We start from the raw sequence: 111,461 nt of genomic DNA, 5'->3' as shown, positions 1-111,461 counted from the left end.
AGGGGGAGCAGGCGGCCTTGATGGATCACCACCACCTGGGCCTGTCCGAGGTGCAGCGGCAAGCCGGTAGCCGGGACCTCTTCGACACCACGATGGTCTTCGAGAGCTACCCCCTGGACGCGTCGGCTTGGGGGTCCCCGGCTGAGGGGCTGAAGCTGGTCGGCATCGCCGGTACGGACGCGACGCATTACTCGCTCGCCCTGTCCGTGATCCCCGGCCCCGGGCTGACCCTGCGCCTTGGCTACCGCACCGACGCGTTCGCCCCGGCGGAGGCCGAACTGTACCTCGCGCGGCTGGACCGCCTGCTGCAGAACATGGTTGCCCAGCCGGACCTGCCTGCCGCCAGGGTCGACTTCCTGTCGCCGGAGGAGCGCTACCGCCTCCTCGCCGAGTTCGGCGGTTACGGTGCCATGCCCGCCTGACGGCGGGTATGGCGAGCGCAGTGCGGTCCCTCGGGGACCGCACTGCGCGGTGCGGCAGCTCGAAACGCTTGAAAGTCCGACCCGCCGTTCACGCTCCGCTGAAAGTCCCTGAGAAGTCCCAGAGGGCTGGACCAGCCGCCGGATGCCCGTAAACGTGCAGGTCAGAGCGTGGTCTCGTGATCTCTCCCTGAGCGGAACAGGACCCGGCGTACAGCCCGACTCGTCTGCCTCTTTCTCTTGTTCCTCTTGTTGCGAGAGGCTGGGTGGGATGGAAGTCCTGGGGGTCGACGCCTGCGGCAGGCAGGGCTGGATAGGCATCAGGCTCACGGACGGCACGTTCGCGGGCAGCCTCGTGGACGTCCGGCTCGATGCGCTGATCAAGCGTGCCGCCGGCGCAGAGGCGATCGCGGTGGACATGCCGCTGGGCCTGATCGAGAAGGGCTGGCGCGCCGCGGATCTCGGGGCGAGGACATTCCTGGGGGCACGGCGCAACAGCGTCTTCCTCGTGGCGCCGCGCCCGGCGTGGCTTGAGTCGGATTACGTGGCGGCCGGCGATCGGTGCCATGAGCTCACGGGTCACCGGCTGAGCCGACAGGCGTGGGCCCTCGCTCCGAAACTCCTCGAGGCCCGCGCGTGCTGGCTCGCCGACGAGCGGATCCACGAGGTCCACCCCGAGGTGTCCTTCTATGCCCTGGCCGGAGGGGTGCCGCTGGACCACGCCAAGAAGACGTGGCGTGGCCAGAATGCGCGGCGCCAGTTGCTGGCCGCAGCCGGGGTTGTGCTGCCGGACGCGCTTGGCGAGGCGGATCGCGTTCCTGCGGACGACGTCCTCGATGCCGCTGCGGCGGCCTGGTCGGCGCAGCGGATTGCGCTGGGGATCGCGGGGCGGATTCCTGAGGTGCCTGAACTGGACATGGAAGGGCGCGTCGTCGAGATCTGGTACTGACTTGAAGGGAAATACGGTGCTGGGACTGCTGGGCTTCTACGACGAACTCGACAACCGCCCCGGTCGGCCGAACGGATCCATCCGCGACGCCGTCCGGCCCTTCGGCGCACCGGACGAGGCAGACCTTGTGGCCTACCTGGATGCCGGCCACATCCTCATCGACGTCATGGAAGCGGGCCATGACGTCATCACCGCCAGCGCGCACCGCCACTCCCTCGGTTGCTCGTCATTGGTGACCGACGGCACCTGGCTCTGGCGCCAGGACTTCCCCCACTACGTCGAGACGCACCACGTCTTGCTTCCCGAGGCGTTCGTCGAGCATGTGCGAGGGCTGAACTACCGGATGCCGGCGCTCATCACCGCACGGTTCGCGCCCCACTACAACGAGACCATGCCCCTCGTCGGCTGGGCCTCGGCCACCCCGTGGCGAGCAAGTGCAGCCGTGCTCGAACCCGAACCGCGAACGGTCACAAGCAAGGCCCAGTTCGACGCAGCGATGCTTGCCCAGGAACGAAACCGGCCGCACGGCAACTGGGCCAAGCCCCGCAAGCCGAGGAGAGCATGAGCCAACACCCATGAGCATCCGTATTCCGCTCTCAAGATCCCAGCGCTAGCTCCGCCCCTCGAGCATCAGCGGTCATGCAGGAGGAGTCAGCGGGCGTTCCCGTACACCCTTGAGGTGCGCTTCGAAGACCTCCCGCGCCTCCGGCGTCAACGTCCGCAGCGCCACCAGCGCCGTGATCGCCACATCGCACAGTTCGGACTGGACGTCCTCCCACGTGTGGGTGACCCCCTTGCGTGGGTTCTGGCCGGTCGCGCCGATCACCGCCTCGGCCACCTCGCCCACTTCCTCCGACAACTTGAGGATGCGGAGCAGTACGCCCTCCGGGCCGGCATGCCTGCGAGTCGCCTCCAGACGGTCCCAGAGTTCGTGGATCGTCGGCCAGAGGGCGGGGGAGGTGTCCTGGTCGCTCATGCCCCGAAGCTTGGCATGCCCCGGCTGGGCTAGTCCTCGAACAGGACCTCCTGCTCGCCTTCCGTCTTCTGTCGCACCCGCCGGTTCCGTGCTCCTACCACCACCGCCGTAGCCGCTGCCGTCACTCCCAGTGCCAGCGGCACCATCCACCCCCGGTCGAAAACATGCCCGGACGCGTGGTCGAGGGAGAGGCGGCCCGGGCCCGCGATGGCCAGGCCCGCTGCCGCCAGGCCCAGGGTGGCCGCGTACTCGTAGCCACCCTCCTGGGCGAAGAAGCCGTTGGGTTTGTGGACCGCCGCCGCCCCGGCCATCGCGCCGGCCGCCGCCGCGCCCGCCGCCGGGGTTGCCAGGCCCAGCGCCAGCAGGGTGCCGCCGCCCGCCTCGGCCAGGCCCGCCGCCGTCGCGCTTGCCTTGCCGGGCGCGTAGCCGACGGACTCCATGAACTGGCCGGTGCCCTCCAGGCCGTGGCCGCCGAACCAGCCGAACAGCTTCTGTGTGCCATGTGCGACGAGCACCCCGCCCGTCCCCAGCCGGAGCAGCAGCAGGCCCAGATCACGTCGGTCGTAACAGGTCACGGTCGTCACTCCTGTCAGCGCCTATGAAGTCCCCTGTCACCGTCGCATCCCGTGCTCCTGCGGGCCCGTCGTGGATGGCGTTCGGGTGGCGGGGGCGGGGGAGCGGTGTGAGTCTGGCGCCATGACGATTCAGCCAGCCAAGCTCAGCGATCCGTCCGTCCGGGCCTTCGTCAACGCCGTGAACTCGCATGACCGCGAGGGCTTCATGTCCCTCCTCTCGCCGGGCGCGACGATGTCCGACGACGGCGCCGACCGCGACCTCGCCGAGTGGATCGACCGGGAGATCTTCACCTCCAACGGCCACATGGATGTCGACAACGAGTCCCGTGGCGGCCGCGACCTCATCGCCCGCTACCGCAACGACGCCTGGGGCGAGATGCGCACCAAGTGGCACTTCGAGATCGAGGACGACGGCAGGATCTCCCGGTTCGAGACCGGGCAGGCGTAATCCTCCCGAGCAAGCCTCCGAGAAATCCCGCTGTGAAACCGCTTGCCTTCGTGTGCGCTTCAACTCCTAGCGTTCTGCGGCATGGAGACCACCAGCAGGACACTGGGGCGCAGCGGGATCGAAGTGAGTGCGCTCGGATTCGGGTGCTGGGCCATCGGTGGTGAGTGGCAGGCCGCCGATGGGCAGCCCCTCGGGTGGGGGAAGGTGGATGACGAGGAGTCCGTGCGGGCCGTTCGCCGTGCCCTCGACCTCGGCGTCACCTTCTTCGACACCGCCGACGTCTACGGCACCGGGCACAGTGAGGAGGTCCTGGGCCGGGCGCTCGGCAAGCGCAGGGATGAAATCGTCCTTGCCACCAAGTGGGGCAACGTCTTCGACCCGGACACCCGCACCCTCACCGGCGCCGACGACACCCCGGAGTACGCCCGCCGGGCCCTGATCGCGTCACTGCGTCGCCTCGGCACCGATCACATCGATCTGTATCAGCTTCATCTGTCCGACGCCGATCCGGTGCGGGCTGCCGAACTGCGGGACCTGTGTGAGGAGTTGGTCGGGGAGGGGCTCATCCACGCCTATGGCTGGAGCACCGACGATCCCGAGCGCGCCGCCGTCTTCGCCGAAGGGCCGCACTGTACGGCTGTACAGCACGCGCTCAATGTTCTTCAGGACGCGCCTCGGCTCATCGAGCTGTGCGAGCGGCTGGACCTCGCCGGCATCAACCGCAGCCCGCTCGCGATGGGGCTGCTGACCGGGAAGCGGCACACCTCCCTGGAGGCCGGGGACATCCGGAGCAGGCCGCCCGCCTGGCTCCAGGGGTTCGGGGGCGACGGGTCCGGCGCTGATCCCGAGTGGGTGAGTCGGGTCGAGGCCCTGCGGGACATTCTCACCAGTGACGGCCGTACCCCCGCCCAGGGCGCCCTGGCCTGGTTGTGGGCGCGCAGCCCGCGCACCGTGCCGATCCCGGGCTTCCGGACCGTCGCCCAGGCCGAGGAGAACGCCGGCGCGATCGCGAAAGGGCCGCTCACCGCAGAGCAGTTGACCGAGATCGATCGCCTGCTCGGACGATGAGCGGCCCCAACGAGCCGTACAAGCGGTCCCAATGGGCCGTACGACGACGTCAGTAGCCGTACCCCCCGTACTGCTGCTGCGCATACTGCTCCTGCGGCGCGTACTGCCCGTACGCCTGCTGTCGTCCCGCACCCCCGCCCCGCTCGGTGAGCGTGATCTGGCCCGCCTTGATGGTGGCCAGGCGCGGGGCGCGGCGGGCGATGGAGGAGTCGTGGGTGACCATGATGAAGGTCAGCCCGTGCTCCCGCCACAGGCCCTCCAGCAGGGCCATGATGTCGTCGCGGGTGCCCTCGTCGAGGTTGCCGGTGGGCTCGTCGGCCAGCAGCACCTTCGGGTTCTTCACCAGCGCGCGGGCGATGGCGACGCGCTGCTGCTGGCCGCCCGACATCTCCGAGGGGACGTGGGAGAGCCGCTCGCCGAGGCCCACCGAGCGCAGCGCCTCGGCGGCCCGCTCGCGCCGCTCGCCCGGCTTCACGCCCAGCGGGACCAGCGCCGTCTCCACGTTCTCCTGCGCGGTCAGCGTCGGGATGAGGTTGAACGCCTGGAAGATGATGCCGATCTTCTCGGCGCGCAGCCGGGTCAGCTTGGCCTCGCTGATCGTGGCGAGGTCGACGCCGTCCAGTTCGACGCTGCCGGACGAGGGGCGGTCGAGGCCGCCGATCATCTGCAGGAGGGTGGACTTGCCGCCGCCCGTCGGGCCCTGGATGACCAGCTGGTCGCCGTCGGCGATGGTGAGGTCGACGCCGCGCAGCGCCTCCACCGTCTCCTTGCCCCGCGTGTACCGCTTGGTGACGCCGGTGAGTCTGTACATGGGTGCTCCGTGAGTGAACAGAAGGGTGGGTCAGGAGACGCTGCGCAGGGCGTCGGCCGGGCGCATCCGGGAGGCGCGCCAGCCGCCCATGGCGCCGGCGATCAGACCGCCGGCGACCGCGAGGCCGACGGCCAGGGCGATGGTGGTCAGGGAGACGGGCGCGGTCAGCGCGATCTCCAGGGTGTTCTTGGTGGCCTGCTGGCCCGGGCCGCCGCCACCGGGGCCGCCGCCCATGCCACCGCCCATGCCGCCACCGCCGCTGCTGCCCAGCTCCGCCTGCAGCTTCGGGCTGATCGCGGTGACCGTGTAGGCGGCCGCGAGGCCCAGGGCGATGCCGAGGCCGCCGCCGATCAGGCCGTTGACCATGGACTCGCCGACCACCTGCCGGGTCACCTTGCGGCTCGGCCAGCCGAGCGCCTTCAGGGTGCCGAACTCGCGCACCCGCCGGGACACGGCCGAGGAGGTGAGCAGCGCGGCCACCAGGAAGGCGGCGACCAGGACGGTGATCGAGAGCCACTTGCCGACGCTGCCGGCCAGGTTCGAGGCCGTGGACAGCGAGCCGGAGACGGTGGAGGCCAGGTCGGAGGAGGTGGTGACCGTCGTACCGGAGATGTTGCTCTGGATCGTCTTCTTGACGGCGGAGATCTGCTGGGAGTCGGTCGCCTTGACGTAGATCGTCGTGACCTTGTTCTTGGCGTCACCGAGCGACTGGGCCTGCTTCAGCGGCAGGTAGACGTCGGTGGTGGACTCGCTGCTGTCCGGGGTGGCGATGCCGATGACCGTGTACTTGGTGCCGGAGATCTTGAAGGTCGAGCCGACCTTGTACTTCTTCTCCTTGGCGTACGACTTGCTGACGACCGCCACCTTCGCGTCGGTCTGCGCCGAGGTGAAGGTCTTCCCGGAGGTGATCTTCATCGTGGCCAGCGGGCCGAGGGCCTGGTCGGTGACGTCGACGCCGGCCACCGAGTAGCTGTTGACGTTGAAGTTGGCGCCGCCGCCCTGCACCTGCGGCTGCCCGCCACTTCCTCCGCCGGGGCCGCCCTGCTGCTGGGAGCTTCCGGAGGACGTGGACGACTTCGCCTTGCCCTGGGTGAAGGAGCCGTCGACCTTGGTGACGTTCAGGGAGAGGGCGCCCACCGCGCTCGCCACGCCCTTCTGCGCGGCGACCTTCGCGACCAGCGAGGACTTCAGGGCCTGACCACCCTGTGTCATCACCCGGTCCGAGCTCTGTGCGGTCTTGCTGCTGGACTTGGCGTCGAACTTGAAGTTCGGGCCCTGCGAGCTGCCGGCCCTGGGTGCCGACTGCGCCTTGGTGACCGTCATGTCGGTGCCGAGGCCGTAGAGCGACTTCAGGACCTTGTCCTGCGCCTGCGTCATACCGGCCGACACCGAGCTGACGGTGATGACCAGCGCGATACCGAGCGCCAGACCCATCGCGATGACCAGAGCGGCCTTCTTGCGGCGGCTCAGCTCACGCTTGAGATAGATGCCAAACATCCCGTTCCTCGAAGGTTCTTGGCGCCCGCTGTGGGCGCGGCCACAAGCTAGGGAGGAACCTTTGAGGCGCGCTGAGTAAAAGGTGTGTCAGAGCTGAGAAAGCAGGATGGGGGGTCAAATTTTCATAAGACAGCAAATTCCTGTGCCATGGAGGGCCTCCTGCCAGGAAATGCCTGTTGGGTGCGGTGTACGGTCCCCGGGTGCGTGAATGTTCCCGGCTCAGCCGGCGTGCCGCCCTCGGGCTGACGGCCGCCGCCCTCCCCCTGTCCGTGGCCGCCCCTGCCTCCGCCGCGACCGTGATCGGCGGTGAGCGGCTGGCCCGTACCGGAGTCCAGGTGCGCGGCGCCGGCGGCCTGCCCCGGAAGCTCAGCGCCCGCTCGTGGCTGGTCGCCGACGGCGGGACCGGCGAGGTGCTCGCCTCCTTCGACGCGCACCGGCGCCTGGCGCCCGCGTCCACGCTGAAGATGCTGTTCGCGGACACCGTGCTGAAGAAGTTCGAGCGGACCGAGCGGTACAAGGTCACCGACGCCGACCTCGCCGACATCCCGGCCGGCTCCAGCCTCGTCGGCATCAAGCCCGGCATCACCTACACCGTCGAGCAGCTGTGGCAGGGCGTGTTCCTGCGCTCCGGCAACGACGCGGTGCACGTGCTCGCGCACATGAACGGCGGTGTGGCCAAGACGGTCGCCGAGATGCAGGCCATGGCCGAGGACCTGCAGGCCCTGGACACCCATGTGGTCAGCCCCGACGGCTTCGACCACAAGGGCCAGCTCTCCTCGGCGTACGACCTCACGCTCTTCGCCCGGCACGGCCTCAAGAACGGCGACTTCCGCGGCTACTGCGGCACCAGGACCGCCGACTTCCCGGCCGGCGGCAAGAAGACCTTCCAGATCCAGAACACCGACCGCCTGCTCACGGGGGCCTGGGGGCTGCACACGTACGACGGTCTGATCGGCGTGAAGAACGGTTACACCAGCCACGCCGGCAACACCTTCACCGGCGCGGCCACCCGGGGCGGCCGCACCCTGCTGGTCACCGTGATGCATCCGGCCGAGGGCAGCAACGCCGTCTACGAGCAGACCGCCGCGCTGCTCGACTGGGGCTTCGGGGCCGGGCGTTCGGCGCAGGCGGTGGGCATGCTCGTCGAGCCGATCAGTGAGGGCGGGGCGAGCGCGAGCCCGGCGCCCGAGGGGAAGGCGGTCCACGCCGCGGCCGGGGCTCCCGGCTCGGCGTCCTCCGGGCACCCCTCGTCGTGGCGGCTGCTGGAGGGGGCGGCCGGTACGGCGGCACTGCTGGGAGCGGGTGCGTGGGCGCTGCGGCGGCGCGTGGTGCGAGCCAAGGCTGCTCGGACCGAGGCTGCTCGGGCCAAGGCTGCTCGGGTCGAGACGGCTCGGGTCGAAGAGGGGCAGGCCGAGGTGGAGCCGGAGTCCGGATCGGGGCCGCGGCACGGGCGCTGAGGTACGGGATCGAGTACGGCGGCAGCCGTTCCACCGACCGGTGCGTACCCCGCGGTCCCACGCGAGGTCCACCCCCAACTCCGGTCCGGTGGAACGGCTGCCGACTCCCCCCTCGATATGGCTACGGAACTCCTGTGCTCCAAGTGTGAAGCTCTTGTGGAGGAAAGTTGAGCATAAGCGGCCGACGGGCCGCAATAGGGCGGACGTTGAAATTCCGTTTGTGTAACTTGAAGGGTTCGGTTCCGCCCCGCCCCGGGCCCCGGGCCGAGTCCCGTCCTCAGCCTCGCCCGATGTACGGCATCGCCGTCGCCAACACCGTCGCGAACTGCACGTTCGCCTCCAGCGGCAGCTCGGCCATGTGCCGCACGGTGCGCGCCACGTCGGCCACGTCCATCACCGGTTCCGGGGCCACCTCGCCGCTCGCCTGCAGTGCCCCGGTCTGCATCCGGGCCGTCATGTCGGTGGCCGCGTTCCCGATGTCGATCTGCCCGACCGCGATCCGGTACGGCCGCCCGTCCAGCGACAGCGACCTGGTCAGGCCGGTCAGCGCGTGCTTGGTCGCGGTGTAGGCGACCGAGTGCGGGCGGGGCGTGTGGGCGGAGATGGAGCCGTTGTTGATGATCCGGCCGCCCTGCGGGTCCTGCTCCTTCATCCGCCGGTACGCCGCCTGCGCGCACAGGAACGCCCCGTTGAGGTTGGTGTCCACCACGTGCCGCCAGGCGTCGTAGGGCAGGTCCTCGACGGGCACCCCGCCCGGACCGAACGTCCCGGCGTTGTTGAACAGCAGGTCGATGCGCCCGAACCGGTCCACGGCCGCCGTGAACAGCGCGTCCACGTCCTCGGGCCGGGACACGTCGGTGCGCACGGCGAGCGAGGGCGCCCCGGGCACCAGTGCCGCCGTCTCCTCCAGCGTCTCGACGCGCCGGCCGGCCAGCGCCACCGACCAGCCGGCGCGCAGCAGCTCCACGGCGACGGCCCGCCCGATACCGGAGCCGGCGCCGGTCACCACCGCGATCTTCGATTGCCTGTCAGTCATGGTTCCGCAGCGTAGGCGGGAAGTCCGCGATGCGGAATCAGGTGTCCGCCATACGGCTACCTGGTGACGGTGGCCACGGCCCCCCCCGGGAGCCTCCCCGGGATACCGCACGCTCTGCTCAGCCAACCAGCCCCGCCCCACCCTCGTTCATGTGTGCCACGGCAGTGTGTACGAGCTGCGAGCATGGAGGCCGATTCCTGACGAGAGGGAGGGACACATGCCCGAGCACGCGGCGGCACCGACACCGGAGACGGAGCGCCAGTCCACCACCGCACCCGTCTCGGCCGCCGCCACCCGCCGCACCGGTCTGCTCGTCACCTTCGTCCTCGGAGGCCTCACCGCCACACCCCCGCTGGCGATGGACATGTACCTCCCGTCCCTGCCGGAGGTCACCCGCTCCCTGCACGCCCCCGCCGCCACCGTCCAGCTCACCCTCACCGCGTGCCTGGCCGGCATGGCGCTCGGGCAGCTGGTCGTGGGCCCGATGAGCGACCGCTGGGGCCGCCGCCGCCCGCTGCTGACCGGCCTCGCCGTCTACCTCGTCGCCACCGCCCTGTGCGCCTTCGCGCCCACCGTCGAGGCGCTGGTCGCCTTCCGCCTCGCCCAGGGTCTCGCGGGCGCGGCCGGCATCGTCATCGCGCGGGCCGTCGTACGCGACCTCTACGACGGTGTGGCCATGGCCCGCTTCTTCTCCACCCTGATGCTGATCTCCGGGGCCGCGCCGATCGTGGCGCCGCTGATCGGCGGGCAGATCCTCCGGGTGACGGACTGGCGGGGCGTGTTCGTCGTCCTCACCGTGGTCGGGGCCGCGCTCGCCGCCCTCGTCTGGCTGCGGCTGCCCGAGACACTGCCGCCCGCCGAACGGCACGGCGGGGGAGTGGGGCAGGCGCTGCGTTCGATGCGCGGCCTGCTCGCCGACCTGCCCTTCACCGGCTACATGCTGGCCGGCGGCTTCGCCTTCGCCGTGCTGTTCGCCTACATATCCGCCTCCCCCTTCGTCGTCCAGGAGATCTACGGCGCCTCCCCGCAGACCTTCAGCCTGCTCTTCGGCGTCAACTCGGTCGGGCTGATGATCGCCGGGCAGGTCAACGGCCGCATCCTGGTGGGCCGGGTCAGCCTGGACAAGGTGCTCGGCACCGGCCTCGCGATCATCGTGCTCGCCGCGACCGCCCTGCTGCTGATGACCGCGGGCACCTTCGGCGAGGTCGGCCTGGCGCCGATCGCCGCCGCCTTGTTCGTCCTCATGTCCGCGATGGGCATCACCCTGCCCAACGCCCAGTCCCTCGCCCTGCTGCGCACCCGGCACGCCGCGGGCTCCGCCTCCGCCCTGCTCGGCACCACCTCCTTCCTCGTCGGAGCGGTCGCCTCCCCGCTCGTCGGCGTCGCCGGGGAGCACACCGCCGTGCCCATGGCGGTCGTCCAACTGGCGGGAGCACTGGTAGCGGCGGCCTGCTTCATGGGAATGTGCCGTCCCTGGAACACCCGTGCGGGGTCGGAGGGAGAGGACAACTGAGCGCACCCAGACTGCGCGCCGGCACCCCCGAACGCGCCGGGCTCGACGCCAAGGAACTCGAGCGCCTGGCCGGCGAGGTGCACGCCCTCACCACCGGAGCCCGCCCCTGGGCCGCCGGTGCCGTCGTCATGGCCGGACGCGGGCCAGTGATCGCCGTCGCCGAGGCAGCGGGCTGGGCGGTCCGCTACGCCTCCTACGACCCCGAGACCGACACCGGCGTCGAACTGCCGCCCGCCGACCGGATCCCGATGACCGTCGACACCCCGTTCGACCTGGCCTCCCTCACCAAGCTGTGCACGTCCGTCGCCGCCGTGCAGCAGATCGAGCGCGGCACCCTCGGCATGGACGCCCGGATCGGCGCCTACCTGCCCGAGTTCACCGCGGCCGCCGAACACGGCGTCACCGTACGGCAGCTGCTCACGCACACCTCCGGGCTGCGCCCCGAACTCCCGCTGTACGACTGCCCGGACGCCACCGCCCGCCTCGCGATGCTCCGCGCGGAGGCCCCCACGTCCGAGCCCGGCCGCTACCTCTACTCGGACCTGAACATGATCCTGCTCCAGTTCGTTCTGGAACGGATCACCGGCCGCCCCCTCGACGTCCTGATCGAGGACGGCATCACCCGCCCGCTCGGGATGACGGCGACCGCCTTCGGCCCCTGCCCCGGCGCGGTGGCCACCGAGGACCAGCGGCGGCCCTGGGCCAAGGCCGACCGTGGAATGCTGCGCGGCGAGGTCCACGACGAGAACGCCTGGGCGCTCGGCGGGGTGGCGGGCCACGCCGGCCTCTTCTCCACCGCGCACGACCTGGCGGTCTTCTGCCGCGCCCTGCTCGCGGGCGGCGCGTACGGCCCCGCGCGCATCCTCGGCCCCGACTTCGTGGAGCTGCTGTTCACCCCGCCGGGCCTTGGCTTCGCCCTGGACCAGCCGTGGTTCATGGGCGAGCTGGCGGGCAGGGGAGCGGCGGGGCACACGGGGTTCACGGGGACCTCGCTGGTCGTGGATCCGGCGACGGACACGTTTCTGGTGCTGCTGGCGAACACGGTGCACCCCGTACGCAGGCCGCCGGACAGCCGGCCGAGGGCGGCTGCGGCCACGCGTCTGGCGAGAGCGGTGATCTGAGGCGCACCTCCCGGCCGCCGCCCGAGTCGGATCCCGTGGCGACCTCCCGGCCGCCCGATTCGGTCCCTGTGGCGGCGCCTTCCGGCCGCCCGATTCGGATCCCGTGGCGGCGCCTTCCGGCCGCCCGATTCGGATCCCGTGGCGGCGCCTTCCGACCGACCGATTCGGATCCCGTGACGGCGCCTCCCGACCGCCCGAGACGGACCCCGTGGCGGCGCCTTTCCAGCCGACCGAGACGGGTGGTGGGTGGGCATAGGCCCGGGGGTCTGGGGGCGGAGCCCCCAGCAAGGCCGGCACCGGCACCGGGCGCCGTAGAATCGCCGGGTGAACGACCCCGTACGCCCGGCCGAGCAACTCCGCGCCGCCCTTGCCGACCTGCTCGCGGGGCTACCGCCCTCGCAAGCCGCCGGCGCCGTGGAAAGGCTGATCGCCAACTACCGCGGGGCCACCCCGACCGACGCCCCGATCCTGCGCGACCGCGCCGACGTCGCCGCCTACGCCGCCTACCGCATGCCGGCCACCTTCGAGGCGGTCCGCTCGGCGCTGGAGGCGTTCGCGGACGCCGTGCCCGGCTGGACGCCCCGCAGCCACGTCGACGTCGGCGGTGGCACCGGCGCCGCCACCTGGGCCGTCACCGCAACCTGGCCCGGCGAGCGCAGCGTCACCGTGCTGGACTGGGCCGAGCCCGCGCTCGCCCTCGGCCGGGAGATCGCCGAAGCCAACCCCGCGCTGCACGACGCCCGTTGGCAGCGGGCCCGGATCGGCACGGCGCTCACCCTCGACAGCACCGACCTCGTCACGGTGTCGTACGTCCTCAACGAACTCGCCGAGGCCGACCGCAGCGCCCTCGTCGACGCGGCCGCGGCCGCCGCGCAGTCCGTCGTGATCGTGGAGGCCGGCACCCCCGCCGGCTACGCCCGGGTCATCGAGGCCCGCGACCGCCTCGTCCGCGCCGGGTTCCGCGTCGCCGCGCCCTGCCCGCACAGCGCCGCCTGCCCCATCGTCCCCGGCACGGACTGGTGCCACTTCTCCGCCCGGGTCAGCCGCTCCTCCCTGCACCGCCAGGTCAAGGGCGGCTCCCTGGCGTACGAGGACGAGAAGTTCAGCTACGTCGCGGCCACCCGGCTGCCCGCCGAGCCGGCCCCCGCCCGGGTGGTCCGGCGCCCGCAGATCCGCAAGGGCCAGGTGCTCCTCGATCTGTGCGAGGCCGACGAGCAGCTGCGCCGCACGACGGTCACCAAGCGCCACGGCGACCTGTACAAGGCGGCCCGGGACGCCGACTGGGGCGATGCCTGGCCGCCGGAGGATTCGACCGCTTAGTCAGCGGGGCTTGTTAGTTTCACCCCATGGTCAAGAAGCCCGCCCCCGACGCCACCCGCCGCAGCGAGAAGTCCCGCAGGGCGATCTACGACGCCGCCCTCGCCCTGGTCGTCGAGGTCGGATACCCGAAGACCACGGTCGAGGGGATCGCCGCCCGCGCCGGGGTCGGCAAGCAGACCATCTACCGGTGGTGGGCGTCGAAGGCGGACGTGCTGATGGAGGCCTTCCTGGACCTCGGCGAGCAGGTGGCCCGGGCGGCGGGGCAGGAGCCGTACGCCATCCCGGACACCGGCGACCTCGCCGCCGACCTCAAGGCGGTGCTGCGGGCCACCGTCGACGAGCTGTACGACCCCCGCTTCGAGGCACCCAGCCGCGCGCTGGCCGCCGAGGGCGTGGTCAACGAGCAGCTCGGCCGCGAGTTCGTCACCAAGCTCCTCGAACCCCAGCTCCAGCTGTACGTCGACCGGCTGCGCTCCGCGCAGGACAGCGGCGCGGTACGCCCCGACGTCGACCCGCGCATCGCCCTGGAGCTGTTCGTCTCACCGCTCGCCCAGCGCTGGCTGCAGCACACCGGGCCTATCTCGTACGCGTACACGGACACCCTGGTCGACTACGCGCTGTACGGCCTCGCCCCCCGCTGAGGTGCTGTGAGGCACGTCTCGTCCGGTTCCTGCGGATCCCCGCTCCGGCCCCCGAAGCATTGGCAGATGGGACGATAAGGCATGCTGTCCGCACACACAGCGAGGCGACCACCGGAACAAGGGGTTAGATGAGCGCGACGTTCGGCGGCCGGTCCGGCCGGCAGGGCAAACTCTCCCAGTGGCTGCTCGGACGCCGCCCGAAGGAGACCGCCGCCGACGACGGCGGCCGTGAGGCCCTGCTGCTCGCCGCCGCCACAGCGGGACTGCCCCTGGCACCCGCCGCGCACCCCGCCCCCGGCTACCGCTGTTCCTGCGACCGCGTCGGCTGCCCCACCCCGGCCCGGCACCCGGTGTCGTTCGCCTGGCAGACCCAGTCCACGACGGACCGCGCGCAGATCGAGCGCTGGGCCCGGCACCAGCCGCAGGCCAACTTCATCACCGCCACCGGCATGGTGCACGACGTCCTCGACGTGCCCCTGGAGGCCGGCCGGGAGGCGCTGGACCGGCTCCTCGGCGCCGGTGTGGAGGTCGGTCCGGTCACCGAGAGCGACGACGGCCGCATGCTGTTCTTCACCCTCACCCGGGGCACCCCCGAGGACGAGGACGAGTGGTGGCCCTGCGAGCTGGACTGCCACCCCGAGACCATGGACGAGCACCCGGGGCTGCGCTGGCACTGCCGCGGCTCCTACGTCCTCGTACCGCCCGCCCGGCTGCCCGGCGACGACCAGCAGGTGCGCTGGGTCCGCGGCCCGGAGCACGCGCTGCCCGACCCGCTGAGCCTGCTGGAGGCCCTCACGGACGCCTGCGCCCGCCACGCCGGCGCCGCGGCCGACCACACGAGCGCCACCTGGCCGCTGCGGCGCTGATCGCTCCGCGGGTCGAGCGGCGGGCGCTCCACGGGGTGCCGCGACAGGCCGTCGGGCGGCTGCGGGTACGTTGTGGCTGGTCGCTCCCCCACTCTCGACTTCGCCCGAGCGGGGGGACCCCCATCGCGGCGGAGCCGCATGATCGACACAGCCCCGCGCCCCTTTGGGGCGTTCTACTCGCCCTGTGCCGCCGTCAGTCCCTGCACCCGCCCCAGTACCGACACCGGACCGCTGCCCGCCGGGTCGAGAGCGGCCTCGTTGGAGATGATCTCCAGCGTCAGCGACTGCTTGATCTCACCCTTGGTGAGGGCCTGTACGTCCTTGTTCGGGGTCGGCACGGAGGTGCCCGCGGCGGCGGTCTGCTTCTCGTAGTGGTGCGTGGTGAAGAAGACCAGCGCCCCGCCGTCCGCCGTGCGCAGCGCGAGCGGCGCGTAGTCGCCGTGGGTCAGCGGCTCGTCGATGTACTGCCGGACCAGGCCCGGCTTCGACGTCTGCTTCTTGCGGTCCGCGCGCAGGCCGCTGGTGTACCGGCCGTCCGCGAACGTCGTGCCGGCGTTCTTCAGATAGGCCGCGTAGCCCTTGCTCAGGTCGGCGGGCGGCACGGCCAGTTGCGTGGCGTCGGCGGGCACGGCCTCGGCCCAGCCGTCCTCGTCCTTCTTGAACTGCGGTACGTCAGTGGCCGCGACCAGCGTCAGATAGGCCACCTGCCACGGATCGCCGAGGTCGTCGCGGGTGAACACCAGCAGCCAACGGGCGTTGCTGCTGCCCAGGTTGCCCTTGGCGTCCGCGACGAACCAGCGCGGCCAGCCGGCCTTCTTCGGGATCGTGAAATGGGCGTCCGTCAGCGTGAGCTGCACGTGATGCGCGTTGCCCGACGGGCTGTTGGCGTGCCCGGCCTTCAGCCGGGCGCCGTCGATGTCGGCGAGCGCTCCGGTGACATGGTCCTCGTCCAGGGAGCGGTCGTAGGCCTTGTCCGCCTTGTTGTACGCGTCCGTGAACTGGGTGAGCGCCTTGGCGGCCTCGGCGCGGGTGGTGGCGGGAAGCATCTCGCGCTCCCCGTGCACCACCACACATCCGCTCGCCGGCAGTGACATGACGGTCAGTGAGACCGCTATGAGTGCGTTCCGGTCACGCCTGCGGAGCGTTCGACGGCTGCGTTCCCTGGTCATGAGGTGCCTTCACCTTCCCCTTCCCGGAGGCGAACCCTACCGGGGCGAGGAAGACCGCGAGTGTCGGGATCAGGTACAGCAGCCACACCGTGACCTGGACCACGGTCGGGTCGGGCTGGAAGTTGAACACGCCCTTCAGCAGCGTGCCGTACCAGCTGTCCGGCTCGATCGTGTCGCTGATGTCGAAGGCCAGGTCCCGGATGCCCGGGATCCAGTTGGCCTCCTGAAGGTCGTGGAAGCCGTACGCGAGCACGCCCGCCGCGACCACGACCAGCATGCCGCCGGTCCAGGTGAAGAACTTAGCCAGGTTGATCTTCAGCGCGCCCCGGTAGAACAGCCAGCCGAGGACGACCGCCGTGGCGAGGCCGAGGGCCACGCCGATCAGCGGGCGCGGGGTGCCGTCGCTCGCCGCGTGCACCGAGGCCCACACGAACAGGGCGGTCTCCAGGCCCTCCCGGCCGACGGCCAGGAACGCGGTGGCGACCAGCGCGCCCGTGCCCATGGCGAGCGCCGCGTCCAGCTTGCCGTGCAGCTCGGACTTCAGGTGCCGGGCGGTGCGCCGCATCCAGAACACCATCCAGGTCACCAGCACGACCGCGACGACGGACAGCGAGCCGCCCAGCGCCTCCTGCGCCTCGAACGTCAGCTCCTGCGAGCCGAATTCGAGGGCGCAGCCGAAGCCCATCGCGAGGGCGACGGCGACGCCGATGCCCATCCAGATCGGCTTCAGGGCGTCCCTGCGGTCCGTCTTCACCAGGTAGGCGATGAGGATGCAGACGACGAGCGATGCCTCCAGGCCCTCGCGCAGGCCGATCAGGTAGTTGGAGAACACGGGCTACGCCTCCTCGGAGAACAGCGTGCGGCCCCACCAGTCGTCCTTGCCCGTGACACCGGGCGGGACGGCGAAGACGGCCGAACTCACGTGCTGGATGTACTCGTTGAGCGCGTCCTTGGCCGCCAGCTGCCGCTGCAGCGGGATGAACCCCTTGCGCACGTCACGCTGGTAGGCCAGGAAGAACAGGCCCGCCTCCAGGCGGCCCATGCCGTCGGTGCCGTCGGTGAAGGAGTAGCCCCGGCGCAGGATCGTGATGCCGTTGTTGGAGTCGGGGTGCGCGAGGCGCACGTGCGCGTCCGGCTTCATCGCCTTCAGGAACGGCTTGTCGTGCTCCTTGGCCTTGCCGACCGGCGCGCCCTCGCCCTTGTCCCGGCCGAAGATGTCCTCCTGCTCCTGCAGCGGGGTCCGGTCCCAGGTCTCGATGTGCATGCGGATGCGCCGGGCGACCAGGTACGACCCGCCGGTCATCCACTTCGTGCCGTCGCCCTCGCCGACCCACACGAACTTCTTGAGCCGGTCCGTCTCGACGCCCGCGATGTTGCGGGTGCCGTCCTTGAAGCCCATGAGGTTGCGCGGCGTCTGGGCGTCCGGAGTCGTCGACGAGGTCTTGCCGAAGCCGAGCTGGGACCAGCGGATGGCGACCTTGCCGAAGCCGATGCGGGCCAGGTTGCGGATGGCGTGCACGGCGACCTGCGGGTCGTCCGCGCAGGCCTGCACGCACAGATCGCCGTCGCTGCGCGTCCTGTCGAGGTTGTCGCCCGGGAACTGGGGCAGGTCGACCAGCGCCTCGGGCCGCTTGCCGGACAGCCCGAACTTGTCGAAGAACGAGGGTCCGAAGCCGATGGTGAGCGTCAGCCGCGAGGGCTTCAGACCCAGGGCCTCACCGGTGTCGTCCGGCGGCGCCTCGGCGAGCCCGCCGTACGCGCCCTCACCGACCGCCTTCCCGGCGGTCATCCGGCGCCCGGCCTCGGTCCAGTCCTTCAGCATCTGGACGAACTCGGCGCGGTCCTCGGTCTTCACGTCGAACGCGGCGAAGTGCAGCCGGTCCTGCACCGGCGTGGCGATGCCGGCCTGGTGGGCGCCGTGGAACTCCACGGCGGCGCCCACCTCGGCGGCGGCCGGTTCCACGTCGTTGCCCGCCTTGGCCGCCGCCACGGCACCGCCGGCCGCGGCGGCACCGAGCGCGAGCCCGGCACCACCCCAGCCGATCAGCGCCCGGCGCGAGGGGGAGGAGCTGCCCTGGCCGCCCTTGCTGTCCTGGCTGTCCATGCTTTCCCGGGTCTCGGTCATGACGCGTCTCCCCTTACTTCACAACCGCGGCGGCGAGCTTGGACAGCGGCTCCGCGAGCGCGTTCACCGCGTCCGAGAGCTGCTTGCGGTCGTCCTTGCCGACCGTGTCGTACGAGGTGAAGTCGTACGAGTTCTTGTCCGAGCGGTACTTGTCGAGCAGCGTGTTCAGCGCCGCGAACTGCTTGTCCAGCTCGGTGACCAGCGCGGCGTCGTTCTTCTGCGCGACCGGCTTCAGCAGGTCGTACGACTTCTGCGCGCCCTCGACGTTGGCCTTGAAGTCGACCAGGTCGGTGTGCGAGTAGCGCTCCTCCTCACCGGTGACCTTGCCGGTGGCGACCTCGTCGAGCAGCTCCTTGGCGCCGTTGGCCATGGAGGTCGGGGTGATCTCGGCCTTGCCGACCCGCTCCTGCCAGTCCTTGAGGTCGGTCACCAGCTGGTCGGCGAGGGTCTTCTCCTCGGCACCGATCTTCTTGTCCGCCCAGAGGGCCTTCTCCAGGCGGTGCCAGCCGGTCCACTTCTGGCCGTCATCCAGGCCGTCCTCGCGGACGTCGACCTTCGGGTCGATGTCACCGAAGGACTCGGCGACCGGCTCGGTGCGCTCCCAGCCGAGGCGGGAGGGCGCGTACGCCTTCTTGGCGGCCTCGACGTCGCCGTCCTTGACCGCCTTCACGAAGGTCTCGACGAGCGGCAGGGTGGCGTCGGCCTGCTCCTGGGCGTAGGCGCGGTAGTCGGCGACCGCCTGGTCCAGCTTCGGGTCCCGCTTGGCGGCCTTGCCGGAGCCGGTGACCGTGAGCTTCTGCCGGACGCCCTTGCCCTTCATGCCCGGGACGCAGGCGATCTCGTACGAGCCCGCCTTGACCTCGGCGGTCAGCGTGTACTTGGTGCCCGGGCCGATGTTCTCCTTCTCGGAGACGATCCGGTCGTCCGGGAACAGGATCTCGACCTCGGTGGCCTTCGAGCCCTTGTTCTCGATCTTCAGCGTGACCTGCCCGGCCGGGACCGACTTGGCGGAGGTCTCGCACTTCGAGTCGGCGGCGGTCACCTGGATCGCGTCGCCGTCCTTGGCGTCGCTTTTCGCCGTGCACGCGGGGAGGGCGGTCAGAGCGGCCACGGTGGCGGCGGCGGTGACAGTGAGTCGGACGGCTCGCATGCAGGCTCCAAGCGGGGACGGGTTGGTGAGGCTGGCCTAACTTACATGAGGCTTACCTCACCAATACCCGCCCGGGTCGTGATTCAGCTCTCACGGAAATCTCACAGGCACGGCTTGATCTCGACGGCTCAAAAGAGACCCCAAGGGGTGGTAAAGGGAGGGTCAAGTGATGGGAGGGTGAGGGGTATGGGGACTGCGCGCAGGGAGTTGTTGGGGGCCGGCGGCGTCGTGCTGGACGTGCGGGACCGGCCGGGTCCGCCGCCGTTGCGCTTCGAGTGCGCGCCCGGCGGTCGGCTGCTGCTGCGGCAGGGGGAGCGGCCGGTGCTGCTGGGCCGCGAGGAAGAGGGCGGCTGCTCGCGGGAGGGGCTCTTCGTGCACCGCCTTGCGGGCTACCGCTCACCGCTGCCGCCGCCCCGCTCGGCGCGGCAGCGCCGGCCGGGCAACTGGGTCCACCAGTACGCGCGTTGGCTGGAGGAGGCGCCGCAGGACGGGCCCCTGCACGAGGGGCGGTGGCACCTCGGGGAGCGCCACCGGTTTCCGAAGTACGTCTGGTGGGGCGACTTCCTGCGGGGCTGGCCCGGCGGCCACCTGGACTGGTGCCGTGGCGGCTGGGAGGGCGTCGTCCCGCTGCGGCCGCTGTCACCGGAGGACGACCCGCGGGTGAAGGCGTACCGGAAGCACGCGCGCGAGGGCACGCTCGCGCCGGTTCTCCTGTGGTGGGTCACACTCCTCGACGGCTGGGTGATCCTGGACGGCCACGACCGTGCCGTCGCGTCCCTCGCGGAAGGCCGGACCCCGCCCTGCGTCGTCCTGACCCGGCTGCCGGACGAGGAGGACTGGCGCCGGACCGCCGACGAGGTGACCCAGGGGCACGAGCGGAGCATGGAGCAGCTGGCCGCCCGTCCCGCCGACGCCGACGCCGAGCGGCAGCGGGACACGCTGGCACGGGCGTACGGCGACGTCATGTCCTCGCTGCCGTACGAGGAGGCTCCCACCCCCTCCTGGCCCCTCCCGGGCGGCGCCCCGGCCTGGGACGCGCTCGCTCGCGCCGCGATGTTTCAATTCCGGAGTGACTGACTACGACGTGCTCCGCGTGTTCTGTGCGCCGAACGGCGGCTACGGCAACGAACTCGGTGTCGTCCGGGACGGATCGGTGCTGCCCGAGCGGAGTGAGCGGCAGGAGTTCGCCGCGAAGCTCGGCTTCAGTGAGACCGTGTTCGTGGACGACCCCGAGCGTGGGGTGATCGACATCTACACCCCCACCCTGCGACTGCCCTTCGCCGGTCACCCCTGCGTCGGCACGGCCTGGCTGCTGGACGTGCCCGAACTGGTCACGCCCGCCGGGGTGGTGGGTGCCCGGCTGGACGGCGAGTTCAGCTGGATCGAGGCCCGCGCGGAGTGGGCGCCGCCGCGCACCCTGCGCCAGTACCCCACCGCCGCCGAGGTCGACGCCCTCGACGTGCCGCCGCCCGGCGAGTGGATCTACGCCTGGGCGTGGGAGGACGAGGCGGCCGGCCGGATCCGCGCCCGCGGCTTCCCCGGCCGTGACGACGGGATCGAGGAGGACGAGGCGACCGGTGCGGCGGCGCTGCTCCTCACCGAAAGGCTGGGGCGGGCGCTGAACATCACGCAGGGCAGGGGGTCCCAGATCCTCACGGCGCCTCAGCCGCACGGGTGGGTGGAGATCGGGGGGCGGGTCTTCCTGGAGCGTTAGGCGCTCAGCGGGAACTCCTCGCCCAGGGCCCGGAAGACGGCGGTGTTCAGCGCGAACGCCTTCTTGCACTCCGCCACGATCCGCTGCTTCTCCAGGTCGTCCGCGGCGACGCCGTCCAGCAGGTCCCGGTAGTCACGCTTGAAGGCCGCCGGGTTGCGGATGCCCTCGAACACGTAGAAGCGGACCCCGTCGCCCTTCCTGGCGAAGCCCCACGCCTTCTCCGCGCGGTCGCGGATGATCTGCCCGCCGGAGAGGTCGCCCAGATAGCGGGTGTAGTGATGGGCGACGTACCCGCCCGGCCAGCGCTCGGCGCACTCCCGCACCCGGTCCGCGTACGCCCGCGTCGCCGGGAGCGCGCTCAGTCCCGCTCGCCACCCGGACCCCCGCAGATGCGCCAGGTCCCGCTCCAGCGCGGCCAGTCGGAACAGCTCGGGGCGCACGAACGGCCCGGCCACCGGATCCGCCGCCAGCCGCTCGGCCGCGCTCTCCAGCGCCTCGTACACGAACCACAGTTGCTCCGTGTAGCGGGCGTACGCGGTCACGCCCAGCCGGCCGCCGAGCAGGTCGCTCATGAACGTCGACGTCTCCGCCTCCACGTGCTGCTCGTGGGACGCGGTGCGGATGAGGGACGAGAACGACTCCATGGGCTCTCCTCGGTTTGCCGACCCACTGTCGGTAAGTTTACCGACAGGCTGTCGGAAAACATCCGGGAAGAGATCAGGGCAGAGATCAGGACAGGAATCGGGGCAGAAATCAGGGCAGAAAAGAGCCCGCCCTGGGCGTCAGGGCGGGCTGCGGGGAGGTGGGCCGGCTACGGCAGGGTGAGGATCTCCGCACCCGTGTCCGTCACGACCAGCGTGTGCTCGAACTGGGCCGTCCGCTTGCGGTCCTTGGTCACGACCGTCCAGCCGTCGTCCCACATGTCGTACTCGTGCGTGCCCAGCGTCAGCATCGGCTCGATGGTGAAGGTCATGCCGGGCTGCATGACGGTCGTCGCGTGCGGGCTGTCGTAGTGCGGGATGATCAGGCCCGAGTGGAACGACGAGCTGATGCCGTGCCCCGTGAAGTCCCGTACGACCCCGTAGCCGAAGCGCTTGGCGTACGACTCGATGACCCGGCCGATGACGTTGATCTGCCGGCCCGGCCGGACCGCCTTGATCGCCCGGTTGAGAGACTCCCGGGTCCGCTCCACCAGCAGCCGCGACTCCTCGTCCACGTCACCGACGAGATACGTGGCGTTGTTGTCGCCGTGCACCCCACCGATGTACGCCGTCACGTCCAGGTTGACGATGTCACCGTCGCTCAGGACCGTCGAGTCCGGGATGCCGTGGCAGATGACCTCGTTGACCGAGGTGCACAGCGACTTCGGGAAGCCGCGGTAGCCGAGCGTGGACGGGTAGGCCCCGTGGTCGCACATGTACTCATGGGCGACCTTGTCCAGCTGGTCGGTGGTCACACCCGGCGCGATGATCCTCGCGGCCTCCGCCATCGCCTGCGCGGCGATACGACCGGCGACGCGCATCGCCTCGACGGTCTCGGGGGTCTGCACCTCCGGTCCGGTGTACGGCGTCGGCGCGGGCTTGCCGACGTACTCGGGGCGGCGGATGTTTCCGGGTACCGAACGGGTGGGAGACAGCTCCCCTGGTACGAGCAGCGACTGGCCAGACATGCCAGCGAGTCTAACCAGCGGGCATGGGGGAACATGTCCGTGGCGAGAGGAGCTGTTCATGGCCCTGTTCAAGAAGCGCACCGTCGGCAAGCCGGGCGAGTGGTACTACTGCCTGGAGCACAAGAAGGTCGAAGAGGGCCCGGAGTGCCCGGGCAAGGACCGCTTCGGGCCGTACGCCTCCCCGGAGGAGGCCCGGCACGCCATGGAGACGGCGGCCGAGCGCAACCTGGAGTGGGACACCGACCCCCGCTGGCACGACGCGTCGGCACGCGGTGACCAGGAAGCCGACCAGGACTGATCACACCTGCGTGGGTGCGGTGGCGGTGGCGGTGCGCTGCTCGCGCAGCCGCACCGCGTGCGCGTTGGTCCGGGCGTCGTAGGTCATCAGCCCCGGCAGACACAGGGCCAGCAGCCCCATCGCGCCCACGCACAGCAGGCCGCCCGACCACACGGACGCGCGTACGCCCGCCCACGCGGCGACCCCGCCCGAGCGGACCTGGCCCAGCGTCGGACCCACCGAGTACGACAGCAGTTCGATGCCGGCGAGGCGGCCGCGCAGCTCGTCGGGGATCGTCTGGTTCCACATCGCGGCCCGGAAGACCCCGCTGACCATGTCGCAGCCGCCGGCGACGGTCAGGAGCAGCAGCACCAGCCACACGTTGCCGACGACTCCCGCGGCCGCGATCGCCACGCCCCACAGCGCGGCCGACAGCACCACCATGCGTCCGTGCCGGTGCACCCGGGAGGTCCAGCCGCTGGTCAGGCCGACCACCATCGCGCCCAGCGGGACGGTCGCGTACATCAGGCCGAGCGCCCACTCGGCGTGCAGCTCGTCGGCGAGGAACGGCAGGACGGCGAGGGGCATGGCCAGGAACATCGCGGCGAGATCGACGATGTAGGTGCCGAGGAGTTCCTTGCGGCTCCAGGCGTAGCGCGCGCCCTCGGCGATGGCCCGCAGGTCCGGCTTCGCGGCCTCGTGGGAGGCGGGGGAGGGGGCGATGCGGACGATGAACAGCAGGGACACGGCGAACGTCAGCAGGTCGGCGGCGTAGGCCCAGCCGTGGCCCGCGTAGGCGACGACCACGCCCGCGATCGCCGGGCCGGCCACTCCGCCGACCGTCCAGCGCAGGGAGTTCAGGGAGGACGCCGCGGGCAGGTCGTCGTGGGCGACGATCCGGGGGAGCAGGGAGTCCAGGGCGGGGCGCTGTACCGAGACCAGGGCCGAGGAGAGGGCGGCGATGACGTAGAGCGGCCAGACTGCGGGGCCGGGCAGCAGGGCGTTGACCAGCAGGGCGGCGCTGAGGAGGCCCTGGCCGGCCTCCGTCCACACGATCAGCCGGCGCTTGTCGAGGGCGTCTGCGAGGGCGCCGCCGTACAGGCCGAAGACGATCAGGGGGATCAGTTCTACGGCTCCGATCGCGCCCACGGCCGCAGCCGAGCCGGTGAGGTCCTTCAGCTGGACCGGCAGGGCGACGAAGGTCAGGAAGCTGCCGAAGTTGCTGATCAGACCGGATGCCCAGAGTCGGCGGAAGTCGGCGGAGGCCTTCCAGGGGGCGAGGTCGGGGAGGAGAGCTGAAGCCACTTCGGCATGCTGGGCTCGGCCGAGTTACAGAGCAACTGCTTTTCGCAGCCACAGCCCGAGGCTCCGCCCCGGACCCCGTTTCCCACCCGCCCGCCCGTCTCGGTTGGCTGGGATGGTGCTCGATCAGGTTTCCGGTCGCCCCGCTCTCTCCGCCCGCCCACTCGTCTTGTTCGGCTGAAAGTTGTTCTGCCGAAGGCAGGTAGCCGACCGAGACGGGCGGGTGGGTGGGAAAGTCACCAAGGCGCAGCCGGCGGTGCCGTCAGGATCTCCGCCAGCCTCGACAAACGGTCACGGAAGCCCCGCCGCACCCTCGGAGAGCCACCGTTTTCGCCGGCCGCCGCGCTCACCAGGTGCTGCACGCTGTCCAGGTCCAGCTCCGCCCCCTCGGGTACGGCCAGCGTGTCGTGGGCCATCGCGGACAGCTCGGGCCCGCCCGCACCGAGGGCCAGCACCGTGACCCCGGCCCGCCGAGCCGCGTGCACCCGCTCCAGCAGCTCCGCCGGCTCCTCGGGGGCGACCACGAGCAGGGTCTCGCCGCGCCGTGCCTCCTCGATCCGGCCGGGTCCCACAGCGAGGTGCGCGGGATCGGAGGGGCGCGCGTGGTGTCGTACGAGGGTCGGAGCCAGCTCGGGAGTGCCGGACCAGGCCGCCTCGTCCACCAGATGCGCGGCCAGATGCCAGGGCTCGTACGCGGGTGTGCCCACCAGCAGCAGCCCGCCCCCGTGCGCCACCACGGACCCGCGCAGCATGCCGGCGAACCGCCGGGTGGCCCCCAACCACTCGGTCCCGGCGAGTACTTCGCGCAGCAGCGCGACCCGTACGGCGTCCATGCGGCCGCATCCTGCCCCAACCGGTCACTCGTGACGCGGAGTTCACCCCGAATTCGCCCAACCTGGGGATGTTGACGGCCCATCACTGAACGTTTTCCGCTCTCCGCTCTCCGCTCTCCGTTTTCCGCTTTCGTGTGAGGAGCCGCCCCATGACCGACGTGTCCGTCCCCTTCCGCGCCGGCCAGGAGGGCTACGCCAGCTTCCGCATCCCGGCCGTCGTGGCCACGCACAAGGGCACGCTGCTCGCCTTCTGTGAGGGGCGGGTCGACTCCGCCGCCGACCACGGGCACATCGACATCGTGCTGAAGCGGTCCACGGACGGCGGCCGCACCTGGGGCCCGCTGCGGGTCGCCGCGAGCAACGGGAAGAACCTCGCCGGCAACCCCGCCCCGGTCGTCCTGGACACCGGCCGGATCCTGCTCGTGCACGTGCGTGCCGCGGCCGCCGCCACCGAGGCCGCCATCCTGCGCGGCCAGATCAGCGACGCCGACGGCCGCCGGGTGTGGGTGCAGCACAGCGACGACGACGGCGCGACCTGGTCCAGGGCGAAGGAGATCACCGCGCAGGTGAAGAAGCCCGGCTGGCGCTGGTACGCCACCACCCCCGGCCACGCCCTCCAGCTCCGCTCCGGCCGTGTGCTCGTCCCCGGCAACCACACCCTGCCGCCCATCGGCACCGACACCGGCGCCGAGGCCAGGTACAACAGCGGCCACTGCCTGCTCAGCGACGACCGCGGCGAGACCTGGTACCTCGGCTACCTGGACGAGAACACCGACGGCTACATCAACGTGAACGAGACCACCGCCGCCGAACTCCCCGACGGCCGCGTCTACTTCAACACCCGCAACGACTCGCCCTCGCCCGGCAACCGCGCCGACGCCCACTCCAGGGACGGCGGCAGGACGCTGGTCAAGCCCTTCCGCCCGCAGGCCGGACTCACCACCCCGGTCTGCGAGGCCTCCGTCCTGCAGCTCCGCGATCCCGACCTGCTGCTCTTCTCCGCCCCGGCCGACCCCGCCGCCCGCGCCCTGATGACCCTCCGCGCCTCCGGCGACGGCGGCACCACCTGGCGCAAGGCCCTCTCCGTGGACGGACTGCCCGCCGCCTACTCCGACCTGGTCCGCGTCGACCGGGGCACGGTCGGACTCCTTTACGAGACAGGCGACTTCAGCGCCTACGAGACCATCACCTTCCGCCGGGTACCCGTGACGCGGCTCACCTGACCCGGTGCCGTCGGCCCCACAGACCAGTGCCCCGACAGGCAACATTCGCCCCGTCGCGACGCCCGGCACGCCCTCTCGCCGCACCGGCCGAAAGCCCAAGTACATCCAGTACGAGGACTTCCGGCCGGCACGCCGAGAGCACGCACCGGACGCCGCTCCTTGACGGGCGAACGTTGCCTGCCGGGGCACTAGAGTCGCCCCATGACCTCTACCGACAGCGCACAGACTCCCGCGAAGGCCCCCGCCAAGGACCCCTGGGACCTGCCCGACGTCTCCGGGCTGGTCGTCGGCGTGCTCGGCGGCACCGGCCCGCAGGGCAAGGGCCTCGCCTACCGGCTCGCCCGGGCCGGCCAGAAGGTGATCATCGGCTCGCGCGCCACCGAGCGAGCCCAGGCCGCCGCCGAGGAGCTGGGGTACGGCGTCGAGGGCGCCGACAACGCCGAGACCGCGCGCCGCAGCGACATCGTGATCGTCGCCGTACCGTGGGACGGCCACGGCAAGACGCTGGAGTCCCTGCGCGAGGAGCTGGCCGGCAAGCTCGTCGTCGACTGCGTGAACCCGCTGGGCTTCGACAAGCAGGGCGCCTACGCGCTGAAGCCGGAGGAGGGCAGCGCGGCGCAGCAGGCCGCCGCCCTGCTGCCGGAGTCCCGGGTCGCCGCCGCCTTCCACCACCTGTCGGCCGTGCTGCTCCAGGACCCGGACATCGAGGAGATCGACACCGACGTGATGGTGCTGGGCGAGGCGCGCGCCGACGTGGAGATCGTCCAGGCGCTGGCCGGACGCATCCCCGGCATGCGCGGCATCTTCGCGGGCCGCCTGCGCAATGCCCACCAGGTCGAGTCGCTGGTGGCGAACCTGATCTCCGTCAACCGCCGCTACAAGGCACACGCCGGGCTCCGCGTCACGGACGTCTGAGGGCATGGGGGACACTGGTCGCCGTAGCAGTGTCCCCCGCAAGGAGCCGACCCCCATGCCCCGCATCGCCCTCTACACCCTCGCAGTCTGCGTCCTCGCCGTCGCCGCCGCGGTCGTCTCGTTCGTCCAGGGCAGCTGGCTGGGGATCGTCTGGGTGCTGCTGGCGGGCCTGACGTCCAACATGACCTGGTACTACGTCAAGCGCGGCCGGGCCGCCGCGGCGCAGGAGAAGTCCATCACCGGCTGATCGTGCAGATCTCCGGGGTGTCGCGCCAGAAGCGGTACAGCTCGTAGCCGCAGGCGCGGGAGAAGCCGTCGATGCCCAGCCCGCGCAGGATCGCGTCGATCGCGTCGAAGAAGGCGCTGTTGATCGACGGCACCCACAGCAGCGCGAACACGAACAGCAGTCCGAACGGCGCGAACGGCTCCACCTGCCGCTTCACCTGGTGCGACAGCCATGGCTCGATCACCCCGTACCCGTCCAGACCCGGCACCGGCAGGAAGTTCAGGATCGCCGCCGTCACCTGGAGCAGGGCGAGGAACGCCAGCGCGTACCGGAAGTCGCGGGGCACCCCGTCCAGCGCGTGCAGCCAGAAGGGCGCCGTGCACACCGCCGCGAACAGCACGTTGGTCAGCGGGCCCGCCGCCGAGATCAGGCTGTGCCGCCAGCGGCCCCGGATGCGGCTGCGCTCGATGAAGACCGCGCCGCCCGGCAGGCCGATCCCGCCCATGATCACGAACAGCACCGGGAGCACGATGCTCAGCAGCGCGTGCGTGTACTTCAGCGGGTTCAGCGTCAGGTAGCCCTTCGCGCCGACCGTGATGTCCCCGCTGTGCAGGGCGGTGCGCGCGTGCGCGTACTCGTGCAGACACAGGGAGACGATCCAGGCCGCCGTCACGAACAGGAACACCGCGATACCCGGCTGCTCGGCGAACCCGGTCCAGGTGGCCCAGCCGGTCACCGCCGTGACGGCCAGGATCCCGACGAACACGGGGCTGATCCGGCTCTCGCCGCGGCGGGTGGTGGCGGTCGTCATGAGCGGCTCCTGTGGGCGGGTACGGTCGGGAGGCCGACCGTACCGGCCGGGGACTCACCAGGAAAACGTCTCGCGGCGGCCGTCCGGTTCCAGGAGGGTGGGGGAATGACGGTGATGAGGGTCTTCTACGAGGACTGGCAGATGGAGTGCTGCGGCAGGCCGTTCGGCGTGGGCCAGGAAGTCGGCTGGCGGCTGGTCGCCGTCGACGGGGAGGAAGCCGGGAACGACCACTGGCACGGCGCCGAGGCATGGGTGGAGAACCACGGCGGCCCGAAGCACAGGACCGTCGGCCGCGTGCGCTCCATCGACCTGGTGCATCAGGAGTACGCCGCCCACCACGACCCGCGCGCCGCGGAACCCGCCGTACTCGCCGACCTGGAGCCCGGCACGGTGGTCTTCCGGTCGACCGGGCGCAGTCTGGAGCCGGTGCCCGGCGCACGGACCCTGGAGCCCGTCGACAGCTGCCCGAGGTGGTTCGGCGGCTTCGAGGAGGAGGAACAGCCACCGCGCCGGGTGCCCTACCGCGTCCGCCGCGCCGTCGGCGTCCTCGTCACCCTGGAAATCCCGGACGACCCCGGAGGTCCCGGGCGGCGCGCCGCCCGAACCCGGTGACCCGTACCGACCGCTCCGGAGACAATGAACCCCGTGCGCTACCGCCTTCTCGGCCCCACCCAGGCACTCCGCCCCGACGGCACGCCCGTCCCGGTCGGCGGGGCACGCCTGCGTGCCCTGCTGAGCGTGCTCGCGCTGCGGGCCGGCCGGACCGTCCCGACCGACCTGCTCGTGGACGAGGTGTGGGGTGCCGAGCCACCCGCCGACGCCACGGGCGCGCTGCAGGCGCTGGTCGGCCGGCTGCGCAGAGCCCTCGGCGCCGATGCGGTCGCCTCCGCCGAGGGCGGCTACCGGCTCGCCGCCGACCCCGACGACATCGACCTGGGCCGGTTCGACCGGCTGACCGGCGAGGGCCTCGGCGCCCTGGCCGACGGCGACCCCGCCAAGGCCGCCGCCGTCCTCGACGACGCGCTCGCCCTGTGGCACGGCCCCGCCCTCGCCGACCTGCCCGACCACACCGCCGACGCCGCCCGCTGGGAAACCCGCCGCCTGGACGCCCTGCGCGGCAGGCACACCGCCGCCCTCGCCCTCGGCCACGCCGAGCAGTCCCTGCCCGAGCTGGCCGCGCTGTGCGACAGCCATCCCCTGGACGAACCGCTCCAGGCACTCAGGCTGCGCGCACTGCGCGACGCGGGCCGCCCGGCCCAGGCACTGGCCGCCTACGAGGACGTACGACAGCTCCTCGCGGACCGGCTCGGCTCCGACCCCGGCCCCGAACTGCGCGCCCTGCACACCGAGTTGCTCACCGAGACCGAGCGGGAACCGCAGCCCGCGCCGCCCGCCGCCCTCGGCAACCTGCCCGCCCGGCTCACCTCCTTCGTCGGCCGGGAGGCCGACATCGCGGCCATCGGCGCCGACCTCGCGGCCGCCCGGCTGGTCACCCTGCTCGGGCCCGGCGGAGCGGGCAAGACCCGGCTGTCCCAGGAGGCCGCCGAGGCCGTACGGCACACCGCCCGGGACGGGGTGTGGCTGGCCGAACTGGCGCCCGTCGACGACCCGGACGCCGTACCGCAGGCCGTGCTGACCGCGATCGGCGCCCGCGAGACCGTGCTGCACGGCGCCGGCGTCGAGGCCATGCGCGCGATCAGCGACGTGGACGACCCGGTAGACCGGCTCGTGGAGTACTGCGCCCGCCGCCGGATGGTGCTGATCCTCGACAACTGCGAGCACGTCGTCGAGGCGGCCGCCCGGCTGGCCGAGCGGCTGCTGGCCCGCTGCCCGCAGCTGACCGTGCTCGCCACCAGCCGCGAACCCCTCGCCGTGCCCGGGGAGTTGGTGCGGCCCGTGGAGCCGCTGCCCGAACCGGTCGCGCTGCGGCTGTTCGCCGAGCGAGGTGCGGCGGCCCGGCCCGGATTCCGCCTGGAGGAAGACCCCGAGGCCTGTGCCGAGATCTGCCGGCGGCTCGACGGGCTGCCCCTCGCCATCGAGCTGGCGGCCGCCCGCCTGCGCATGCTGACCCCGCGCCAGATAGCCGGCCGGCTGGACGACCGCTTCCGGCTGCTCACCAGCGGCAGCCGCACCGTGCTGCCCCGCCAGCAGACCCTGCGCGCCGTCGTGGACTGGTCCTGGGACCTGCTCGACGCGGACGAACGGGACGTCCTGTGCCGGCTGTCGCTCTTCGCTGGCGGCTGCGACCTGACCGCCGCCGAAGGCGTGTGCGGTCCGGCCGCCCTTGACGCGCTCGGCTCCCTGGTCGACAAGTCCCTGGTCGTGGCCTCCCCGTCGGCGGACGGCGGGATGCGCTACCGGCTGCTGGAGACGGTTGCCGAGTACGCGGCCGAACGGCTCGACGAGACCGGGCGCCGGGCCGAGGCCCAGCGCGCCCATCTGACGTACTACCGCGAACTCGCCCGCACCACCGACCCGTTGCTGCGCGGCGGCGAACAGCGCGCCGCCATCGACAGGTTCCAGCTGGAGTACGAGAACCTGCGCACCGCCCTGCGGCACGCCGTCGCCCTCGGCGACGAGCAGGAGGCGCTCAGCCTGGTGCTGTCCCTGGTCTGGTACTGGCAGATGCGCGACCTGCGCATCGAGTGCCGCACCTGGTGCGAGGAGGCCATGGCCCTCGGCCCCGACCCGTTCACCGAGCCGGTCCGCCCCGCCCTCCCGGTCTGGGAGCGCTGCACCGACACCCCGCCCCCGTTCACCGGGGAACTCCTCCTCGAGGCCCGGCGCGGCGTCCACCTCGCCCATCTCGCCTGCATGGACACCGAGATCAACAGCTGGCAGACCCCCGAGGCCCAGGCCAAGCTGCGGGTCATGGCCCAGGTCTACGAGCCCGGCCTGCCGCAGACCTGCCGCGCCCCGGGCGCCATATGGTTCTACGCCGTCATCCTCACCGACGGCGCGGACCGGATGCGCACGATCTCCGACGCCGCCATACAGACCTGCCGGGACACCCCCGGCTTCGAGTGGGAGCTGGCCGGCGCCCTGCAGCTGCGCGCCAACCTGCTCGCCAACCGCACCGCCTGGGCGGGCGACGCGACCCGCGACGCCGACGAGGCGCTGGAGATCTACAGCCGCCTCGGCGACCAGTGGGGCCTCGCCGAGGCGCTGTCCGCACGCGGCGAGGCCAACGAACGCAAGGGCGCCTACCTCGCGGCCGCCGCCGACTACGAGGCGGCCATCGTCCACGCCGAACGCCTCGGCGCCCGCGCCCAGATGGCCGTGCTCCGCGCCCGGCTCGGCAGCGTGCTCCTGGAGGGGGGCGACACCGAACGCGGCGAGCGCATGCTGCGGGACGTCATCGCCAACCAGGAGGGCGCCGTCAACGAGGCGATGCCGGCCGCCCGGCTCTTCCTCGCCGCCTGGCTCGGCCTGACCGGGCGCACCGAGGAGGCGCGCGAGCAACTCCGCCTGCTGCGCGAGGAGTTCACGATCGCCCACTTCGTCGTCTTCGACGTCATGATCCTCAGTCAGGACGCCTGGCTGGACGCCCTCGACCGCCGCTCCGAGGAGTCACTGGACCGCGTCCGCACGGCACTGCAGCGCGCCGACGACCCGCTGTCCCAGGTGGTCACCCCGCACCTGGGCTCCATCTGCCTCACCATCGGGGCAATGGCCCTGGCGAGCCTGGACGGCGGCACCCGGGCCGCGGACGCCGCCCGCTGCCTGGCCGCCGCGAACGCCCTGCTGCCGGCCGAGCACGTACCCTCCGGCCTGGAGCGCCGGACGTACGAGATGACCGAGTCCCGGATCCGCGAGACGCTCGACGGCCCCGCGTACGCGGCCGCGTACGCCGAGGGCGGTGACCTCTCCCTCGCGGAGGCCACCGCCCTGCTGTGGAGCCGTTGAGCGTCGGCTCCTCGTACGTCAGCTCTTCGTGCGGAACTTGTGGATCGCGACCGGGGCCATCACCGCGGTGAGGCCGGCCGACCAGATCAGGGTCACCCACAGGCCGTGTGCGACCGGTCCGCCGACCATCAGGCCGCGGGCGGTGTCCGCCAGGGCGGACAGCGGGTTGTAGTCGGTGAAGTTCTGCAGCCAGCCCGGCATCGAGCGGGTCGGCGCGAAGATCGACGAGCCGAACTGCAGCGGCATCAGCACCAGGAAGCCCATGGCCTGCACGGACTGCGCGCTCTTCATCACCACGCCGAGGGTGAGGAACACCCACATCAGGGCCGAGCCGAACAGCGCGGACAGGCCCACCGAGGCGAGCATCCCCGGCCAGTTGGTGATGTCGAAGCCCACGAGCACGCCGACGATCATCAGGATGACGGTCGCGAAGAGCATCCGCATCAGCTCCACCGCGATCTTGGCGAACAGCACGGAGCCGCGCCCGATCGGCAGGGACCGGAAGCGGTCCATGACACCGGAGTTGAAGTCCTGGTTGAAGCCGGTGCCCACGCCCTGGGCCATGTTCATGCCCATCATGGCCATCAGGCCGGGCACGACGTACTGCACGTACCGTTCCTGACCGCCGCCCAGGGACTGCCCGATGGAGCCGCCGAAGACGTACACGAACAGCAGGGTGAAGATGACCGGGAACAGGATGGCGTCGAACATCGACTCCGGGTCCTGCCGGATCCACAGCAGGTTGCGGCGGATGAGCGCGCCGGTGTGGCGCAGATGGGCGCGCAGCGGGATGGGCGTATCGCCCTTCGCAGCGGCGGCCGGGGTCAGAGTGTTGGAAGGGGCGGCGCGAAGCGCCTCGTTCAGGGTGGTGGTGGGCGACGGGTGGGAGCTCATACGGCGACCTCCTCGCGGGTCTCGGCGGGCGTGGCGTCCTGCGGGGCACCGGCACGGTGGCCGGTGAGGGACAGGAACACCTCGTCCAGGCTGGGAAGTTCGGTGGTGATGGAGGAGATCGTGACGCCGCGCGCGGTGACCGCGCCGACCACGGCGGTCAGCTGCTCGTCACTGAGGATCGGCACCAGCAGCGTCCCGGACTCGGGGTCCACGGTGGTGGCCGCGAGCCCGGTGATGCCCAGCTCGTCCAGCATGGCGGCGAGGGGCCGCAGCTGCAGCGGGTCCAACGGCCGCACGCGCAGCGTGCGCCCGCCGACCCTGGCCTTCAGCTCCTCGATGCCGCCGTTCGCGATGACCTTCCCGCGGTCCACGACGGTCAGCTCGGAGGCGAGCTGCTCGGCCTCCTCCATGTACTGGGTGGTGAGCAGCACGGTGACCCCCTCGCCGACCATCGCCTTGACCTCGTCCCACACCTCGTTGCGGGTGCGCGGGTCGAGCCCGGTGGTCGGTTCGTCGAGGTACAGGACGGCCGGCCGCCCGATCATCGAGGCGGCCAGGTCCAGCCGCCGTCGCATACCGCCGGAGTACGTGCTCGCCGGGCGCCTGGCGGCCTCCGTCAGCGAGAACCGTTCCAGCAGTTCGTCGGCGCGGGTGCGGGCGTCCTTGCGGGAGAGGTCGAGCAGCCGCCCGATCATGTAGAGGTTCTCCCAGCCGGGCAGCTTCTCGTCGACCGAGGCGTACTGCCCGGTCAGTCCGATCACCCGGCGCAGCTGTCGGGGCTGCCGTACGACGTCGTAGCCGGCCACGGTGGCCTGCCCGGCGTCCGGCGTGATCAGGGTGGAGAGGATCCGTACGAGGGTGGTCTTCCCGGCACCGTTCGGCCCGAGCACCCCCATCACGGTGCCCTCCCGCACATCCAGGTCGACCCCGTCGAGCGCCTTGGTCTCGCCGTAGTGCTTGACCAGTCCCCGAACGGTCACGGCGGCGCGTCCGCCGGCGGGGTTGTCATCGATTCGCGTCATGCCCATGAAGGTGCCAGCCCCCACCGACAAACCACCGACAGGGCACCGACAGCCACCGACAACACGCCGACGAACACCGCAACCACCAATTGAGCAACCACGACGGCGAGCAACCACCTACGCGAGAGCGGCGCCGGTTTAGGCGCAAAAAAGGGACAGCCCGCCGACGGGGGATGATCGGCGGGCTGTCCGGGGTGTTGCCGCAATGGCTAATGGACGGAGTGCTCCTCCAGCGGGAACGCACCGCCGACGACGTCCTCGGCGAACTCCTTCACAGCGTTGCCCATGACCTCACGCAGGTTCGCGTACTTCTTCACGAACTTGGGGACACGACCGGACGTCAGCCCGAGCATGTCGGTCCACACCAGCACCTGCGCGTCCGTCTCCGGCCCGGCGCCGATCCCCACGGTCGGGATGTGCAGCACCCGCGTCACCTCGGCCGCCAGCTCCGCCGGAACCAGCTCCAGCACCACCGCGAACGCACCCGCGTCCTGCACGGCCTTCGCGTCGCGCAGCAGCTGCTGGGCCGCCTCCTCGCCCCGGCCCTGCACGCGGTAGCCCATCGCGTTGACGGACTGCGGGGTCAGCCCGATGTGCGCCATCACCGGGATGCCGGACTCGACGAGGAGCCGGATCTGCTCGTGCGAGCGCTCGCCGCCCTCCAGCTTGACCGCTCCGACGCCCGCCTCCTTCACCAGCCGGGTCGCCGAGCGCAGCGCCTGCACCGGGCCCTCCTGGTACGAGCCGAAGGGCAGGTCGCCCACGATCAGGGAGCGCTGGGTGCCGCGTACGACGGCCGCCGACAGCATGGTCATCTCGTCGAGGGTGACGGGCACGGTGGTCTCGTACCCGAGGTGACAGTTGCCCGCCGAGTCGCCGACCAGGATCACCGGGATCCCGGCCTCGTCGAAGACGGACGCGGTCATCGCGTCGTAGGCGGTGAGCATGGGCCACTTCTCGCCGCGTTCCTTGGCGAGGGCGATGTCGCGGACGGTGATGCGGCGAGTGCCCTTCCCCCCGTACAGCGCCTTGCTGCCGTCGGAAGGCTTGTTCTGGGCAGCCGAAAGCTGCGTCATGGCAACGGCTCCTTCAGTCATCTCGAGGCGCCCTGACGGCGTCCCCGGATCGCTTCCATGGTGGCACCTCGTGCCAGCGAGGGCCAGAGGAGCCCCCTGTGATCCCTTCGGCGGGTCACATCACCGCCCTGGCCCCGCTCTGGCCCCGCTGTGTAAGGCCTCGGTAAAGGAATAAGATACGAGACCGTTCCGTATTGAAATGGTCGTAGGCTCGGACACATGACAAGTTCCGTCCCTGCCTCCCGGATACCGGAAGCGGTACACCGGCGCCGATGGGCGATCCTCGGCGTGCTGATGCTGAGCCTGCTCATCGTGGTGCTCGACAACTCGATCCTGAACGTCGCGATCAAGACCATCTCCACCCCGGCGCCCACCGGCATCGGCGCCACCCAGAGCGAGATCGAGTGGGCGATCAACGCCTACACCCTGGTCTTCGCCGGCCTGCTGTTCACCGCCGGCCTCATCGGCGACCGCCTCGGCCGCAAGAAGGTCCTGCTCGGCGGCCTCGTCGTGTTCGGTATCGGCTCGGCCCTGGCCGCCGAGTCCGGCTCCCCGGACCAGCTGATCGCCTACCGGGCCCTGATGGCCCTCGGTGCCGCCTTCGTGATGCCCGCCACCCTCGCCGTGCTGATGAACGTCTTCGAGCGCGAGGAGCAGCCCAAGGCCATCGGTATCTGGGCCGGCGGTGTCGGCCTCGCCATCGCCATCGGCCCGATCACGGGCGGCGCCCTCCTCGACCACTTCTGGTGGGGCTCGGTCTTCCTGATCAACGTGCCGATCGTGATCATCGCGCTCGCCCTGATGGTGTGGCTCGTGCCCGACTCGCGCGACCCCCGGCCGGGCCGGCTCGACCCCGTCGGTGTGGTCCTGTCCGTCGTCGGCCTGGTCCTGCTGGTCTACGGCATCATCAAGGGCGGCGAGCTGGCCGACTTCACCGACGCCAAGGTGCTGGCGACCATCGCCGCCGGTCTCGCCGTCCTCACCGGCTTCGTGATCTTCGAGAAGCGCAGTGACCACCCGTCGCTGGACGTCACCTACTTCAAGAACAAGGTCTTCTCGGCCGCCATGGCCGCCATCGCGCTCGTCTTCTTCGCGCTGATGGGCGTGACCTTCTTCTCCGTCTTCTACACCCAGAGCGTGCGCGGCTACTCGCCGCTGCAGTCCGGTCTGCTGCTGCTCCCGCTGGCCGCCGCCCAGCTGATCTTCGCGCCGCGGGCCCGGCTGCTGGTCGACCGGTTCGGCAACAAGGCCACGACCACCGCGGGCCTGGTGCTGATCGCGGCGACACTGGCCGCGTTCTCCGGCTTCGAGGCCGACACGCCGATCTGGGTGCTGGAGGTCGTCTTCTTCCTCATGGGCACCGGCATGGCGCACATCATGACGCCGACCTCCGTCGTCATCATGCAGGCCCTGCCCCGCGAGAAGGCCGGTTCCGCCTCCGCGCTCAGCAACACCTTCCGGCAGGTCGGCGGCGCGCTCGGTATCGCCGTGCTCGGCTCGGTGCTCTCCACGTCCTACCGCAACGGCATCGAGGGCAAGCTCGGCCTGCTGCCGCCCGGCCTCAGGGACACGGCCGGCGAGTCCATCGAGGCCACGCTCGGCGTCGCCGAGAAGCTCGGCGGGCCGGGCAAGGCCCTCGTCGCCCCCGCCAACGACGCCTTCCTGCACGCCATGCACGTCACCGCCCTGTGCGGTACGGGCGTGGCGCTCGTCGGCGCCCTGGTGACAGTCCTCTTCCTGCCGGGCAAGCCGCCGGTCGGACAGGAGGGCAAGAAGGAGCAGGAGTTGGTCGTAGCCGCGGACTGACCGAAACCCACGGATCCACGGGGGAAGGAGGCTGTTGCGGGAGAATTCCCGCAACACACTGAAAGGACGGACGAGTGAGCCTTGCCGACAGCCGGACGCGGCCGGACGGGCCCGTGCGGGGCCGACCGCGCAGTGAGGCCGTGGAACGCGCCATCCTGGAGGGCGTCGTGAAGCTCCTGGAGGACGGCGTACCCCTTGCCGAGCTCTCCATCGAGCGCGTCGCGCGCACGGCCGGGGTCGGCAAGGCCACCATCTACCGCCGCTGGAGCGGAAAGGAGGAGCTGTTCGTCGACGTGGTACGCGCCGCCGAACCCCCCGACCCCGTACTCCCCGGCACTTCCCTGCGCGACGACCTGATCGTGCTGCTGGAGTCCCTGCGCCAACGCGGCCTCGCCAGCCGCTCGTCGGCGATCCTGCACAACGTGTACGCGCAGATGAAGAGCAGCCCCAAGATCTGGGCGGCGTACCACGCCAACGTCATAGCGCCCCGGCGCGCCCTCTCCCTCGAAGTGCTGCGCCGCGCACGGCAGAGCGGCGAACTGCGGGCGGACGTCGACCTGGAGCTGGCCAACGACATGTTCATGGGCCCCATGCTCGTGCGCTCCGTCATGCGCCCGGACGACGACCTGCCCGAAGGACTCGCGGAACAGATCGTCGACACCGTCCTGGAAGGCCTACGACCCGTCAGCTCGACAGGCTCGTAGCACGTATGTGCACGTTTCGTCACAGACCACGCCGCTCCCGGGGGTAACCGGAACCCCGGGCGCCGACTCGTTCGTCCTCGTCTTCCGTACGGCCGTCATGGGACGGCGGGATCAGGGTCGATCATCCCCTAGGGTCGGATGAACGCAGGGGAACGACGGTGTGCACGGCAGGCAGTGAGGCAGACGGTATGGCGCAGCAGGCGTACATGACGGAGACGGACAACGGCGGCTCGGGGCCCGAGCGACCGGGATCCCGGCTTCGGCGCCTGATGCACCGCCTGTTCGGCGGCTGGCGCGGTGATCCACGCATCTGGCGCCGGGGCATCGTCCTCGCCGTTTTCGCGCTGCTGCTCGCGCTGGTGTTGCTGCTGCACTCGCACATCCCGAACCGGGTGGGCAACCTGGGCAGCCTCACGGAGACCTTCCTGCCCTGGCTGGGCCTGGCCATCCCGGTCCTGCTCGTCCTCGGCGTGCTCCGGAAGTCGGCGACCGCCCTGCTCGCGATCCTCCTCCCGGCGATCGTGTGGCTGAACCTCTTCGGCGGACTGCTCACCGACAGGACGGCCGCCGGCGGCGACCTGATGGTCGCCACCCACAACGTGAACGCCGACAACCCCGACCCGGCCGCGACCGCCCAGGACGTCGCCGCGTCCGGGGCCGACCTGCTGGCGCTGGAGGAACTGCCCGCGTCCGCCGCCCCGGTGTACGAGAAGGCGCTCGCGTCCACGTACAAGTACCACTCGGTCGTCGGCACGGTCGGCCTGTGGAGCAAGTACCCGATGACCGACGTCGAGGACGTCGACATCAAGCTCGGCTGGAAGCGCGCGATGCGCGCGACCGTGACGACCCCCAAGGGCCCGATCGCCGTCTACGTCGCGCATCTTCCCTCGGTGCGGGTGAAGGTGGAGGCCGGTTTCACCGCCCGGCAGCGCGACAAGAGCGCCGACGCGCTCGGCGAGGCCATCGCCCACGAGCCCCTGCAGCGGGTCGTCCTGCTCGGCGACCTGAACGGCACGATGAACGACCGCTCGCTCAAGAACGTCACCTCCCAGCTGCGCTCCACCCAGGGCGCGGCGGGCAGCGGCTTCGGGTTCAGCTGGCCGGCGTCGTTCCCGATGGCCCGGATCGACCAGATCATGGTCAAGGGCGTCGTGCCCGAGAGCTCCTGGACGCTGCCCCGCACGAACAGTGACCACCTCCCGGTGGCTGCTCGTGTGAAGGTGGACACGTCCTCGTAACCGGCCGGAATACTGGGCCCGAGAGACTTTGTTCCGTAGATGAACATAAACTGGTGACGGAACTCCGCTCTCTTACCTCGAAAGGCACAGGCCCTCAATGCCCCTGGCCCTGCTCGCTCTGGCCGTCGGCGCTTTCGGTATCGGTACCACCGAGTTCGTGATCATGGGCCTGCTGCCCGACGTCGCGGACGACCTGCACATCTCGATCCCCACCGCCGGGCACCTGGTCTCGGCGTACGCGCTGGGCGTCGTCATCGGCGCCCCGCTGCTGGCCGCGCTCACCGCCCGGATGCCCCGCCGCACGGTGCTCATGTCTCTGATGGCCCTGTTCGTAGCGGGCAACGCGCTCTCGGCGTTCGCTCCCGGCTACGACTCCCTGCTCGCCGCCCGCTTCCTCAGCGGCCTGCCACACGGCGCCTTCTTCGGCGTGGGCGCGGTGGTGGCCACGGCGATGGTCCCGCCGGAGCGCAAGGCGCGCTCCGTCTCCCTGATGTTCCTCGGCCTGACCGTCGCCAACGTCGTGGGCGTTCCCGTCGCCACGCTGATGGGCCAGCACCTGGGGTGGCGGGCGACCTTCCTCGGCGTGAGCGCGATCGGCCTCGCGGCGATAGCTTCGCTGGCCCTCCTGATCCCGCGCGACCGCGCCGCCGCCCCCACCACGGGCCTGCGCGGCGAACTGGCCGCCCTGCGCTCCCTGCCGGTCTGGCTGGCCCTCGGCACGACGGTGGCGGGCTTCGGCGCCCTCTTCGCGGCGTACAGCTACGTCACCCCGATGCTGACGGACTCCGCCGGGTTCGCCGAGGGCAGCGTGACGGTGCTGCTCGCCCTGTTCGGCGTCGGCGCGACGGCGGGCAACCTGCTGGGCGGACGCCTGGCCGACCACTCGATGCGCGGCACGCTGTTCGGCGGGCTCGCCTCGATGGTGGCCGTACTGCTGCTCTTCCCTGTGCTGATGCGGGCGGAGTGGAGCGCTGCCCTGGCCGTGGCCCTGCTCGGCATGGCGGCGTTCGTCACCGGCTCCCCGCTCCAGCTGATGGTCATGGAGAAGGCCGCGGCGGCTCCCTCCCTCGCCTCCTCGGCCAACCAGGCGGCCTTCAACCTGGCGAATGCCGGCGGCGCTTGGATCGGGGGGCTGGCGTTGGCCGCGGGGTTTGGGGTTACGTCGCCTGCGGTTGCCGGGGCGGCGCTGGCTGTCCTCGGTCTGGGTGTGGCGAGTGCGGCGTACCTGGTGGACCGGCGGCGGGAGGTTGTTTCAGTGGGCCGCGTCGTCGCTGCGCACGTGCCCGAGCAGGCGGGGGCGTTGCAGCACTGACTCAGAGGGTCTTGGTTTCGTTCAGGAAGTTCGTGACCGTTGCCGCGAAACGGGTCCGTCGTCCAGCCACGGGAAATGGGCGGTACTGGGCTGGATCACCAGTCGGCCGTGGAGAAAGGGCCCGGCCAATGGCGACACCGACGGCCAGGACGCTCGGCGTGATGAGCGCGAGCCTGCCGACCCGTTCCGGGTGGCGGCTCACGTACGACACGGCCAGGTTCGCGCCGGCCGAGTGGGCGAGCAGATCGATCCGGTCGAGGCCGAGATGGCGACGCAGGGCCTCCACGTCGTCGACGAGCCGGTCGCAGCGGTAGGTGGCGGAGTCCTCGGGCCGTGCCGACCGCCCGGTGCGGCGCAGGTCCAGTCGGATCAGCCGACGGTGGGCGGTGAGGCCGCCGAGGTCGCCGATTGTGGGGTCGCCTTGATAGCGGGCGGTTCGCGCCGTCACCGGCGTGCCTGCACAACCACAACGCCGTACCGCAAGGCCCCGACCAGGGCACGAGGCGGATTCAGTGATGCTCCTGGCCGGGGCTTTCCGTCATGTTGTGCGCGCGTCAGTTGGGGGATCTCTAGCCGACCGGCAGACCGAGGAACTTTGCCGGAGCCAGCTCAAGGAACTTCGACATCGCGGTGTTCAACCGGGTCGTCTCAGGGCTACCTGCGTCGGCCGCCAAGCTACGGAACGTCAGTTCCAGGACCCTGTCACCGTCGCGAACCAGGAGCGTGGTGATCTGGGCCTGCTGCCCGACTGGACCGGCGAGCATCGTGCGCATCAGCGCCTCGTCGCCGAACCTCCGCTCCACCTCGAGTGGCTTGTTCGGATCATCGGCCGGTTCCACCACCTCAACAGTTATCTCCTGATCGCCGATGCTGATGGTCCACGCGGCGCACTGGGCGTACACCTGCCGCATGTCGGCCATCCAGCTCACGGCGGCCCCCGCCACCCGCTCCGAAACCCCCACATCGATGACGATCGAGGAGTCGGCGTTCACGAAGGACGTCCTGACCTCTCTCGCGGCCTTGTCGGTGAACGTCCGGTTCAGCAAGGCCGTGCCTTCCGGGGTCGGGCCGGTCATCGGTGGCGGGTCTTCGTCGGACGAAGGCGAGGCCAACTCGGTGAAATCGCCCAGGCCGGCCGGGGCCAGATCATCGGCCCTGACCAGTAGGCGCTTGAGGTCCCCGGACGGGTCCTTCGACGACGTTGACGAAGCCTCAGATGTGCTCACAAGTCTCCCTGTTCTCATGCGACGAACGGTGCATGACGGAGACGGCAGCCCGTTCCGCGTCGAGCCGTTCGGCCAGGAGCTTCTCCTTCTCATCGAGCTCCGCCCGGCGGGCTGCGACGCGTTGGGCGGCCTCGTTGATCTCCGTCATCCCGCGAGCCTACGAATCCGTACGCCTCCGCGACCTGGAAACGAACAGACCGGCCCTGACTTACCTAGGGCCTGTCTCCCGAAGCCTGCGCTGCGCATGGTGCTGTGGCCCGGATGGATAACCTGTGTTGGTTTCGACTGGCCTGGTGTGACACTTCGGGCCATGACCTCGCCAAAGCTCAGTGATCTGGATTACCTCAAGGAGATCGAACGCCTCGCCAACCGCGTCGAGTTGGAAGCATCGAGCGAAGGATGGCTTTCGTACCAGGAAGACCCGGAAGATGCGACAGCGCTCCAGCGCAGCGTGAACGCACTTGCTCGGGCTCTGCGTCACTACCACTTCGATGGCGACGGCTGCCTGGAGGAGGACCGGCCCCTGGTGCGACTCGTGGGAGCCTCGGTGCTGAAGCCTTCCTCCATGCCGGCCGGCATGGAGGAAGGCTACGAGGAGATATGCGCGCGAATCGGTGTCGAGCCCCGGCCTGAGGGCTGGGCTCTGTGGAACACCTGGAGTGACGGGAAGCTGAAAGTGACCATGGTGGTGTCCGCGGTCGAGACGACCGAGGGACTGTTCGAGAACTGGTCCCGTGGAAGGGCCCTCGACCCCGTGTCACCACTGCCGTCACAGATCGCTCTCATCCGCCAGGGCTGGATAGGTCCGATCACCTTCTCGCCTCGCGCCGTCAGCCGGACGGGCCTTGGCGGTCGGCCACTGTCCTAGCTGTTGGCGATCAGGGTCCCAGGGCGGTCGGCCGCCGAAGTTCGACAAGACCGACTACCGCGAGCGGCATGCCGTCGAGTGCGGGATCAATCGCCTCAAGCGCCACCGGGCCGTGGCCACGACATACGACAAGCTCGCAGTCCTCAACGAGTGGCTGTGACCAGCACGTGCCAAGCAGGTTCTAACACGGAGAGATGAAGCGCTTGAGCAGTGCTTGTGCCATGGCGTGAGCGTAGTGTTCGGCGACCTGCATGGGAGTTTCCCCGTCGTCGGCCGGCAGCTCAGGGTCTGCGCCGTACGCGAGCAGGATGGCCGTCGCCGCGGTGTTCCACGGGTATCCCGTCTGCAGGTGGCCGTCGCCCTCAACGTCGAGCGCGTGGGTGAGCAGCGTGTGTCCGAAGCACCTTTCGTTCGGGTCCGTTCCGGATGCGAGAAGAACGGTGAGCGCCTCGTAGTCACTGGCCTCCACGGCCTTGTGCGCCGGCGTCCATTTCGAGCCGTCAGACGTGTCAGTCACATGAGGAAGCCTACGGAGGCCCTACTTACGCGGGTCGGGGCCCCTGGCACCTTCGCAACAGGCCCTGGCTCGACTGCGCCCTCACCCTCGCCGACAGCGGCGATTTCGGACGCGAGGGGCCGATCAGGAGAAGCGGGCCACGACGTCATCGGGGTCATCAGGGTGACGTGGTCATACGGTCGCGTGGTGGAGCGAGTCCAGGACGGCCAGTTCGTCCTCGGAGAGGCTCAGAGACCCGGCCGCCACGTTCTGAGCGAGGTGGTCGAGGTCACCAGTGCCGGGAATGGCCAGGACATGCGAGCCGCGGTGCAGCGTCCACGCCAGCCGGACCTGGGCGGTGCTCACCCCCCGGGCGCGGGCAATGGCGTGCACTTGGCTGCTGTCGTCGGCGGGCGCGCCGGCCGTGCGTCCGCTGCCGGCGATCGAGTAGAACGGCACGAACGCGATGCGCTGTTCACCGCACAGGCGCAGGAGTTCCTCCTGCTCGGGCGATACGCCGATGCCGTACATGTTCTGGACGCAGACCACCGGTGCGATGGCCTGAGCCTCGGCGAGGTGGTGGGTGCGGATGTTGGACAGCCCCAGGTGGCGGATGAGACCGGCGTCGCGCAGTTCGGCGAGCGCGCCGAAGCGGTCGGCGATGGAATCGGTGCCGACGATGCGCAGGTTGACCACGTCGAGGTGGTCGCGGCCGAGCTGGCGCAGGTTCTCCTCGACCTGGCCGCGCAGCTGCCCGGGGGTGGCGTGGGGCAGCCAGTTTCCCGAGGGACCGCGGCTGGGTCCGACCTTGGTGGCGACGACGAGATCGTCCGGGTAGGGCGCGAGGGCGCGGTTGATCAGCTCGTTGGCACAGCGCAGCGGCGAGAAGTAGAACGCGGCGGTGTCGAGGTGGTTCACGCCGAGCTCGACCGCCCGGCGCAGCACCTTGATCGCCTGGTCGCGGTCGCGTGGGACGGCGTCGGGCGCGAACGCCTCGCCGTGCTGGGGCAGGCGCATCGTGCCGAAGCCGATCCGGTGGACCGTGCGGTCGCCGAGCTTCCAGGTGCCCGCTGCCGCCGCGGTGATCGTCTGTGAGGTCATGGCGGGATGATCGACGCACGGTAACCTGGCGGGCCATTGTTTAACACATATCTGAATCCAATGAGGGGGCCGTCGTGGCGGAGCTGGCGTTCTCGGCAAACGATCTCGCGCAGGTGCGGTTCGCCATCTCGCCGATGTGGGAGGTCGCGCCCAGCTTCCGGCTGCTGAAGTCGACCACCGCGCACCCGGTCCACCGGCCCTGGATCGAGCAGGTGCGGCCACGCGTACTGGCCGCAGGCCTGGACCGGGGATGGCTTGCCGAGTTGATCGGGACCTCCGGCTACGTGCCGGACTTCCTCACCCCGGCGCCCGCAGGGCCGGCCCCCACGCCGGCGGCAGAGTGGGATGCGATCTCGGCCTCGCCCGCCGACCGGGTACGCGAGGACCTCGACCACCTCGCCCGCCACCAGGGGCACCTCGGCCCACGGCTCTCGAGCCTGCACGCCGATCCGCCCGCGCGGCTGGCCAAGGTCACGCAAGAGATCGAAACGTACTGGGAGCTGGCACTCGCCCCGTACTGGGCACGGATCAGGGCCGTACTGGACGCCGACATCTTCTACCGGGCCCGCACCGTCGCCGAGCACGGCGCGGGTTACCTCTTCAACGACCTGCACACCTCGGTGAGCTGGGACGACAGCACACTCACACTGGTCCGCCGGAAACGTAATATGCCCCGCCAGTTCGCGGGCGCGGGACTGTTGCTGATCCCCTCCGCGTTCACCGGCCCCGGTCTGCGCACCCGTGTGCGACCGCCGGACCCGCCGCAACTCGCCTATCCGGCCCGTGGCGTCGGCGCGCTGTGGGAGACACGGCCCGCCACCGGAGCGTGCGCCCTCGTCCCGGTACTGGGCCGCTCACGAACTCTGCTGCTGACCGAACTGGCGACCCCGGCCTCCACGACCGAACTGGCCCGTCGCACCGGACTCTCCCCGGCCGGGGTATCCCAATACCTCACCGCGCTACGCAACGCGGGTCTGGTCAGCGCCCACCGTGCCGGCCGCTCCGTCCTTTACGCCCGCACCACTGCCGCCGATACCCTCCTCGACGCCTCCTTCACCTGAAACTCCAGACTTAGTGTCAAGCGGCCCGGTCGTTGAGGCCTTCACGTACGACCCAATACGGGTAGCCGAACCGCTCACCGAGGGCAACACCGAGGGCAACGAGCCTCGGTCTGTCGGCCGGTACGTGGTACGCCTTCATCGCACGCAGGAACAGCCGATATCCGAGGTCCGCGCACGACTCGGTGACCACCCGCTCCAGCGCGGGGACCAGCCCGGTCACCGGAGTACCGAACTGCGCCAGGCCCCCGAACTCCAGTCATACGAGGCACTGCACGAACTGGACCAGCCACCTAGCATGCCGCCCATGGCGATGTTCGTGCACTTGACGTCGGCGGCGAACGCGCCGCGGATCCGGCGGTCCGGGATCCGTGCCGTCAGTCACGGACAGGGCGGTGGGCGCGGGGTGTTCTGTTTCCCGGTGCTGCCGTCGTACACGCTCACCCACCAATGGCTGCGCGAGCTGGCCCGTTTCGGCAGTCGGGGAGGGCTTGTCGCCGTGCATGTGCGGCTGGACGACGACCAGGAGGTGCTGGTCGGGCGGTACGCGGACCGGAGACGGGGCACCCAGGCCACCGCGTCCGCAGCCGAGGCGGTGCGGCGGATCGCGGTACTGGAGGACCCGCGCGGGTGGGAGGTCTTCGTGCCCCGGGCGATCGGGCCGCGCGAAGTGCACCGGATCCGTACCGCACCGCAGGTGGCGGGCTGGCGGTACCTGCCCGACGCGCATGGTGTGCGCCCCTGCACCTGCTTCGGATGCCGGGTGCGCGGCGGGTACGGGGCGCGGCGCCTGCGCGAGCGGTTGCCGCATCCGCTGGACGGCCCAGCGCCACCGGCGAGGGTGCTGCTCGCGAGGGTCGCGGCGGCCGGCGAACCGGGAGACCCCGCCGTGCTGCGGGAGGCTCTGCACTGGTTCGGCATGCGGCGCCGGGGCCCGCTCGCCCAGCTTGCCCACCTGGCCGCCCACCCCGACCCCGGGGTGCGGGAGGCACTGGTGTGGGCGGTCGCCGGCTGGTCCACACCAGGTGTCGCCGAGCTGCTGCAAGACCTCGCGGACGACCCCGACCCGGATGTCAGGGAGGCCGTGGAGGTGGTCAGCGACGACGACTGACTCAGGCAGGCACACCGCCTGGACCTGGAGACGGGAGAGTTCTCACGGGGCTTCTCTGGAACTCCCGAGCAGCGTCACTCAACTCTGGGGGCCCGCCTCGAGGGTTGCGCGAAGGATGGCCAGGGTTGAGGCGATGCGGGACAGGTCGTCGGGGGGAACCACCGCGGTCAGTGAGATGAGCTCGCTTTCGACAATGGGGCGGGAAGCGGACAACTGCTTCTCACCCGCGGATGTGAGGCGGAGGACGGACGAGCGGCGGTCCTGGGGGTGCGCGACCCGCAGGCACCAGCCCGCAGCCACCAGCCGGTCGACCGCCTTGCTGACGGCCCCCACGGTGATCGCCAGTTCGCCGACGATGTCGAGCACGCGGCACCCCGGCACGCGGTCGATGATCTCCAAAAGCTCGAACTGTCCCAGCCCCAGCCCTTGTTCGTCGCGCAACCGGGCGCTCACCGCGTTGTAGAGCCGGGTCTCGACGCGGACCAGATCGGAGAAGATCGGGGTGATGTGGCTCATATCAGCTCCAGTAGATTCCCGGGAATCATCTTCCGTGGAATCCGGTTGGGGTCAGGCAGGTGGATTCCCAGGAATCTATCCTCGCACCCCGACCCGTGGAGGCCCCGCATGTCCCGACAGCAGCGCGACGCCCTGGACGCCATACTCCGTTCCGCCCCTCGCAGCAAGATCCGGCCCACTCCCGAGGAGCAGCGCAGCGGTTTCGCCGCGGCTGTCACCCGCCCCGCGCCGGAGGGCATGGTCACCCGCAGGGCCGTCCTGGGCGGGCGGCCGATACTGGAGCTGGAGCCGGCCGAAGCCTCCGGCCGCGGCCGACTGCTCTACCTGCACGGCGGCGGCTACGTCATCGGCTCACCGGACACCCACGCAGGGCTGGTCGGTGAACTGGCCCGCCGCGCCGGGCTGCGCGCGACGTCGGTGGATTACCGGCTGGCGCCCGAGCACCCTTTCCCCGCGGCTGTCGACGACGGACTCGCGGCCTACCGCGAGCTGCTGGCGTCGGGCACCGACCCGCGGGACCTCGTCATGGCCGGTGACTCCGCCGGTGGCGGATTGAGCATCGCCACGCTGCTCGCCGCCCGGGAGGCCGGGCTGCCGCAACCAGCCGCCGTGGTCGTCTTCTCCCCCTGGGCCGACCTCACCCTCGCCGGAGGAAGCATCCGTTCCAAGGAGAGCGCCGACCCCATTTTCACAGAGGCCGACCTGCGCGCCTACGCCGATCTCTACGTCGGCGCAGGCGACAGGGCGCATCCCCTGGCCAGTCCGGTGTTCGCCGACCTCACCGGACTGCCCCCACTCCTCGTGCAGGTCGGGGCGAACGAGGTACTCCTCGACGACGCGGTCCGGCTGGCCGGCCGCGCGGGCGCCGACGGCGTCGAGGTCACGCTCGAAGTCGGCCCCGGCCTCCCCCACGTCTTCCAACACCACTACGGCCGCCTCGACGAGGCGGACGCCGCACTCGACCGCGCCGCCCGCTTCCTCACCGCCCACCTGAGCGCCGGGCGCCCGGACGCCGACCATCTCGAACCGGTCCACTGACACCGACCCCGAAGGCCTCCGTACAACTCCCCTCAGAGGTCCGGGAACGGTGGCGCTTCATCCATCGTCAGCAGCAGCTTCCGTGCTGGTTCGGCCTCTTCCCGTCGCATGGATGAGGCCAGGCCCTCGACGACCGGTCGGCCTGCGCGTACGGCTCCCCGGGCTGCCACCTCCCAGGCAGGCTGCTCCCGGAAGCTCGTGCGCTTCGGGCCGCCGGCCGCCACGGCCGAAGAGTGCCAACTCACGGTCCGGTAGATGCTCTCCAGTAGTTCCAACAGCTCGGCCTTGCAAGGCACGTACGGGGCCCCGGCGAGTTCCAGGAGGAATGGGACCGTCGAGGCGGTCGCCTCGCCGACTACGAACCCCAACGCGCAGATGCAGTCCCCGAGTTCATCGATCGCGAGGCGGGCAGTGTCCTCACCTCCGTACGCGATCCGGGAGAGCAGCGGCGGGATGTTCCCGGCGGGGAGCTGTCGCGCGTCGCGCAGTTCCCCCCAGCGGATGCCAGAGATGCCTTTCAACAGACTTCCCACGCACTGTCACCTTTCACATGGCTCGAGATAGCCCTGCCATCAGACCATCAGCGGCCCGGTCAGTTCGCACCAGACCGTCTTGCGGTCCGCCTCCGGGGTCACGGCCCACCGATGGGCCAGCGCCTCGATGAGGGCCAGGCCCCGGCCGGACTCGGCCATGCCGGCGGCGGACAGGAGTACTGGCAGGGCGCGCGGGTCGGGGTCGGTCACCTCGACGCGGGTGTGGCCGTGGGGTGTGCCGGTGACGCGGACCGTCACCGGGGTGCCCTCGCCGAGGTGGTCGATCACGTTCGTCAGTAACTCCGTTGCACACAAGCGGACTTCGAAGTCGTGTGCGCGGAGGTGGTGGCGCAGCTCCGGTACGGCCTTCGGTGTGGCGAGCAGGTCGAGTTGCAGTTCCCGAGCTGTGGGGGAGTGGTCGGGCATGGGTGGGGTCTTCCCATTCCTGTGCGTTGTGTGATGAATGCCTCACAGAGTGTCGTCGGGATCGGTACGGTGGAGGGGGTTTCGCGTTCGCGACCAGGGCAGCGGAAGGTGAACCATGGCACGGCGCAAGGACATCGACGGCTCGATGAGCGTCCCGACCTTCTACGGCAAGGAGTTGCGGTGGAAGCGGGAGGCGGCGGGGATGTCGTTGGAGGCGTTCCTTGAGGGCAGCTTCTACGGCAAGACGTACCTCAGCGACATCGAGCACGGGGAGCGGAGGATGCCGCTCGACCTGGCTCGGCATGCGGACCGGGTGCTCAACACCGATGGGTTCTTCGAGCGGCACTGTGAGGATGTGCGGAAGGCGCGGAGGGGGCCGCATGCCGCCTACTTCGAGAAGGTCCTGGAGGCGGAGAAGTACGCGGAAGCCATTGAGGAGTGGTGCCCCATCACCTTCCCCGGGCTGCTCCAGACCGCCTCGTACGCTCGGGCGCTGGTCCGGTCGGCCCACCCGGCGGCCTCCGACGAGTGGGTCGAGGAGAAGGTGACGGCTCGACTCGCCCGGGCCCGCCTCGTCGAGGAGGATCACTCCACCCCGGAGTACTGGGCGGTCCTGCACGAGTCGCTGATCGCGGACCCGATCCTTCCTCCGCTGGAGATGGCCGAACAGTTGGACCGGGTCGTGGAGTTGGCCGAGCGGCGCCGGATCACTCCGCAGATCGTTCCGCGGACGTGCGGCGCGTATCCCCTGATGGCCGCCTCCATCAAGGTCATGACCTTCCCGGACGCGCCGCCGCTGCTCTACACCGAGGCGTCCTACAGCGGGGACACCATCGACGATCCGGCCCTCGTGAAGCAGTACCGCAAGGCATACGATCGGCTCAGGGCCGTCGCGCTGTCACCAGACACGTCCCTCGACATGATCAAGGCAGCCGCAGAGGATTACCGAAATGGCAAGCAACCGGATCGACTTGAGTGACGCGCTCTGGTTCAAGAGCAGCTACAGCAACGGGGACGGCGGGGACTGCGTCGAAGTGGCCAGCGACTTTCCCGGCGCCGCCCTCTGGCGCAAGTCGAGCTACAGCAACGGTGACGGCGGCAACTGCGTCGAAGTCGCCCACAACATCCCCGGACTCGTCCCCGTCCGCGACTCCAAGACCCCCCATTCCCCTGCCCTAATCCTCAGCGCTACTGCTTGGGCCCCCTTCGTCGCCTCGCTCAAGGGCTGACCCGGGGGCTACTCAAAGGTCGAAGCGCTCAAGATCCCGCAACCACGTCCGTGCCGAACTGTCCGACGGCGCACGCCAGTCACCCCGCGGGGAGAGCGAACCGCCGGCCAGGACCTTCGGCCCGTTCGGCATGGCCGATCGCTTGAACTGCGCGAACCCGAAGAAGCGGCGGCAGAAGACCTCCAGCCAGCGGCGGATCTCCGGCAGGTCGTACGCCACCCGCTTGGCCTCGGGGAAGTTCGGCGGCCAGGCACCGCCCTCCGCGTCGTGCCAGGCGTGCCACGCCAGGAAGGCGATCTTCGACGGCCGGAAGCCGTACCGCAGCACGTGGAAGAGTGTGAAGTCGTGCAGTGCGTACGGGCCGATCTTCGACTCCGTCGACTGCATCTCCTCACCAGGCACCAGCTCCGGGCTGATCTCCGTGTCGAGGATTGCGGCGAGCGTCTTGCCGGTCTCGTCGTCGAACTCGCCGCTGCTGATGACCCAGCGGATGAGGTGCTGGATCAGAGTCTTCGGCACTCCGCCGTTGACGTTGTAGTGGCTCATCTGGTCGCCCACGCCGTACGTGGACCAGCCGAGGGCGAGTTCCGACAGGTCGCCGGTGCCGAGCACGATGCCGCCACGCTGGTTGGCCAGCCGGAAGAGATAGTCCGTGCGCAGGCCCGCCTGCACGTTCTCGAAGGTGACGTCGTACACCGGCTCGCCGGAGGCGAACGGGTGGCCCATCTCCTGCAGCATCAGCCGTGCGGTCGGCGTGATGTCCAGCTCGGCCGCGGTGACACCCAGGGAACGCATCAGCGCATGCGCGTTGTCCTTGGTGTGGTCGCTGGTGGCGAAGCCGGGCAGGGTCCAGGCCAGGATGTCGCTGCGCGGGCGGCCCGCGCGGTCCATCGCGCGGGCGGCGACGATCAGCGCGTGCGTGGAGTCCAGGCCGCCGGACACCCCGATGACCACCTTCGGGCCGCCGATCGCCGCGAGGCGCTGCTGGAGGCCCTCGACCTGGATGTTGTACGCCTCGTAGCAGTCCAGGGCGAGGCGGTCGGGGTCGGCCGGCACGAACGGGAAGCGCTCCAGGCGACGGCGCAACCCCAGGTCGGTGAGCGGTGGATCGAGTTCGAACCCCACCGTCCGGAAGTCACTCGTCCGCGCCCTGTGCGTACGGCGGTTGTCGTCGAACGTGCCCGTCCGCTGCCGCTCCTGCCGCAGCAGGTCGAGGTCCACGTCGGCCACCGCGTAACTGTCGCCGAGCGGGAACCGCTCGGACTCGGCCAGCAGCGCGCCGTTCTCGTAGACCATGGTCTGGCCGTCCCAGGACAGGTCGGTGGTCGACTCGCCGAGGCCGGCCGCCGCGTAGACGTACGCGGCGATGCAGCGGGAGGACGCCGAGCGGCACAGCAGCTTGCGGTCCTCGGCCCGCCCGACCGTGATCGGGCTGCCCGAGAGATTGACGAGGACGGTCGCACCGGCGAGGGCCGCCTCCGCGCTGGGCGGCACCGGCACCCACATGTCCTCGCAGATCTCCGCGTGCAGTACGAGACCGGGGACGTCCTCCGCCGCGAACAGCAGATCCACGCCGAAGGGGACTGCCTCGCCGCCGACGCGAATCGAACCGCCGCGCTCGTCCGCGCCGTCGCCGATCTGCCGGCGCTCGTAGAACTCCCGGTAGTTCGGCGGGTACGACTTGGGGACCACACCGAGGATCCGGCCGCGGTGCACGATCACCGCGCAGTTGTAGACCCGGTTGCGGTGGCGCAGCGGGGCGCCGACGACCAGGACCGGCAGCAGGTCCGCCGACCCGGTCACCACCTCGCCGAGCGCCTCTTCGACCTGGTCGAGCAGCGCGTCCTGCAGCAGCAGGTCCTCGATCGAGTAGCCGCACAGCACCATCTCCGGGAAGACGGCGACGGCGACGCCCTCCTCGGCGCACCGGCGTGCGTGACGCAGGACCGCTTCGGCGTTGGCATGCGGGTCCGCGATGACGGTGTGACCCGTACACGCGGCGACGCGTGCGAAGCCATGCTGATAGATCGACCAGAAGTTCAACGGAGGCACTGGCCCAGTGTAATCGTCAGAGCGACGCGATGGGGGGCGTGGGGTGTTGTGTACCCCACGCCCCCCTGGAGCGCCCAACGCGTCAGTGGACCGGCGTCAGCCGATCACCGGCGCGATCAGTGACGGCGGTACGACTGGACGTAGCCGCCCGCGGGCGAGCCCACGCCGGTGACGTCGTCGTAGCCCTTCACCGCGGACAGCGAGCTGTCCTTGCCGAGGCTGCGGACCGAGGTCGCGAGGCCGCCGGAGGCGTCGAGGCCGTTCACGAAGTCGATACGGGCCACCGCCAGGCCGGAGCCGGTCGGGTTGTCCGTGACGTCGTGGTACACGCCCTTCTTGTTGTACTTGGCGTAGATCGCCGGGTTGGCGAAGCCGAGCGCCTTGCCGCCGTGCGCCTCCTGGGCCAGGGCCTGGACCGCGGCGATCACCGGGGCGGCCAGCGAGGTGCCGCCGATGCGGTACTCGCTGTACTGCTGGGTGCCGTCCGGGAAGGTCTGGGTCTGGCCGACCAGGAAGCCGGTGTTCGGGTCGGCGATGGCCGCGATGTCCGGGACGACGCGGTTGCCGTCGGCGCTGTTGGCCTTGGCGAGCTTGTCCGGGACGACGCCCTTCTGGTAGTACGGCTGCGCCACCGTCTTGCTGGTGCCGCCGCCCGCGCCCGAGGTGAACGCGCCGGGGAAGTTCGTCCAGCTCTTGCCGTCGGCCGACAGCAGAGCCTTCTGGGTGCCCCAGCCGGTCTCCCACTGGTACGTGTCGCCCTTGCCGACGGCCAGCGAGGTACCGCCGACCGCGGTCACCCACGCCGAGTTGGCCGGGGTGTCGACCTGCTTCGTACCGGTGTTGGCGACCTCGTCGCCGTTGTCACCGGAGGAGAAGTAGAAGCCGATGCCCTGGACCGCGCCCAGCTGGAAGACCTGGTCGTAGGCGGCCGCGAGGTCCGGCGTCTGGTTGGCCTCGATGTCGCCCCACGAGTTGGAGACGATGTCGGCCAGGTGGTTGTCGACGATCTTGCTGAGCGAGTCCAGCAGGTCGTCGTCGTAGCAGGACGCGGCGCCCACGTAGGTGACGTCGGCGGCCGGCGCGACCGCGTGCACGGCCTCGACGTCGAGGGTCTCCTCGCCGTACCAGCCGGCCGCGCCGCACTCCTTGGTCTTGGTGTAGTTCTTCGGCAGCACCTGGTGCAGCTGGCCGGTCTTCCAGGCCGCGTCACCGTTCTTCAGCGCGTACTTGCCCGCGTCGAAGGCGATGGTCGGCGAGGCGTACGCGTCGGTGATCGCGATGCGCACGTTCTTGCCGGTGTAGTCGCCCGCGCCGTAGGCGGCACGCAGCTGCTTGCCGGTGTAGCCCTTGATCGCGTACGGGATCTTCCCGCCGTACGCGTCCGGCAGCGTGGTCGCGATGTTCGAGCCGAAGTACGAGGAGAACGGCCCGGAGTTCTTGAACACGTCGTCCGGCGGCGGCAGTTGCTCGTCGTGGGTCGACTTGTGCGGGGCGTTGTCCAGACCGGTGACGGTCAGCACGGCGCCCTGCAGACCGGCCGGCACCGAGGCGGTCTTCGCCGGGGCGCGGTAGGTCTTCGAACCCTTGGCGAATTCGTGCAGCTGGGTGCCGAACGCCTTCTCGGCGGCGGCGACGTCACCGGAGACGGCGACGTAGTGCGAGGTGACCTCGGTGACCTGGAGCCCGGCGGCCTTCAGCCAGGACTTGACCGCGGCAACCTGGGCCTTGGTGGCCCCGAAGCGGGCCTGCGCCTTCTTGGCGCTCAGGTACTTGCCGTACTGCGGCGAGCTGGGGTCGGACACGGCCTTCGCGTAGGCGGCGAGTCCGGCCCGGTCCCGGCCGGCCAGGTACACGCGGGCCTTGACCTGGGCGTTGTCTGCGGTGGCACCCTTGTCCGCCTTGGCCGTGGCCCACGCGGGCTTGGTGCCCGCCAGTGCGTCACGGGCCGGGGTGTCCGCGGCGTGCGCCGCGGATATACCGAACGCCAGCGCTCCGGCGATCATGGGCAGTGTCGCTGCCATGCTCACGCCGGCGCGCACCTTGGCGCGGTTGGATCTCATAGAACCCCCTGCGATGCGGTTCGCATGCATGTAGTGGTCGGTACGTCGTGGATCCGCACACCGGCCCGCGGCGGCGTCGGCCCGCGAAGGGATCACACGATGGGGGCCACTCTTTCGATGAACCGTTCATGCCAGGGGAACGCAAAGGTCAAGAGAAGCTCAAGTAATCGTCATCGAGGGCGATTTGAGGCTTTCGTCCGCATCGCGGCTTACGAACGGGGTTGTGCGCCCCGTTCCTTGAGCATGCCGGCCATCAGCTCGATCTCCGACCGCTGCGCGTCGACCATGCCCTGCGCGAGCCGCTTCTCCACCCCGACGGTGCACTTGGCCACACACCCCTCGGCCATGTGGATACCGCCCTTGTGATGGTCCGTCATCAGCTGGAGATAGAGGACCTCCGCCTGCTTGCCGCTCAGCGACTGGAGCTTCTTCAGGTCGGTGTTGGTCGCCATGCCCGGCATCAGCGCGCCGTCCTTGCCGGAGGCCATGTCGCCCATGCCCATCCAGGTCATCGGCGGATCGGCCGACACCTTCGGCAGCCCCCACAGATCCAGCCAGCCCAGCAGCATCCCGCGCTGGTTGGCCTGCGTCTGCGCGATGTCGTACGCGAGCCGCCGCACCTCCTCGTTCTGCGTGCGGTCCCGCACGATGTACGACATCTCGACGGCCTGTTGGTGGTGGACGGCCATGTCCCGCGCGAACCCGGCGTCGGCGGACTCGGCCGTGGGCGTCTTCGGGTCCGATCCGCCGTCCTCGGCGACCGCGTACGTGATCGCCCCGGCCGCGACGAGCACCGCTGCCGCGGCGCCCGCCACCCAGCCGATGTGCTGCCGCCTCACTTCATGATCCCGCCGGTGCACGAGGCGCCCGGCTCGGGCGTCTGGGCGCCCTGCACGTAGGTGGCGAAGAACTTGTCCACCTCCGGGTCGCTCGCGCTCTTCACGGTCACCTGGTGACCCCAGGCCGACAGGACCAGCGGGGCGTCCTGGTTCTGGTACGGGCTCATCAGCGAGTACGGCGTCTTCTTCACCTTGGCCGCGAGCGCGTCCACGTCGGCCTTCTGCGCCTTGTCGGTGTACGTCACCCAGACCGCGCCGTGCTCCAGCGCGTGCACGGCGTTCTCGTCCTGCACCGGCTTGGTGTAGACGTCGCCGTTGCAGTTGAGCCACACCGGGTTGTGGTTGCCGCCGACCGGCGGGTGCATCGGGTACGACACCCGGGTCGTCACGTGCGTCCGCGCCAGCTTCCCGGACCAGGTCTTCACGCCGTCCTTGCCGGTGGTGAAGTGCCCGGAGTCCCCGGAGCCCTTCGCGTCACCGCTGGAGACCGTGTTGTTCTTGCCGGAGTCGTCCGACTGCGAGTTCACGAGAACCACACCACCGACGACGAGACCGCCGACGACCACCGCGCTGGCGGCGATGGTGAGCGCCCGGTTACGGCGCTCCCGGGCACGCTCGGCGCGCCGCAACTCCTCGATGCGCGCCTTGCGCGCCGCGCTGCTGCTGTTCTTGGCGGAACCCATGAGGTGTCCTTCTGGGGGAAACGGACGTGGACAGTGGGGCTCGCTGATCGTAGTGCGCAAGGAGCGCCGGTCCGTAGGGAGGGCTCGGCGACCGAATAATTTGAACCCCGGATGCGCATTACCTACCCTCACGATATGCGGTTGCTGCGCTCCACCGACCTGGCCCTGCGGGTCCTCATGCGGCTCGCCGTCGCCGGCGACGCCAACCCCACGACCCGCCAGGTCGCGGCGGACATGGACGTGCCGTACACCCATGCCGCCAAGGTCGTGGCGGAACTCCAGCACCTGGGTCTGCTCGACGCCCGCCGTGGCAGGGGCGGCGGCCTCGCCCTCACCGAACGGGGCCGTACGGCCTCCGTGGGTACGGTCGTCCGCACTTTCGAGGGGGACGGTGACGTCGTCGACTGCGAGGGCGGCACGACCCCCTGCCCCCTGAACGCCGCCTGCCGCCTGCGGGGCGCCCTGCGCCGGGCCCAGGAGGCGTTCTTCGCGACGCTGGACCCGCTGACGGTGGGCGACATGGTGGCCGAACCGACGGGGCCCCTGCTGCTGGGCATCTCCAGGGGACCGCGGGGCGACTGAAGGGCCGCCGTTTGGCCGGAAACGGCCGTTGATCGCTGGCGTGGGCCTCGTGAAGGCTGGGACCTCCGCATGGATCGACAACGGGGGTACGTATGAAGATCCTGATCTCCGGCGCGAGTGTCGCCGGTCCTGCCCTGGCCTGGTTCCTGCACCGTGACGGTCACGAGGTGACCGTCGTCGAGCGCGCCCCGGCCCTGCGCGACAGCGGCTACGCCGTCGACTTCCGGGGACCGGCCTTCGAGGTGCTGGAAGAGCTGGGCATCCTGGAGGAGGTCCGCGCCCACGCCACCGGGATGACCGGCACCGACCTCCTGGACGCGGCCGGCGACCACGCCGGCGAGCTGCCGGCCGAGATCTTCGCCGGGGAGCTGGAGGTCCCCAAGCGCGAGGTGACGCGCATCCTCCACGAGCGCACGGCCGACGTGGTGCGCTACGTCTTCGACGACTCGATCAACCGCATCGAACAGGACGCGACCGGTGTCCGGGTCGGCTTCGAGCGGTCTGCCCCGGACACGTACGACCTGGTGGTCGGCGCCGACGGCATCTACTCCGTGGTGCGCCGCCTGGTCTTCGCCCCGCACTCCGAGGCGATCCGCCACCTCGGCCTCTCGGGCGTCGGCTTCAGCACGGCCAACCACCTCGGCCTGGACCACCGGGGAGCGCTGTGGCAGACCCCCGGCCGCGCGGTCTACATGTTCAGTGCGGCGGACCGGGACCGGATGTCCGTCAGCCTGTCCTTCGCCAGCGACTCCCCGGCGCTGGACCTGCTGGACCGCGCGGAGCAGGAGCGCATCACCCGGGACCGGATGGCCGGCGCGGGCTGGCTGCTGCCCCGCCTGCTGGAGGACATGTCCGCCGCCACCGACTTCTACTTCTCCTCGGCCTGCCAGGTGCACCTGGACCGCTGGTCCGAGGGCCGCGTTGTCCTGGTGGGCGACGCGGGCCACTGCGCCGCCCCGACCTCCGGCATGGGCACCTCCCAGGCCCTGATCGGCGCGCACACCCTCGCCCGCCACCTCGCCGCCTCCGACGACCACACCAAGGCCTTCGAGTCCTACGAGCAGGAACTGCGCCCGTACGTGACCGAGAACCAGGAGATCGGCCGGGAGGGGGCACGGCGCTTCGGGGCCTGAGTACCTTGCGGCCACCGCCACGCAGGCCGTGCGTGGCGGTGGCCGCAAGGTACTCAGGCCTGGGCGAGCCAGAGGTCCGGTCCGAACACCTCGTAGTGGATGTCCGCCGGAGCCACGCCCTGCTCGATCAGCTGGGAGCGCACCGCGCGCATGAACGGCAGCGGTCCGCACAGGTACGCGCGCGTGCCGGGGTGCACGGTGACGTCGGTGAGGTCGACCAGGCCGGTGCGGGTGCCGGGCTCGGCGTCACGCTCGTAGAAGAAGTGCGTGGACGCGTCCGGGAGCTTGGCGGCGTACGCCTCGTGGTCGGCGCGCAGGGCGTGGTCGGCGGGGGAGCGGTCGCCGTGCACGACCGTGACCGGGGCATCGTGGCCGTCGGCCGCCAGTGCGGCGAGCATCGCGACCATCGGGGTCACGCCGATACCCGCGGAGGCGAGCAGGAGCGGCCGACCGGTGCTGTCGCCGAGCACGAGGTCGCCGTACGGCTCGGAGAGGTCGAGGACGTCGCCCTCGCGCACGCGCGCGTGGAGGTGGTTCGAGACCTCGCCCTCGGGCGTGGCGTCGTCGCCCTGCACGCGCTTGACGCTGAACTGGCGGAGCGTCTCGCCGGGCGCGCCGGACAGGCTGTACTGCCGTATCTGCCGGGCCCCGTCGGCCAGCTCGACCTGGACGGAGACGTACTGGCCGGCGCGGAAGTCGCGCACCGGGCCGCCGTCGGCGGGCCGCAGCCGGAAGGTGACGACGTCCGCCGTCTCCTCGACGCGCTCCACGACCTCCCACGGCCGCCGCCCGGTGCTGCCGCTCTCCTCGTACAGCCGCTTCTCGATGGCGATGAGCGCGTTGGCCATCAGCCAGTAGACCTCGTCCCAGGCGGCGGCGACCTCGGGCGTAACGGCCTCGCCCAGGACCTCGACGATGGCGGCGAAGAGGTTCTCGTGGACCACCGGGTACTGCTCGGGGGCCACGCCCAGTGAGGCGTGCTTGTGGGCGATCCGGCTCAGCAGGGCGTCGGGCCGCTGGTCCGGGTGCTCCAGCAGGTGGGTGGCGAAGGCGGCGATGGAGCCGGCGAGGGCCTGCTTCTGGAGGCCGGCGGCCTGGTTGCCGCGGTTGAAGAGGTCGCGCAGCAGTTCGGGGTGGGCGGCGAAGAGCCGGGCGTAGAAGCGCTCGGTGATCTCGCCGATGGCCGCGCCGACGGCGGGAAGGCTGGCGCGGACGGTGACTGCGGACTGCTCGGACAGCATCGTGACTCCTCACGGCTCGACTGCTCGGCTCGACGGATCGGCTCTGCTGGTCAGCACGCTATGAAAACTTGCATCTCAGATTCAAATTAAAGGGGTGTGGTGTCGCTCACGAGGGAAGCGGACCGGCCATTACGGATATCGGCGAGAGGAGGCAAGATGGGCGGCAGAGCAGTACACCTGCCGTACGACAGGCATTCAGGCCTAGGACGCTGGGGCGATCAAGGTCCGCAACGCGCATGAAACGGTGTTGTGGTGGGATGCTCCCAGGCGGCCTGACCAGCAAGGATGGGGAAGCGGAAGATGGACAAGCAGCAGGAGTTCGTGCTCCGGACCTTGGAGGAGCGCGACATCCGGTTCGTACGCCTGTGGTTCACGGACGTGCTGGGCTTCCTGAAGTCCGTCGCCGTGGCCCCGGCCGAGCTGGAACAGGCCTTCGACGAGGGCATCGGCTTCGACGGCTCCGCCATCGAGGGCTTCGCCCGGGTCTACGAGTCCGACATGATCGCCAAGCCGGACCCCTCCACCTTCCAGGTCCTGCCGTGGCGTGCGGAGACCCCGGGCACGGCCCGCATGTTCTGCGACATCCTCATGCCGGACGGCTCCCCGTCCTTCGCGGACCCGCGCTACGTGCTCAAGCGCGCCCTGGCCCGCACCTCCGACCTGGGCTTCACCTTCTACACCCACCCCGAGATCGAGTTCTTCCTGCTGAAGGACCGCCCGCTGGACGGCTCCCGCCCCACTCCGGCCGACAACTCGGGCTACTTCGACCACACCCCGACCAACGTCGGCATGGACTTCCGCCGCCAGGCGATCACCATGCTGGAGTCGATGGGCATCTCGGTCGAGTTCTCCCACCACGAGGGCGCCCCCGGCCAGCAGGAGATCGACCTGCGCTACGCCGACGCGCTCTCCACGGCGGACAACATCATGACGTTCCGCCTGGTCATGAAGCAGGTGGCCCTGGAGCAGGGGGTCCAGGCGACCTTCATGCCAAAGCCTTTCTCCGAGCACCCCGGCAGCGGCATGCACACGCACCTCTCCCTCTTCGAGGGCGACCGGAACGCGTTCTACGAGTCCGGCTCGGAGTACCAGCTCTCCAAGGTCGGCCGCTCCTTCATCGCGGGCCTGCTCAAGCACGCGGCGGAGATCTCCGCGGTCACCAACCAGTGGGTGAACTCCTACAAGCGCATCTGGGGCGGCTCCGAGCGCACGGCCGGCGCCGGCGGCGAGGCCCCCTCCTACATCTGCTGGGGCCACAACAACCGCTCGGCCCTGGTCCGCGTCCCGATGTACAAGCCCGGCAAGACCGGCTCCGCGCGCGTGGAGGTCCGCTCCCTGGACTCCGGCGCCAACCCGTACCTGGCGTACGCGCTGCTGCTGGCGGCCGGCCTCAAGGGCATCGAGGAGGGCTACGAACTCCCGCCGGGCGCCGAGGACGACGTCTGGGCCCTCTCCGACGCCGAGCGCCGCGCCATGGGCATCGAACCCCTCCCGCAGAACCTCGGCGAGGCCCTGACCCTGATGGAACGCAGCGACCTGGTCGCCGAAACCCTCGGCGAGCACGTCTTCGACTTCTTCCTGCGCAACAAGAAGTCGGAGTGGGAGGAGTACCGCTCCGAGGTGACCGCGTTCGAGCTGCGGAAGAACTTGCCGGTGCTGTAAGGGCAGGTCGGAGCGGGTTTCCGCCGAAACGATCCCTTGGGGGCCGGCGGTCACTATCCGTCGGCCCCACGGCGTCTCGCAGCCGTGGGGCCGTCTCTGGGCCGTCCATATCCGGCGGTGTCGTTGGCCATCCTCTGGCCAGGATGCTGCTCGCGAGACGCGCGGCAAGGATGAACTGCCAGGTCACGGGCGTTAGTCGGCACCGAAATGTGGGCGGTCTTGAAAGCCGTCGTAGTGCAGGGCGGTGAGGCGCGGCATCCGTTGAAGGCAGCGGGACCGTAGGCGTACGCCAATGCCCCCGGAACCCGTACGGCCAGCCCGTCAGGCTCGGGGAGGCGTCGGGTCCCGCCAGCCTTCAGGCGCGGGGTGTCTCTTCCGCCTTCCCCCGCCAGTAGGCGAGGCTGCCCCGGATGATCCTGATGTTGCGGTGGTCTTCGCCCAGCACCCGCACGGCGTGGGGCAGTAGATCGGCCAAGGCAGCTGCGGCACCGGCCGCATCTCCCGTCTCCCCTCGCCAGCGGGCGAGGTTGCGGCGGGTGGTCAGGGTGTCGGGGTGGTCCTCACCCAGCACCCGCAGCCGGTCGGTCAGCAGCTCCTCGTACGCGGCTGCGGCACCGGCCGCATCTCCCGTCTCCCCTCGCCAGTGGGCGAGGTTGTTGCGGGTGGTCAGGGTGTGGGGGTGGTCCTCACCCAGCACCCGCCGCCGGTCGGCCAGCAGTTCCTCGTACGCGGCTGCGGCACCGGCCGCATCCCCCGCCTTCCCCCGGCAGGAGGCGAGGTTGTTGCGGGTCGTCAGGGTGCCGGGGTGATCCTCACCCAGCACCCGAACGTAGTCGGCCAGCAGCTGCTCGAACGCGGCTCCAGCACCGGCCGTGTCTCCCGTCTCCCCTCGCCAGTGGGCGAGGTTGTTGCGGGTGGTCAGGGTGTCGGGGTGGTCCTCACCCAGCACCCGCAGCCGGTCGGCCAGCAGCTCCTCGTACGCGGCTGCGGCGCCGGCCGCGTCTCCCGTCTCCCCCCGCCACCGGGCGAGGTTGCTGCGGGCGGCCAGGGTGTCGGGGTGGTCCTCACCCGACACCCGCAGCCGGTCGGCTAGCAGCTGCTTGAGTGCGGCTGCGGCGCCGGCCGCATCCCCCGCTTCCCCTCGCCAGTCGGCAAGGTTGTGGCGGGTGGCCAGGGTGGAGGGGTGGTCCTCACCCAGCACCCGCAGCCGGTCGGCCAGCAGCTCCTCGTACGCGGCTGCGGCACCGGCCGCGTCCCCCGCCTCCCCCCGCCACCGAGCGAGGTGGCTGCGGGTGGCCAGAGTGTCGGGGTGCTCCTCACCCTGCACCCGGACTCGGTCGGCCAGCAGCTCCTCGAACGCGGCCGCGGCGCCGGCCGCATCCCCCGCAGCTCCCCGCCAGTAGGCGAGGCTGTGGCGGGCGGTCAGGGTGTGGGGGTGGTCCTCACCCTGCACCCGCAGCCGGTCGGCCAGCAGCTGCTTGAGTGCGGCTGCTGCGCCGGCTGCATCTCCCGCCTCCCCCCGCCACCGGGCGAGTTCGTTGCGGTTGGTCAGGGTGTCGGGGTGGTCCTCACCCAGCACCCGAACCTGGTCTGCCAGCAGCTGCTCGTACGCGGCTGCGGCGCCAGCGGTGTCTCCCGCCTCCCCCCGCCACCGGGCGAGGTTGTGGCGGGCGGTCAGGGTGTGGGGGTGGTCGGGGCCGAGGTGGTGGCCGGTGGTCTCGGTCAGGCGATGGAAGTGGGTTGTGGCGGCGGTGACCTGGCCGGCTTCGCCGAGGCTACGTCCGGCCCGGTACAGCACCGCATGCGCGGCGGGCTGGTACAGGGCGTCTGCGGCGGTGCGGGTGAGGGTGGTGGCATTGGCGCGCAGGGCCTGGGCGAGTTCGGTGTCGCGTTCGATGGCGGGCCAGGTGATGGTGAGGGCGTCGGCGGCGGTGCGGGCAAGCTGGTCGTGCTGGTCGGGGGTGAGCGTGTCACGGGTGGCGCGCTGGATGAGCTGGTGGACGCGGACGGCTTGGTGGGGGGTGGCGGGCGTGTGGTCGATGAGGCTGAGCCGATCCAGCGCCCGCAGAGCACCGACCGCCTCGTTCGCAGTGACGGACGCCGGAGTCCTGTCCTGCTCTTGTGATCGAGGTGCGTTCTGAGGTGTTGCCTCAGAGCCGTCTTCGGCGCGGTGCCGGGTCAGGTGGGCCAGGGCGGGCGCGCTGGTCAGAACGGCTTCGGGGATGCCGTCGGGGCTGAGGAACGCGGCGAGCTGGAGCATTGGGCGGGCAAGGCCCACCGGGCGCAGGGTGTCGGCACGGTCGACGGACAGCGACCAGGCCGCCGCCGCGCTCTGGGTCTGACCGTCGGGCAGAACCTCGGGGGCGGCGTCGGCGAGCAGGGTGGCACGGTCGGCCAGCCGCCCCCGGTAGGCGGCGGCGCTGATGCCGGCGTCGATGAGGTAGGCAGCGGCTTGCGACAACGCGAGCGGCAGGTGCCCTAAGTCCCGGGCGAGCGCGGTGAGCTGTTCGGCGGGCTCGTGGCGGCTACGGGCGCCCAGCGCGGCGGTGAGGTAGGCGAGGGATTCCGCCTCGGTGAACAGCCCGACCTTGATCAGACGGCCGGCCAGGGCGGCGTCCTGGCGGCGGGTGGTGACCAGGGTCCGGCCGTGCGGGCCGGCCGGCGGCCACAGCCCGTTCAGGTCGGCGGGGTCGGTGACGTCGTCGAGGACGACCAGCCACCGGCACGGCGTCGCGTTCGCCTTGGGTTCCAGCCAGGCCAAAAACGCGCGGGCGGCCGCTTCCCGGTCCGCCGGGTCGGCGCCCAGGATCTCCACGGCAGCCTGCGCATACCCGGAGGCGGCCGCGATCGCGTTGCTCGCGGTGATCCACACCAACACGTCCAGCTCACCGGTCCGCCAAGCGGTACGGGCGTAGTCGGCGGCCAGCTGCGTCTTGCCCACCCCACCCATCCCGGCCAGCACCTGACCACGCACCGTGTCCTGCCCCACCAGGACCGCGGCCCGTCCACCCGTGAGGGCTTCACGCAACCGAACCACTTCGGCCCGGGTCTGGAAACAGCCCGCCCGCGGCGGGATCACCCCCACCTGATGCGGCCACGCAGCCGTCGGCCGCCCTGTTCCGTAGTAATGGTGGTGGATGTCGACGTCCTTGCCCGTGACCGGGCCGGTGAACACACCATCACGGAAATCGATGTTGTCCCCGCCATCAGCGCCGTACCGCGCCTCCCCGCCCGCCACCAAAACCCCCTCGAACACGGTCGGATCCAGCACCCCGACCGTACCCGCGCACCCACCCCGGCCACCGGCTGTTCGCGACACAGAGCAGACCTGGAACAGACGCTCATCCCCCCAGGCATCCCCCAGCAGCAGCACGCAGAGGAAAACTGCACGTCACGGATAGCGGACTTAGCTCGCTGTAAATCTGCCGAGCCTTTGAGTCGGGCCCGTACCGCTCCGAGGTGACGGCGTTCGAGCTGCGGAAGAACTTGCCGGTGCTGTAAGGACAGGTCGGAGCCGGTTTTCCGGCGAAACGATCCCGTGGGGCCGACGGTCGCGGACCGTCGGCCCCAGTGCGTCTCAGCGGGGACGACACCGACGCGAGATTCTGGTGGTACGCCTACCGCGGAGCCTCGAACAAATGCAGGCTGAAGCGCATCTCACGCTTCGTAGAGCCCACCTCGGCTCCTACGGTCCTCAGCGCGACGGGCACCGTCGCGACTTCCCGAAGGAGGCCAGGCGATGAACCTCCCGTCGTACCGTGACCGCAGTACCACGACAGCATCACCGCTGCTCCCCAGCCGGGCCAGGAACGCAAGAAGACTGAGCGCCACCGCCGTGGCGGCGATGCTCCTGGCGGGCTGGAGTGCGGGCACCCCCACCGCATCCCCGCCCTCCGGCTCCCCAGCATCCCTCGCTCCGGACCGCGGCACAGCCGCCGCCTGCACCAACAGCGCGAAGCTGGCCGGGTGGTCGAACCGCCGGCTGGCCATGCTGACCATCGCCGTCCCGGTGTCGGAGACCTCGGTGTCCGACGTCACCTCCGAGGTGAGCGCCGGTGCGGGCGGTGTGATCCTGTTCGGCAGCACGGCACCGTCCGACCTCGGCTCCCGGCTGACCGCCCTGAAGACCCACGTACCCGGTCACCTGGGCCTGCTGGTGATGACCGACGAGGAGGGCGGCGACATCCAGCGCATGGCAAACCTCGTCGGATCCCTGCCCTGGCCCGCGTACATGGGCGCGCACTGGACCCCGGCCCAGATCCAGCAGAACGTCACGAAGGTCGCCGCCAAGATGTCGGCCGCCCAGGTGAACATGGACCTCGCGCCGGTGGTCGACGTCGACGGCAGGAACGTGGCCCCCAGCAAGACCAACCCCGACGGATGGCGGTCCTTCAGCGGCAACACCTCGGTGGTCTCCCAGGACGGCGTCGCGTACATGAACGGGCTGCGCGCCGGACACGTGATACCCGTCGTCAAGCACTTCCCGGGCCTGGGCGGCTCCAGCTACAACTCCGACTTCGGCCCCGCCCGCACCCTGCCCTGGTCCACCCTGCAAAAGGTGGCCATCCCGCCGTTCACAGCGGCCATCAAGGCCGGCGCCCCGGCCGTCATGGTCTCCAACAACATCGTTCCGGGCCTGGGTACCAATCCGGCGAGCCTGTCGCCGACCGACATCAACACCGTGCTCCGCGGCCGGCTGGGCTTCAAGGGGCTGGTGATCACCGACTCCCTCAGCGCCAAGGCGATCTCCGCCGCCGGCTTCAGCGTCCCCGCCGCCGCAGTCCAGGCCCTGCGCTCAGGTGCCGACATGGTCCTGTTCGACCTGGGGAGCAACGTCGGCTCCCGGACGTCCTCGATCGCAACGGCGATCACCAACGCGGTGGCCGGCGGACAGCTCTCCCGCAGCCGACTCATCGACGCGGCAGGGCACGTCCTGGCCGTCCGACACGTGAATCTCTGCTCCTGAACGCGAGCGGACGCAGCACCGACACCTCGCTCAGGTGGCTCCGGCCCAGGTTGTGGCACAGGGTGGATACGTTCCGCCGTTGCGTACCACGCACCCTCGAAGTACGGGAGGGACACGTGCTCACCGTTCCCGCCTACGCCGCGACGTCCGCGACCGAACCGCTCACGCCCACGACCGTCGAGCGACGGGACGTGGGTCCGCACGACGTGCTGATAGAGATCAAGTACGTCGGTATCTGCCACTCGGACATCCACAACGTCCGCAGTGAGTGGGGCCCGGCGTCGTATCCGATGGTCCCCGGGCACGAGATAGCCGGCGTCGTCGCCGAGGTCGGCTCCGAGGTCACCGGGTACGCGCCCGGCGACCGTGTCGGCGTCGGCTGCATGGTCAACTCCTGCCGGGTGTGCGAACCCTGTCTGAGGGGGGAGGAGCAGTACTGCCTGAACGGCAACACCCTCACGTACGGCTCCGTCGACGAGGACGGCACCGTCACGCAGGGCGGCTACTCCACGCACGTCGTCGTCAACGACGACTTCGTGCTCCGGCTCCCCGGCACTCTCGCCCTGGAAGAGGCCGCTCCACTGCTGTGCGCGGGCATCACCACGTACTCCCCGCTGCGACGCTGGGGCGCGGGCCCCGGCAAGAAGGTCGCGGTCGTCGGGCTCGGCGGGCTCGGGCACCTGGCGGTCAAGATCGCCCACGCCCTGGGTGCGGAGGTCACCGTCCTGTCCCAGTCGCTGAAGAAGATGGACGACGGCCTGCGCCTCGGCGCACGCGAGTACTTCGCCACCAGCGACCCGGCCACCTTCGAGCGGCTCGCCGGCGCCTTCGACCTCGTCGTCAACACGGTCAGCGCACGAGTCGACCTGGACTCCTACCTCGGGCTGCTGAAGCCGGGCGGAGTCCTGGTCAACGTCGGTGCTCCCCCCGAAGCGCTCTCACTGAACGTGTTCTCCCTCATCATGCACGGCCGCATCTTCGCCGGGTCACTCATCGGCGGCATCCGCGAGACCCAGGAGATGCTCGACTTCTGCGGCGCACACGGCATCGGCGCCGAGGTCGAGATCATCCCGGCCGCGAAGATCAACGAAGCCTTCGAGCGGATGCTCGCCTCGGACGTGCGCTACCGCTTCGTCATCGACACCTCGACGCTCACCTGACCGGCTGGCCGATGCCCATCAGGTTGCCCTCGCTGTCCCGGAACCAGGCGCCGCGCTCGCCCCGGGCGCCCTTGCTCGGGTAGTTCCCGTCGATCTCGGCGATGCCGTCCCGGGTGTGGAAGCCGGGTTGGTCGACCTCCTCGAAGACCACCCCGCGTCGCCGCAGCTCCGAGACGACGGCCTCGATGTCCTCGACCTCCCAGGCCATCTGCGTGAAGGTGCCGGGCGAGGCTCCGGCCGACAGGAACACGACGAAGTCCGTGCCCCCGCACCGGTACAGCAGCCCGCCCGGGCGTTCGTCGACGGGCTCCAGGCCGAGCACCTCGGAGTAGAAGCGGCGGGCCCGGTCCAGGTCCTGGGCGGGCAGCCGGGTGGCCACCCGGCCCCGGGCCAGAAGGTTCGTGTCGTCCATGTCCCTACTGTGAACCGTCCGCCGCTCCGCTCAGCGCACATACGCGGGCGACACCGCCGCCTTGCTGATCCGCCGCGGCTGCCCCGACCCGTCCGCCGGCACCTCGTACAGGTCCGCGCCGTAGTCCCCGGGCAGGGCGTAGACGATCGTGCGGGTGTCCTTCCAGACCGCCTGGTCGTCGACGCTGCGCGGCTCGGCGAGGGGAGTCTCGCGCATCGTGTGCAGGTCGAGGACGTACAGACGCCAAGGGGCGTCCTTGGGCAGGCCCTTGACCCGCTTCTTGTACGCGACGCGACTGCCGTCGGGGGAGAGGGACGGACACTCGACGTTCGCGTGCAGGGTGGTGACCGTACGCGTGCGCAGGTCGCCCCGGACCAGATAGGTGCTGCCCCTGGTCGCCAGCGTCGCGTAGAACGTGCGGTCGTCCGCGGCGAACGTCACGCCCCAGAAGTTGGTGTCGGCCGCACGGTACGGGTGCCCGTCCCTGACGATCCGGAAGGCCTCCAGGGACGGGATCAGCTCGCCCGTACGGGCGTCCACGATCGCCGTGCGCGTGGAGAAGTTCGTACCGGCGTACGAGTCACCGCCCACGAACGCCGTCCAGGCGGCGAAGTGCCCGGTGGGGGAGACCCGGGCCCGGGACGGGATGCCCGGGACGTCGTAGTGGTCCCGGGTACGGAGACGGTCGTCCAGGATCAGGGCGCGGTAGGTGTCCGAGACCGGGCCGTGCACCGCCTGCAGGCACACTCCGGTGCCCGAGGCGGCGTAGAAACGCAGGCACTTGACGCCCGAGGCGGTGCGCGGTCCGGCCGGGTCCGAGGCCGGGACCGTCGTCAGCTCGTCGCGGTGCGGTCCCCACGCCATGTTGCGGAACACCATGCGGCCGTGCCCGGTCAGGGACACCGTGCCCGACGTGACCTTCGGGCCGCCCGCCTGCGCGTGGTCGCGGCGGTCCGCGCGCGCAGACGCGTGCAGGACGGACGCCACCGCGACCGCCGCCAGCGCGACGACGGCCGAGAGCAGGATCAGGATGCGGGTGCGTACGGTCATGCGGTGACGGTGCCTTTCGGGCGCAGGGTGAGAGAGAACGCCGCACACCCGGCCAGGGCCACCGCCGCACCCACCAGCGCGGCCCGGTCGCCCCAGACCGTCCAGGCGGCGCCGAACAGCAGCGAGCAGGCGAACCGGGCCAGCGCCTGCCCGGTCTGCACGACGGCCAGGCCGGACGAGCGCAGCGCCTCCGGCACGCCCTGTGAGGCCGCCGCCATCAGCACCCCGTCGGTGGCCGCGTAGAAGCCGCCGTGCAGGGCCAGGACGAGGTACGGCAGGGCCGCGCCGTGCCAGGAGGTGAGCAGCAGCGTGTACGCGACGAGCAGGGCTCCGTGACCGGCCAGGAAGACGGCCCACCGGCCCACCCGGTCGGCGAGCCGGCCGAGCGGGATCGCCAGCAGCAGGAACGCGGCCGCCGTGCCGAGCGGCAGCAGCGCGAACCAGCGGTCGGGGACACCGAGCCGACGCTGCAGCAGCAGGTAGACGAAGGAGTCGCTGACCGTGGCGAGCCCCAGCAGCAGGGCACAGACCGTGATCCGGCGCAGGTCGCGCCGGCGGAGCAGCCCTACGGCGGCGCGCAGCGTGGGCCGCGCATCGTCCCCGGTGGCGTCACCCTCCCGGCGACCACCACCCGGCACGAACAGCACCAGCACCAGCACCCCGAACACGGCCACGCAGAAGCTGACCGTGAACACCGCGTCGTAGCCGTCGACCGTGGCCCGCAGGATCAGGAACGCCACCAGTGGCCCGAGCAGGGCGCCCGCGGTGTCCATCGCCCGATGCACGCCGAAGGCGCGGCCCCGGGTCTTTGGCGTGCTGGAGAGCGAGATCAGCGCGTCACGCGGGGCCGTACGCAGTCCCTTGCCGGTGCGGTCGGCGGCCAGGCTCAGCCCGATGGGGGTGAGCGAGTGCGCCACCAGCAACAACGGCTTGCACAGCGCCGAGATGCCGTAGCCGAACCCGGCCACCCACTTGTGCCGCCCGCCCCCGCGGTCGGCGAGATGCCCGCCCGCGAGCCGTACGAGCGCCGAGAAGCCGTTGTAGATCCCGTCGAGCAGCCCGAAGCCCAGCGGAGACAGACCCAGCCCCGTCACCAGGTACAGCGGGAGCACCGCGGTGACCATCTCGGACGACACGTCGGTGACCAGACTGACGGTGCCGAGGGCGAGGACCGTGGGGGCGACCACGGCGCGGCGCCGCCCGGCAAGAGGCCGGACGGCACCGTCCGCGGACGCCGGCGCACCGGGAGTGTTGGCGCGGCTGTCCGCTACGTACACGTCAGGGCGCCCAGATACCGGAGATGTCCCGGGCGGAGGCCGCGTTGCCCGCGTGGGTCGTCAGGCCCTGCGTGTCCTCCAGGGTGCGCAGCATGTCGTAGTGGTTGTAGGTGGTGGACGAGGAGGACCCCGCCGCCACCGGCTGGCCGTACAGCACCGTCGGGATGCGGTTGCCGCTGAGCCGGTTGTCCTCGTCGAAGGTGACGACGAGCAGGCTGTTGTGGGTCTTGGCCCAGGTCGCGTACGCGCCCAGGTTGTTCTTCAGCCAGGTGTCACCGGTCGACACCGAGCAGTCGTGCATGTCGCTGCACAGGTTGGGGACCACGAACGACATCTGAGGCAGCGTCGAGTAGTCGGCCGGGAACTGCGCGAAGGTCTTGGCGCTCGATGTCGGCACGTTGTTGAAGCCGAACCACGGGTTGTGCTTGCGCGCGTACTTGCCGCTGCTGCACGTGGTCGAACCCTGGCTGGGCAGCGTCTCGTTGTAACTGGCCCAGCTGCGGCCGGCGGCGATCTGCTCGGAGGCCAGGTTCGCCGCGGAGGAGAAGCCCGGGGTGTAGCAGCTGTCGTCCGTGATCCCCTGCGTGGAGCCGGAGAACAGGGCGAAGTAGTTCGGCTGGCTCGGGTGGGTGATGGCGTAGGACTGGGTCAGGTTGGCGCCGCCGGACTTGAGCGAGTTGATGTACGGGGCGCTGGAGGAGCCGATCACCTGGCTGTAGGCGTGGTTCTCGAAGACCACGACGACCACGTGGTCCGGGCTGGGGACGGCGCCCGCGGCGTGCGCGGTCTCACCGCCGAGCCCGGTCCACACGCCGAACGCGGCCGCTGCGAAGGCCGCGGCGGACGCCACGACGGTGCGGGCACGGCGGAACACGGAACTGCCGGACACATCAACCTCCGGGGAGAGGGGCGGGGTTGGCGGTGCGGACAGAGCATGCACACGTCAATATTCCCCCGCCCCACGTCACTCAACCCGGAGGATGAAGACCTCGTGAACTACTCCTCCCGGTGGACCAGTCCGGCGAGCACCTGATGCAGCGGCTCGGTGATCCGCCGCTTGTACTCCTGGATGGCCCACCCGTTCCCGTCGGGATCCTTGAAGTACATGAACGTGGCCCCGTCCTGAGGCGCGAACTGCACCGGCTCACTCACCTCGAGCCCTCGCGCGGTCAGTTCCTCGTACGCGGCCTTGGCATCCGTCACGCACAGCTGCATCCCGTGATACGTCCCCGGCCGAGGCGTCCCTGTGGGCACCTGCAGCCCGTCGACGAGCGCGATGGAACACCCCGACCCCGGCGGCGTCAGCTGCACGATCCGCACGCCCTCCATCACCTCACCATCGAGATCGACGTGAAAGCCGACCTTGTCCCGGTAGAACTCCTTGGCCCGGTCCACATCGGACACGGGCAGCAGGATCACTTCGAGCGTCATCTCCATGAATGGACTCCTCCCGCTGAACGTCTCCCCCACACCGAAGCCCAAATCGGTGCCCGCCACCACCGAAACCGAGAACCTGTGGCCCCACGACGCCGCACCCGCGCACGGCGGGAAGGGGACGTGCCGGGTGGTGTCCGCCCGCAGCGGCCGGCGAAAACTCGGCTACGACTCCCCCCACAGCCCGCCGGACCGAGGACGGGCACCACCCGGCGCGGCCCCGCCCCACCCACCACATCGGGTGCGCCCCAAGCCACGAAGCACCCACAGGGGCCGCCGCAGGCACACCGCACCGCACCCGCACAGCCCGCCGCAGGCACACAGCACCCGAGCGGGCCGCCGCACGCACAGGGCGTAAGCCACACCGCACCCGCGCAGGCGGCTGCAGGCAGAGCACCCCCCGACCACGCACCGCACAGCTGGGCGCAGGCGCACCGCGCCCGCACTACGGAGCCGCTCAAGCGCCGCAGGTCACACGGCACCGCACAGCTGGCCGCAGGCGCACCGCGCCCGCACTACGGAGCCGCTCAAGCGCCGCAGGTCACACGGCACCGCACAGCTGGCCGCAGGCACAGCGCGCCCGCACTACGGAGCCGCCGAAGCGCCGCAGGCACACGCGCCGCAGGCACACCCACCCGCACAGCCCGCCGCAGGCAGGGCGCCCCCCACCACGTACCGCCCAACCCGCTGCAGGCACAGCGCGCCCGCACAACGGAGCCGCCCAAGCGCCGCAGGCACCCGCGCCGCAGGCACCCGCGCCGCAGGCACCCGCGCCGTAGCCGCCCTCTCCGGTTAGGCTCTCGCCAGGAGGACCGAGATCCAGGGGAGGCCACGGATGACGCCGGGGCGCAGGAGCAGTACCTTCACGCGACTGCTGCGGCACGGCTTCACGGATCCCTCCGCCGCCGAGCGCCTCCTGGAGAGCGGCGAGCTGGCCCCCCTCCGCGACGACCCCTTCCTCCTGGAGGCCCTGGGCGCCACCGCCGACCCGGACCTGGCCCTGCACGGCCTGGTGCGCCTGCTGGAGGCCCAGCCCGCGCCCACCGCCCGCCGCGAACTGCTGGACACGCTGATAGCGGCCAAGCCCCTGCGCGACCGCCTCCTGGGGGTCCTCGGCGCCTCCGCCGCCCTCGCGGACCACCTCGCCCGCCACCCGAGCGACTGGCAGGCGCTGGTCACGTACGAGCCCCGGGACCTGCACCCTGGTGTGGAGGAGTTCGAGCGCGGTCTGGCCGAGGCCGTCGACCCCATCTCGCTGCGCGTGGCCTACCGCCGCTGCCTGCTGTCGATAGCGGCACGTGACGTGTGCGGAACCACGGACCTCCACGAGACCGCCGCCGAACTGGCCGACCTGGCCACCGCCACTCTCCGCACGGCGTTGGCCATGGCCGTGGCCGCTGCCCCCGGGGACGCCGCGGTCTGCCGTCTCGCGGTGATCGCGATGGGCAAGTGCGGCGGCCACGAGCTGAACTACGTCTCGGACGTGGACGTGATCTTCGTGGCCGAGGCGGCGGAAGGCGCGGACGAGGGCAAGGCGCTCAAGTCCGCGACCAAGCTGGCCTCGCACATGATGCGGATCTGCTCCGAGACGACCATCGAGGGCTCGATCTGGCCGGTGGACGCCAACCTGCGCCCCGAGGGCCGCAACGGCCCCCTCGTCCGCACCCTCAGCAGCCACCTCGCCTACTACCAACGCTGGGCCAAGACCTGGGAGTTCCAGGCCCTGCTCAAGGCCCGCCCGGTGGCCGGGGACACCATCCTGGGCCAGGCGTACGTCGACTCGCTCGAACCCCTCGTCTGGAAGGCGGCCGAGCGCGAGAACTTCGTACCCGACGTGCAGAAGATGCGCCGCCGGGTGGTGGAGAACATCCCCGCAGCGGAGGTCGAGCGCGAGCTGAAACTCGGCCCGGGCGGCCTGCGGGACGTCGAGTTCGCCGTCCAGCTCCTGCAGTTGGTGCACGGCCGCACCGACCCCTCCCTGCGCAGCGGCACCACCCTCGACGCGCTCCAGGCACTCGCCGCCGGCGGCTACGTGGGCCGCGAGGACGCCGCCCGCCTCGACGAGGCCTACCGCTTCCTGCGCTCCATGGAGCACCGCATCCAGCTCTACCGGCTGCGCCGCACCCACCTCGTCCCCGAGGCGGAGGCCGACCTGCGCCGCCTCGGCCGCTCCCTGGGCCTGCGCACCGACCCGGTGGCCGAGCTGCAGCGCGAGTGGAAGCGGCACACCGGTGTCGTACGCCGGCTGCACGAGAAGCTCTTCTACCGCCCGCTGCTCGACGCGGTGGCCCAACTCGCCCCCGGCGAGGCCAGGCTGAGCGCGGTGGCGGCCCGCGAGCGCCTGGTCGCCCTGGGCTACGCCGACCCGGCCGCGGCCCTGCGCCACCTGGAGGCCCTGGCCTCCGGCGTGACGCGCAAGGCGGCCATCCAGCGCACCCTGCTGCCCGTGCTCCTCGGCTGGTTCGCCGACTCCGCCGATCCGGACGCGGGTCTGCTCAACTTCCGCAAGGTCTCCGACGCGCTCGGCAAGACCCCCTGGTACCTCAGGCTCCTCAGGGACGAGGGCGCGGCCGCCGAGAACCTGGCCCGCGTCCTGTCGGCGGGCCGCCTCGCCCCCGACCTGCTCATGCGCGCCCCGGAGGCGGTGGCCCTGCTGGGCGACGGCGACGGCGGCGGCGGTCTGGATCCGCGCGAGCGCGCCCCGCTGGAGCAGGAGATCCTCGCCGCCGTGGGCCGTGCCGAGAACGCCGAGCAGGGCGTCACCGCCGCCCGCGGGGTCCGCCGCCGCGAGCTGTTCCGTACGGCCGCCGGGGACATCGTCTCCTCGTACGGCACCGAGACCAGCCCCGCCGAGGCCGACCAGGGCGCCCTGGTGGACCGGGTCGGCGCCGCCGTCTCCGACCTGACGGCGGCGACCCTCGCCGGCACCCTGCGCGCGGTGGTCCGCGACGGCTGGGGCGACACCCTGCCGACCCGGTTCGCGATCATCGGGATGGGCCGTTTCGGCGGTCACGAGCTGGGCTACGGCTCCGACGCCGACGTGCTGTTCGTGCACGAGCCGCAGGAGGGCGTGGACGAGCGGGAGGCCGCGGAGGCCGCGAACAAGGTCGTCGCCGAGATGCGCCGCCTGCTGCAGCTGCCCAGCGCCGACCCGCCGCTGCTCATCGACGCCGACCTGCGCCCCGAGGGCAAGTCGGGGCCGCTGGTGCGCACCCTGAAGTCGTACGAGGCCTACTACCGCCGCTGGTCCCTGGTCTGGGAGTCGCAGGCGCTGCTGCGGGCCGAGCCGGTCGCCGGGGACGAGGACCTGAGCCGCCGCTTCACCGAGCTGATCGACCCGCTGCGCTACCCGCAGCGGGGCCTGGGCGAGGACGCGGTGCGCGAGATCCGCCGGCTGAAGGCGCGGATGGAGGCCGAGCGGCTGCCGCGCGGCGCCGACCCCAGGCTGCACACCAAGCTCGGTCCCGGCGGCCTGTCCGACGTCGAGTGGACCGTCCAGCTGATCCAGATGCGCCACGGCTGGCACGAGCCCGGCCTGCGCACCACCGGTACCCGTGAGGCCCTGGCCCACGCCCACGCGGCCGGGCTGATCGCCGCCGAGGACGCGGCCGTGCTGGACGAGGCCTGGGTGCTGGCCACCCGGGTGCGCAACGCGGTCATGCTGGTCCGCGGCCGGGCCGGGGACACCTTCCCGACCGAGCCCCGCGAGCTGGCCGCGGTCGGCCGCTACCTGGGCTACGGCGCCGGGCACGCCGGGGACATGCTGGACGCCTACCGCCGTACGACCCGTAGGGCGCGCACGGTCGTGAAGGACCTGTTCTACGCGGACGGAAGTTGAGCCTTCTACCGGACGGAAGCCGAGTCTGCTACGCGGACGGGACCTGAGCCGGCGCGGCGGCCCGGGCCGGGACCGGCACCAGCCTCGGCAGGGCGTACGGCAGGCTGCCGTACCAGAGCCGGGCCACCGTGAAACCGAAGGCCAGGCAGAGGACGCCGCCCACCGCGTCCAGCCAGAAGTGGTTGGCCGTGGCAACGATCACCAGCAGTGTGGTCGCCGGGTAGAGCAGGCCCAGCACCCGTACCCACGGCACGGACGCCAGCGCGAAGACGGTCAGCCCGCACCACAGCGACCAGCCGATGTGCATGGACGGCATCGCCGCGTACTGGTTCGACATGTGCTTCAGGTCGCCCGAGGCCATCGAGCCCCAGGTGTGGTGCACCGTCACCGTGTCCACGAAGAGGCCGCCGTTCATCAGCCGGGGCGGGGCCAGTGGGAACAGGTAGTAGCCGACGAGCGCCACACCCGTGGTCGCGAACAGTGCCAGCCGGGTCGCCGCATAGCGGCCGGGATGCCAGTGGTAGAGCCACACCAGAACACCCAGCGTGACCACGAAGTGCAGTGTGGCGTAGTAGTAGTTCATGCCGATGATCAGCCAATTCGCCGAGTTCACGGCATGGTTGACCAACTCCTCGACGGCGACGCCCAGCCGGTGCTCCACATGCCAGACCCAGTCGGCGTTGCGCAGCGCCTGGGCCTTCTGCTCCGGGACCGCGTTGCGGATCAGGGAGTAGGTCCAGTAACTCACCGCGACGAGCAGGATCTCGAACCACAACCGGGGCCTGCGCGGGCGGCGCAGCCGATGCCGTAGACCCTGTCTGTCCTCGCCCGTGACGGCCTGCGGAACGGCCAACTCCTCGCGACCTTCCGGTTCTGTCACGGTCGAGTCACTCATAGGCACAGAGTCTGCCAGAAAAGGCTTCCTCGCCAGATCATCCCAAGGTTGGGTCCAACCCGCACGTTCTACGACATACGGAGGACATTCGGCGCCGAAGCGGTCGAACCCCGCACCACCAGCTCCGGCATGAACACGAACTCGCTGTGCGGCGCGGGCGTCCCGCCGATCTCCTCCAGCAGCGTGCGCACCGCGGCCTGGCCCATCGCCGGGACCGGCTTGCGGACCGTGGTCAGCGGCGGGTCGGTGAAGGCGATCAGCGGGGAGTCGTCGAAGCCCACCACGGACACGTCCCGCGGCACCTCCAGGCCCAGCTGCCGGGCGGCCCGTATGGCACCGAGCGCCATCATGTCGCTCGCGCACACCACCGCCGTGCAGTTGCGCTGGATCAGCGCGGTCGCGGCCGCCTGGCCACCCTCGAGTGTGTACAGCGAGTGCTGGATCAGCTCGGTCTCGATCGTCCGGGCGTCCAGCCCCAACTGGTCCTGCATCGCCCGTATGAAGCCCTCGATCTTGCGCTGCACCGGCACGAACCGCTTCGGGCCGAGCGCGAGACCGATCCGGGTGTGGCCCAGCGACGCCAGGTGCGTCACCGCCAGCGTCATGGCGGCCCGGTCGTCGGGGGAGATGAACGGCGCCTGCACCTGCGGCGAGAACCCGTCCACCAGGACGAACGGCACGCCCTGCGCCCGCAGCCGCTCATAGCGCTGCATGTCGGCGGTGGTGTCGGCGTGCAGCCCGGAGACGTAGATGATCCCCGCCACCCCGCGGTCCACCAGCATCTCGGTCAGCTCGTCCTCCGTCGACCCGCCCGGGGTCTGGGTGGCGAGCACCGGGGTGTAGCCCTGCCGGGTCAGCGCCTGGCCGATGACCTGGGCCAGGGCCGGGAATATCGGGTTCTCCAGCTCCGGGGTGATCAGGCCCACCAGGCCCTCGCTGCGCTGCCGCAGCCGTACCGGACGCTCGTAGCCGAGCACGTCCAGCGCGGCGAGCACGGACTGGCGGGTGGTGGCGGCGACGCCCGGCTTCCCGTTGAGGACGCGGCTGACGGTCGCTTCGCTCACCCCCGCCTGCGCAGCGATGTCCGCAAGCCGTGTGGTCACGGCACTGGACTGTACCGGCCGCATCGCGCCTTGCACACCGACGGGACGCCGTGCGCGGCCGGCCGCACGGCCTGCCGTGGATTGCTGCGTCATCGGGCTCCCTCGAAATAGTGGCAGCAAGAGCTTGCAGAGTCTTGCACAAGTGTCGCTCTCCCCGCTCAGCGGCTTCAATAGGCGGTTGCGCGGGTGTCGCCGTGAGGTCACGGGGCGGTAACCATCGTGGTGTCTTGCACTTTTTTTCTGCAAGGTCTTTCGCAAGGCTTACACGGCTGTTACGTTCCAGTCGCCCGGCGGCCGCAACGGCGCAGTCGGCAAGACCGCGGGGACGGCGGACGGGACCCTCCCTGCATCACACGGGCTTTAACCCTCAAGGAGAACTCATGCGGCGTGGCATAGCGGCCTCCGCGCTGGTGGCGTCCCTCGCCCTGGCGGCGACGGCGTGCGGCGGGAGCGACAGCGACAGCAAGTCGGACGGCCCGGTCACCATCACCTGGTGGGACACCTCCAACGCCACGAATGAGGCGCCGACGTACAAGGCCCTGATCAAGCAGTTCGAGGCCGCCAACAAGAACATCAAGGTCAAGTACGTCAACGTCCCCTTCGACCAGGCGCAGAACAAGTTCGACACCGCCGCCGGCTCCAAGGGCGCCCCGGACGTGCTGCGCTCCGAGGTCGGCTGGACCCCGGCCTTCGCGAAGAAGAGCTACCTCCTGCCGCTGGACGGCACGGACGCCCTCGCCGACCAGGCCAAGTTCCAGCCGAACCTGATCAAGCAGGCCCAGTACGAGGGCAAGACCTACGGCGTGCCGTTCGTCACCGACACCCTCGCCCTGGTCTACAACAAGGCTCTGTTCAAGAAGGCCGGCATCACCGAGGCCCCCACGACCTGGGCCGAGCTGAAGAGTGACGCCGCCAAGGTCAAGGCCAAGACCGGCGTCGACGGCTACTGGGGCTCCACCCAGGCCTACTACGCCCAGTCCTTCCTCTACGGCGAGGGCACCGACACCGTCGACGTCACCGCCAAGAAGATCACCGTGAACTCGGCCGCCGCCAAGAAGGCCTACGGCACCTGGCTGAGCCTGTTCTCGGGCAAGGGTCTGCACAAGGCCGACACCACCGCCGACGCCTACGCCCACATCCAGGACGCGTTCGTCAACGGCAAGGTCGCCGCGATCGTCCAGGGTCCCTGGGAGATCACGAACTTCTACAAGGGCAAGGCCTTCACGGACAAGTCCAACCTGGGCATCGCCACCGTCCCGGCCGGCTCCTCCGGCAAGGCGGGCGCCCCGACCGGCGGCCACAACCTCGCGGTCTACGCCGGCTCCGACAAGGCCCACCAGGCCGCGGCGCTCAAGCTCGTGCAGTTCATGACCTCGGCGAAGTCCCAGGAGACCATCGCCCTGAAGAACTCCACGCTGCCCACCCGCTCGGACGCCTACACCGCCCAGGTCAAGGCCGACCCCGGCATCGCCGGCTACCAGGGCGTCCTCGCCGCCGCCCAGCCCCGCCCGGCGCTGCCCGAGTACAGCTCCCTGTGGGGTCCGCTGGACACCGAGCTGCCCAAGATCGCCGGTGGCAAGGAGTCGCTGGACAAGGGTCTGAGCAACGCCGAGCTGGCCATGACCAAGCTGGTGCCCGACTTCAGCAAGTAAGCCCGCTGGCCGCCGGATCCTCCCGAGGGGGGAAGGATCCGGCGGCCATCGGCCTGTGCCCGGCCCAACCCCTGAACCATCAGAAGGTGTCGAACCATGACAGTCGCCATCGACCGCGCGACCGGCAAGCGCCGCGGTGACCGCGCGCCTCGGCCCGGGCTGGGGCAGCGCATCAAGAACGGCTACCAGAAACACTGGTACGCCTACGCGATGATCGCCCCGGTGGTCATCGTGCTCGGTGTCATCGTGGGCTACCCCCTGGTGCGGGGTGTCTACCTGACCCTCACCGACGCCAACAGCCTCAACTCGGCGCGCACGATCGGCGTCAACCACATCGCCGCCACCTACAAGTTCATCGGCCTGGACAACTACAAGGACATCCTGTTCGGCCCGACCTCGTACGACCGCTTCTGGTCGCACTTCCTGTGGACCGTCTTCTGGACGGCGGCCTGTGTGTTCCTGCACTACACGATCGGCCTCGGCCTCGCGCTCATGCTCAACCAGAAGCTGCGCGGCCGCACCTTCTACCGGCTGATGCTGGTCCTGCCCTGGGCCGTGCCGACCTTCGTCACCGTCTTCTCCTGGCGGATCATGCTCGCCGACTCCGGCGTGCTCAACCAGTTCCTCGACGCCCTCCACCTGCCCCAGCCGCAGTGGCTGGAGGACACCTTCTGGCAGCGGTTCGCCGCGATCATGGTCAACACCTGGTGCGGTGTGCCGTTCATGATGCTCTCGCTGCTCGGCGGCCTGCAGTCCATCGACTCCACGCTCTACGAGGCCGCGGAGATGGACGGCGCCAGCGCCTGGCAGCAGTTCCGGCACGTCACCCTGCCCGGCCTGCGCTCGGTCAGCTCCACCGTGGTGCTGCTCGGCATCATCTGGACCTTCAACCAGTTCGCGATCATCTTCCTGCTGTTCGGCCCCACCGGTGCCCCCGACGCCCAGATCCTCGTGACCTGGGCCTACTTCCTGGGCTTCGGACAGCAGCCGCGTGACTTCGCCCAGTCCGCCGCGTACGGCGTACTGCTGCTGTCGATCCTGACCGTCTTCACCTCCTTCTACTTCCGCTGGCTGAAGCGCAATGACCAGCTCGCCGTCTGACGCCGCAGGAGCCGCCGCCATGAGCACCACGACCCTCGAAAAGACCGAGGCCGGACCCGCCCCCACCGCACCGGCCCCGCGCCGGACCCGCCGGCGCGGCGAGCGCAGCCCGCTCGGTGCCGCGCTCCTGCACGGCGGCCTCGTCGTCGCGAGCCTCATCGCACTGGCCCCGGTGGCCTGGCTGTTCTTCCTGTCCCTCGGCCCGGACAAGGACGACTACCTGCACCCCGGCAGGATCGCCGGCAAGCTCACCTTCTCCAACTACAGCTTCGTGCTGGAGCACACCGCCTTCTTCGACTGGTTCAAGTCGACGATGATCGTGGCCTGCGGCACCACCCTGATCGGTGTCTTCGTCGCCGCGACCACCGGCTACGCGGTCTCCCGCATGCGCTTTCCCGGCTACAAGTCGCTGATGTGGGTGCTGCTGCTCACCCAGGCCTTCCCGATCGCCATCCTGATCGTGCCGATGTACGAGATCTTCAGCGAACTCGGGCTCATCGACACCTACTGGTCACTGATCGTCATCAACTGCACCACCGCCGTGCCCTACAGCGCGTGGCTGCTCAAGGGGTACTTCGACACCATCCCCTTCGAGATCGACGAGGCCGGACGCGTGGACGGGCTCAGCCCCTTCGGCACCTTCTTCCGGCTGATCCTGCCGCTGGCCCGCCCCGGGCTGGCCGTCGCCGCCTTCTACAACTTCATCACCGCCGTCGGTGAGGTGGCCTTCGCGACCACCTTCATGCTCGACGACTCGAAGTACACCTTCGCCGTCGGTCTGCAGACCTTCGTCAGCGAGCACGACGCGCAGTGGAACTACATGGCCGCCACCGCGGTACTGATCGCGATACCCGTGTCCGCGTTCTTCTACCTCGTGCAGAAGAACCTCGTCACCGGCCTCACCGCAGGCGGCACGAAGGGCTGAGGCCCTTCCCGCACCGGGCTCCCGCGCGCCTGTCCGCGCGGGTAGGCGGCCGCGGTGTCCATCCGACCCCGCTGACACCGCGGCCGCCTCGCACACCCCCTGGCCCCTGTCGCCGTACCCACGCTCCCATGACCAGAACTCCCTTACGCATCAAGGACGCCATGAGCCAGCAGACCCCTGCAGCCCCGGCCGACGACTCCGCCGTCGCCACCGTCGCCAAACACCGCGACTGGTGGCGGGACGCGGTGATCTACCAGGTCTATCCGCGCAGCTTCGCCGACAGCAACGGCGACGGCATGGGCGACCTGGAAGGCGTACGCTCCCGACTCCCGTACCTGCGCGACCTCGGCGTGGACGCCGTGTGGCTCAGCCCCTTCTACGCCTCCCCGCAGGCCGACGCCGGCTACGACGTCGCCGACTACCGCGCCGTCGACCCCATGTTCGGCAACCTGCTCGACGCCGACGCACTGATCCGTGACGCTCATGAGCTGGGCCTGCGCGTCATCGTCGACCTGGTCCCGAACCACTCCTCGGACCAGCACGAGTGGTTCAAGCGCGCGCTCGCCGAGGGCCCCGGCTCGCCCCTGCGCGAGCGCTACCACTTCCGCCCCGGCAAGGGCGAGAACGGCGAACTCCCCCCGAACGACTGGGAGTCCATCTTCGGTGGCCCCGCCTGGACCCGGGTCGAGGACGGTGAGTGGTACCTCCACCTCTTCGCCCCCGAGCAGCCCGACTTCAACTGGGAGCACCCGGCGGTCGGAGACGAGTTCCGCTCCATCCTGCGCTTCTGGCTGGACATGGGCGTGGACGGCTTCCGTATCGACGTCGCCCACGGACTGGTGAAGGCCGACGGCCTCCCGGACCTGGGTTCCCACGACCAGCTCAAGCTGCTGGGCAACGATGTCATGCCGTTCTTCGACCAGGACGGCGTGCACGCCATCTACCGCCAGTGGCGCGTGGTCCTCGACGAGTACGCGGGCGAGCGGATCTTCGTGGCCGAGGCGTGGACGCCGACCGTCGAGCGCACCGCGAACTACGTCCGCCCGGACGAGCTGCACCAGGCCTTCAACTTCCAGTACCTGGGCACGGAGTGGGACGCGGAGGAACTGCGGACGGTCATCGACCGCACCCTGGAGGCGATGCGCCCGGTCGGCGCCCCCGCCACCTGGGTCCTGTCCAACCACGACGTCACCCGCCACGCGACGCGCTTCGCCAACCCTCCGGGTCTCGGCACCCAGATCCGCACGGCGGGCGACCGTGAGCTGGGCCTGCGTCGGGCCCGCGCGGCGACCCTCCTCATGCTGGCCCTGCCCGGCTCGGCGTACGTCTACCAGGGCGAGGAGCTGGGCCTCCCGGACGTCGTGGACCTGCCCGACGAGGTGCGCCAGGACCCGGCGTTCTTCCGCGGCGCCGGCCAGGACGGCTTCCGCGACGGCTGCCGGGTGCCGATCCCGTGGACCCGCGAGGGCTCCTCGTACGGCTTCGGCGCCGGCGGCAGCTGGCTTCCCCAGCCGTCGGCCTGGGCCGAGCTGAGTGTCGAGGCGCAGTCGGGCGTCCCCGGTTCGACGCTGGAGCTGTACCGCTCGGCGCTGGGCATCCGCCGCGCGCAGCCCGACCTGGGCGCGGGCGAGGCGGTCGAGTGGCTGCGCGCGCCGGAGGGCGTCCTGGCCTTCCGCCGGGGCGAGTTCGTGTGTGTCGCGAACACCTCCGGCGAGTCCGTGACGACCCCGTCCCACGGCCGCGTCCTGCTCGCCAGCGATGAGGTGACCGAGGCCGACGGCGAGACGAAGGTGCCCGCCGACACGACCGTGTGGTGGACGACGGCGTGATCACCGCTCGATAACTTCTTCCGTCAACTTCTTACGGCCCGCTGCCCTTTTGGGTGGCGGGCCTTTAACATCTGGCCACCGCAAGGTTTCTGAAAGATTTCAGCAAGGCCTTCAACGGAGAAGGAACCCCCACATGGCCAGCAGCAGAATCGTTTCGGGTGCCCTCGCCCTCACCGCGGCCGCCGCCGTCCTCGCCCCAGGGACCGCCGCGTACGCCTCCCCGCCCGGCACCAAGGACGTCACCGCCGTCCTCTTCGAGTGGAAGTACTCCTCGGTCGCCCGCGAGTGCACCAACACCCTCGGCCCCGCCGGCTACGGCTACGTCCAGGTCTCCCCGCCCGCCGAGCACATGCAGGGCTCGCAGTGGTGGACGTCGTACCAGCCGGTGTCGTACAAGATCGCGGGCCGTCTCGGCGACCGCACCGCCTTCCAGAGCATGGTGAACACCTGCCACGCGGCCGGTGTGAAGGTCGTCGTCGACACGGTCGTCAACCACATGGCGGCGGGCCCGGGCACCGGCACGGGCGGCTCGTCGTACACGAAGTACGACTACCCCGGCCTGTACTCCTCCTACGACTTCGACGACTGCACCTCCCAGGTCACCAACTACCAGGACCGCTGGAACGTCCAGCACTGCGAACTGGTGGGCCTCGCCGACCTGGACACGGGCGAGGAGTACGTCCGCAAGACGATCGCGGGCTATATGAACGACCTGCTCACGCTGGGGGTCGACGGCTTCCGGATCGACGCCGCCAAGCACATCCCGGCGGACGACCTGGCCAACATCAAGAGCCGTCTGACCAACCCCTCCGTCTACTGGAAGCAGGAGGTCATCTACGGCGCGAACGAGGCCGTCCAGCCGACCGAGTACACCGGCAACGGAGACGTCCAGGAGTTCCGCTACGCCTACGACCTCAAGCGCGTCTTCAACAACGAGAAGCTCGCGTACCTGACCAACTACGGCGAGGGCTGGGGCTACCTGAGCAGCTCCGTGGCAGGCGTCTTCGTAGACAATCACGACACGGAACGCAACGGCTCGACCCTCAACTACAAGGACGGCGCCAACTACACCCTGGCTAACGTCTTCATGCTCGCCCACCCCTACGGCGCCCCGGACATCAACTCCGGCTACGAGTGGTCCGACGTGGACGCGGGCCCGCCGAACGGCGGCACCGTCAACGCCTGCTGGCAGGACGGCTGGAAGTGCCAGCACGCCTGGCCGGAGATCATCCGCATGGTCGCCTTCCGCAACGCGACCCGCGGCCAGGCCGTCTCCAACTGGTGGGACAACGGCAACAACGCGATCGCCTTCGGCCGGGGAAGCAAGGGCTATGTGGCGATCAACCACGAGTCCTCGTCCCTGACCCGCACGTACCAGACCTCGCTGCCCGCGGGCACCTACTGCAACGTCCAGAACAACACGACGGTGGCGGTGAACTCCGCAGGGCAGTTCACCGCCACCTTGGGCTCGAACACGGCGCTCGCGATCTACGCCGGCAAGTCGAGCTGCTGAGCCCGGGGCACTACTTCCAGGTGTCGCCGGTGGTGTAGCCGGACGAACTGCCCGTCATGTACGAGCGGTTCGTCCCGGACTCCCAGGTCACGTTCCCGGAGCCGTCCTTCTTCACGTACTTGTACGCGAAGGACGTGCTCCTGGGGACGATGACCAGCTTGCTCCAGAGGGGACAGAGTTCAACAACCCGTGAGCGTGGGGAAGTTGAGAAGGGGACGCCAAGGTTGACGCTGAAACTTCTTGCTATGGATTTCAAGGGTCTTGCTGTAAACCTTTCGGCAGCGGTACGGTCGCGCGGGGTCGGACCCAAAAGAGCCGTAATCGCAAGGAGTTCCCGCCTGTGATACCGAGATGGCCGGCGCCCCCGACGCGCCGAACCGCCCACGTCAGACGGGTCGCGGCCGTCGCTGTCGCCGCGCTCGCCGCAGCCCTCGTGACGCCGCTCGCGGCCCACGCGGACACCCCGCCCCCGCCCCCGTCGGACGCCAGGCTCGCGGCCCAGCCCGCCCGGCACGACGACACCCGCGAGCAGTTCTACTTCGTCATGCCGGACCGTTTCGCCAACGGCGACAGGTCCAACGACCGGGGCGGGCTGACCGGTTCACGCCTGAGCACCGGCTACGACCCCACCGACAAGGGCTTCTACCAGGGTGGCGACCTCAAGGGCCTGACCAAGCGGCTCGACTACATCAAGGGCCTCGGCACCACCGCCATCTGGATGGCGCCGATCTTCAAGAACCGCCCGGTGCAGGGCACGGGCAGCAACGCCTCGGCCGGCTACCACGGCTACTGGATCACCGACTTCACCCAGGTCGACCCGCACTTCGGGACGAACCAGGACCTCCAGACCCTCATCTCCAAGGCGCACGCCAAGGGCATGAAGGTCTTCTTCGACGTCATCACCAACCACACCGCCGACGTCGTCGACTACAAGGAGAAGTCCTACGACTACCTGTCCAAGGGTGCTTTCCCGTATCTGACCAAGGACGGGCGGCCCTTCGACGACTCCGACTACGCGGACGGCAAGAGGAAGTTCCCGGCCGTCGACGCGGACTCCTTCCCGCGCACGCCGAAGGTCACGAGCAACAGCAAGGTCCCGGCCTGGCTCAACGACCCGACGATGTACCACAACCGGGGCGACTCGACCTTCGCCGGCGAGTCCTCGGCCTACGGCGACTTCTCCGGCCTGGACGACCTGTGGACCGAGCGTCCCGAGGTCGTCAGCGGCATGGAGAAGATCTACCAGCGCTGGGTGAGGGACTTCGGCGTCGACGGCTTCCGGATCGACACCGTGAAGCACGTGAACATGGAGTTCTGGACCCAGTGGGCCACCGCGCTCGACAAGTACGCGGCCGCGCACGGGCGGAAGAACTTCTTCATGTTCGGCGAGGTCTACTCGGCGGACCCGTCCATCACGTCCCCGTACGTCACCCAGGGCCGCCTGGACGCCACCCTCGACTTCCCCTTCCAGGACGCGGCCCGCTCCTACGCCTCCCAGGGCGGCAGCGCACAGCGACTGGCGAGCGTCTTCGGTGACGACTACAAGTACACGACCGACAAGGCCAATGCGTACGAGCAGGTCACCTTCCTCGGCAACCACGACATGGGCCGCATCGGGTACTTCCTGAAGCAGGACAACCCGAAGGCCGGTGACGCCGAGATCCTGCGCAAGGACAGGCTCGCCAACGAGCTGATGTTCCTCAGCCGCGGCAACCCGGTCGTCTACTACGGCGACGAACAGGGCTTCACCGGCTCCGGCGGCGACAAGGACGCCCGCCAGACGATGTTCGCCTCCAAGGTCGCCGACTACCTGGACGACGACGAGATCGGCACCGACCGCACCCACGCGAGCGACGCGTACGACGCGAAGGCGCCGCTCTACAAGGAGATCGCCGCCCTCTCGAAGCTCCGGAGGAACAACCCGGCGCTGACCGACGGTGTCCAGACCGAGCGGTACGCGGCCGACGGGGCCGGCGTCTACGCCTTCACCCGTACGGACGCGAAGACCGGCGCCGAGTACGTCGTCGCGTTCAACAACGCCGACAGCGAGAAGTCCGCGACCTTCTCCACCGGCTCGGCGGACATGGCGTACCAGGGCGTCTACGGGACCTCCGGCACGGTGAAGTCCGACGCCGACCGCAAGCTCGCCGTCACCGTCCCGGCCGGTTCCGCCGTGGTCCTCAAGGCCACCGGTACCCTCGCCGGGCCCGCCGCGAAGCCGACGATCACGCTGAAGGCCCCGGCCGCCGGAGCCACCGGCACCGTGGACGTCAGCGCCGACGTCGACGGCGGTCGGCTCAACCGCGTGGTCTTCGCCGCCCAGGTCGGAGGCGACGCGTGGAAGACGCTCGGCTCCGCCGACCACGCCCCCTACAAGGTCACCCAGGCCATCGGCAAGGACGTACCCGCCGGGACCGCCCTGCGCTACAAGGCGGTCGTGATCGACTCGGCCGGGCACACCGCGAGCACCCTGGCGAGCAGCACCACCGGAACCCCGGCCGCACCCGAGGTCCCCACGGCCTCCTCCCGGGACTACGCGATCGTCCACTACAAGCGCACCGACGGCGACTACGCCAACTGGGGCCTGTACGCCTGGGGCGACCTCGCCGACGGCGAGTCGACCAGCTGGCCGAACAGCCACCCCTTCGTCGGCCGCGACGCCTACGGCGCCTTCGCCTACGTCAAGCTGAAGCCGGGCGCCTCGAACGTCGGCTTCCTGGTCATCGACAAGGACGGCAACAAGGACGTCTCCGCCGACCGGTCCATCGACGTCACCAAGACGGGTGAGGTCTGGGTCGAGCAGGGCAAGGCGGACGTCCTCACCGAGCGGCCCGACCATCCCGCCCAGGACAAGGCCAAGGCGGTCATCCACTACCACCGCGCCGACGGCGCCTACGACGGCTGGGGTCTGCACGTCTGGACGGGCGCCGCGAACCCCACCGACTGGTCGAACCCCCTGAAGCCGGTGAAGACTGATGCCTATGGCGCGGTCTTCGAGGTGCCGCTCACCGAGGGTGCCACCAGCCTCAGCTACATCGTCCACAAGGGCGACGACAAGGATCTCCCCGCCGACCAGTCGCTGGACCTCAAGTCCAACGGCTACGAGGTGTGGCTGTTGAACGGCCAGGAGAAGTACCTGCTGCCGCAGCCCGCGGGCAGCGCGGCCGCCCTCGACCTGACCACGTCCAAGGCGGTCTGGATCGACCGGAACACGGTCGCCTGGAACGGCGTCGACGGCGCCGTCTCCACCCAGCTGCTGTACTCCCACGACGGCTCCATCGCCGTCAAGGACGGGGCGCTGACCGGCGACGACGAGCGCTGGCTGCGGCTGACAAGAGCGACGCTCACCGACGCCCAGAAGGCGAAGTTCCCGCACCTGAAGAACTACACCGCCTGGTCCGTCGACCCGCGTGACCGCGACCGGGTCCGCTCGGCGCTCGGCGGACAGCTCGTGGCCTCGCAGCGTGCGGCGAACGGTGCCGTGCTGGCCGCGACCGGGGTGCAGATCGCCGGCGTGCTGGACGACCTGTACTCCGGCGCGACGAAGAGCAGCCTCGGCCCGGTCTTCCACGACGGGAAGCCGACCCTCTCCGTGTGGGCGCCGACGGCACAGTCGGTCCACCTCGACCTGGCCGGCACGGCCGTGAAGATGCACCGCAACGCCACCACCGGCGTCTGGTCCGTCACCGGCCCCGCGTCCTGGAAGGGCAAGCCCTACCGGTACGTCGTGAAGGTCTGGGCGCCCAGCGTCCGCAGGGTGGTCACCAACAAGGTCACCGACCCGTACTCGGTCGCGCTCACCGCGAACTCCGAGCGCAGCCTGGTCGTCGACCTGAACGACCGGTCCCTCGCCCCGAGCGGCTGGACGGGTCTGCACAAGCCCAGGGCCGTACCGCTGAAGGACGCGCAGATCCAGGAGCTGCACATCCGGGACTACTCGGTCGCCGACAAGACCGTCCCGGCGAAGGACCAGGGCACCTACGTGGCCTTCACCGACAAGGACAGCGACGGCTCGAAGCACCTGCGGCAGCTCGCGAAGTCGGGCACCTCGTACGTGCACCTGCTGCCCGCCTTCGACATCGCCACCATCCCCGAGAAGAAGGCCGACCAGGCGAGGACCGACTGCGACCTGGCCTCCTACGCGGCCGACTCCGACAAGCAGCAGGAGTGCGTGGCGAAGATCGCCGCGAAGGACGCCTACAACTGGGGCTACGACCCGTACCACTACACGGTCCCCGAGGGCTCGTACGCCACCGACCCGGACGGCACCGCCCGTACCGTCCAGTTCCGCAGGATGGTCAAGGCGCTCAACGACGACGGCCTGCGGGTCGTGATGGACGTCGTCTACAACCACACGGCGGCCAGCGGCCAGGCGGACACCTCCGTCCTGGACAAGGTCGTGCCCGGCTACTACCAGCGGCTCCTTGCCGACGGCAGCGTGGCCAACAGCACTTGCTGCTCCAACACCGCGCCCGAGAACGCGATGATGGGCAAGCTGGTCGTGGACTCGATCGTCACCTGGGCCAAGGAGTACAAGGTCGACGGGTTCCGCTTCGACCTCATGGGCCACCACCCGAAGGCCAACATCCTGGCGGTGCGGAAGGCCCTCGACGCGCTGACCCTGGAGAAGGACGGCGTCGACGGCAAGAAGATCATCCTGTACGGCGAGGGATGGAACTTCGGAGAGGTCGCGAACGACGCCCGGTTCGTGCAGGCCACGCAGCAGAACATGGCCGGCACCGGGATCGCCACCTTCTCCGACCGCGCCCGTGACGCCGTGCGCGGCGGCGGCCCCTTCGACTCGGACCCCGGCATCCAGGGCTTCGCCTCCGGGCTCTACACCGACCCCAACGGATCGGCGGCCAACGGCACTTCGGCCGAGCAGAAGGCCCGGCTGCTGCACTACCAGGACCTGATCAAGGTCGGTCTGAGCGGCAACCTGAAGTCCTTCGCCTTCACCGGCACCGACGGCAAGGAGGTCAAGGGCTCCGAGGTCGACTACAACGGCTCGCCCGCCGGATACGCGGACGCACCCGGCGACGCCCTCGCCTACGTGGACGCGCACGACAACGAGTCGCTGTTCGACGCTCTCACCTACAAGCTGCCCAAGGACACCTCGGCGTCCGACCGGGCCCGGATGCAGGTGCTGGCGATGGCCACGGCCGCCCTCTCGCAGGGGCCGTCCCTCTCCCAGGCGGGTACCGACCTGCTGCGCTCGAAGTCGCTGGACCGCAACTCCTTCGACAGCGGCGACTGGTTCAACGCCATCCACTGGAACTGCGCCGACGGCAACGGCTTCGGGCGAGGCCTGCCCATGGCGGCCGACAACCAGTCCAAGTGGACCTACGCCAAGCCGCTGCTCGGCGTGGTGAAGGTGGGCTGCCCGCAGATCACCGGCTCCTCGGCCGCCTACCAGGACCTGCTGAGGATCCGTACGACGGAGAAGGCGTTCTCCCTCGGCACGGCCGCGCAGGTGCAGGACCGGCTGTCCTTCCCGCTGTCCGGCAAGGACGAGACGCCTGGTGTGATCACCATGCAGCTCGGTGACCTGGTCGTGGTCTTCAACGCCACCCCGCAGCAGCAGGACCAGCGGATCGGCGCCCTCGCCGGGACGGCCTACCGGCTGCACCCGGTGCAGGCGGCCGGCAGCGACGAGGTGGTGAAGACCTCCTCCTACGCCGCCGACTCGGGCACGTTCACCGTTCCCGCGCGGACGGTGACGGTCTTCACCCGGGCGGCGAAGTAGGGTCGGCCCCGTCGCCGTAGAACAGGAGTGCTCATGCCGCAGATCACCGTCGACTACTCGAACACGATGGAGGCCGCCTTCGACCGCGCCGGCTTCGCGCGGGCGCTGCACGAGGCGACCGTGGAGATCGCGGCGGCCAAGCCGGAGGCCTGCAAGACGCAGTTCCGGCCGAGCGCACTCACGGCGTACGGGTACGAGGACCCGGCGGAGCACGGGCACGCCATCGTGCACGTGACCATCGGGCTCCTCGCCGGCCGCAGCGACGAGACGAAGGCGAGGCTCACGGAGGCGGTGCTGGAGCTGCTCCGGGGGCATGTGGCGGACAAGCGCTTCGCCCTGCACGCCTCCGCCGAGATCCGCGACCTGGATCCGTCGTACCGGAAGTTCGACCGGTAGCGGTCCTCGCCCCTCAGGGCGCCAGGGACATCAGCCGGCCGACGAGCTCCGCGAAGGGCCCGTCGGCCGGCTCGTCCTTGACCATGGTGTGCAGCAGGGCGGCCATGTCCGCGTCGTGGGCGGCGCTCACCGCCACCAGCGCGGCGAAGTCGTGCACGAGCTGCAGCTCCAGCTCGGTGCGCGGGATGCGGCGGCCGTCCAGCCAGATCAGCGCCGTCGACTCGGCGAGCGAGATCCAGGAGCGGACGACCAGCTCCATGCGCGCGGATGCCTCGGTGACGCCCAGATGCGCGAGGATCTGCTCGTAGGCGGCCTGCCGTACGGAGTCGATGAGGGCGTTGGTCGTCGAGGAGCCGACAGCCGGGCCGCCGCGCATCAGGGCCGAGAAGCCGGGCCCGTGCTCGTCGACGAAGTCGAAGAAGCGGCGCATCACGCGCAGCAGCCTGGCCCCGAGCGAGCCCTCGTGCGGCTCCGCGAAGCGGGCCGCCAGATCCTCCGAGGCCCGCTTCAACGCGGCTTCGTACAGGCTGAGTTTGCCGGGGAAGTAGTGGTAGACGAGCGGGCGCGAGATACCCGCCGCCGACGCTATCTCGTCGATCGAGACCTCGTCGGGCGAACGGCGGCTGAACAGGTCGAGTGCGACACCGATCAGCTGCTGCCGCCGCTCCTCGACGCCCATCCTGCGGCGAACCCCGGTACTCATGTGCACACCTTACCGACCGGATTCGGTCGTCAGTGATCACATGTCGAGCACCAAGCGATCGCTCCGGGCCCGCGATACGCAGATCAGCATCGAGTCGGCACGCTCCGCATCGGTCAGCAGCTCGTCCCGGTGGCCCACCTCGCCCTCCAGCACCCGCTGTTGGCAGGTCCCGCAGAAACCCTGCTCGCAGGAGTAGGCGGTGTCCGGCAGTTCACGGCGTACGGTGGCCAGCACGGTGGAGTTGGCGGGCACCGTCAACGTCCGCCCGCTGCGGCGCAGTTCGACCTCGAACGCGTGGTTGCCGTCGGCCGAGGTGCGCGGCGCGAACCGCTCCAGGCGGACCTGCGGGAAGCGCTCCTCGACGGCTGCCATGAGCCCCTCAGGCCCGCAGCAGTAGACGAGGGCTCCCTCCGGCACCTGCAGTGCGTCGAGATCGGGCAGCCCCTCCACCACGGTCACGCGGTCCCGGCCCAGCTTCTCCAGCTCCTCCAGGAACGGCATCGACGCCCGCGTCCGGCCGGCGTACAGCAGCCGGAAGTCCGTGCCTTCGGGAAGCGCCCGCAGCATCGGCAGCAGTGGGGTGATCCCGATCCCGCCGGCGACGAAGACGTACGACGGCGCCCCGACCAGCGGGAAGCGGTTTCGCGGCCCCCGCACCTCCAGCTCCGTCCCCTCCGTGACCTGCTCGTGCACCTCACGCGAGCCACCCCGCCCGTCCTCGACGAGCCGGATCGCGACGGTGTACGACGAGGTGTCCTCCGGGTCGCCGCACAGCGAGTACTGCCGCACGAGCCCCGACGGCAGAACGACGTCGAGATGCGCACCGGGCTCCCAGTGAGGCAACTGCGAGCCCTCAAGCCGGAGTTGCACGACCCCGTCGGCCACCTTCTCGTGCGAGGTCACCAGCAGCCTCAGCGCCCGTGAGCGAGGCCGGCCCGAGGTCGGTTCCTCCAGCGCGGGCAGCGGCCACAGCGGCGAGGCCTGGACGCGGCGGCGCAGGGCCCGCCGGGTCAGCAGGGCGGCGCCCGCGACGAGCGCGACGGTGCGCAGCTTCGGCATCACGACCCCGTCTTCTCGGCCGCTAGCGCGGCGGGGGAGGAGGCCAGGTAGGCGACCGCCTGGGCGGTGGAGCCCTCCTGGGAGGGGTGGTAGGCGTGGCTCAGGTAGCGCGGGATGGACCTGAGCATGGCACCGGTCGTGGGCAGGGTGCCCCGGCGGCCGCTCAGATAGAACTCCTTGAACGAGGCCTTGCCGTCCACCAGAGTGGGGTCGTTCTCCATGAAGAAGCGGACCCCGCGCTGCCACAGGAACACCAGCGCGCTGAAGGCCGTCGCCCAGGTGCGCACCCGGCGCCGGTAGCTGCCGTCGACATGCAGGAACAGGTCGAAGGCGACGGAGCGGTGCTCGACCTCCTCGGCGCCGTGCCAGCGCAGCAGGTCCAGCATGGTCGGGTCGGCGCCGCGCCGGTCCAGCTCGGCGGCGTTGAGCACCCAGTCGCCGAGGAAGGCGGTGTAGTGCTCGATGGCCGCGATCAGCGCGACCCGCTCCAGCAGCCACCAGCGGCGCGCCCGGCCCGGGGGCAGCGTGCGGTCGCCGAGCAGCTTCTCGAAGAACCAGTCGACCTGCGCGGTGTACGGCGTCGGGTCGAGCCCCTGCTCCCTCAGATGCGGCAGGACCTCGTCATGGGCCTGGGAGTGCATCGCCTCCTGCCCGATGAAGCCGACGACGTCCTCGCGGAGCCGGTCGTCCCGGATGAGCGGCAGCACCTGCTTGTACACATGCACGAACCACCGCTCACCGGCGGGCAGCAGCAGGTGCAGCACGTTGATCGTGTGCGTGGTGAACGGGTCGCCGGGCACCCAGTGCAGCGGTGTGTCCTCCCAGGAGAAGGACACGTTGCGGGCCTTGAGCGGTATGCGCTCGGACTCCACCGGCCGGGCCTGCGTGTTAGACATGATGTCAATGTACTGACGGGTAGGTCATCTGAGAACCCCCGTGCAGCACCTTGTTGACGCGAGTGTCAGCTAGCGCGGTCCGCTAGTGCAGCCCGCTGACCGGGCTGCCGTCCGTCAGGATGCCCTTCAGCTGCGCCTGCGCCCCCTGCTCGGCCCGCGCCACCAGCAGCGGTCCCGGGCCGGACGCGGTGACCCCGCCCGTCGCCCGGATCGACGCGGTGTCCTGGCCGCCCGCGGCCAGCAGGTACCAGTTCCCGGCGCGCGACTTCCACAGCACCCCGGCCAGGACGTGCGGGTCGCGCGGACCGCAGGCCCGTACGTCCGTGCCCTTGGCCACGACCGCGCCGACCGGCCTGCCCGGCGTCCGGAACTGGGCCAGTGCGGCCGTACCGTCGCCGCGCCAGGTCTCGGCCCTGGTGCACACCCACTCGGCCGCCCCGCTCCCGTCGGGCAGCGGCTGGTTCGCGAACGCCCAGGCGTTGACGCTGCGCACCCCCGCGGAGCGTTCCGCGGTCAGCGAGCAGGCGAACGGCGCCCACGCACGCAGCCCTTCCGCGCCGGACGCCTCACCGGTGGCACCCGGGCGTCCGGCGGTGAGATGGGCCGGGACCAGCTCGCCGAGGTCCGCGGCGAGTCGCGTGCCGGAGGCGTCGGTCAGCTGGAGCACGTTCCACGAGGTGCAGCTGCCGGGCTGCAGGGCGGAGCTGGCCATCGGTGTGGTGACGCCGTCGGTGACGGTGAGGGGTGCCGCGGCCGCGTCCGGCTTCGTCAGGTCACGCTCGGCGGCCTTCTTCACCCAGGGGGCGGTCAGGTAGCGGACGTTGCCGTCGGAGCGGCCGAGCACCAGCGCGCTCGCCTCGGCGCCGGTCGCGCCGTCGACGCGGGCGAAGTCGAGGGCGGCGCCGGCGGTGCCGTCCATGGGCTCGGCGTAGCGGGCGACGCGCAGGCCGTCGTAGAAGACCGCCACGCGCGCGTTGTCCACCTCGCCCGCGTACAGCAGCTGGGGCGGGCCGGCCGGAGCGCCGGTCTGGGTGCCGGGGGTGGCCGAGACACGGACCGTCTCTCCGGGCCGGGCCCAGACGGCGAGGGCGCGGCGCAGCAGGGCCTTGTCGCCGGTGAGCGGGCCGCGTGCGGGCCACACGGAGAAGTCGTCGCGGGCCGCCGACTCCCACGCCGTCGGGGCGACGCGGGTGAGCTTGCCGGGGTCCAGGGCCGCCTCGGCCGCCGGGTTCTCCGCGTAGACGGGCGCGGCGGCGCCGTCGGGACCCCAGCCGCCGCCCGGCATGGCCACCAGCGCCCCGCACACCGCGAGCGCGGCCGCCGCGGCGAGCGCGGCCTTGGTGTGCTGGCGGCGGCGCATCAGGTCGGTGGGCCGGGCCTGCAGACAGCAGGGGTCGAACTCGGGGGAGGTGAGCAGCGCGTCCTGCGCGGGCACCCCGTTGGCCTCCGCCAGCGCGGACTCGGGGTGGTCGACCCCGGCGGACTTCAGGATCCTGCGGATGTCCGCGTCGGGCAGCTTCTCCAGGCCGCGCAGCACGTACGCGGCGCGGGCCGGGCCGGACAGGGTGGACAGCCGCTGGTCCAGGGCCAGCTCGTCGGCGCCGCCGGAGCGCGGGAACAGGCGCAGCCCCCACACCTGCGGGAGCAGCGGCGGCAGCTGGGAGAGCCGCGGCCGGCCCTTGCGGGGGCGGGCCGCCTCCAGCGCCGCACGCAGCACCCGGAGCCGCAGGAAGGCGTACCCGGGGTCGCCCTCCCGGCCCGTGGACTGGGCCGGGATCACGGACGTCTGCTTGCGGCCCCGGGGCAGGGCGCGCTGGACCAGGGCGTGGGCCGTCAGCACCCGGCGGCTGCGGCCGAGGGCCGGCGGCAGTACCAGATGGGTGAGCCGGACCAGCCGTGGGTAGTGCTCGACGAGCGCGGCCTCGGCCTGTTCGACGTCGACGACCGGGCCGGTGGCCCCGGCGGAGGAAGCTGCGTGACGCTGGGCTACATCCTGTGACTGCACGTCCGGAAGAACGAGCGAGCCATTGATCGGTCACCGCCAAGCGGTTGACTCACTCTTCCGGTTCGACCAGCAAGCGCGCGTAGTTGGCCATCGACCGCTGGTAGCGGGGCAGATGAGGGGCCAGGGCGCCGAGCACGAGGGAGAGGCCCTCGCGATCACGGCCCAGGCTGGACAGGCACAGGGCGAGACAGGCCCGTACGGCGTCGTCCAACTCGTCCGAGGGCGCGTCCAGTTCGGGGGTGAGCAGCTTGACGCCCTCCTCGGCCTGCCCGATGTTCCGCAGGGAGGACGACAGCTGGATCTTGGCCCGGCGTCCCTTGTAGCCGCTCAGCCCGCCCGCCAGCGCCTCCCGGTACAGCGGCGCCGCCTTGTCCGAGTGCCCGGTCGAGTCCCAGGCGCAGGCCTGCTCGAACAGGGCCGGCGGACTGCCGTCGGGCAGCTCGGCGACGAGCTTGTCGATCACGGCACGGAACTCGGCCGCCCGCTCCTCGGGGTACTCGTCGAAGGTCGCCCAGGCGGCGGTCACGCGGTCTTCCCAGTCTTGGTTCACCGGGTCACCCTCGCACACCCGTGCCCACCCCGGCACCGGATTTGAGCGCACCGCGGCCCGGAGCCGTATCCGAAGGAGCTGGGGCATGCTTGGCCCACCAGGACCGGAGGAACGGATGAGGTTGACGCGACTGATGATCGGCGCCGCTGCGGCACTGACCCTGGCGGGCTGTGGGTCGAGCGGCGACTCGAAGGCGGTGCCGGCCACCGCCACGGGCAGCCTGGAGAGCCTGGCCGCCGAGGTGAAGTGCAAACCGAACATGCAGACCGACGCCGACGAGATCCGCCAGGCCATCTGCAAGAACACCGACGGGCAGTTCATCCTCGCCACCTTCGCCACCGACCGCGGCCAGCGCGAGTGGATCAACGATGCGAAGGACTACGGCGGTTTCTACCTCGTCGGCCGCAAGTGGGTCGCCGTCGGCGACGACGGGGTCGTCAAGGCGCTGCGCGGCACGCTCGGCGGCGACGTCGAGGTGGGCGCGAACCACCACGCGCACAGCGGCTGACCTGTTCGGGTCACAAGAAGGACGGCGCACAGGAAAAACGCAGCACAAGAAAAGCGGGCGGTGGGAGATTCCCACCGCCCGCTTTCCCAGGGGGTTCTCACTACGTGGCCACTACGTGGTCCCTACGCGCATCGCTGACCGTTGTTGATGCAGTTCGCGATCTTGTTCGCCAGGCCGTTGGTCGTGACGCTGATGAAGTCGTCGTGGTCGGTGGCCGGCTTGTGGAGCTGCTCCGGGAAGCCGTCCACCGCGTAGGCGTTCTTCACCTGGCCGTTCTGGATGGTCGGCGGGGTGATGTCGTACACCAGGCGCATCTTCAGCTGCGGGATCGCCTTGAAGCCGTTCCCGCAGACACCGCTCGCCGGGTCGGCGAAGGCCACGTGCGTGCGGTGGTTGGCGCTGTCGATGTTCTGGCCGTCCCAGCAGCTCTGGAAGGCGAACGTACGCACCACCTTGCTGCCCTGCGGGCAGATCGGGTACTGCGACGTCAGCTGCACCTTGTTCTCGAAGCCGGTGCAGCTCCAGTGCGCGTTGGCGTTGGCCAGACCGTTGGTGGTGGTCTTGGCGTCACCGGTGATGATCCGCAGGAACTGCGGCATCGCGACGACCTTGCTGGCCGGGCTGCCGACGTACTTGATCTGTGCCGAGACCGGCGTCAGGATCTTGCCGACGTTGCCTTCCTTGCCACCGCCGTCCTTGTTCTGGTCGAAGTCCTGCGTGCCGTCCTGGACGCGGACCACCGGCCAGTAGTACGACGACAGGTCGCTCTTGTTCTGGCAGCTGGTGCCGCCCTGCAGGAACGTCTGGTTGCTGGAGAACGCGTTGACCTTCTGGTTGCCGACGTAGTCGTGCAGGTGGTGCGCGCCGTTGGCCACGCCGGGCGCCACGATCACGTTGTCGGTGTTGTGGTTCTTGTTCGCGTTCACACCGCAGCGCGTGGTGAACGAACCGGTCGAGGCGTTGCCGGTCCTGGCCGGCTTGCCCTGGACGTTCGGCGCGACCTTCGTGATGTCCACGAAGTCGGCCGCGACCGGACCGTTGCCGGCCTGCCCGCCGACGTTCTGCTGCTGACCGCCGGCCTGCTGCTGACCACCGGTCTGCTGCTGCCCGCCGGTCTGCTGCTGGCCACCGGTGTTCTGCGTCTGGCCGCCGTTCTGCTGCTGACCACCGGCGGTGGTCTGGTTGGCGGTCTGCGTCGTACAGGCGGCGAGCTGCTTGAGCGAGTTGTCGAAGGAACCGCCGACCCGCTGGATGTCGATCCTGATCCGGTCGATCGTCGCGGCCCGCTTCTCCTTGAGGGGGCCGACGATCGCGTTCTGCACGAAGCTCGGATCGTTCGTCTGCGACTGCCGGGTGGAGGCGAGGCGGGAGTAGGCCTCCGTGATCTGCTTGTCGAGGTTCGACAGCTCCATCGCCACGCCCTGGCGGGCCTGGTTCGGCACGTTCGTCAGCTTCTGGCCGACGTCCGGGCAGGAGATCGTCGCGACCTGCGCCGTCGCGGCCTTGGTCTGGTTGCCTCCCCACGACTGGTTGCTCGACTCGTGCGCCGAGGCGTAGAAGTTCGCCCAGATCAGCCCGCCCCCACCGAGCGCTAGGGCCGCCGATGCGGCTATGGCCTTGGTGGCCAGCGGCGTACGGCGTTTTCGTGTGTTGCGTCCCATGGAACTCCTCTGACTTCCTTGCGGGGCAGCATCGAGGCGCCCGACAGGAGTGAAGCGGCGTCCATCCATACGGACGCCGCTTCGGAGGTGTTCAGCCGTCTCACAAATTAGTCAGAGGATTACCCCGCACTCGGGGCTCAAATGCCCCCTGAGCAGCGGAAGTTGAATTTCGGCTCAGTGGTCGTGGTCGAGGTAGGCGAGCACGGCCAGAACGCGGCGATTGTCGTCGTCCGACACCTCAAGACCCAGTTTGCCGAAGATGTTGGAGGTGTGCTTGGCGATGGCCCGTTCCGTCACCACCAGTTGGGCCGCGATCGCCGCGTTCGACCGGCCCTGCGCCATCAGCTCCAGCACCTCCCGCTCCCGCGGGGTGAGGTTGCCGAGCGGCCGGTCGTCGGCCGCCCGCCGGGACAGCAGCTGCTGGATCACCTGCGGGTCCATCGCCGTACCGCCCGCGGCCACCCGTCGTACGGCGTCCACGAACTGGTCGGCGTCGAAGACCCGGTCCTTGAGCAGATAGCCCACCCCGCCGCTGCCGTCGGCGAGCAGCTCCCGCGCGTACAGCTGCTCCACGTGCTGGGACAGGACCAGCACCGGCAGCCCGGGCCGTTCCTGCCGGGCCCGCAGCGCGCACTGCAGCCCCTCGTCGGTGTGCGTGGGCGGCAGGCGTACGTCGACCACGGCGACGTCCGGCTGCAACTCGGCCAGAGCCCGGGTGAGTTCGGGCCCGGACTCGACGGCCGCCGCGATCTCGAAGCCGTAGGCCTCCAGCAGCCGGACCAGTCCGTCGCGCAGCAGGAAGAGGTCTTCGGCTAGGACAACACGCACGGGATCTCCATGGTCACCAGGGTGGGACCGCCCGCGGGGCTGCTGACGGCCAGGACGCCGTCGAATGTACCGAGTCGCCGCTCGACTCCGGCGAGCCCCGAGCCCGCCCCGATCACGGCACCGCCCCTGCCGTTGTCGGTGACCGTGATCCGCAGCGTGTCGCCGGCATGGTGCAGGTCCACCCAGAGCCGGTCGGCGCCGGAGTGCTTGACGGCGTTGGTGAGCACCTCGCTGACCGCGAAGTAGGCGGCCGACTCGACGGGCGCGTCCGTGCGGCCGGACAGCTCCACGCTCACCTCGCTCGGCAGGGGCAGCCGCAGCGCCAACGCCCGTACGGCGTCCCCGAGTCCGCGCTCGGCCAGCACCGGCGGGTGGATGCCGCGGACCAGGTCGCGCAGTTCCTCCAGGGCCTCGGCCGAGTTCCGGCGGGCCTGGGAGAGGAGCTTCTTCGCCTGGGCCGGGTCCCTGTCCAGCAGCATCTCGATGGTGCCGAGGTCCATGCCCATCGCGACCAGCCGGGCCTGCGCCCCGTCGTGCAGGTCCCGCTCGATGCGGCGCAGCTCGGCGGCGGAGGTGTCCACGGCGTCCCGCCGGGTCTCGGTCAACACCCGGACCCGTTCCGCGAGTTCGCCCTGCTGGGCGTCGAGGACGGCCCGGGTGAGCTTGAAGTGGACCTTCAGCAGACGCGGGGTGAGGCGGTAGGCGGCGACCAGGAGGACCACGGCGGTGGCGGCGGCGCCGAGCGCGGACGGCTGGTCGGTGACCGGCACGAAGCCGTACCAGTAGGTCTGCCCGTCCGCGAGCACCCGCCACAGACCGGCCGCCACCGCGAACCCCTCGAAGGGGTAGAAGAGCAGCACGGCCGGCAGCAGCGCTGTCACAAAGCCGGCCGTCATGTCCACCGGCAGCCACAGCACGTCCCGCCGGACCTGCGGGTCGCGCAGCATGGTGAAGGTGCGCGTCCATGGGTTGGCGCCCGCGGGGACCGGCCGGTAGGCCGACCGGATCCGCACCCCGCACCACTCGGCCGCGAGTTCCCGGCGCTTGTCCGCGAGAGCCCGCACCGCGGTCAGGATCGCCGGCGTTGTGACGATGCCGACGCCGAGCGGGATGAGCGCGACGGAGACGAGGGTCAGGACGAGGAGCAGCACCGAGAAGGGGAGCACGGCCACGGCCAGCGTGAGTCCCTGTACGGCGGCCAGCACTACCTCTCGGGTCCGCGCACGGGCACGGCCACTCTTCAGTTCGGTGTTCATGTCACAAGTCTCGCCGACCCGTCGGCCCCGGTCACTGGGCCGAAGACCCATGTCAGGGGGTGGTGCCAGCTACACCGTTCCTAGAGACTGAGTGGGAGTGAGTCCTGGTGCCAGGACTGTTGCTCAGCCGCGTGCTCCGAACGGTGTTGGGCACGCTGGTCGCCCGCTTTCGCTCCGCGTCCGGGCGGCACGCATCTGGTGCGTGGTCCGGCAATGCAGGGGCGGGGTCCCTCACGTCCCGGGGCACCTGGTCCGGCCTGGGCGGTCCGATGCCCGTAACGATCACTCTGGTCGTTGCGGGGCGGTGTCGTCCGTCGCCGGATCGGGTGCCCGAGGGCGCGTCGTCCGATCGCCACGGCTGCCGCGTCGTGGCGAGATATCTTGCGAGTTGTGCTGGTGAGGGGCTGTTGCCAGTGCTGGGCGCCCCATCGGGAGGTGTAGGCGGAGGCGACCGCGACGATCGCAACACCCTGTTCGGCGGCCATCGTTGTGAGCCGGGCCTTCAGCCTGGCGGTGGGGAAGCGGGAGATCAGGTGGCGGAAGCGTTTGTTGCGGCCGTACCTCTCTCGTGTCCTGCCGTCGGTGAAATCGAGGTCCTCGATTGCGATCGCCGCGGCCCCGCAGCGGCGGGTGTGGTGCAGCAGTCGGGTCAGGGCGTGGCGGATCTGGGCGTCTCGGTGCTGGGTGCTGCCGGACAGGTCGTAGAAGAAGCGCCGCGGCTCGCCGACCGGGTTGCCGTGCACGTCCAACTGCCAGGCGGCGAGGTGGTCGTCGTTCATGTCGACCGCGACCACGCCCCGGGCCAGGGCCGCCTCCAGCGGCAGCACAGGAACAGGAGTGCGCTGCCAGGACGCGGTCACATACCAGCGGCCACGCAGGACGTCGTGGTGGATGCGGTAGGCCGCCGCCCGGTTGGTGGTGATCCGGTCCGCCCACTCCTCGCCGCGGTGCCTGAACACGGCGGTCGCCTCCAGCTCGTACCGGCCGTGCGGTGCGTTGGCCAGATGGGCCAGCGCGGACGGGAGTTTGATCGCGACCTGTCCGGCGTCGCTGATGCGGATGGTCTCGTTGCCCAATCGTTTGCCGGACTCGCCGTCGGCGGCCAGGAACATCCGCGCCGACCGCCACCGCTCCCGCCACACCTGCTCATCCATCCCCGCCTCGTCGAGGTGGTGGCGCAGGCGGGCGAGACGTTTGCCGCCGCGCACCACGTGCACCCGGCCTGCCGCCCAGTCCGCCTCCAGCCCTGTCAGCCGGTCTTTGAGTACGTGCATGCGGCGGGACTTGGCATGCCACTCCGCCCGCGAGCCGTACCCGCGTGGCAGTCCGGCCCGCTTGTCCGCCTTGGCGTTCAGAGGGCGGGCGAGGCGGGCCTCGATCCGCGTGATCTGCCCGCGCAGCCATCCCATCTCGGCCCCCTGGCCACGCCGCGCCAGCGCCCACTGGTCGTGCGTGGCCTTGGTGATACTGCCCGCCCACCGTGCCGAAGAGACCCCGGACAGCTCCCGCTTCCGCGCCGCCCACGAGGCGGCATCGTGAGAAAGTCCCTGCCGGGAGCGCACCGCGAGGTCGCTGGCGGCCAACGCACCGAGAAATGCCCCTACCGCTCGCAGTACCGCCGCATCCGTCTCCGACACCCGCAGCCGGGCCCGGATAGCCACCCCGGCGGGGCCGGGCGCCACGAACGGATCCGCCAACTTCCGCAGCCCGCCCACCCCTCACCCCCACCGGCGTCGAAGATCCCGTCACGGCATCCAACGAGCCCCACCCGAGAAGGTCACCCATTCGGCACGCAAACTTGCGTTCGCTCCCATATGAAGCCTGTCCACGCAGCCCGGCGGCAGCAGGCGGTACTCACTCGTGCTCGTTACAACACACTTGAGTCCGATCAAGCGGCGGCAGTTCCGAACGCCCGCCCCCGGCCAGCACCTTCGCCTCCACCTCCGGGGCCACGCCCTTGGCCGTCCGGTCCGGGCGCTGCGGCGCACTGCCGCCGATCCCGGTCAGCCACCGCCAGGTGTCCGCGACGGTCTCGCCGGCCGGCCGGCACTCCAGTCCCGTGGCCAGGGCGCGGGACACGTCCGCGCGGTGCACGGCGTCGTACATCTCGCCGCCCGGCGGCACCCACACCGGCAGCTCGGTCCATGGCTCGATCCCGGCGTCCAGGATCACCTCCGGGTCGGTCCAGCGCAGTTCGGCGTCCGCGCCGGTGACGTCGACGCACGCCCGCAGCAGTTCACCCATCGTGGTGTGGCCGGGCGGGCTCACCAGGTTGTACGGCCCGCTCAGCTTTTGTTCCACCGCGCCCACCAGCCAGTCGGCGAGGTCGCGCACGTCGATGTACTGCACCGGCAGATCGTGCGGCCCGGGTGCCAGGACCGGGCCGCCGCGGGCGATCCGGGTCAGCCACCAGGGGAGCCTGCCCACGTTCTCGTACGGGCCGAGGATCAGCCCGGCCCGCACCAGCAGCGAGCCCTCCGTGCCGAACGCCTCGACTGCGGCCAGTTCACCGCCCCGCTTGTCCCGCGCGTAGTCGGTCGACTCGGCATCGGCGGCGGCGCCCTCGACCAGCGGAGCGTCCTCGCCGGCTCCCGGGGGCCAGGGCCAGGAGTACACCGACCGGCTGGAGACGTACACGTACCGTCCGGCACGGCCCCGCAGCAGCCGTGCCGCCTCGTGCACGGCGCGGGGCGCGGCCGACCAGGTGTCGACCACCGCGTCCCAGGTGGTGTCGTCCGCGGCGAGGGCGGCCAGGCCGTCGGCGGCGGTGCGGTCGCCGTGCAGCGACCGCACCCCCTCGGGAGGCCGGTGCCGTCCCCGGTGGAAGACGGTCACCTCCCAGCCGCGCCCGAGCGCGGCCTCCACGACGGCCCGCCCCACGAACTCCGTTCCGCCCAGCACCAGAAGTCTCATACCGGGGAGCGTGCCCGGTACGGGCCGGGGAGGGAAGGGCTGTCTGCCGTCGGCAGACAGCCCGGGTCAACGCCCGGCCGGCGGTGTGTACTTGTAGCCGACCCGGCGCACCGTCTGGATCGTCTGGCGGTGCTGGGCGCCCAGCTTGCGGCGCAGCCGGGCGACGTGCACGTCGACGGTGCGGCCGTCGCCGACGTGGCCGTATCCCCACACGGTGGTGACCAGCTGGTCGCGGGTGTGCACCCGGTGCGGGTGCGCCACCAGGTGGGTGAGCAGCTCGAACTCCAGGTAGGTGAGGTCGAGTTCGCGGCCGTCGACCGAGGCGGTGCGCTGCGCAGTGTCGATGCGGACGAGGGGGTCGCCGAAGTCGCCGGGGTGCTCGGGGTGATGGTCCGGCACGGTGTGCGGGCGGTCGGCCGGGATGAGGACGAGGTATCCGACCATCGGCGGCCGGCCCGGCAGCGAGGGCAGGGTGTGCTGGGGCGCGGGCAGCCAGGTGGCGCCCGGCGGCAGGAACTCCGCGACGTCGATCACCTCGTCGGGATCGACGGCGCGCAGCCGGTGCCGGGCGGGGGAGGTGACGGGGACGGAGGACAGGGAACGAGTGGTCGCCATGAGAGGTCAGCTCTTTCGCGCGAGAGGTTCGTCAGGGGACGTACGTCGTGCGCGCTGGCCGAAGGCCGGGGTGTACGGCTTTAGAGGGCCGGCGCGTTCGTCGCGCGGCAACACACCCGGTCGAAGTCGTGGTGCTGACGGGACGGCCAGAAGGGCTCCAGGTCATGGCGCCCCGTGGCGCGGTACTTCCGGAAGCTGGCCATGGACCCATTGAAGCAGATGAGCCGCCCGGGCAGGAGCCCGCTCTCACTCCTCGGACGTCGCCCAACACACAAGGGGCGCCCGCCAAGACGGCGGACGCCCCTCGTGGCAGCCACTGGGCGGATCAGACCTGGCCGGCCTTCTCCAGGGCGGAGCAGCAGGTGTCCACCAGGAGGCGGGTCACCACGTACGGGTCGACGTTGGCGTTCGGGCGGCGGTCCTCGATGTAGCCCTTGCCGTCCTTCTCGACCTGCCACGGGATACGGACCGAGGCACCGCGGTTGGAGACGCCGTAGGAGTACTCGTTCCACGGGGCGGTCTCGTGCAGACCCGTCAGACGGTCGTCGATGCCGGCGCCGTAGTTCTTGACGTGGTCGAGCGGCTTGGAGCCCTCACCGAGCGACTCGCAGGCGGTGATGATCGCGTCGTAGCCCTCGCGCATCGCCTTGGTGGAGAAGTTGGTGTGCGCGCCGGCGCCGTTCCAGTCGCCCTTGACCGGCTTGGGGTCGAGGGTGGCGGAGATGCCGAAGTCCTCGGCGGTGCGGTAGAGCAGCCAGCGGGCCACCCACAGGTGGTCGGAGACCTCCAGCGGGGAGACCGGGCCGACCTGGAACTCCCACTGGCCGGGCATGACCTCGGCGTTGATGCCGGAGATCGCGAGCCCCGCCTTCAGGCAGTTGTCCAGGTGGGCCTCGACGATCTCGCGGCCGAAGATCTCGTCGGCGCCGACACCGCAGTAGTAGCCGCCCTGGGGGGCCGGGAAGCCGCCCTCGGGGAAGCCCAGCGGGCGGGCGCCGTCGAAGAAGGTGTACTCCTGCTCGATGCCGAAGATGGGCTCCTGCGCGGCGAACTTCTCCGCGACCTCGGTCAGCGCGGCACGCGTGTTGGAGGAGTGCGGGGTCATGTCGATGTCGAGGACCTCGCACAGGACGAGGACATCGTCGCCGCCGCGGATCGGGTCCGGGCAGGTGAAGACCGGCTTGAGCACACGGTCCGAGGAGTGCCCCTCGGCCTGGTTCGTGGACGACCCGTCGAAGCCCCAGATCGGCAGCGCGTCGAGACCGGCGGGGGAACCCGTGATGATCTTCGTCTTGGAACGCAGCTTGGCCGTCGGCTCGGTGCCGTCGATCCAGATGTACTCAGCCTTGAAGGTCACGGGGCCACATCCTTCGGGGGTGGGTGCGGGTGCACTCGCGGGTGCTTGCGGCGCTGCGGCACTGGGGCGCCGCGTCGATCTCCCGGGCAGCCTGTCAACAGGCGATTTCCCGATCATTGCTCTCGTGTGAACCCCGTGTTACCTGGTGGTTCTGTGTCCCGGCTCACGTTGTGAGGGCCCGACCCGCGGGGTATGGGCGCTCACTCCCGACCCTCGGCGGCGGCCTCCCGAACTCCCCCCAGGAATCCCCGGATCGCCGCCAGCTGCCGCTCGTCGTACCCGCGCAGCAGCTCCAGCGACCGCTCGATCAGCGGGCCGAAGAACGCCTGGCCCAGCTCGACCGCGCGCTCCTCCACCTCCACCACGACCCGCCGCCGGTCCCGCTCCCCGCGCACCCGCCGCACCTGCCCGGCCCGCTCCAGCCGGTCCACGAGCGCGGTGGTCCCCGCCGAGTTGAGCCCCAGCTCGGCCCCGAGCCGCCCGGCGGTCATCTCCTCGCCCGCGCGCCGCGCGTCCATGAGCGCGATCAGGGCGCGTACGTCCGTGGGATGCATGCCGTTCTGGTTCGCGAACCGGGCGCTGTGCAGGCCGAGTTCGACGGCGACGGCCCGCAGCAGATGGACGAACTCCAGCTCGGGCACCGCGTCGGGGCGGGGCGGGGTCGGCATACAGGTCCTCCGGACGTACCATCTCGCTCAACGAGTATCTTGCCGAGCGAGATAATAGGGGGTTTCCATGCCGAGGACGAGCGTGTACGACGCCGACGCCTTCCGGGTTGCGTACGAGAAGGTGCTGGCGAAATGGCCGGCGGACCGCGAGGCGCTCACTGTCGCCACGCCCTTCGGTGACACCCGGGTCAACGTCTGCGGCCCGCGCGAGGCGCCCCCGCTGCTCCTGCTGCCGGGGGGCGGCACGGCGACCTCCGCGTCCTGGTACGCCCAGGCCGCCGACCTGGCCCGCGTCCGGCGCGTCTACGCCCCCGACCTGATCGGCGCCCCCGGCCTGAGCACCCCGGCCACCGACCGCCACCCCCGCACGGTCGCCGACCTGGCTTCCTGGCTGGACGCCCTGCTGGACGGCCTCGGCGTGACGTCGGCCGACGTGGGCGCGCACTCGTACGGTGCCTGGATCGCCCTGCATCACGCCCTGCGCACACCGGCTCGGGTACGCCGCCTGTTCCTCCTGGATCCGACCCTGTGCTTCGCCGGATACAAGGCGGCGTACCTGCTCCACGCCCTGCCCATGCTGCTGCGGCCCGCGCCCCGCCGGGTCCGCGCGTTCCTCCGGTGGGAGACCGGGGGAGTGTCCCTCGACCCCGAGTGGCTGGCCCTCCAGGAGGCGGGTGCGGGCTTCCCGTCCGCGAAGCCGGTGACGGACCCCCGCCCGGCACCGGACGCGCTGCGCGCCCTGGAGGTGCCGGTCCTGCTGCTCGTGGCAGCGAACAGCAGGACCCATGACCCCACCACGGTGACGAGCCGGGCCGCGGCGATGCTGCCGCACGTGGAGACCGTCGTACTGCCCGGTGTCTCCCACCACGCGCTGCCGCAGGCGGCCTCACCCGGCCTGGCCCGTCACCTCACCGATTTCCTGTCCGGTGGCTGAACCTCACCCCACCTTCTCGATCACCGCGCGGCGGATGAGGAACTTGCCCGGCTCCCGGACCTGTTCGAAGGCCGCGTTGTTCAGCAGCACACAGCTGCCGGAGACCGAGGTGACCTTCACCGTCGTGGACTTGTTGTTGTCCAGGTTGGTGACCTTCAGGGTCGTGCCCGCCGGGAACTGGTTGCTGGACGCGGCCGGGGCGCCCCCCTCGCCGGAGAGTGTGACGGTGGAGCCCTTGCACACCTGCTGACCGGCGGCCGCGGCAGCGCCACCGCCGTTGTTTCCCGCGTTGCCGGCCTGCTGGTTGCCCTGCTGCCCGGCGTTGCCCTGCTGCCCGGCGTTTCCTTGCTGGCCCGCGTTGCCCTGCTGCCCGGCATTGCCCTGCTGGCCCGCGTTGCCCTGCGCCGCCTGGGAGCCCTGAGCCGACTCCCCAACGGTGCATCCGGCAGCCTTCTGCTGGACCTCGATCTGCTTGATGACCGCCTCGCGGTTGGCGATCCGGGCCGCCGACTGCGCGTCCGGCTTCGCCTTCTGGTCCGCGATGAACTTGTCGTTGTTGCCGTGGGCCGTGGCCAGCCCCTGGCAGACGGTCGAGTCCCCGGCGGACAGCGTTTTGGCGTTCTGCGGGCTCTGCGCGGCGTTCGAGGTGGACGCCAGCGCGAAGGCCCCGCCGCCCGCCACCGCTGCGGCGCTGACGAGCAGCGCGATCTTCTTCTTCGTGCCGAGAGTTCTCCTGCGCGACATCCGCGCCTCCTGAAGAGGTAGGGGAGCGTACGCCGCTATGTACGAGATCCCGAACGAGGTTACTCAGCGGTTGCAGGAGTTTGTCGAAGTAACCTGTGTCACAGGGGAGTTGAGCCTGGCTCAGCTCTTGTTGCGGGAGAGCGCCTCCTGCACGGCCTCGTCGGTGCGGGCGACCAGGGCGGTTCCGTCGTCGGCCGTGATGATCGGGCGCTGGATGAGCTTGGGGTGCTCGGCGAGGGCCGTGATCCACCGGTTCCGCGAGGTCTCGTCGCGCGCCCACTCCTTGAGCCCCAGCTCCTTGGCCGCGGCTTCCTGGGTGCGGGTGATGTCCCACGGTTCGAGCCCGAGCCGGTCGAGTACGGCCCTGATCTCGTCCTCACTGGGCACGTCCTCCAGATAACGGCGGACGGTGTAGTCGGCCCCCTCGGCGTCGAGAAGGCTGAGCGCGCTACGGCACTTGGAGCAGGCCGGATTGATCCAGATTTCCATGCGGCCCACGGTACGCGAACCCTGTTCCCCGCCTGCGGAGCGAAGGTCCGCTCAGCCGAGGACCAGCGGAAGCCTCGCGGTGAGGTCGCCCAGCGCGGCCTTCTCCGCCTCGGTCGGCGTGCGGCGTCCGGTGCCGACCAGCAATGCGTCCCGGTGGGAGAACGAGGCGGGGAACGGGATCCCGCCGATCTTCTCCAGCGACGCGCGTGCCGCCGCGAGGGACTCGGCGGGCGGCTCGGCGGCCGACGGCAGATGCGCGATCAGGTCCAGGTGGTGCAGGGTCCACTCGAGCACGTACGCGGACAGGTAGTCGCCGACGGTCAGCACCTTGTCCTGGGTGCTGACGCGGGCGGCGGGATCGGCGAGGGCGGCGGCGCGGCCCGCGGCGCCGCCGACGTCGTCCAGGTGGAACTTGAGCCACCGCGGCTCGCCGTACGCGGCGGCCAGCCGCGGGATCAGCGCGTCGAGCGGGTCCTCGCCGGTCGGCAGCTCGGCGAGGAGGTCCCAGTAGGTGACCGCGTCCACGGTCGGTTCGCCGTCCGCGGGCGTGACCAACGTGATCAGGACGTCCTGGGCGTCGATGACCAGATGGCACACCAGGTCCCGCACGAGCCAGCCGGCGCAGCCGGACGGCCGGTCGAAGTACTCGTCCGGGGTCTCGGCGACCGCCGTGCGCAAGGCCGTCCACGAGCGTGCGAAGAGGTCCACCGCGGCACGGTATCGCGGACCGCCCCCGCCATCGATTCTGTTCGAATTCCTGCCGTCTCACGCGCATCTCCCGAACCTGCGGTGACGCGGTGACAATTTCCTTGCTGACCTGGACCTTTGACGGACCCTCTGGACTCCCTCATTGTCAGTGCCGGGCAGTAAACTGGAGGCAGTGTTCGAGGGAATCGCCGGAGCCTTCCGGCGCTGCCCTGACCGCGACAGGAGGATGCCTGTGCCCGCTGCCGCCCTGAAGACCAAGCCGTTGCCGACCCAGTCCACCGCCAAGCGTTCCGTCCAGCTCGACTCGCCCTACGTGCCGATGCAGAAGCGTGCCCTGCCGGCCGGGCGGCCGCGCGACTGGTACGTCACGCACAACCGGCGCCTGAAGGCCATGCGCCTGGCCATAGCCCTGCTCGACCTGGGGATCTACCTGCCCGACCAGGCGCGCAACGAGACGATCCGCAGCACGGCCGAGCAGATCGGCGTGCACCCGCCGTCGGACACGACGTGCCACATGGTGCGGGCGTTCATGCGGTACTCGCGCTGAGCCGTGGTGCCGGGTGCCCCGTGCGCGTCCGCGCGGGGCACCCGGCACCTCACGCCGACAACTCCCGCTCCAGGGGCGTCCGGAAGCGCGGAGTCACCTTCGTCGTCCCCACCCACGCCCGCAGCCGCTCCGCCTCCGCCGCGACCGCCGCCTCGGCCTCCCGGCGTACGCCCGGCTCGGGGATGTGCCAGACGATCTCCCCGTCCGCCCGCTGGGCCCAGCCGCCTACCACCCTGCCGTCCCACCACACCGTCGGGCCCACGTTGCCGCTGCGGTCGAAGAGGTGCGGGCGCAGGTCCGGGGCGAGGTACCAGTCGCGCTGCTGCCAGGCCATGGCCGTCGGGTCCAGGGCCGGGAGCAGGGCCGCCCAGGATTCCCCGGGGGCCGTGGCCGGCTCCGTGTCGCCGTCGGTGACGTACCCCGTGCCCTCGTCCAGACGGACCTCCTGTGCGCCGATCGCGGACAGGGCGCGCCGGACCTCGGTGACCCGCCAGCCCGTCCACCACTTCAGGTCCGCCTCCGTCGCCGGGCCGCAGGCCCGCAGCCAGCGCTCCAGCAGGTCCGCCTGGGCCCGCGCCGGGTCCAGTTCGGGATGCTCGGGAGCCGGCGCCCAGCGGAACTGACCGGAGGTCCAGGAGCCGAGCGGGCGGCCGCGGACCACCTTGCCCTCGACGCCCAGCACACGCAGCAGGCGGGAGGAGACCGTGTGGACGCCCTCGTAGCTCTTCCCGGCCGCGTACACGAACTGCTCGCGCAGGCGCGGCTCGTCCGCCGTCAGCTCCGCCGCCGTCGCCTGGCCGCGCTGGGCCAGTACGGCCAGCGCGGACGCCTCGACCTCCGCCAGCCAGTCCGCGTCCGGGGCGCCCGCCTTGGCCATGTCCTTGAGCAGGGAGGCCCGTTCGCGGGCGGCCACCGTCAGGCCCGTCGACGCGTGGACGACGGCCGTCAGCCCGGTCGGGAACACGAACACCGTGTGCCGCATGCCGTGCATCCGGACCAGCGTACGGTCCTCGTACAGCGCCCGCTCGGTCTGAGGCACCGCCTTCGCCGGGTCGGCGAGCCGCGCCGCCACCGCCAGGTACACCGTCGCCGGGTCCGTGCCGTGCAGGGCCACCAGGGATTCGGCGACCTCCTCGGGCCGCGCCGCCCGCGCCGGGCCCGCGAGACGGTGCCGCAGGGCGAGCCGGGCCCGCCGCTCCGCCACGCCGATGTGCCGCCGTCCGTCACCCATGCCGACCTCCGCGTCGCTCACCATGCCTTGCCCGCATCGTCGCCGACGCCACTGACAGTCCGCCCCGTCACCCGATCGCCGTACCCGGCATGCGCACGCCCACCCCCACGCCCTTCACTGCGAACAGGAGGTCAGGAGGTGACGGGAAGGGCGAGGCCCCCGCAGAGAGAGGCTGCCGTATGAGCATCCCCGAGGACCGTTTCCGGCGCGGTACCCCCGAGGACCGGGCCCGGCGCGGTAAAGAGGCCCGAAAGCACGCCCCCCGCTCCGCGCACGCCCTCTGGCTCCCGTCCGCCGACCGGCGCGACCCCGTCGCCGTACTGGAGCGGCAGGGCCGGGACCGGCTGCCGGAACTGCTGCCGATCCGGTACGGGCGGATGGCCGGCTCGCCGCTGGCCTTCCTGCGCGGCGCCACCGCGGTGATGACCGCCGACCTCGCCACCCAGCCGCACACCGGGCTCACCGTGCAGTTGTGCGGCGACGCCCACCTGCTCAACTTCGGGCTCTACGCCTCCCCGGAACGCAGCCTGCTCTTCGACCTCAACGACTTCGACGAGACCCACCCCGGGCCCTTCGAGTGGGACGTCAAACGGCTTGCGGCCAGTGTGGCCGTGGCGGCCCGGGAGAACGGGCACACCAAGGCCGGGGAACGGGCCGCGGCCCGCGCGGCCGCCGCCGGGTACCACACCGCCATGCGCCGCATGGCCGGACTCGGCGAACTGGCCGTCTGGTACGAGCAGGTCGACGCCGAGAGCCTGCTGCCGCTCGTCCGCTCCGCCCGCCGTCGGCGCCGCCTGGAGTCCAGCCTCACCCGGGCACGCCGCCGCACCAGCCTCCAGGCGCTGGGCAGGCTGACCGAGGTGGTCGACGGGCGGCGCCGGATCATCCACGACCCGCCGCTCCTGGAACCCGCCGGTGCGCCGGACATGGCCTCCCTGCGCAAGATCTTCTGCGACTACCGCTCCACCCTCGCCGAGGAGCGCCGCCACCTCCTCGACCGCTACCGCTTCGTCGACGCCGCGCGCAAGGTCGTCGGCGTCGGCAGCGTCGGCATGCGCTGCTTCATCGTGCTGCTCGCCGGGCGTGACGCCGACGACCCGCTGTTCCTGCAGATCAAGGAGGCGCGGTCCTCGGTGCTCGAGGAGCATCTGCCGAGCGGGCCGTACGTCCATCCCGGGCACCGGGTGGTCGCCGGGCAGCGGCTGCTGCAGTCCGCCACCGACATCTTCCTCGGCTGGATGAGCGGGCCGCAGGGCCGCTCCTTCTACTGGCGCCAGCTGCGCGACATGAAGGGCTCCGCCGAGGTCGCCGGCCTGGACCCGGCCGGCCTGCTCGCCTACGCCCGCCTCTGCGGCACCACCCTGGCTCGTGCCCACGCCCGCTCCGGCGACCGCATCGCCATCGCCGCCTACCTCGGCAGCGCCGACACCTTCGACCACGCCGTGGCCGACTTCGCCGTGTCCTACGCCGACCGGACCGCCGCCGACCACGCCACCCTCGGCGCGGCCATCGCGGCGGGGGTGGTGCCGGCCGAGCCGGGGGTGTGACCGGCCGCTCAGCCGTACCGCTCCAGCAGCCCGCGCACATACGCCTCCAGCCGCCCGCCCAGCACCTCCGGTGTCAGATCCGTGCGCCCCAGCTCACGCCACGGTCCGGCCAGCTTCTGCGCGTCGGGGGAGTAGGCCAGGGCGTCCAGCAGCCGCCAGTACAGGTGGTCGGGCCCGTCCGCGAGCCCGGCGCCGCCCCGCTCCTCGTACCGGTCCCGGAAGGCGAGACCGTACGCCGGGCCGTGCAGCAGGGCCAGGGCCGTCGAGCAGTGGGCGACGTCCAGGTCGGCGGGACCCCATGAGGTCTCCACCCAGTCCACGACCCCTCTGATGCGCAGCCCGTCCCCGGCACCTGTGAAGAGCACGTTCCCGGGGTGGTAGTCCCGGTGCAGGAAGCGCCCCTCGTACGGCGGCGGGTCGCGGCGGATCACGTCCACCGCCCGCTCCCATATGCGGCCTCCCGGGGTGCGCACCCGCTCGGGCGAGGTCCATGCCTGGTACGTGCGCGGCCGATCCGGCGGTACGACCGTGTGGATCCGCACCAGCTGGGCGGCGAGCAGGTCAAGGCGCCGGTCCAGGAACTCCGGGTCCTCCTCGTCCACCCGCACCAGACCCGGCAGCCGGGTCATCAACAGCGAGGGATGGTCGCAGTGTTCGCCGGTGGCGTCCACGGCGACCAGCGCCGGGGCCGGGATGCCCTCCTGCCCCGCCAGCAGGCCGAGCACACCCGCCTCCCGGGACAGCAGGCCCGGGGCGTGCCGCCGGAAGAAGGGCTTCACGAACGTGCGCAGCACCAGCTCCTCCCCGTCGTCGAGGGTGAGCCCGCGCATCTGCGAGGACCACCCCCCGGACAGCGGGTGGGAGCCGGCGACCGTACGGCCCTCGGGAAGCCGCCCGGCCACCCACCGCCGCGTCGCCGCCCAGCCCTGTTCGTCGAGCCCGCCCAGCAGGGCCGCGACGAACTCCCGCCGGTCCTCGGCGTGGTCGCGGAACCACAGCCCCAACCGGTGCTCGGCGTCCGG

Annotated in this window: 105 protein-coding genes and 1 pseudogene (2 of these 106 only partly in view); 47 read left to right on the top strand and 59 right to left on the bottom strand. The window is 70.8% G+C overall.

Going from position 1 to position 111,461, the window contains the following annotated elements; genetic code table 11:
* The 3 genes from ACFYZZ_RS33875 to ACFYZZ_RS33865 form a co-directional block, all read left to right on the top strand.
* Positions 1-422: part of a condensation domain-containing protein coding region (locus ACFYZZ_RS33875; protein ID WP_389184253.1), annotated on the top strand (this coding region is incomplete at its 5' end). 810 nt of the annotated region lie to the left of the window's left edge; the window shows 422 of its 1,232 annotated nt.
* A 268-nt stretch (positions 423-690) separates the two neighbouring features.
* Entirely contained in the window at positions 691-1,368 is a 678-nt protein-coding gene (locus ACFYZZ_RS33870) for a DUF429 domain-containing protein (RefSeq protein WP_389184250.1), read from the top strand.
* A 16-nt stretch (positions 1,369-1,384) separates the two neighbouring features.
* Positions 1,385-1,933, top strand: a complete 549-nt coding sequence (locus ACFYZZ_RS33865; protein ID WP_389184247.1) for a hypothetical protein — start codon at positions 1,385-1,387, stop codon at positions 1,931-1,933.
* A gap of 72 nt (positions 1,934-2,005) precedes the next feature.
* On the opposite strand, the gene ACFYZZ_RS33860 is transcribed toward ACFYZZ_RS33865, so the two are convergent.
* Together ACFYZZ_RS33860 and ACFYZZ_RS33855 are read right to left on the bottom strand one after the other, a co-directional pair.
* A complete protein-coding gene (locus tag ACFYZZ_RS33860) occupies positions 2,006-2,344 on the bottom strand; it encodes a MazG-like family protein (protein WP_389184244.1) in 339 nt (112 codons plus the stop codon).
* Between the two features lie 29 nt (positions 2,345-2,373).
* Positions 2,374-2,919 (bottom strand): DoxX family membrane protein, encoded by a 546-nt coding sequence (locus ACFYZZ_RS33855; protein WP_386572352.1) that lies wholly within the window; start codon positions 2,917-2,919, stop codon positions 2,374-2,376.
* Positions 2,920-3,040: 121 nt separating this feature from the next.
* Here ACFYZZ_RS33855 and ACFYZZ_RS33850 point away from each other — a divergent pair, with 121 nt between their 5' ends.
* Positions 3,041-3,367, top strand: coding sequence for a nuclear transport factor 2 family protein (locus ACFYZZ_RS33850; protein ID WP_389184241.1), 327 nt, complete (start codon positions 3,041-3,043; stop codon positions 3,365-3,367).
* An 81-nt stretch (positions 3,368-3,448) separates the two neighbouring features.
* A complete protein-coding gene (locus tag ACFYZZ_RS33845; protein ID WP_389184238.1) occupies positions 3,449-4,435 on the top strand; it encodes an aldo/keto reductase in 987 nt (328 codons plus the stop codon).
* Positions 4,436-4,484: 49 nt separating this feature from the next.
* Here the strand turns inward: ACFYZZ_RS33845 and ACFYZZ_RS33840 are convergent, their stop codons facing one another.
* Entirely contained in the window at positions 4,485-5,246 is a 762-nt protein-coding gene (locus tag ACFYZZ_RS33840) for an ABC transporter ATP-binding protein (protein WP_389184235.1), read from the bottom strand.
* A gap of 30 nt (positions 5,247-5,276) precedes the next feature.
* Positions 5,277-6,743: an ABC transporter permease gene (locus tag ACFYZZ_RS33835; protein ID WP_389184232.1), complete on the bottom strand. Its 1,467-nt coding sequence runs from the start codon at positions 6,741-6,743 to the stop codon at positions 5,277-5,279.
* Between the two features lie 200 nt (positions 6,744-6,943).
* Between ACFYZZ_RS33835 and ACFYZZ_RS33830 the strand changes: the two genes are divergently transcribed.
* The gene (locus ACFYZZ_RS33830; protein ID WP_389184230.1) at positions 6,944-8,200 is read left to right on the top strand and encodes a D-alanyl-D-alanine carboxypeptidase family protein; all 1,257 of its coding nucleotides are present in this window, start codon (positions 6,944-6,946) and stop codon (positions 8,198-8,200) included.
* A gap of 277 nt (positions 8,201-8,477) precedes the next feature.
* Here the strand turns inward: ACFYZZ_RS33830 and ACFYZZ_RS33825 are convergent, their stop codons facing one another.
* Complete coding sequence (locus tag ACFYZZ_RS33825; protein ID WP_389184227.1) at positions 8,478-9,236, bottom strand: SDR family oxidoreductase; 759 nt, start codon at positions 9,234-9,236, stop codon at positions 8,478-8,480.
* A 217-nt stretch (positions 9,237-9,453) separates the two neighbouring features.
* Here ACFYZZ_RS33825 and ACFYZZ_RS33820 point away from each other — a divergent pair, with 217 nt between their 5' ends.
* The 5 genes from ACFYZZ_RS33820 to ACFYZZ_RS33800 all read left to right on the top strand — a co-directional run bounded on the left by ACFYZZ_RS33820 (position 9,454) and on the right by ACFYZZ_RS33800 (position 14,697).
* Positions 9,454-10,749 carry a multidrug effflux MFS transporter gene (locus tag ACFYZZ_RS33820; RefSeq protein WP_389184224.1) on the top strand — a complete coding sequence of 432 codons (1,296 nt, stop codon included), beginning with the start codon at positions 9,454-9,456 and terminating at the stop codon, positions 10,747-10,749.
* The gene (locus ACFYZZ_RS33815; RefSeq protein ID WP_389184221.1) at positions 10,701-11,870 is read left to right on the top strand and encodes a serine hydrolase domain-containing protein; all 1,170 of its coding nucleotides are present in this window, start codon (positions 10,701-10,703) and stop codon (positions 11,868-11,870) included. Before ACFYZZ_RS33820 ends, ACFYZZ_RS33815 begins: the two co-directional genes overlap by 49 nt.
* Before the next feature lie 324 nt (positions 11,871-12,194).
* Complete coding sequence (locus tag ACFYZZ_RS33810) at positions 12,195-13,190, top strand: small ribosomal subunit Rsm22 family protein (protein ID WP_389184218.1); 996 nt, start codon at positions 12,195-12,197, stop codon at positions 13,188-13,190.
* A gap of 26 nt (positions 13,191-13,216) precedes the next feature.
* Positions 13,217-13,831 (top strand): TetR/AcrR family transcriptional regulator, encoded by a 615-nt coding sequence (locus tag ACFYZZ_RS33805; RefSeq protein ID WP_389184215.1) that lies wholly within the window; start codon positions 13,217-13,219, stop codon positions 13,829-13,831.
* A gap of 128 nt (positions 13,832-13,959) precedes the next feature.
* Positions 13,960-14,697, top strand: coding sequence for a bifunctional DNA primase/polymerase (locus ACFYZZ_RS33800; RefSeq protein ID WP_389184212.1), 738 nt, complete (start codon positions 13,960-13,962; stop codon positions 14,695-14,697).
* A gap of 173 nt (positions 14,698-14,870) precedes the next feature.
* Here ACFYZZ_RS33800 and ACFYZZ_RS33795 read toward each other — a convergent pair whose 3' ends face one another.
* The 4 genes from ACFYZZ_RS33795 to efeO are packed head-to-tail and all read right to left on the bottom strand — an operon-like array spanning position 14,871 to position 19,141.
* Positions 14,871-15,866 (bottom strand): hypothetical protein, encoded by a 996-nt coding sequence (locus ACFYZZ_RS33795; RefSeq protein WP_389184209.1) that lies wholly within the window; start codon positions 15,864-15,866, stop codon positions 14,871-14,873.
* Positions 15,826-16,698, bottom strand: a complete 873-nt coding sequence (efeU, locus tag ACFYZZ_RS33790) for an iron uptake transporter permease EfeU (protein ID WP_386572376.1) — start codon at positions 16,696-16,698, stop codon at positions 15,826-15,828. Before efeU ends, ACFYZZ_RS33795 begins: the two co-directional genes overlap by 41 nt.
* Before the next feature lie 3 nt (positions 16,699-16,701).
* Positions 16,702-17,991: an iron uptake transporter deferrochelatase/peroxidase subunit gene (gene efeB, locus ACFYZZ_RS33785; protein ID WP_389184205.1), complete on the bottom strand. Its 1,290-nt coding sequence runs from the start codon at positions 17,989-17,991 to the stop codon at positions 16,702-16,704.
* 13 nt (positions 17,992-18,004) lie between these two features.
* On the bottom strand, positions 18,005-19,141 hold the full coding sequence (gene efeO, locus ACFYZZ_RS33780; protein WP_389184202.1) for an iron uptake system protein EfeO: 1,137 nt from the start codon (positions 19,139-19,141) through the stop codon (positions 18,005-18,007).
* Positions 19,142-19,327: 186 nt separating this feature from the next.
* Here efeO and ACFYZZ_RS33775 point away from each other — a divergent pair, with 186 nt between their 5' ends.
* A complete protein-coding gene (locus tag ACFYZZ_RS33775) occupies positions 19,328-20,218 on the top strand; it encodes a hypothetical protein (protein WP_389184199.1) in 891 nt (296 codons plus the stop codon).
* Positions 20,211-20,855, top strand: a complete 645-nt coding sequence (locus tag ACFYZZ_RS33770) for a PhzF family phenazine biosynthesis protein (RefSeq protein WP_389184196.1) — start codon at positions 20,211-20,213, stop codon at positions 20,853-20,855. The genes ACFYZZ_RS33775 and ACFYZZ_RS33770 overlap by 8 nt, the downstream gene beginning before the upstream one ends.
* Here the strand turns inward: ACFYZZ_RS33770 and ACFYZZ_RS33765 are convergent.
* Both ACFYZZ_RS33765 and map read right to left on the bottom strand, forming a co-directional pair.
* Entirely contained in the window at positions 20,852-21,499 is a 648-nt protein-coding gene (locus ACFYZZ_RS33765) for a heme oxygenase (biliverdin-producing) (RefSeq protein ID WP_389184193.1), read from the bottom strand. The two genes, ACFYZZ_RS33770 and ACFYZZ_RS33765, sit on opposite strands and share 4 nt — an antisense overlap.
* 167 nt (positions 21,500-21,666) lie before the next feature.
* On the bottom strand, positions 21,667-22,524 hold the full coding sequence (gene map, locus ACFYZZ_RS33760; RefSeq protein ID WP_389184190.1) for a type I methionyl aminopeptidase: 858 nt from the start codon (positions 22,522-22,524) through the stop codon (positions 21,667-21,669).
* A 58-nt stretch (positions 22,525-22,582) separates the two neighbouring features.
* Between map and ACFYZZ_RS33755 the strand changes: the two genes are divergently transcribed.
* On the top strand, positions 22,583-22,822 hold the full coding sequence (locus ACFYZZ_RS33755) for a hypothetical protein (protein ID WP_386572395.1): 240 nt from the start codon (positions 22,583-22,585) through the stop codon (positions 22,820-22,822).
* Here the strand turns inward: ACFYZZ_RS33755 and ACFYZZ_RS33750 are convergent, their stop codons facing one another.
* Complete coding sequence (locus ACFYZZ_RS33750) at positions 22,823-24,106, bottom strand: MFS transporter (RefSeq protein WP_389184187.1); 1,284 nt, start codon at positions 24,104-24,106, stop codon at positions 22,823-22,825.
* A 233-nt stretch (positions 24,107-24,339) separates the two neighbouring features.
* Positions 24,340-24,936 carry a hypothetical protein gene (locus tag ACFYZZ_RS33745; RefSeq protein WP_389184184.1) on the bottom strand — a complete coding sequence of 199 codons (597 nt, stop codon included), beginning with the start codon at positions 24,934-24,936 and terminating at the stop codon, positions 24,340-24,342.
* 149 nt (positions 24,937-25,085) lie between these two features.
* On the opposite strand from ACFYZZ_RS33745, the gene ACFYZZ_RS33740 reads away from it, so the two are divergent.
* From ACFYZZ_RS33740 to ACFYZZ_RS33730, 3 genes are all read left to right on the top strand, one after another.
* Positions 25,086-26,159: an exo-alpha-sialidase gene (locus ACFYZZ_RS33740; RefSeq protein ID WP_389184182.1), complete on the top strand. Its 1,074-nt coding sequence runs from the start codon at positions 25,086-25,088 to the stop codon at positions 26,157-26,159.
* A 201-nt stretch (positions 26,160-26,360) separates the two neighbouring features.
* Positions 26,361-27,074: an NADPH-dependent F420 reductase gene (npdG, locus tag ACFYZZ_RS33735; protein WP_389184179.1), complete on the top strand. Its 714-nt coding sequence runs from the start codon at positions 26,361-26,363 to the stop codon at positions 27,072-27,074.
* A 4-nt stretch (positions 27,075-27,078) separates the two neighbouring features.
* Complete coding sequence (locus ACFYZZ_RS33730) at positions 27,079-27,321, top strand: hypothetical protein (protein WP_389184176.1); 243 nt, start codon at positions 27,079-27,081, stop codon at positions 27,319-27,321.
* Here the strand turns inward: ACFYZZ_RS33730 and ACFYZZ_RS33725 are convergent.
* Positions 27,311-28,111, bottom strand: a complete 801-nt coding sequence (locus ACFYZZ_RS33725) for a site-2 protease family protein (RefSeq protein WP_389184173.1) — start codon at positions 28,109-28,111, stop codon at positions 27,311-27,313. The genes ACFYZZ_RS33730 and ACFYZZ_RS33725 overlap by 11 nt on opposite strands.
* A 105-nt stretch (positions 28,112-28,216) precedes the next feature.
* Between ACFYZZ_RS33725 and ACFYZZ_RS33720 the strand changes: the two genes are divergently transcribed.
* Positions 28,217-28,723: a DUF6578 domain-containing protein gene (locus ACFYZZ_RS33720; RefSeq protein ID WP_389184170.1), complete on the top strand. Its 507-nt coding sequence runs from the start codon at positions 28,217-28,219 to the stop codon at positions 28,721-28,723.
* Positions 28,724-28,747: 24 nt separating this feature from the next.
* Positions 28,748-32,017, top strand: coding sequence for a BTAD domain-containing putative transcriptional regulator (locus ACFYZZ_RS33715; protein ID WP_389184167.1), 3,270 nt, complete (start codon positions 28,748-28,750; stop codon positions 32,015-32,017).
* Between the two features lie 18 nt (positions 32,018-32,035).
* On the opposite strand, the gene ACFYZZ_RS33710 is transcribed toward ACFYZZ_RS33715, so the two are convergent.
* The 3 genes from ACFYZZ_RS33710 to panB all read right to left on the bottom strand — a co-directional run bounded on the left by ACFYZZ_RS33710 (position 32,036) and on the right by panB (position 35,009).
* Positions 32,036-32,911, bottom strand: coding sequence for an ABC transporter permease (locus ACFYZZ_RS33710; protein ID WP_389184164.1), 876 nt, complete (start codon positions 32,909-32,911; stop codon positions 32,036-32,038).
* Positions 32,908-33,933, bottom strand: a complete 1,026-nt coding sequence (locus ACFYZZ_RS33705; RefSeq protein ID WP_389184161.1) for an ATP-binding cassette domain-containing protein — start codon at positions 33,931-33,933, stop codon at positions 32,908-32,910. Before ACFYZZ_RS33705 ends, ACFYZZ_RS33710 begins: the two co-directional genes overlap by 4 nt.
* Before the next feature lie 209 nt (positions 33,934-34,142).
* Positions 34,143-35,009 (bottom strand): 3-methyl-2-oxobutanoate hydroxymethyltransferase, encoded by an 867-nt coding sequence (panB, locus tag ACFYZZ_RS33700; RefSeq protein WP_386572412.1) that lies wholly within the window; start codon positions 35,007-35,009, stop codon positions 34,143-34,145.
* Between the two features lie 219 nt (positions 35,010-35,228).
* Between panB and ACFYZZ_RS33695 the strand changes: the two genes are divergently transcribed.
* From ACFYZZ_RS33695 to ACFYZZ_RS33680, 4 genes are all read left to right on the top strand, one after another.
* Positions 35,229-36,815, top strand: a complete 1,587-nt coding sequence (locus tag ACFYZZ_RS33695) for an MFS transporter (RefSeq protein ID WP_389184158.1) — start codon at positions 35,229-35,231, stop codon at positions 36,813-36,815.
* 74 nt (positions 36,816-36,889) lie between these two features.
* Positions 36,890-37,519 (top strand): TetR/AcrR family transcriptional regulator, encoded by a 630-nt coding sequence (locus ACFYZZ_RS33690; protein ID WP_389184155.1) that lies wholly within the window; start codon positions 36,890-36,892, stop codon positions 37,517-37,519.
* Positions 37,520-37,788: 269 nt separating this feature from the next.
* Positions 37,789-38,757, top strand: coding sequence for an endonuclease/exonuclease/phosphatase family protein (locus tag ACFYZZ_RS33685; RefSeq protein ID WP_389184290.1), 969 nt, complete (start codon positions 37,789-37,791; stop codon positions 38,755-38,757).
* A 97-nt stretch (positions 38,758-38,854) separates the two neighbouring features.
* The gene (locus ACFYZZ_RS33680; RefSeq protein WP_389184152.1) at positions 38,855-40,069 is read left to right on the top strand and encodes an MFS transporter; all 1,215 of its coding nucleotides are present in this window, start codon (positions 38,855-38,857) and stop codon (positions 40,067-40,069) included.
* Between the two features lies 1 nt (position 40,070).
* On the opposite strand, the gene ACFYZZ_RS33675 is transcribed toward ACFYZZ_RS33680, so the two are convergent.
* The 3 genes from ACFYZZ_RS33675 to ACFYZZ_RS33665 are packed head-to-tail and all read right to left on the bottom strand — an operon-like array spanning position 40,071 to position 41,443.
* Positions 40,071-40,586 (bottom strand): alpha/beta fold hydrolase, encoded by a 516-nt coding sequence (locus ACFYZZ_RS33675; RefSeq protein WP_389184287.1) that lies wholly within the window; start codon positions 40,584-40,586, stop codon positions 40,071-40,073.
* A 52-nt stretch (positions 40,587-40,638) separates the two neighbouring features.
* Positions 40,639-41,295 (bottom strand): hypothetical protein, encoded by a 657-nt coding sequence (locus ACFYZZ_RS33670; RefSeq protein ID WP_389184150.1) that lies wholly within the window; start codon positions 41,293-41,295, stop codon positions 40,639-40,641.
* Complete coding sequence (locus ACFYZZ_RS33665) at positions 41,282-41,443, bottom strand: hypothetical protein (protein ID WP_389184147.1); 162 nt, start codon at positions 41,441-41,443, stop codon at positions 41,282-41,284. Before ACFYZZ_RS33665 ends, ACFYZZ_RS33670 begins: the two co-directional genes overlap by 14 nt.
* Before the next feature lie 162 nt (positions 41,444-41,605).
* Here ACFYZZ_RS33665 and ACFYZZ_RS33660 point away from each other — a divergent pair, with 162 nt between their 5' ends.
* Both ACFYZZ_RS33660 and ACFYZZ_RS33655 read left to right on the top strand, forming a co-directional pair.
* A complete protein-coding gene (locus ACFYZZ_RS33660) occupies positions 41,606-42,163 on the top strand; it encodes a hypothetical protein (protein ID WP_389184144.1) in 558 nt (185 codons plus the stop codon).
* A gap of 7 nt (positions 42,164-42,170) precedes the next feature.
* Positions 42,171-42,323, top strand: a pseudogene (locus ACFYZZ_RS33655) (IS5/IS1182 family transposase); the annotation flags it as partial.
* Positions 42,324-42,344: 21 nt separating this feature from the next.
* Here the strand turns inward: ACFYZZ_RS33655 and ACFYZZ_RS33650 are convergent.
* Together ACFYZZ_RS33650 and ACFYZZ_RS33645 are read right to left on the bottom strand one after the other, a co-directional pair.
* Positions 42,345-42,680, bottom strand: a complete 336-nt coding sequence (locus tag ACFYZZ_RS33650) for an ankyrin repeat domain-containing protein (protein WP_389184142.1) — start codon at positions 42,678-42,680, stop codon at positions 42,345-42,347.
* 171 nt (positions 42,681-42,851) lie between these two features.
* Positions 42,852-43,760, bottom strand: coding sequence for an aldo/keto reductase (locus ACFYZZ_RS33645; protein ID WP_389184139.1), 909 nt, complete (start codon positions 43,758-43,760; stop codon positions 42,852-42,854).
* Positions 43,761-43,843: 83 nt separating this feature from the next.
* Between ACFYZZ_RS33645 and ACFYZZ_RS33640 the strand changes: the two genes are divergently transcribed.
* Entirely contained in the window at positions 43,844-44,821 is a 978-nt protein-coding gene (locus ACFYZZ_RS33640; protein ID WP_389184284.1) for an ArsR/SmtB family transcription factor, read from the top strand.
* A gap of 16 nt (positions 44,822-44,837) precedes the next feature.
* Here ACFYZZ_RS33640 and ACFYZZ_RS33635 read toward each other — a convergent pair whose 3' ends face one another.
* On the bottom strand, positions 44,838-45,041 hold the full coding sequence (locus tag ACFYZZ_RS33635) for a hypothetical protein (RefSeq protein ID WP_389184136.1): 204 nt from the start codon (positions 45,039-45,041) through the stop codon (positions 44,838-44,840).
* An 84-nt stretch (positions 45,042-45,125) separates the two neighbouring features.
* Here ACFYZZ_RS33635 and ACFYZZ_RS33630 point away from each other — a divergent pair, with 84 nt between their 5' ends.
* Positions 45,126-45,929, top strand: coding sequence for a HEAT repeat domain-containing protein (locus tag ACFYZZ_RS33630; protein WP_389184133.1), 804 nt, complete (start codon positions 45,126-45,128; stop codon positions 45,927-45,929).
* Between the two features lie 78 nt (positions 45,930-46,007).
* Here the strand turns inward: ACFYZZ_RS33630 and ACFYZZ_RS33625 are convergent, their stop codons facing one another.
* Positions 46,008-46,445, bottom strand: coding sequence for a MarR family winged helix-turn-helix transcriptional regulator (locus tag ACFYZZ_RS33625; RefSeq protein WP_389184130.1), 438 nt, complete (start codon positions 46,443-46,445; stop codon positions 46,008-46,010).
* A gap of 108 nt (positions 46,446-46,553) precedes the next feature.
* Here ACFYZZ_RS33625 and ACFYZZ_RS33620 point away from each other — a divergent pair, with 108 nt between their 5' ends.
* Complete coding sequence (locus ACFYZZ_RS33620) at positions 46,554-47,483, top strand: alpha/beta hydrolase (protein ID WP_389184127.1); 930 nt, start codon at positions 46,554-46,556, stop codon at positions 47,481-47,483.
* Between the two features lie 32 nt (positions 47,484-47,515).
* Here ACFYZZ_RS33620 and ACFYZZ_RS33615 read toward each other — a convergent pair whose 3' ends face one another.
* The gene (locus ACFYZZ_RS33615; protein ID WP_389184124.1) at positions 47,516-48,016 is read right to left on the bottom strand and encodes a hypothetical protein; all 501 of its coding nucleotides are present in this window, start codon (positions 48,014-48,016) and stop codon (positions 47,516-47,518) included.
* A 39-nt stretch (positions 48,017-48,055) separates the two neighbouring features.
* Positions 48,056-48,442 (bottom strand): ATP-binding protein, encoded by a 387-nt coding sequence (locus ACFYZZ_RS33610; RefSeq protein WP_389184121.1) that lies wholly within the window; start codon positions 48,440-48,442, stop codon positions 48,056-48,058.
* 115 nt (positions 48,443-48,557) lie between these two features.
* On the opposite strand from ACFYZZ_RS33610, the gene ACFYZZ_RS33605 reads away from it, so the two are divergent.
* Both ACFYZZ_RS33605 and ACFYZZ_RS33600 read left to right on the top strand, forming a co-directional pair.
* Positions 48,558-49,421: a helix-turn-helix domain-containing protein gene (locus ACFYZZ_RS33605; protein WP_389184118.1), complete on the top strand. Its 864-nt coding sequence runs from the start codon at positions 48,558-48,560 to the stop codon at positions 49,419-49,421.
* Entirely contained in the window at positions 49,393-49,671 is a 279-nt protein-coding gene (locus ACFYZZ_RS33600) for a DUF397 domain-containing protein (protein WP_389184115.1), read from the top strand. The genes ACFYZZ_RS33605 and ACFYZZ_RS33600 overlap by 29 nt, the downstream gene beginning before the upstream one ends.
* Before the next feature lie 12 nt (positions 49,672-49,683).
* Here the strand turns inward: ACFYZZ_RS33600 and ACFYZZ_RS33595 are convergent, their stop codons facing one another.
* From ACFYZZ_RS33595 to ACFYZZ_RS33580, 4 genes are all read right to left on the bottom strand, one after another.
* A complete protein-coding gene (locus tag ACFYZZ_RS33595) occupies positions 49,684-51,723 on the bottom strand; it encodes an NAD(+) synthase (RefSeq protein WP_389184112.1) in 2,040 nt (679 codons plus the stop codon).
* 116 nt (positions 51,724-51,839) lie between these two features.
* Positions 51,840-53,783, bottom strand: coding sequence for a protease pro-enzyme activation domain-containing protein (locus ACFYZZ_RS33590; RefSeq protein ID WP_389184109.1), 1,944 nt, complete (start codon positions 53,781-53,783; stop codon positions 51,840-51,842).
* Between the two features lie 209 nt (positions 53,784-53,992).
* Positions 53,993-54,622, bottom strand: coding sequence for a DUF305 domain-containing protein (locus ACFYZZ_RS33585; protein WP_389184106.1), 630 nt, complete (start codon positions 54,620-54,622; stop codon positions 53,993-53,995).
* Positions 54,619-55,305, bottom strand: coding sequence for a DUF3105 domain-containing protein (locus ACFYZZ_RS33580; protein WP_389184103.1), 687 nt, complete (start codon positions 55,303-55,305; stop codon positions 54,619-54,621). The genes ACFYZZ_RS33585 and ACFYZZ_RS33580 overlap by 4 nt, the downstream gene beginning before the upstream one ends.
* Before the next feature lie 135 nt (positions 55,306-55,440).
* Between ACFYZZ_RS33580 and ACFYZZ_RS33575 the strand changes: the two genes are divergently transcribed.
* Both ACFYZZ_RS33575 and ACFYZZ_RS33570 read left to right on the top strand, forming a co-directional pair.
* Positions 55,441-55,887 carry an RrF2 family transcriptional regulator gene (locus tag ACFYZZ_RS33575; protein WP_389184100.1) on the top strand — a complete coding sequence of 149 codons (447 nt, stop codon included), beginning with the start codon at positions 55,441-55,443 and terminating at the stop codon, positions 55,885-55,887.
* Between the two features lie 92 nt (positions 55,888-55,979).
* Positions 55,980-57,020, top strand: coding sequence for an FAD-dependent monooxygenase (locus tag ACFYZZ_RS33570; RefSeq protein ID WP_389184097.1), 1,041 nt, complete (start codon positions 55,980-55,982; stop codon positions 57,018-57,020).
* A 53-nt stretch (positions 57,021-57,073) separates the two neighbouring features.
* On the opposite strand, the gene ACFYZZ_RS33565 is transcribed toward ACFYZZ_RS33570, so the two are convergent.
* Complete coding sequence (locus ACFYZZ_RS33565; RefSeq protein ID WP_389184094.1) at positions 57,074-58,261, bottom strand: globin domain-containing protein; 1,188 nt, start codon at positions 58,259-58,261, stop codon at positions 57,074-57,076.
* Between the two features lie 300 nt (positions 58,262-58,561).
* Here ACFYZZ_RS33565 and glnA point away from each other — a divergent pair, with 300 nt between their 5' ends.
* On the top strand, positions 58,562-59,923 hold the full coding sequence (gene glnA / locus ACFYZZ_RS33560) for a type I glutamate--ammonia ligase (protein ID WP_389184092.1): 1,362 nt from the start codon (positions 58,562-58,564) through the stop codon (positions 59,921-59,923).
* A gap of 355 nt (positions 59,924-60,278) precedes the next feature.
* Here glnA and fxsT read toward each other — a convergent pair whose 3' ends face one another.
* Positions 60,279-63,194 carry an FxSxx-COOH system tetratricopeptide repeat protein gene (fxsT, locus tag ACFYZZ_RS33555; RefSeq protein ID WP_389184089.1) on the bottom strand — a complete coding sequence of 972 codons (2,916 nt, stop codon included), beginning with the start codon at positions 63,192-63,194 and terminating at the stop codon, positions 60,279-60,281.
* A 468-nt stretch (positions 63,195-63,662) separates the two neighbouring features.
* Here fxsT and ACFYZZ_RS33550 point away from each other — a divergent pair, with 468 nt between their 5' ends.
* Positions 63,663-64,889 (top strand): glycoside hydrolase family 3 N-terminal domain-containing protein, encoded by a 1,227-nt coding sequence (locus tag ACFYZZ_RS33550; RefSeq protein ID WP_389184086.1) that lies wholly within the window; start codon positions 63,663-63,665, stop codon positions 64,887-64,889.
* Positions 64,890-65,005: 116 nt separating this feature from the next.
* Entirely contained in the window at positions 65,006-66,049 is a 1,044-nt protein-coding gene (locus ACFYZZ_RS33545; RefSeq protein ID WP_389184083.1) for an NAD(P)-dependent alcohol dehydrogenase, read from the top strand.
* On the opposite strand, the gene ACFYZZ_RS33540 is transcribed toward ACFYZZ_RS33545, so the two are convergent.
* The 5 genes from ACFYZZ_RS33540 to ACFYZZ_RS33520 all read right to left on the bottom strand — a co-directional run bounded on the left by ACFYZZ_RS33540 (position 66,042) and on the right by ACFYZZ_RS33520 (position 70,225).
* On the bottom strand, positions 66,042-66,461 hold the full coding sequence (locus ACFYZZ_RS33540) for a VOC family protein (protein WP_386574451.1): 420 nt from the start codon (positions 66,459-66,461) through the stop codon (positions 66,042-66,044). The two genes, ACFYZZ_RS33545 and ACFYZZ_RS33540, sit on opposite strands and share 8 nt — an antisense overlap.
* Before the next feature lie 30 nt (positions 66,462-66,491).
* Positions 66,492-67,511, bottom strand: a complete 1,020-nt coding sequence (locus tag ACFYZZ_RS33535; RefSeq protein ID WP_389184079.1) for a TolB family protein — start codon at positions 67,509-67,511, stop codon at positions 66,492-66,494.
* The gene (locus ACFYZZ_RS33530; RefSeq protein ID WP_389184076.1) at positions 67,508-68,788 is read right to left on the bottom strand and encodes an MFS transporter; all 1,281 of its coding nucleotides are present in this window, start codon (positions 68,786-68,788) and stop codon (positions 67,508-67,510) included. Before ACFYZZ_RS33530 ends, ACFYZZ_RS33535 begins: the two co-directional genes overlap by 4 nt.
* 1 nt (position 68,789) lies before the next feature.
* Positions 68,790-69,677: an alkaline phosphatase family protein gene (locus ACFYZZ_RS33525; RefSeq protein WP_389184073.1), complete on the bottom strand. Its 888-nt coding sequence runs from the start codon at positions 69,675-69,677 to the stop codon at positions 68,790-68,792.
* A 107-nt stretch (positions 69,678-69,784) separates the two neighbouring features.
* Positions 69,785-70,225 (bottom strand): VOC family protein, encoded by a 441-nt coding sequence (locus ACFYZZ_RS33520; protein WP_389184281.1) that lies wholly within the window; start codon positions 70,223-70,225, stop codon positions 69,785-69,787.
* A gap of 832 nt (positions 70,226-71,057) precedes the next feature.
* Here ACFYZZ_RS33520 and ACFYZZ_RS33515 point away from each other — a divergent pair.
* Positions 71,058-74,060 (top strand): bifunctional [glutamine synthetase] adenylyltransferase/[glutamine synthetase]-adenylyl-L-tyrosine phosphorylase, encoded by a 3,003-nt coding sequence (locus ACFYZZ_RS33515; RefSeq protein WP_389184070.1) that lies wholly within the window; start codon positions 71,058-71,060, stop codon positions 74,058-74,060.
* Between the two features lie 28 nt (positions 74,061-74,088).
* Here ACFYZZ_RS33515 and ACFYZZ_RS33510 read toward each other — a convergent pair whose 3' ends face one another.
* Positions 74,089-74,955 (bottom strand): phosphatase PAP2 family protein, encoded by an 867-nt coding sequence (locus tag ACFYZZ_RS33510; protein WP_389184068.1) that lies wholly within the window; start codon positions 74,953-74,955, stop codon positions 74,089-74,091.
* A 68-nt stretch (positions 74,956-75,023) separates the two neighbouring features.
* Positions 75,024-76,058 carry a LacI family DNA-binding transcriptional regulator gene (locus ACFYZZ_RS33505; protein ID WP_389184065.1) on the bottom strand — a complete coding sequence of 345 codons (1,035 nt, stop codon included), beginning with the start codon at positions 76,056-76,058 and terminating at the stop codon, positions 75,024-75,026.
* A gap of 380 nt (positions 76,059-76,438) precedes the next feature.
* Between ACFYZZ_RS33505 and ACFYZZ_RS33500 the strand changes: the two genes are divergently transcribed.
* The 5 genes from ACFYZZ_RS33500 (at position 76,439) to ACFYZZ_RS33480 (ending at position 83,078) form a co-directional block, all read left to right on the top strand.
* A complete protein-coding gene (locus ACFYZZ_RS33500) occupies positions 76,439-77,710 on the top strand; it encodes an extracellular solute-binding protein (protein ID WP_389184062.1) in 1,272 nt (423 codons plus the stop codon).
* Between the two features lie 96 nt (positions 77,711-77,806).
* Positions 77,807-78,811, top strand: coding sequence for a carbohydrate ABC transporter permease (locus ACFYZZ_RS33495; protein ID WP_389184059.1), 1,005 nt, complete (start codon positions 77,807-77,809; stop codon positions 78,809-78,811).
* 19 nt (positions 78,812-78,830) lie between these two features.
* Entirely contained in the window at positions 78,831-79,736 is a 906-nt protein-coding gene (locus ACFYZZ_RS33490; protein ID WP_389184057.1) for a sugar ABC transporter permease, read from the top strand.
* Between the two features lie 161 nt (positions 79,737-79,897).
* Positions 79,898-81,565: a glycoside hydrolase family 13 protein gene (locus ACFYZZ_RS33485; protein WP_389184278.1), complete on the top strand. Its 1,668-nt coding sequence runs from the start codon at positions 79,898-79,900 to the stop codon at positions 81,563-81,565.
* A 133-nt stretch (positions 81,566-81,698) separates the two neighbouring features.
* Entirely contained in the window at positions 81,699-83,078 is a 1,380-nt protein-coding gene (locus ACFYZZ_RS33480) for an alpha-amylase family protein (RefSeq protein WP_389184055.1), read from the top strand.
* A 10-nt stretch (positions 83,079-83,088) separates the two neighbouring features.
* On the opposite strand, the gene ACFYZZ_RS33475 is transcribed toward ACFYZZ_RS33480, so the two are convergent.
* Entirely contained in the window at positions 83,089-83,463 is a 375-nt protein-coding gene (locus ACFYZZ_RS33475) for a carbohydrate-binding module family 20 domain-containing protein (RefSeq protein ID WP_389184053.1), read from the bottom strand.
* Here ACFYZZ_RS33475 and pulA point away from each other — a divergent pair.
* Positions 83,419-88,824, top strand: coding sequence for a pullulanase-type alpha-1,6-glucosidase (pulA, locus tag ACFYZZ_RS33470; protein ID WP_389184050.1), 5,406 nt, complete (start codon positions 83,419-83,421; stop codon positions 88,822-88,824). The genes ACFYZZ_RS33475 and pulA overlap by 45 nt on opposite strands.
* Positions 88,825-88,857: 33 nt before the next feature.
* Positions 88,858-89,220 carry a 5-carboxymethyl-2-hydroxymuconate Delta-isomerase gene (locus ACFYZZ_RS33465; RefSeq protein ID WP_386574430.1) on the top strand — a complete coding sequence of 121 codons (363 nt, stop codon included), beginning with the start codon at positions 88,858-88,860 and terminating at the stop codon, positions 89,218-89,220.
* 13 nt (positions 89,221-89,233) lie between these two features.
* On the opposite strand, the gene ACFYZZ_RS33460 is transcribed toward ACFYZZ_RS33465, so the two are convergent.
* From ACFYZZ_RS33460 to ACFYZZ_RS33440, 5 genes are all read right to left on the bottom strand, one after another.
* Entirely contained in the window at positions 89,234-89,923 is a 690-nt protein-coding gene (locus ACFYZZ_RS33460) for a TetR/AcrR family transcriptional regulator (protein WP_389184047.1), read from the bottom strand.
* A gap of 36 nt (positions 89,924-89,959) precedes the next feature.
* Positions 89,960-90,982 carry a PDR/VanB family oxidoreductase gene (locus ACFYZZ_RS33455; protein ID WP_389184044.1) on the bottom strand — a complete coding sequence of 341 codons (1,023 nt, stop codon included), beginning with the start codon at positions 90,980-90,982 and terminating at the stop codon, positions 89,960-89,962.
* Positions 90,982-91,878 carry a metal-dependent hydrolase gene (locus ACFYZZ_RS33450; protein ID WP_389184041.1) on the bottom strand — a complete coding sequence of 299 codons (897 nt, stop codon included), beginning with the start codon at positions 91,876-91,878 and terminating at the stop codon, positions 90,982-90,984. The genes ACFYZZ_RS33455 and ACFYZZ_RS33450 overlap by 1 nt, the downstream gene beginning before the upstream one ends.
* Before the next feature lie 82 nt (positions 91,879-91,960).
* Positions 91,961-93,883, bottom strand: a complete 1,923-nt coding sequence (locus tag ACFYZZ_RS33445) for a hypothetical protein (protein ID WP_389184038.1) — start codon at positions 93,881-93,883, stop codon at positions 91,961-91,963.
* Positions 93,884-93,932: 49 nt separating this feature from the next.
* Positions 93,933-94,451 (bottom strand): tetratricopeptide repeat protein, encoded by a 519-nt coding sequence (locus tag ACFYZZ_RS33440; RefSeq protein ID WP_389184276.1) that lies wholly within the window; start codon positions 94,449-94,451, stop codon positions 93,933-93,935.
* A gap of 97 nt (positions 94,452-94,548) precedes the next feature.
* On the opposite strand from ACFYZZ_RS33440, the gene ACFYZZ_RS33435 reads away from it, so the two are divergent.
* On the top strand, positions 94,549-94,941 hold the full coding sequence (locus ACFYZZ_RS33435; RefSeq protein WP_389184036.1) for a hypothetical protein: 393 nt from the start codon (positions 94,549-94,551) through the stop codon (positions 94,939-94,941).
* A gap of 122 nt (positions 94,942-95,063) precedes the next feature.
* Here the strand turns inward: ACFYZZ_RS33435 and ACFYZZ_RS33430 are convergent, their stop codons facing one another.
* From ACFYZZ_RS33430 to ACFYZZ_RS33390, 9 genes are all read right to left on the bottom strand, one after another.
* Positions 95,064-96,602 carry a DUF1996 domain-containing protein gene (locus ACFYZZ_RS33430; protein WP_389184033.1) on the bottom strand — a complete coding sequence of 513 codons (1,539 nt, stop codon included), beginning with the start codon at positions 96,600-96,602 and terminating at the stop codon, positions 95,064-95,066.
* Between the two features lie 174 nt (positions 96,603-96,776).
* The gene (locus ACFYZZ_RS33425; protein WP_389184030.1) at positions 96,777-97,430 is read right to left on the bottom strand and encodes a LuxR C-terminal-related transcriptional regulator; all 654 of its coding nucleotides are present in this window, start codon (positions 97,428-97,430) and stop codon (positions 96,777-96,779) included.
* Positions 97,415-98,686 (bottom strand): sensor histidine kinase, encoded by a 1,272-nt coding sequence (locus ACFYZZ_RS33420; RefSeq protein WP_389184027.1) that lies wholly within the window; start codon positions 98,684-98,686, stop codon positions 97,415-97,417. Before ACFYZZ_RS33420 ends, ACFYZZ_RS33425 begins: the two co-directional genes overlap by 16 nt.
* An 80-nt stretch (positions 98,687-98,766) precedes the next feature.
* Positions 98,767-100,368 carry an IS200/IS605 family accessory protein TnpB-related protein gene (locus ACFYZZ_RS33415; RefSeq protein WP_389184024.1) on the bottom strand — a complete coding sequence of 534 codons (1,602 nt, stop codon included), beginning with the start codon at positions 100,366-100,368 and terminating at the stop codon, positions 98,767-98,769.
* A 172-nt stretch (positions 100,369-100,540) separates the two neighbouring features.
* Positions 100,541-101,599, bottom strand: a complete 1,059-nt coding sequence (locus ACFYZZ_RS33410; protein ID WP_389184021.1) for an NAD-dependent epimerase/dehydratase family protein — start codon at positions 101,597-101,599, stop codon at positions 100,541-100,543.
* 66 nt (positions 101,600-101,665) lie between these two features.
* Positions 101,666-102,214: a winged helix-turn-helix domain-containing protein gene (locus ACFYZZ_RS33405; protein ID WP_389184018.1), complete on the bottom strand. Its 549-nt coding sequence runs from the start codon at positions 102,212-102,214 to the stop codon at positions 101,666-101,668.
* Between the two features lie 80 nt (positions 102,215-102,294).
* Entirely contained in the window at positions 102,295-102,417 is a 123-nt protein-coding gene (locus tag ACFYZZ_RS33400; RefSeq protein WP_386574418.1) for a hypothetical protein, read from the bottom strand.
* Between the two features lie 122 nt (positions 102,418-102,539).
* Positions 102,540-103,571, bottom strand: a complete 1,032-nt coding sequence (glnII, locus tag ACFYZZ_RS33395) for a glutamine synthetase (protein ID WP_389184015.1) — start codon at positions 103,569-103,571, stop codon at positions 102,540-102,542.
* A gap of 200 nt (positions 103,572-103,771) precedes the next feature.
* Positions 103,772-104,239, bottom strand: a complete 468-nt coding sequence (locus ACFYZZ_RS33390; RefSeq protein WP_389184012.1) for a MarR family transcriptional regulator — start codon at positions 104,237-104,239, stop codon at positions 103,772-103,774.
* Positions 104,240-104,306: 67 nt separating this feature from the next.
* On the opposite strand from ACFYZZ_RS33390, the gene ACFYZZ_RS33385 reads away from it, so the two are divergent.
* Positions 104,307-105,173, top strand: a complete 867-nt coding sequence (locus tag ACFYZZ_RS33385; protein ID WP_389184009.1) for an alpha/beta fold hydrolase — start codon at positions 104,307-104,309, stop codon at positions 105,171-105,173.
* Between the two features lie 3 nt (positions 105,174-105,176).
* On the opposite strand, the gene ACFYZZ_RS33380 is transcribed toward ACFYZZ_RS33385, so the two are convergent.
* The 3 genes from ACFYZZ_RS33380 to ACFYZZ_RS33370 all read right to left on the bottom strand — a co-directional run bounded on the left by ACFYZZ_RS33380 (position 105,177) and on the right by ACFYZZ_RS33370 (position 107,114).
* Entirely contained in the window at positions 105,177-105,917 is a 741-nt protein-coding gene (locus ACFYZZ_RS33380; protein WP_389184006.1) for a hypothetical protein, read from the bottom strand.
* Positions 105,918-106,037: 120 nt separating this feature from the next.
* Positions 106,038-106,406, bottom strand: coding sequence for an arsenate reductase family protein (locus tag ACFYZZ_RS33375; RefSeq protein ID WP_389184003.1), 369 nt, complete (start codon positions 106,404-106,406; stop codon positions 106,038-106,040).
* Positions 106,407-106,457: 51 nt separating this feature from the next.
* Complete coding sequence (locus ACFYZZ_RS33370) at positions 106,458-107,114, bottom strand: maleylpyruvate isomerase N-terminal domain-containing protein (RefSeq protein ID WP_389184000.1); 657 nt, start codon at positions 107,112-107,114, stop codon at positions 106,458-106,460.
* Between the two features lie 232 nt (positions 107,115-107,346).
* Here ACFYZZ_RS33370 and ACFYZZ_RS33365 point away from each other — a divergent pair, with 232 nt between their 5' ends.
* The gene (locus ACFYZZ_RS33365; RefSeq protein ID WP_386574410.1) at positions 107,347-107,661 is read left to right on the top strand and encodes a hypothetical protein; all 315 of its coding nucleotides are present in this window, start codon (positions 107,347-107,349) and stop codon (positions 107,659-107,661) included.
* 49 nt (positions 107,662-107,710) lie between these two features.
* Here the strand turns inward: ACFYZZ_RS33365 and ACFYZZ_RS33360 are convergent, their stop codons facing one another.
* Positions 107,711-108,892, bottom strand: coding sequence for a winged helix DNA-binding domain-containing protein (locus ACFYZZ_RS33360; protein WP_389183997.1), 1,182 nt, complete (start codon positions 108,890-108,892; stop codon positions 107,711-107,713).
* Between the two features lie 179 nt (positions 108,893-109,071).
* Between ACFYZZ_RS33360 and ACFYZZ_RS33355 the strand changes: the two genes are divergently transcribed.
* A complete protein-coding gene (locus tag ACFYZZ_RS33355) occupies positions 109,072-110,439 on the top strand; it encodes a DUF2252 domain-containing protein (RefSeq protein ID WP_389183994.1) in 1,368 nt (455 codons plus the stop codon).
* A gap of 8 nt (positions 110,440-110,447) precedes the next feature.
* On the opposite strand, the gene ACFYZZ_RS33350 is transcribed toward ACFYZZ_RS33355, so the two are convergent.
* On the bottom strand, positions 110,448-111,461 hold the 3' portion of the coding sequence (locus tag ACFYZZ_RS33350) for an alpha/beta fold hydrolase (RefSeq protein ID WP_389183991.1). The gene runs 651 nt beyond the window's last position; only the last 1,014 of its 1,665 coding nucleotides appear in the window; the start codon falls outside the window, past its right edge; it ends in the stop codon at positions 110,448-110,450.

Origin of the sequence: Streptomyces sp. NPDC001816 (assembly GCF_042892235.1) — a bacterium.
Taxonomy (GTDB): domain Bacteria; phylum Actinomycetota; class Actinomycetes; order Streptomycetales; family Streptomycetaceae; genus Streptomyces.
Note: the sequence above shows the minus strand (reverse complement) of the source record. Positions and strands in the feature narration are given on the sequence as shown.

Coding starts and splice junctions, on each gene's coding strand:
- ACFYZZ_RS33800 (WP_389184212.1), top strand. CDS start 13,960: ATGAGCGCGACGTTCGGCGGCCGGTCCGGCCGGCAGGGCAAACTCTCC.
- ACFYZZ_RS33765 (WP_389184193.1), bottom strand. CDS start 21,499: ATGGAGTCGTTCTCGTCCCTCATCCGCACCGCGTCCCACGAGCAGCAC.
- ACFYZZ_RS33490 (WP_389184057.1), top strand. CDS start 78,831: ATGAGCACCACGACCCTCGAAAAGACCGAGGCCGGACCCGCCCCCACC.
- panB (WP_386572412.1), bottom strand. CDS start 35,009: ATGACGCAGCTTTCGGCTGCCCAGAACAAGCCTTCCGACGGCAGCAAG.
- ACFYZZ_RS33515 (WP_389184070.1), top strand. CDS start 71,058: ATGACGCCGGGGCGCAGGAGCAGTACCTTCACGCGACTGCTGCGGCAC.
- ACFYZZ_RS33355 (WP_389183994.1), top strand. CDS start 109,072: ATGAGCATCCCCGAGGACCGTTTCCGGCGCGGTACCCCCGAGGACCGG.
- ACFYZZ_RS33410 (WP_389184021.1), bottom strand. CDS start 101,599: ATGAGACTTCTGGTGCTGGGCGGAACGGAGTTCGTGGGGCGGGCCGTC.
- ACFYZZ_RS33360 (WP_389183997.1), bottom strand. CDS start 108,892: ATGGGTGACGGACGGCGGCACATCGGCGTGGCGGAGCGGCGGGCCCGG.
- ACFYZZ_RS33820 (WP_389184224.1), top strand. CDS start 9,454: ATGCCCGAGCACGCGGCGGCACCGACACCGGAGACGGAGCGCCAGTCC.
- ACFYZZ_RS33730 (WP_389184176.1), top strand. CDS start 27,079: ATGGGGGACACTGGTCGCCGTAGCAGTGTCCCCCGCAAGGAGCCGACC.
- ACFYZZ_RS33860 (WP_389184244.1), bottom strand. CDS start 2,344: ATGAGCGACCAGGACACCTCCCCCGCCCTCTGGCCGACGATCCACGAA.
- ACFYZZ_RS33485 (WP_389184278.1), top strand. CDS start 79,898: ATGAGCCAGCAGACCCCTGCAGCCCCGGCCGACGACTCCGCCGTCGCC.
- ACFYZZ_RS33805 (WP_389184215.1), top strand. CDS start 13,217: ATGGTCAAGAAGCCCGCCCCCGACGCCACCCGCCGCAGCGAGAAGTCC.
- ACFYZZ_RS33740 (WP_389184182.1), top strand. CDS start 25,086: ATGACCGACGTGTCCGTCCCCTTCCGCGCCGGCCAGGAGGGCTACGCC.
- ACFYZZ_RS33645 (WP_389184139.1), bottom strand. CDS start 43,760: ATGACCTCACAGACGATCACCGCGGCGGCAGCGGGCACCTGGAAGCTC.
- efeB (WP_389184205.1), bottom strand. CDS start 17,991: ATGACCGAGACCCGGGAAAGCATGGACAGCCAGGACAGCAAGGGCGGC.
- ACFYZZ_RS33580 (WP_389184103.1), bottom strand. CDS start 55,305: ATGGGTTCCGCCAAGAACAGCAGCAGCGCGGCGCGCAAGGCGCGCATC.
- ACFYZZ_RS33795 (WP_389184209.1), bottom strand. CDS start 15,866: ATGACCAGGGAACGCAGCCGTCGAACGCTCCGCAGGCGTGACCGGAAC.
- ACFYZZ_RS33390 (WP_389184012.1), bottom strand. CDS start 104,239: ATGCCGACCCCGCCCCGCCCCGACGCGGTGCCCGAGCTGGAGTTCGTC.
- ACFYZZ_RS33665 (WP_389184147.1), bottom strand. CDS start 41,443: ATGACGGAGATCAACGAGGCCGCCCAACGCGTCGCAGCCCGCCGGGCG.
- ACFYZZ_RS33455 (WP_389184044.1), bottom strand. CDS start 90,982: ATGCCGAAGCTGCGCACCGTCGCGCTCGTCGCGGGCGCCGCCCTGCTG.
- ACFYZZ_RS33755 (WP_386572395.1), top strand. CDS start 22,583: ATGGCCCTGTTCAAGAAGCGCACCGTCGGCAAGCCGGGCGAGTGGTAC.
- ACFYZZ_RS33540 (WP_386574451.1), bottom strand. CDS start 66,461: ATGGACGACACGAACCTTCTGGCCCGGGGCCGGGTGGCCACCCGGCTG.
- ACFYZZ_RS33495 (WP_389184059.1), top strand. CDS start 77,807: ATGACAGTCGCCATCGACCGCGCGACCGGCAAGCGCCGCGGTGACCGC.
- ACFYZZ_RS33510 (WP_389184068.1), bottom strand. CDS start 74,955: ATGAGTGACTCGACCGTGACAGAACCGGAAGGTCGCGAGGAGTTGGCC.
- ACFYZZ_RS33695 (WP_389184158.1), top strand. CDS start 35,229: ATGACAAGTTCCGTCCCTGCCTCCCGGATACCGGAAGCGGTACACCGG.
- ACFYZZ_RS33720 (WP_389184170.1), top strand. CDS start 28,217: ATGACGGTGATGAGGGTCTTCTACGAGGACTGGCAGATGGAGTGCTGC.
- ACFYZZ_RS33565 (WP_389184094.1), bottom strand. CDS start 58,261: ATGCTGTCCGAGCAGTCCGCAGTCACCGTCCGCGCCAGCCTTCCCGCC.
- ACFYZZ_RS33605 (WP_389184118.1), top strand. CDS start 48,558: ATGGCACGGCGCAAGGACATCGACGGCTCGATGAGCGTCCCGACCTTC.
- ACFYZZ_RS33435 (WP_389184036.1), top strand. CDS start 94,549: ATGAGGTTGACGCGACTGATGATCGGCGCCGCTGCGGCACTGACCCTG.
- ACFYZZ_RS33620 (WP_389184127.1), top strand. CDS start 46,554: ATGTCCCGACAGCAGCGCGACGCCCTGGACGCCATACTCCGTTCCGCC.
- ACFYZZ_RS33625 (WP_389184130.1), bottom strand. CDS start 46,445: ATGAGCCACATCACCCCGATCTTCTCCGATCTGGTCCGCGTCGAGACC.
- ACFYZZ_RS33550 (WP_389184086.1), top strand. CDS start 63,663: ATGAACCTCCCGTCGTACCGTGACCGCAGTACCACGACAGCATCACCG.
- ACFYZZ_RS33840 (WP_389184235.1), bottom strand. CDS start 5,246: ATGTACAGACTCACCGGCGTCACCAAGCGGTACACGCGGGGCAAGGAG.
- ACFYZZ_RS33400 (WP_386574418.1), bottom strand. CDS start 102,417: ATGGCCAGCTTCCGGAAGTACCGCGCCACGGGGCGCCATGACCTGGAG.
- ACFYZZ_RS33825 (WP_389184227.1), bottom strand. CDS start 9,236: ATGACTGACAGGCAATCGAAGATCGCGGTGGTGACCGGCGCCGGCTCC.
- ACFYZZ_RS33710 (WP_389184164.1), bottom strand. CDS start 32,911: ATGAGCTCCCACCCGTCGCCCACCACCACCCTGAACGAGGCGCTTCGC.
- ACFYZZ_RS33600 (WP_389184115.1), top strand. CDS start 49,393: ATGGCAAGCAACCGGATCGACTTGAGTGACGCGCTCTGGTTCAAGAGC.
- ACFYZZ_RS33570 (WP_389184097.1), top strand. CDS start 55,980: ATGAAGATCCTGATCTCCGGCGCGAGTGTCGCCGGTCCTGCCCTGGCC.
- glnA (WP_389184092.1), top strand. CDS start 58,562: ATGGACAAGCAGCAGGAGTTCGTGCTCCGGACCTTGGAGGAGCGCGAC.
- ACFYZZ_RS33630 (WP_389184133.1), top strand. CDS start 45,126: ATGGCGATGTTCGTGCACTTGACGTCGGCGGCGAACGCGCCGCGGATC.
- ACFYZZ_RS33705 (WP_389184161.1), bottom strand. CDS start 33,933: ATGACGCGAATCGATGACAACCCCGCCGGCGGACGCGCCGCCGTGACC.
- ACFYZZ_RS33520 (WP_389184281.1), bottom strand. CDS start 70,225: ATGGAGATGACGCTCGAAGTGATCCTGCTGCCCGTGTCCGATGTGGAC.
- ACFYZZ_RS33405 (WP_389184018.1), bottom strand. CDS start 102,214: ATGGCGACCACTCGTTCCCTGTCCTCCGTCCCCGTCACCTCCCCCGCC.
- ACFYZZ_RS33430 (WP_389184033.1), bottom strand. CDS start 96,602: ATGGGACGCAACACACGAAAACGCCGTACGCCGCTGGCCACCAAGGCC.
- ACFYZZ_RS33680 (WP_389184152.1), top strand. CDS start 38,855: ATGCCCCTGGCCCTGCTCGCTCTGGCCGTCGGCGCTTTCGGTATCGGT.
- ACFYZZ_RS33385 (WP_389184009.1), top strand. CDS start 104,307: ATGCCGAGGACGAGCGTGTACGACGCCGACGCCTTCCGGGTTGCGTAC.
- ACFYZZ_RS33500 (WP_389184062.1), top strand. CDS start 76,439: ATGCGGCGTGGCATAGCGGCCTCCGCGCTGGTGGCGTCCCTCGCCCTG.
- ACFYZZ_RS33535 (WP_389184079.1), bottom strand. CDS start 67,511: ATGACCGTACGCACCCGCATCCTGATCCTGCTCTCGGCCGTCGTCGCG.
- ACFYZZ_RS33845 (WP_389184238.1), top strand. CDS start 3,449: ATGGAGACCACCAGCAGGACACTGGGGCGCAGCGGGATCGAAGTGAGT.
- ACFYZZ_RS33375 (WP_389184003.1), bottom strand. CDS start 106,406: ATGGAAATCTGGATCAATCCGGCCTGCTCCAAGTGCCGTAGCGCGCTC.
- map (WP_389184190.1), bottom strand. CDS start 22,524: ATGTCTGGCCAGTCGCTGCTCGTACCAGGGGAGCTGTCTCCCACCCGT.
- npdG (WP_389184179.1), top strand. CDS start 26,361: ATGACCTCTACCGACAGCGCACAGACTCCCGCGAAGGCCCCCGCCAAG.
- ACFYZZ_RS33465 (WP_386574430.1), top strand. CDS start 88,858: ATGCCGCAGATCACCGTCGACTACTCGAACACGATGGAGGCCGCCTTC.
- ACFYZZ_RS33450 (WP_389184041.1), bottom strand. CDS start 91,878: ATGTCTAACACGCAGGCCCGGCCGGTGGAGTCCGAGCGCATACCGCTC.
- ACFYZZ_RS33420 (WP_389184027.1), bottom strand. CDS start 98,686: ATGAACACCGAACTGAAGAGTGGCCGTGCCCGTGCGCGGACCCGAGAG.
- ACFYZZ_RS33775 (WP_389184199.1), top strand. CDS start 19,328: ATGGGGACTGCGCGCAGGGAGTTGTTGGGGGCCGGCGGCGTCGTGCTG.
- ACFYZZ_RS33850 (WP_389184241.1), top strand. CDS start 3,041: ATGACGATTCAGCCAGCCAAGCTCAGCGATCCGTCCGTCCGGGCCTTC.
- ACFYZZ_RS33745 (WP_389184184.1), bottom strand. CDS start 24,936: ATGGACGCCGTACGGGTCGCGCTGCTGCGCGAAGTACTCGCCGGGACC.
- ACFYZZ_RS33610 (WP_389184121.1), bottom strand. CDS start 48,442: ATGCCCGACCACTCCCCCACAGCTCGGGAACTGCAACTCGACCTGCTC.
- ACFYZZ_RS33590 (WP_389184109.1), bottom strand. CDS start 53,783: ATGAGATCCAACCGCGCCAAGGTGCGCGCCGGCGTGAGCATGGCAGCG.
- ACFYZZ_RS33575 (WP_389184100.1), top strand. CDS start 55,441: ATGCGGTTGCTGCGCTCCACCGACCTGGCCCTGCGGGTCCTCATGCGG.
- efeO (WP_389184202.1), bottom strand. CDS start 19,141: ATGCGAGCCGTCCGACTCACTGTCACCGCCGCCGCCACCGTGGCCGCT.
- ACFYZZ_RS33380 (WP_389184006.1), bottom strand. CDS start 105,917: ATGTCGCGCAGGAGAACTCTCGGCACGAAGAAGAAGATCGCGCTGCTC.
- ACFYZZ_RS33870 (WP_389184250.1), top strand. CDS start 691: ATGGAAGTCCTGGGGGTCGACGCCTGCGGCAGGCAGGGCTGGATAGGC.
- ACFYZZ_RS33715 (WP_389184167.1), top strand. CDS start 28,748: ATGAACCCCGTGCGCTACCGCCTTCTCGGCCCCACCCAGGCACTCCGC.
- ACFYZZ_RS33460 (WP_389184047.1), bottom strand. CDS start 89,923: ATGAGTACCGGGGTTCGCCGCAGGATGGGCGTCGAGGAGCGGCGGCAG.
- ACFYZZ_RS33835 (WP_389184232.1), bottom strand. CDS start 6,743: ATGTTTGGCATCTATCTCAAGCGTGAGCTGAGCCGCCGCAAGAAGGCC.
- ACFYZZ_RS33660 (WP_389184144.1), top strand. CDS start 41,606: ATGACCTCGCCAAAGCTCAGTGATCTGGATTACCTCAAGGAGATCGAA.
- ACFYZZ_RS33480 (WP_389184055.1), top strand. CDS start 81,699: ATGGCCAGCAGCAGAATCGTTTCGGGTGCCCTCGCCCTCACCGCGGCC.
- ACFYZZ_RS33685 (WP_389184290.1), top strand. CDS start 37,789: ATGCACCGCCTGTTCGGCGGCTGGCGCGGTGATCCACGCATCTGGCGC.
- ACFYZZ_RS33725 (WP_389184173.1), bottom strand. CDS start 28,111: ATGACGACCGCCACCACCCGCCGCGGCGAGAGCCGGATCAGCCCCGTG.